Origin of the sequence: Jannaschia marina (assembly GCF_013404595.1) — a bacterium.
Taxonomy (GTDB): Bacteria; Pseudomonadota; Alphaproteobacteria; order Rhodobacterales; family Rhodobacteraceae; genus Jannaschia; species Jannaschia marina.
Genome location: NZ_JABVAX010000001.1, coordinates 389666 through 499845 on the forward strand (window position 1 = coordinate 389666; position 110180 = coordinate 499845).

Consider the following 110180-nt stretch of genomic DNA (forward strand, 5'->3'; position numbering starts at 1 on the left):
CCTGCCGCGCGCGATGGCCCATGCCCCCGAGACGGCGGCGCATCTCATCGTCACCTACAGCCACGACCACGATCTCGCGCTCTGCCATGCCGCGCTGACGCGGGGGTTCGGCTTTTGCGGGGTCATCGGATCGGCCACCAAATGGGCGCGCTTCCGGTCACGTCTCGCCGCGCTCGGGCACGCAGAGGGGACGATCGCGCGCATCACCTGCCCGATCGGCGACCCGGCTCTCGGGAAACATCCGCAGGCCATTGCCGTCGGCGTCGCGGCCAGTCTACTGTCGCAATGGCTGCCGGTGGCGGCCACAGGGGAGACGACCGTTTGACCACGCTTCTGCAGCTCGACGGGCTGACCAAGGCCTACCCCGGTGTAGTCGCGAACGACGACGTGTCCTTCGCGATCCGCGCCGGCGGGGTCCATGCGCTGCTGGGTGAGAACGGGGCGGGCAAGTCGACCCTGGTGAAGACGATCTACGGTCTCGTGAAGCCCGACAGCGGCAGCATGACCCTGAAGGGCGCGCCCTTCGCCCCCGCCGAGCCGCGGGCCGCGCGGGCGGCGGGCGTGGCTATGGTCTTCCAGCATTTCAGCCTGTTCGAGGCGCTCTCGGTGGCCGAGAACGTCGCGCTCGGCATGGAGAATCCGCCGCGCCTGCGCGATCTGGCGGCGCGTATCCGCGAGGTGTCCGAGACCTACGGCCTGCCGCTCGACCCGGGCCGGCGCGTGGGCGACCTCTCGGCCGGGGAGCGGCAGCGGGTGGAGATCATCCGGTGTCTGCTCCAGGACCCGAGCCTTCTCATCATGGACGAGCCGACCAGCGTCCTGACCCCGCAGGAGGTGGAGATCCTTTTCGCCACGTTGCGCAAGCTCTCGGCGGAGGGGACGTCGATCCTCTACATCTCGCACAAGCTCGAGGAGATCCGCGCGCTCTGCGATGCCGCGACGATCCTGCGCGGCGGGCGCGTGGTGGGCGAGGTCGATCCACGAACGACGTCGGCAGCCGAGCTCGCCGAGCGCATGGTCGGCACGAAGCTGACCGCGCCGAAGGCCGTCGCCGGCGACGCGGGCGAGGTCGTGCTCGCCGTCGCGGAGCTTTCGCTGCCCCCGGTGTCGCAGTTCGGCACCCCCTTGCAGGAGGTCGGCTTCACCGTGCGCGCGGGCGAGGTTCTGGGCATCGGCGGGGTGGCGGGCAACGGGCAGGACGAGCTCCTCGCCGCGCTCTCGGGCGAACGGCTGAGCAAGGTCGGAAGCATCACGCTCGACGGCACCGACCTGTCGCGCAGGGGGCCGACGATGCGGCGCGCCGCGGGCCTGCTGACCGGGCCGGAGGAACGGCTGGGACATGCCGCCGTGCCCGAGATGACGCTGGCCGAGAACGCCGCGCTGACCGGAGCCACACGCAAGGAGATGCTCGCGAACGGCTTTCTGGTCTGGGGCCGTGCGCGCAGCTTCGCCGACGAGATCATCGCCGCTTTCGATGTGCGCACGCCCGGCAACCACGTCGCGGCGCAAGCCCTCTCGGGCGGCAACCTGCAGAAATTCGTCATCGGTCGCGAAGTGCTTCAGGCCCCGCGCGTCCTCATCGTCAACCAGCCGACCTGGGGCGTCGACGCCCTTGCCGCGGCGGCAATCCGTCAGGCGCTCCTCGATCTCGCGGGGCAGGGCGCGGCGATCGTCGTCATCAGTCAGGATCTCGACGAACTCCTCGAGATTTCCGATCGCTTCGTGGCGCTGAACGGCGGACGGCTCTCGGGCGACGTGCCGACGGCGACGCTGACGATGGAGAAGATCGGCCTGATGCTCGGCGGGGCCCACGACATGGAGGTGGCGCATGTCTGACATCCGCCGGAACCGGTCCGCATGATCCACCTCGAGCGCCGCCCGACCCCCTCGCGCGCCTGGGGCGCGGCCTCCCCGCTGCTGGCGGTCGCGCTGACGATGGTGGCGGGCGGGCTGATGTTCGCGGCGCTCGGCAAGGACCCACTGGAGGCACTGCGCACGATCTTCTGGGATCCGGTGCTGGGCGAATTCGCGTGGTATTTCCGCGGCCAGATCCTCGTGAAGGCCGGACCGCTCATCCTGATCGCCGTGGGCCTCGCGCTCGGCTTCCGCGCGGGCGTCTGGAACATCGGGGCCGAGGGGCAGTACATCGTCGGTGCCATCTGCGGCGCGGCGGCGGGGCTGGTCTTCTATCCGACCGACAGCGTGCGGATCTTTCCGTTCATGGTCGTCTTCGGTGCCTTCGGCGGCATCGCCTGGGCGATGATCCCGGCGCTTCTGAAGGTGCGGCTCGGCACCAACGAGATCCTGGTGTCGCTCATGCTCGTCTACGTGGCCGAGAACCTGCTCGCCTCGGCCGCCGTGAACTGGCTGCGCAACCCCGACGCTGTGGGCTTCCCCGGCTCGCGCAACCTTGCCCGGTGGGACGCCTCGGCGAACCTCGAACTTATCGAGGGCACCGGCATCCACTGGGGGGTCGTCGCGGCCCTGATCGCGGTGATCTTCGCCCATGTCATGCTGACGCGGCACCTGATGGGCTTTCAGGTGCGGCTGGCCGGAGCCTCGCCGCGGGCGGCCCGCTTCGGCGGGGTCAACACCGGCCGCCTTATCGTGCTCTGCCTCGGCTTTTCCGGGATGCTGGCCGGGATGGCGGGCCTCTTCGAGGTGACGGGTCCGGCGGGCCAGATCTCCATCGACTTCGCATCCGGATACGGCTTCACCGCGATCATCGTGGCTTTCCTCGGGCGGCTCAACCCGCTCGGCATCGTCGCGGCGGGGCTCCTGATGGCGCTGACCTACGTCGGCGGCGAGGCGGCCTCCGCGAACCTCGGCCTTCCGTCGGCGGCGATCTCGGCCTTCCAGGGGATGCTGCTGTTTTTCCTGCTGGCGGTGGACGTCCTGACGAACTTCCGGGTCAGGGTCGGCAAGGGGGTGGCGGCGTGAGCGGCGCGACGGAGGAACGCGGAGTGGTCCGCCTTGTCCCCGTCTTCGCGGTCTGCGTCCTACTTGGTGCGACGATTCTTGCCCTGCCGCTGGTCCTGGCGGTGGGAACGTTCGGGGTCGCCCCGGTCGTGACGCTCGTGGCGCTGTCCTGTGCGGCGGGGCTCGCCTTGGCGCGCGGTCCCGGCGCGGCCCGCCTGCGGGCAGTCCTCGGAGGCGCGGCCTGCGGCGCGGGCGCGTCGCTTGTCGCGGTCATCCTGATGTTGGGTGGGAGCTGACATGGACGTGCATGGCCTGTCTCATCCTCCAGTAGCGGAGGCAGATTTTCGGATTTGGATGCTCGCAACCCAGTCGGAACGGAGGTCCGCGACTGCCCGGGTGGGCGCGGACGTGCCCGCCATGGGGCGGGCAGGCGCGTGCCGATCCGCGCGGCGGATCGGCGAAGCAGTGGCGGCGGACGCCGCGACAAGTCCACGCCCGATGGGTACCATCGGGCAGCCCCCGACCGCCCCCATGGGCGGGGGCAAAGCCCCCCCCCGCGGCCGGGGACTGCCCTTACCGCGTCATGCCGACATTCGATGCCAGTCGAGGAGACAGAGATGGACCTGAGCAGCATCTCCCCCGCCCTCCTCATCGCCTCCCTGATGGTGGCCGCCACGCCGATCCTGCTCGCCGCGCTCGGGGAGATGGTGGTCGAGAAGGCCGGCGTGCTGAACCTCGGGGTCGAGGGCATGATGATCATGGGGGCCGTCTGCGGCTTCATCGCCGGAGTGGAGAGCGGATCGCCCTGGCTGGGCTTCCTGTCGGCCGCCGTAGGAGGCGCGGCGATGGCGCTCCTCTTCGGCGTGCTCACGCAGGTGCTGCTGTCGAACCAGGTGGCGACGGGGCTTGCGCTGACGCTCTTCGGCCTCGGGCTGTCGAGCCTCCTCGGCCAAGGCTACGTTGGCATCAAGACGAACACGCTGGGCCGGATCGACCTCGGGCCGCTGACGGACATCCCCTTCTTCGGCCGCGTCCTCTTCGGGCATGACCCGATCGTCTATCTCTCGATCCTCCTCGTCCTCGGCGTCTGGGCCTTCCTCAAGTACACCCGCGCGGGCCTCGTCCTGCGCGCGGTGGGCGAGAGCCACGACGCCGCCCATGCGCTCGGCTACGGCGTGCGGCGCGTGCGGCTGATGGCGATCGCCTTCGGCGGGGCCTGCGCGGGCCTCGGCGGGGCCTATCTCAGCCTCGTGCGGGTGCCGCAGTGGACCGAGGGCATGACCGCCGGCGCGGGCTGGATCGCGCTCGCCATCGTCGTCTTCGCCAGCTGGCGGGCGGGCCGCGTTCTGGCGGGTGCCTATCTTTTCGGCGGGATCACCGTCCTGCAGCTCAACCTCCAGACGGCGGGGGCACGGGTGCCGGTCGAGCTTCTGTCGGCCGCCCCCTATCTTGTCACCATCCTCGTGCTCGTGCTTATTTCGCTGCGCGCCGGGCGAGGCGGGGATGCGCCCGCCTGTCTCGGCAAACCATTCCACGCCTCGAGTTGAACGGGGCGGGTTCCAACGGGAGATCACGCATGACACTCAAGACCCTTCTGGCCGGCGCGATGGCGCTCGGCCTCGCCACGCCGGCGCTGGCCCAGGACGATCCGGTGAAGGTCGGCTTCATCTACGTCGGGCCGATCGGCGACGGCGGCTGGACCTACCAGCACGATCAGGGCCGCCTCGCGGTCGAGGAGCATTTCGGCGACGCGGTCGAGACCGTCTATCAGGAGAGCGTGCCGGAAGGCGCGGACGCCGAGCGCGCGATCACCCAGATGGCGCTGCAGGGGGCGGACCTCATCTTCACCACGTCGTTCGGTTACATGGATGCGACCAACGCCGTCGCCGCCAAGTTCCCCGACGTGAAGTTCGAGCACGCCACCGGCTTCAAGCGCGAGCATCCGAACGTCTCGACCTACGATGCGCGCTTCTACGAGGGCCGTGCCGTGACGGGCACGATCGCCGGGCATCTGACCGAGACGAACAAGATCGGCTATATCGCCTCCTTCCCGATCCCCGAGGTCATCCAGGGAATCAACTCGTCGTTCCTACACGCGCAGAAGGTGAACCCCGACATCGAGATGGTCGTGACTTGGGCCTACACCTGGTTCGACCCCGCGAAGGAGGCCGATGCCGCCCGCGCCATGATCGACCAGGGCGTCGACGTGATCCTGCAGCACACCGACTCGACGGCCCCGCAGGCCGCCGCGCAGGAAGCCAACGAGAACGGCGGCCGCGTCTTCACCTTCGGTCAGGCCTCCGACATGGCGGAGTTCAAGCCGACGCCGCGCGTCGCATCCATCATCGACGACTGGTCGCCCTATTACATCGAGCGCGTCCAGGCCGTGATCGACGGCACCTGGGAGCAGCAAGCGAGCTGGGGCGGGATGCCCGAGGGCGAGGTCGTCATCGGTGAGATCACCGATGCGGTCCCGGCCGAGGTGAAGGCCGAGGCCGAAGCGATGATCGCCGCGATCACCGCGGGCGAGTACCACCCGTTCACCGGCCCGATCAATCGCCAGGACGGCTCGGCCTGGCTCGCCGAGGGCGAGGTCGCCGAAGACGGCGCGCTCCTCGGGATGGACTTCTACATCGAGGGGCTGACGGGCGACATTCCGAACTGAGCTTCGCCGTTTGATCCGGACGTGCCCGGCGGAGCGATCCGGCGGGCACTTTTCTTGCGGGCAAGGGCTGCGCTGCCCTCCTCGGGCTCGACCCGAGGATCTCCCCATCCCGCGAGATGGCCGGGTCAAGCCCGACCCTGACGCGGACCGGGGCGCACCCGCCGTGTCCCGATCGCACGACAACACCCGGCGGATCGCTCCGCCGGGTGTCCTCGCTTCACCGTGGCTATGCTGGGGAGGAAACCACGGCTGTCCGATCAGGACGGAAGCAGCCCCGCATCCACCGCATCCTGCAGTTCGGTTGCGCTCAGCACGCCGTCGGCGTCGGTATCCATCGCCGCGAAGCTCTCGGCGGTCATGTCGGGGAAGGCCGTCTGCAGCTCTTCCAGGGACACGTTCCCGTCGCCGTCCGCGTCGAGAGCCCCCTGCGCCATGAGCGGCGTCGCGAGGGCCACGGTGATCGCGGCCGTCGTGATGAAGGATTTCATACTTGCACTCCTGATAGGCTCGGGCGCTTGGGTTCGCCCGCCCCCTGTTGACCACCTTCGTCGGCCGGTCGCCCCTTCGGCGGGCCATCGCCCCGGTTTCACGCGCCTCGCCGCCGGTTCGCCGCTTCGCGCTGCGCATGTTTTCGCGCTTCCAAGTCGCCTCTGGCGCGACCGGCGGAAAGACTCCCTGCCATGGGTCCGATCCGGCCCTTTTCTGCCGAACGGTCCGTTTCAGGATCGGATCGACCTTGAAGGGCGCGGCCTCGGTTCCGTGATGTCCCGCCCCGTTCCGACTCGTGCGGTCATGTCGGCGGTTCGGTCCGGTGCAGCGTCGGATAATCGACGTAGCCTTCCGCTCCGCCGCCGTAGAACGTGTCGCCGTCGGCTTCGGTGTAGGGGCCGCCCGCCGCGATGCGCACCGGCAGGTCCGGGTTGGCGAGGAAGAGGCGCCCGTAGCAGATCGCATCGGCCCGCCCGTCGGTGAGCCATGCCGCGCCCTCCTCCGCATCGAAGCCCCCGTTGACGACGAAGGGCCCGTCGAAGGCCGCGCGCATCGCGGGCACGACCGCTTCCGCCGCCTCCGCGTCACCGCCGCCATGGCTGTTCGGGCGGACGACGTGGAGATAGGCCAGCCCGCGCCCGGCACAGAGCTTCGCCGCCGCCGCGTAGGTGCCCGTCGGGTCGTCGTCGTGGCTTCCGCCCGCGCCGCCGGTCGGCGAAAGGCGGATGCCGATGCGGTCGGGCTCCATCTCCTCGGCCAGCGCGTCGAGGATCTCGCCGACGATGCGGATGCGGTTCTCGACCGGCCCGCCGTAGCGGTCGTCGCGCCTGTTGACGGAAGAGCGGATGAACTGGTCGAGCAGGTAGCCGTTCGCCGCGTGCAACTCCACGCCGTCGAAGCCCGCGGCCAGGGCACATCGCGCCGCGTGACGGTAATCCTCGATCAGCCGCGGGATCTCGTCTGTCCGCAGCGCGCGCGCCTCGGGGTGGGGCACGGTCGGGCCGTCGGGGTGATAGTCGCCGACGAAGGCCTGCCCCTCGGGCGTCCAGGTGGAGGAGGACACCGGCGGTTCGCCGTCGTGGAAGCACGAATGGCTGATCGCGCCGACGTGCCAGAGCTGGCAGAAGATGCGCCCGCCCGCGTTATGGACGGCGTCGGTCACGAGCGCCCAGCCCGCGACCTGATCGTCGGTGTGGATCCCGGGCGTCCAGGCATAGCCCTGCCCCTCGGTGCTGATCTGTGTGGCCTCCGACACTATCAGCCCGGCCGAGGCGCGCTGCGCGTAGTAGAGCGCATGGAGCGGCGTCTGCACGTGCCCGGGCACCTTCGAGCGGGAGCGCGTGAGCGGGGCCATGACCATGCGGTTCGCGAGAGTGATCGGGCCCATCGGCAGCGGCTCGAACAGGGGGGCGACGGCGTCTTTCATCTCGGTCTCCTTCGGAATTGTCCTGTCAGAACCCGCAGGCCGGAGATCGGTTTCCCGCCCCTCGCGTCACTCGTTGAACTCGGCGCGGTCGGGGATACGACCGAAGGCGATCTTCGCCCCGGTATAGGGCACCTTGTGGGGCGGCAGCTCGCCGAAACGCACCGTGTCCTGCCCGAAGCGCGCGTTGAGCGCATCGATCGCCGTGCAGAGCCCCTCGCGCGCCGTCGCCTCGCCGGCGGCCCGCGTCTCGAAGAGGTCGGCGACATGATCGGCCTCGTCCTGCAACGCGCCCAGCATCACCGAGACCGAAATCGGATGCCGGCACGGCAGGCGCGCCCAGTAGCGGTCGAAGGCCCGCGACAGGTCGAAGGTGTCGCGCGTCGGCGTGATCTCCCCGCTCGCTGATTGCGCCCCGTGGTCGGCGCATTTGAGCCCGACGTGCAGCGACCGCGCGAAGCCGCCCTCCCGTCGCAGCCGCGCGGCGGCCTTCACGAGAAGGCGGCGGGCCACGGCACGCGCGGCCTCGGGGGTTCGGTTCTGCGGCGTCAGGCGTTGCCCGTGTCCGAGCGAATGGCGCTGCGTCTCGGGGGCCGCGACGGTCTCGCCGTGGAGCTGTCGCAGGAACCGCTCGCCCTCCACGTTGCCCCAGAGGTGCCGCGCGGCCTTGGGTGTCAGTGCATGGAGATCGGCGACGGTCCGGATGCCGGCCCGCGCAAGCCGCGGCCCGAGGCCCCCGGCGATCCCCGGCAGGTCGGTCGGGCTCAGGTGGGCAATCTTGTCCGGCAGCACCTCGGGCGCGAGCCAGTCGAGCCCCTCGGGCTTGCGCAGTTCCGCGGCGATCTTGGCGAGGAGCTTGTTCGGGGCCACCCCGACCGAGCAGGTGAGCGCCGGATGCACCTCCGCCCGGATCACCCGTTGCACCTCCGCCCCGAGGGCGAGCGCGGCGTCGAGCGCCTGTTGTCGACCCATCAGGCGGCAGGAGAATTCGTCGACCGAATGGGCGATATCGATGGGCAGGACCGTCTCGACGGCGGCGCGGATCCGGTGGTGGTAATCGACGAAGAGGTCGTGCCGCGCCGCCCGCACCGCGATCCCGGGGCAGAGCCGCCGCGCCTCCTCGAGCCGCGTGCCCATGCCCACGCCCCGCGCCTTCGCCTCCCGGCTGGCGGCGATGAGCGCGGCCCCCGGCGCATCGGTCGTCACCACGCCGACCGCGCGGGCCATCAACGCCGGCTCCTCCGCCTGGCAGACCGAGGCGAAGAATGAATTCATGTCGAAGAACAGGATGCGGACGCGGGAAACCATGGAGCACGGGAGAATCGGACTGGGCGAGCAGAATAGAACAAATTAAGAACACCAGGAAGCGCGAGGCGCGCTTGCCTCACGGGGCGGGGCCTGCGAGGCTGATGCCATGGCCACCATCACCAGCCCCGACGGCACCGCCCTCTCGCCGCTTTGCTTCGGCACCATGCAATTCGGCGGTCGCGCCGACGAAGGCGAAAGCCGCGCGATGTTCGACGCCTGCCGCGCGCGGGGCCTCAACTTCTTCGACACCGCCCATGTCTACACCGACGGCGAATCGGAGCGGCTTCTGGGCCGCTTCGCCGGTGCCGAGCGCGCGCGTCTCGTGATCGCCACCAAGGCGGCCTACGGCGGCGGCGCGGGGCGACGGAACATCCTGTCGTCCCTCGACGACAGCCGGCGGCGGCTCGACATGGAGGTGATCGACATCCTCTATCTCCACCGCTGGGACGGCGACACGCCGCTGGAGGAGAGCTTCGAGACGCTGGCCGAACTCCGGCAGGCCGGCACGATCCGCCACATCGCCGTCAGCAATTTCGCCGCCTGGCAGGTGATGAAGGCGCAGGCCGTCGCCGCGCGCTTCGACGTGCGCATCGACATGATCCAGCCGATGTATTCGCTCGTGAAGCGACAGGCGGAGGTGGAGATCCTGCCGATGGCCGCGGACGCCGGTATCGCCGTTGCGCCCTATTCGCCGCTCGGCGGGGGGCTTCTGTCGGGGAAATACGCCGCCGGCGGCACCGGACGGCTGACCGAGGATGACCGCTATGCCGCGCGCTACGGCGAGAGCTGGATGCACGACACGGCCCGCGCGCTTTCGGCCCTGGCCGACGACGTCGGCCACCATCCGGCGACGCTGGCCGTGGCCTGGTGCGCCGCCCACCCGGCGGTGACCGCACCCATCGTCAGCGCCCGCTCCGCCGCGCAGCTTGCCCCCTCGCTCGACGCGCTGGACCTGACGCTCGATGCGGACCTGATGGCACGGCTCTCCGCGCTCTCGCCACGACCCGCGCCAGCGACCGACCGCCTCGAGGAAGTGACCCCGAGGTAACGCCCCGCCGGCAATTGTGTGTTTCCGCTACGTCGCTTGTGAGCCTGCGACAGAGTGTGACACTGTGCGCCGGTGGAGTGGGACTTTCTCATCATCGGAGGAGGGATCGCGGGGGCATCGGCCGCCGCGGCACTGTCCTCGCTCGGCTCCGTCGTCCTCTGGGAGGCGGAAACGGCCTTCGGCACCCATGCGTCCGGCCGCTCCGCTGCACTCTTCGAAGAGAGCTACGGATTGCCGCCCGTCGTCGCGCTCAACCGCGCCTCGCGGCAAGCCCATGCCGAGGCCAGCTGGCTCACACCGCGGGGCCTGATGCTCGTCGGGCTCGCCGGACAGGAGGCGGCGTTCGACGCCGACCTCGCAGGGATGCAGATGGAGCCGCTCGCGCTGGACGCGGCCAAGGCGCGCGTCCCGATCCTCTCCGATGCCGTGACACGCGTTGCCTGGCACGCCGACGCCTTCGATCTCGACACCGACGCCATGATCCAGAGCGGCCTGCGCGCTGCCAACCTGGCCGAGACCGACCGCCGCGTCGAGGCGCTCACGCCCGTCGAGGGCGGTTGGCTCGCGGTGGCGGGCGGCGCGCAGGTTACTGCGCGGCACGTCATCAACGCCGCCGGTCCCTGGGCCGATGAAATCGCCGGCCTCGCCGGGGTGCAGCCCCTGGGGCTCAGACCCTACCGCCGGTCCATGGCCCGGATCGCCGCGCCGGGCGGTGCCGACGTGCGCGACTGGCCGATGATGCTGGGGGTCGGCGAAAGCTGGTACGCCAAACCCGACGCCGGCGCGCTCATCGTCTCGCCCGCCGAGGAAGACGCGCATCCGCCCGCCGACGTCTGGGCCGACGACATGGTGCTGGCCGAGGGGCTCGCCCGCTATCAGGAAGCGGTGACCGAGCCGGTGACGCGCCCGCTCGCCACCTGGGCCGGGCTGCGCAGTTTCACGCCCGACCGCTGCCTCGCCATCGGCGCGTCCGAGCGCGACGGCTTCTGGTGGTGTGCGGGGCAGGGGGGCTACGGCTTCCAGACGGCCCCCGCCGCGGCTGCGCATCTGGCCGATTGCATCGCCGGGCGCGCCTCGCCGCTCGACAGGGGCGTCGTCGCCGCGCTCGATCCGGGGCGTTTCCGTTGATCCGGCGACTGCGCACCACGCCGACCGAGCCCGTCGCCGACGCCGAAGGCCGGCTCTCGGCCCCGGCCGCGCTGCGCAACCGCGACGCGATCCTCGACGTTTTGCTGCCGCGGATGCCGCGCCGGGGCGACGTGCTGGAGCTCGCATCGGGCACCGGCGAGCACATCGCCGCGCTCGCCGCCCACCGCCCCGACCTCGATTTCCACCCGAGCGACCCGGACCCGAGCCGCCGCACCTCCATCGACGCCCACTGCAGGGGCCTCCCGAACGTGGCGCCCGCGGGCGACATCGACGTCGGCGAGCCCGGCTGGGCGATCGAGAAGGCAGCCGACATGGTCCTCGTCGTGAACCTGCTGCACCTGATCTCCGACGCGGAGCTTTCCGTCCTCCTCGACGAGGCGAGCCGTGCGCTCGCTCCCGGCGGGCTCCTGGCGATCTACGGGCCGTTCCTGCGCGGCGGCCTCCTCACCAGCGAGGGCGACCGCAGCTTCGACGCGAGCCTGCGCGCGCAGGATCCGGCGGTCGGCTACAAGGACGTCGACATGCTGCGCACCGTGCTGCAGGTGCTGGAGCTCGCCGTCGAGGTAGTCGAGATGCCGGCGAACAACCTGATGGTGCTCGGGCGGGCCAAGGCGGTCGCCGGGCTCTGAGCCCTCGGGCCGGTTCGTCGAAGCAGGGCGACCGGGCCGCCCTCAGCCGCCCCGCCCGAGCCGCGCCCGCAGATCGTTGAGCGTCGCCTGCTGCGCGCTGTCCATCGCCGCCGTGCGCGAACGGAAGAGCGTCGCCTGGCTGTCGTGGATCAACCCGTCGGCCAGCACCTTCAGGTGGTTCGCCCGCAGCGTCTCGCCGGTCGAGGTGATGTCGGCGATCATCTCGGCGGTGTGGTTCAGCACCGTGCCCTCGGTCGCGCCCTGGCTGTCGACCAACTGGTAGTCCGCGACGCCGTTCTGCTGCAGGAACTCCCGCACGAGGCGGTGATACTTCGTCGCGATCCGCATCCGGTGGCCGTGGGTCGCGCGGAATTGCGCGGCGGCGGCATCCAGGTCGTCGAGGGTGTCCACATCGATCCAGACCTTCGGCACGGCCAGGATCAGGTCCGCGTGTCCGAACCCCATCGGCGCGACCGCTTCGACCTTGTCCTCCCAGCGGGTCAGCTTTTCGCGCACGAGATCGCTGCCCGTCACCCCGAGGTGGATGCGCCCGGCGGCCAGTTCGCGGGGGATCTCCCCGGCCGAGAGCAGTACGAGCGCAACCTCCGCCCCCTCCACGGCACCGGCATATTCCCGGTCGGAGCCGGTGCGACTCAGCGTCAGGCCCCGCGCGCCGAACCAGTCGAAGGTCTTCTCCATCAGCCGTCCCTTCGACGGCACGCCGAGCCGGATCATGCGAGACCCTCCAGCAAGCCGGGACGGATCACGCCGCCAACCGCCGGGATCGACCGCCCATCGCCAAGTACCGCCGTCAGAGCGTCGTAGCGGCCGCCCGTCGCCAGCGGCGGCAGGTCGGGCCGCAGGGGCGCGGCGAAGGTGAAGGTGAAGCCGTCGTAGTATTCCATGGCCGAGCGCCCGCGCGCCGGCGCGAACGACAGCCGCGCCGGATCGTGCCCGCGCCGGGCGAGCGCCTCGGCCCGTGCCTCCAGACGGTCGACCGCCGGGCTCAGGCCGGGCAGGTCCACCGCCATGTCCCGCAGGGGCGAGAGCGCCGCGTCCATCGGCCCGTCCATCGCGAGGATCATGGCGATCACCTCGGCCTCGGTGCGGGCGATCGGCGGCGTCCCGGCGTCTTCGGCGAGGGCTTGCGTCCGCGCCGCGATCTCGCCCGCCCCACGCAGGCCAACGGCGGTGCCCGCCGCCTGGATGAGCGTCTCGGGGGCCGTGTGCGTCAACTGTTCGAGCAGGAGGCCGCGCGTGTGCGTGGGGGGGATCGCGCCGGTGTAGCGCTCCATCAGCCGCCGGAACCGCGCCGGCCGCCAGAGATGCCGCTTGAGCGCCGCGCGCCGCCGCGCGGAGGTGGTGAGCCCCGCGATGGCCGCGATCAGGATGCCGAGGTCGCCCGTCGCCGGCACCGCCTCCCAGGGGGCGAGCGCGCGGGCGATCAGGTCGAAGACCTCGGCATCCGCCGCCGCCGGGTCGCTGCCGTCGAAGACCTCGAAGCCGACCTGCAGGTATTCGCGCGGCCGCCCTTCGTCGACCTCCTGCCGCCGAAAGACCTCGCCCGTGTAGCAGTAGCGCGCGGGATCCGCGCCCTCTGCCATGTGCCGCTGGACGACCGGAACCGTGAAGTCGGGGCGCAGCATCGTCTCGCCCGCGATCGGGTCGTGAGTGACGAAAGCGCGCCCGCGAATATCCTCACCGTAGAGGTCGAGCAGCGTGCCCGCAGGCTGCAGGATGTCGGTCTCGACGGGCGTCGCGCCGGCCGCGACGAAGCCCTGCATCAGGTCCGCGGCCCGGGCGCGGTCGGCGGCGGAGATCATTGGAGCAGGGACTTCAGGAAGGGCACGAGATCACCCCGCTTGACCTCGGTCTGCGAGGGGTTCTCCTTCCACTCCTCAAGGCTTGCCTCTTCGGCCAGCTTCGCGCCCAGCACGAGGTCCTTCACCTGCAGGACGCCGCGCGCAGCCTCGTCCTCGCCCATGATGATCGCCGCCGGAGACCCCCGGTCGTCGGCGTATTTCAACTGGTTGCCGAACTTCTTCGGGTTGCCGAGGTAGACTTCCGCCCGGATGCCCGCCGCCCGCAGCTCGCCCACGATGGCCTGATAGTCGGCCATGCGGTCGCGATCCATGACGGTGACGACGACGGGCCCCCGTGCGGCTTGGGTCGTCTGCCCCTTCATCCGCAGCGCAGCCAGAAGCCGGTCCACCCCGATGGAGACGCCCGTAGCCGGAACCGCCTGCCCGGTGAACCGCGTCACGAGGTCGTCGTAACGCCCCCCGCCCGCAACCGACCCGAACTGCCGCGGCCGCCCCTTCTCGTCCTTGATCTCGAAGGTCAGCTCCGCCTCGTAGACCGGGCCGGTGTAATAGCCGAGGCCGCGCACGACGGAGGGGTCGATGACGATGCGGTCTGGGCCGTAGCCCTGGGCTTGGAGCAGGTCGGAGATTTGCTCCAGTTCGGCGACGCCTTCCTGACCGAGTTCGCTGCCCGTGACGATGTCGTTCAGCCGCTGGCACGTCTCGGCACCATTGTCCCGCCGCGCGTCCATGAAGGCCATGACGGTGTCGGCCTGCGCCTCGCCCAGGCCCGCACCCTCGGTAAAGTCCCCGCTCTCGTCCTTCCGGCCCTCACCCAGCAGCGCCCGCACGCCCTCGACACCCAGACGATCCAGCTTGTCGATGGCTCTGAGCACGATCCCGCGCTCTGCTTCCTTGTCCTCCCCGGCCAGTCCCGCGACCTCCAGCACCCCGTTGAGCACCTTCCGGTTGTTCACCCGCACCACGTAATCGCCGCGCGCGATCCCGACGGCCTCCAGCGTGTCCGCCAGCATCGCGCAGATCTCCGCGTCCGCCGCCACGCTCGCCGTGCCCACGGTATCCGCGTCGCATTGGTAGAACTGCCGGAAGCGCCCCGGCCCCGGCTTCTCGTTGCGCCAGACCGGGCCCATCGCATAGCGGCGGTAGGGCGTGGGCAGGTCGTTGCGGTGCTGTGCATAGACCCGCGCCAAGGGCGCCGTCATGTCGTAGCGCAGCGCCAGCCAGTCGCCGTCCTCCTCGCCCGCTTCCTGCCAGGCAAAGACGCCCGCATTCGGCCGGTCCACGTCCGGGAGGAAGGAGCCGAGCGCCTCCACCGTCTCCACCGCCGAGGTCTCCAGCGCGTCGAAGCCGTAGCGGTGATAGACTTCCGCGATGCGGTCGAGCATGGCTTTGCGCTCGGTCACATCGGCCCCGAAATAGTCGCGGAACCCCTTGGGAGTCTCGGCCCGGGGGCGACGGATCTTCTGTTTCTTGGCCATGCTGGCCCCCGATCTCGAAGCGGTCTAGAACTCGCCCGGTCCATACGGCCCGCGCCCCGGGCGCGCAACCTTGGGAGCCCCTCCATGCAGGACCTCGAAGAACGCATCGCGCATCTGACCCGGCTGGCCGAGGATCTCTCGGACGTCGTCGCCCGGCAGGACCGCCAGATCGCCGCGCTGGAATCCCGCGTGACCCGCCTGATGCAGCGCGCCGCCGAGCAGGAGGCCGAGGCCGGCGGGTCGGTCACCATCGCGAACGAACGCCCGCCCCACTGGTGAGTTGACCGGGCCCCGGCCCGCCCGCATCGTCCGGGCATGATCCTGACCGACCTGCCCGCCGGCTTCCACGACGATCCGTTCCCGCACTACGCGGTCCTGCGCGAGGCCGGCGCGGTGCGGCAGTCCGACGGCTCGGTCCTCCTCGGGCGGCACGCCGACCTGACGGCGATCTACAAGGACACGGAGACTTTCCGCAGCGACAAGACCGAGGTGTTCCGCCCGAAATACGGCGAGAGCCCGCTCTACGAGCATCACACGACGTCGCTCGTCTTCAACGACCCGCCGCTCCACACCCGGGTCCGCCGCGTGCTGACCGGCGCGCTGACGCCCCGCGCACTGGAGCGGCTCCGGCCCTCCCTCGCCGCGCTCGTCGACCGGCTCATGGACGACCTCGGGCCGACCCCCGACCTGATCGAGCAGTTCGCCGCCGCCATCCCCGTGGAGGTGATCGGCGACCTCCTCGCCGTGCCGCGGGCCGAGCGGGGGCCGCTACGCGATTGGTCGCTCGCCATCCTCGGCGCGCTCGAACCCGCGCTCGCGCCCGAGGCCCGGGCGCGGGGCAACGCCGCCGTGACCGACTTCCTCGCCTACCTGCGCGACCTCGTGACCCGCCGCCGCGTCGCGCCGGGCGATCCGGAGACCGATGTGCTGACCCGGCTCCTGCAGGACGGCGATCTGTCTGAGGCCGAGCTTCTGCACAATTGCATCTTCATCCTGAACGCCGGCCACGAGACGACGACCAACCTCATCGGCAACGCGCTCTGGCTCCTCGACCGCTCACCGGTGCATCGGCGCGGCGACGTCGCGCAGATCGTGGAGGAGACGCTGCGCCTCGAATCCCCCAACCAGTTCGGCAACCGCCAGACGACGCGGGCCGTCACGCTCCACGGTCTCGACATCCCCGCCGGCACCGACCTGCATCTCTGCATCGGCGCGGCCAACCGTGACCTGGAGGTCTTCGCGACCCCCGACGAGATGCGCCTCGACCGGGGCGCGCCGCGCCACCTCGCCTTCGCGGCCGGGCCCCATGTCTGCATCGGGCTCACGCTCGCGCGGATGGAGGGCCAGGTCGCGCTCGATGCCTTCCTGCGGCGCTTCCCCGACTACCGGATCACCGGCGGGCAGCGCGGCAACCGCGTGCGGTTCCGGGGGTTCGAGCGGCTCGACGCCACACTGGCCTGACGCGCTCCGAGGCGTATCTCGAAAGCGGAGAGCGGCCCTCGATCTCTCTGCCGTCAATACGCCCGCCGGAGGCTCCGACGCCTCAATCGGCACCGTCCTCGGCCACCGGGATGCGCCCGCCGAGCTCGTCCTCGATATGCGCGCGGATGATCGCGTCCATGTCGGGCTCCGCCTCGAAGCCGAGCGCACGGGCGCGCACCGGGTCGAAGGCCTGCGGCCAGCCGGCGACGATGCCGGCGACCGTCTCGTCGCCCTCCCGCCGGATGAGCCGCGTCGCGGCCGGTCCGGCGGCACGTTCGAGCGCCGCGATCTCCTCGCCCACCGTGGCATCGACCCCCGGCAGCGACAGCGCGCGGTCCGGCCCGAGCTGCGACAGGTCCATCTCGGCCGCGTGCAGCAGGAAGCCCACGGCGGCGCGCGGGCTCGCGAACCAGTGGCGCGTCGTCTCCGGCACGGGCAGCACGGCTTCCTGCCCCGTGAGGGGCTCGCGCAGGATCGAGGAATAGAAGCCCGAGGCCGCCGCGTTGGGCTTGCCCGGCCGGATGCAGATCGTCGGCAGGCGCAGCGCGATCCCGTCGAGGACGCCGCGCCGCGACAGGTCCGAGATCAGAAGCTCGCCCATCGCCTTCTGCGTGCCGTAGCTCGTGAGCGGGCGCGTCGGTTGATCGTCGGGGATGACGTCGGGCAGGGGCGCGCCGAAGACCGCGATCGAAGAGGTGAAGACGAAGCGGGGGCAATAGCCCTCCTGTGCCGCGATCGCCTCGCAGAGCCCGATCGTGCCGTGCAGGTTGACGGCGTAGCCCTTGGGGAGATCCGCTTCCGCCTCGCCCGAGACGATGGCGGCCAGGTGGAAGATGACATCCGGCCGGCTCTCGATCAGGGCGGGTGCGGCCGCGGGATCGGCCAGATCGGCCGAGAGGGCCGCGCCGGGGATGCCGTCCGGCAGTACGGGCGGCACTACGTCGACGAGCGTGAGTGCGGTAATCGCCTGCCCCCGCACCGTCCCGCGCGCGACCAGCGCCTCGGTCAGCTTGCGGCCGATCATGCCGGCCGCGCCGGTGATGAGAATGTGCATGACGCCCCTCCGCGCTTCAGGGGATTAAACGGTGGCCGCGGTCGATTGGCAATCCTTGTCGGACGACCGGCTCCACGGGCTCCGCTTCGGGCAGACGTCATCGCGTAGCGCGTCTCCGTGATTGCCTGTCGCCCCGCGTGCGCCGCAGTCTGCGACCATTCCCTTCGGGTACGGAGATCTCCTGATGAAAACCCTTTATTTCGTGTCTTTGGTTGCCCTCGCCGGCCTGGTTGGCTGCGCGGAAATCGCCACGCTTCATTGCGGAAACGTCAACGAATACGCCTTCGGTGAACGTGCCGGACAGGCCGGGCGGTCCAAGGCCGCTCTGCAATCGGAGATCGCGACCTGCGCCGCCACGGAACATCCTCTCGACGAACGGCGGGTGATGGCCGGCTACGAGGCCGGACGGCTCGCCTATTGCTCGCCCGAGGGGGCCTTTCGGACCGGACAGGCCGGCCTGTCGATCCGGCCGGTCTGCACGGCCGGTGAGCGTGCCGGGATGGGCCGCGCCCATCGTCTGGGTCAGCAGGACCGGGAGTTGCAGGTCCGGGTCCGCAGCCTGACCGGGGAGCGGCGGGAGCTGCGGGAGGCGCGGGCCGCGCTCGGCCCGGACGACGATGCGGAGGCACGCCGTCTCGGGGACGAGATTTCACGTCTCACCCGCCGCATCGAGCGGCTGGAGGATCGCCGGCTTCTTCTATCGCTCTTCGACGGGTGACGGTCAGACCAGACCCTCGTCCCGGAACAGCGCCATGATGTCCTCGGCCGGGCGCGGGCCGATGTGGCCGATCACCTCGCGGGCGCAGGCCACGCCCATGCGCGCCGCCGTCTCGAGGTCGCGCTCGGATGCGATGCCATAGAGGAACCCGGCCGCGAACTGGTCGCCCGCCCCCGTCGCATCGACGACGCGGGCGGCCTCGACCGGGGCCGTGACGCGGGTGCCGCCCGAGAGAACCCAGACGTCCTCGCCCGAGCGGGTGCAGGCGACGACCTCGCAGACCTCCGCCGCGCGGGCGAGGGCGGCGTCGAGGTCGTCGGTCTCGTAGAGCGTCGTCCATTCGGCGGCGTTGCCGATGGCGATATCCATGTCCTCGGCGATCAGGCGCTGGAAGTCGGCGCGGTGACGTTCGGCGCAGAACGGATCGGAAATGGTGATCGCCGACTTGCCGCCCGCGGCCTTCATCTTGGAGGCGGCCTCGGCAAAGGCGGTCTTCCCCTCGTCCTTGTCGAAGAGATAGCCCTCGAGGAAGAGGAGCCCGCCGCCCGCGAAGACGTCGGGCACATCCGCCGAGGAGATGTCGGCGCCCGCGCCGAGGTAGGTGTTCATCGACCGCTCGCCGTCGGGCGACACGAAGATCATCGACCGCGACGTCGGCAGGTCGACGGCCTGCGGCGGGTTCGGAAAGGCGGTGCCCGAGGCTTCCATCGTCTGCGCGTAGAACCGGCCGAGCGCGTCGGTCTTGACCTTGCCGATGAAGGCGGTGGAGAGCCCGAGCGCCCCGATCCCGGCCAGCGTGTTGGCGACCGAGCCGCCGGGGGCCTCCACCCGTTCGGACATGGCCGCATAGAGCAGCTCCGCCCGCTCGCGCTCCACGAGCTGCATGATGCCCTTCTCGATTCCCATCTGGTCGAGGAAGGTGTCGCTCGAAGGCGAGATCACGTCGACGATGGCGTTGCCGATGCCGATCACGTCAAAGGTCTGGGTCATGGAATGTCCTTGGGTTGGCGATGCGGGTGGCGGTCGACGCGTCGTGCCGTCAGGCCGGTTCGGTCTTGCCCTCGAACGGGCATAGGTCGCGGATGAGGCAGGCCCCGCACTTCGGCTTGCGCGCGACGCAGATGTAGCGGCCGTGCAGGATGAGCCAGTGATGGGCGTGCTGCTGGTATTCGGCGGGCACGTTGTCCTCGATGGCGCGCTCGACGGCGTCCACGTCCTTGCCGGGCGCGAGGCCGGTGCGGTTGCCGACGCGGAAGATATGGGTGTCGACGGCCTGCGCGGGATGCTTGAACCACATGTTCAGCACGACATTGGCCGTCTTGCGGCCCACGCCCGGCAGGCGGACGAGTGCCGCGCGCGAGGATGGCACCTCCCCGTCGTAGTCGTCGACGATCATCTGGCTCAGCTTGATGACGTTCTTGGCCTTCTGGCGGAACAGCCCGATCGTCTTGATGTGCTCGGTCACGCCTTCGAGCCCGAGGTCGAGCATCTTCTGCGGCGTGTCGGCCACCGCGAAGAGCCCGCGCGTCGCCTTGTTGACACCCGCGTCCGTCGCCTGCGCCGAAAGCGCGACGGCGACCACGAGCGTATAGGCATTCACGTGTTCGAGCTCGCCCTTCGGCTCGGCCTCGGCGGCCTCGAAACGCGCGAAGATCTCGCGCACGACGGGATAGGGCAGTTGCTTGGCCATGGCGGCCGATATGGCCCGGCGGAGGCGCGACGGCAAGCTTTCCGCAGGTTCCGGGTCGCGGTGCGGGGTGCGGCTGGGGCATAGAGACGGCAGGAGAGCATGACCATGACCGACCAGAGCCCCGCCCCCGACGGCTACCACTACGCGCTGATGCGGCGCGCGATCGACCATCTCGACGCCCGCGCCGACGCGCCGCCCTCCCTGCCGGAGCTGGCCGCGGAGATGAACCTCAGCCCCGCGCATTTCCAGCGCATCTTCAGTGCCTGGGCCGGGGTCAGCCCAAAGCGGTTCCAGCAGTATCTCACCCTCGGCCACGCCAAGGCGCTCCTGTCCGAGCGGTTCACCCTCCTCGATACGGCCCACGGCACCGGCCTCTCGGGGACAGGGCGGCTCCACGATCTCTTCCTGCGGTGGGAGGCCATGTCGCCCGGCGACTACGCCCGCGGCGGGGCCGGCCTTCGCATTGCCTACGACTGGCGCGACGGGCCCTTCGGCGAGATGCTGGTGATGGTCACCGACCGCGGCATCTGCGGGCTGGCCTTCGCGTCCGAGGCCGGGCGGGAGGCGACCTTCGCCGACATGGCCGCCCGCTGGCCCGCCGCCACCTTCCGCGCGGATGCTGCCGCCGTCGCCGCGCAGGCCGGCGCGCTCGATACGCTCTCGGGCGAGGCGCGGCTGCACATCCTCGGAGGGCCTTTCCAGATCAAGGTCTGGGAGGCGCTTATGCGCATCCCCTCGGGCCATGTCACCACCTACGGCGAGATCGCGAGCGCCATCGGCAACCCCCGCGCCGTCCGCGCCGTCGGCACCGCCGTCGGGCGCAACCCCGTCAGCTGGCTCATCCCCTGCCACCGGGCGCTACGCAAGTCGGGCGGGCTCGGCGGCTATCACTGGGGTCTGCCGGTCAAGCGCGCGATGCTCGCCTGGGAGGGCGCGCGGGCCGATGCGGACGCGCCCCGGCGATCGGCGTGAGAGGGCGTTTCCTTTCGATGTTATTGCCTAACGTGATCGCAGGCGACATCTGACCGGCGGAGCGTCGCGCACCCGGTCCGCGAATCGTGGAACCGGTGGAACGGGGCCCGCAATCGTGCGTTTTGCCTGCGCACAACCGACAACAAGCGGAATGAACACATGACCTTCTTCAAAGCCCCCCTCGCCCTGGCCCTCGGCGGTACGCTGATCGTGGCCGGCTGCGTCGACGCCACCACCGGCGAGCCCAACCGCACGCGCAACGGCGCGCTCATCGGGGCCGGGATCGGGGCTGCGGCCGGCGCGATCGCCGGCGACGGCAGCCGCGCGGACGAGATCGCAGCCGGGGCCGTGGCCGGCGGCCTGATCGGCGGGGCCATCGGCTCGCGCCTCGACCGCCAGGCGGCCGACCTGCGCAACCAGCTGGGCGACGACCGCATCCTGATCCGCAACACGGGCGAGCAGCTCATCGTCACCCTGCCGCAGGACATCCTCTTCGACACCGACAGCGCGTCGCTGCGCGCCGACCTGCAGTCCGACATCCGCGCCCTCGGCCGGAACCTGCAGCAGTATCCCGACACCGCCGTCCAGGTGATCGGCCACACCGACAGCGAAGGCTCCGCCGCCTACAACCAGGATCTGTCGGAGCGCCGCGCGCGGGCCGTCGCCGGCGTCCTCCTGGAGCAGGGCGTCTCGGGCAGCCGCGTGGTGCCGATCGGCCGGGGCGAGGCGCAGCCCGTCGCCTCGAACAACACCTCCGAAGGCCGCCGTCAGAACCGCCGGGTCGAGATCATCATCACTCCGACCTGACCGTCGCACACCGAACGAGTGGCCCCCGGTTTCGCGACCGGGGGCTTTTTTCCGTTGCATCCCCGGGCGGCGGTCATATCTTCTGACCAATTCAGGGGAAGGCCATGCCGTTTCAGAAGATCACCTCCGAAAAGCTCGCCACGGCCGTCGTCCGTCAGATCGAGCATCTGATCCTGCGCGGCATCCTCCGCCCCGGCGACCGCCTGCCGGCCGAGCGGGAACTGTCGGAGCGTCTGGGCGTCTCGCGGCCGAGCCTGCGCGAAGCGGTGGGCGCGTTGCAGGACCGGGGCCTCCTGACCGCGAAGGCGGGCGCGGGGGTCTACGTGGCCGACGTGCTCGGCAACGCCTTCTCGCCCGCGCTCACCAACCTCTTCGCGAGCCACGAGGACGCGCTCTTCGACTACATCGCCTTCCGCCGCGACATGGAGGGCATCGCCGCCGCCCGCGCCGCGACCCACGGCTCGGACACCGACCTCGCCCTTGTCGATACCATCTTCCGCAAGATGGAGGCCGCCCACGACAAGCGCGATCCCTCCGACGAGGCCGCGCTCGACGCCGATTTCCACATGGCCATCGTCGAGGCGTCGCACAACGTCATCATGCTGCACATGATGCGCTCGATGATGGACCTCCTGCGCGAGGGCGTATTCTACAACCGCTCCGTCATGTTCCGGCAGCGGACGACGCGCGACACGCTCCTCGACCAGCACCGCGCCATCAACGACGGGCTGCAGGCCCGCGACCCGGTCGCCGCCCGCGCCGCCGTGGAGGCGCATCTGAACTACGTGCGCGAAAGCCTCGGGGATCAGCGGGAGGCCGACCGCCACGAAGCCGTCGCGCGCCTCCGGCTGGAGCAGGAGGTGGGGCGCTGAGCAGACCGGTCCGGCGCTCCTCTAGCGCCGGCGCAGGTACTCCATCACCGCCGGCCGCACCGATTGCTCGCCCGCGTCCCGCGCAGCCTCGATGACACGGCGCACCGCGCCGAGGTCGGCCTTCAGCAGGATGTTCTTCACCGGCCCGATCGACGCTGGGCGCATCGACAGACACCGCAGGCCCATCGCCGCGAAGCAGAGCGCCTCGACCGGGCGGCCCGCGTCCTCGCCGCAGAAGCTGACGGGTGTCTCCGTCTCGGCGCAGCGCCCCACGATCCGCTCGATCAGGGTCAGGAAGCTGACGTTCAGCGTGTCATAGCGCCGGCGCACCCGCTCGTTCTCGCGGTCGGCGGCGAAGAAGAACTGCTTGAGGTCGTTGCCCCCGATCGAGATGAAGTCCGCCTCCTCGAAGAACCGTCGCGGTGCGAAGGCCATCGAGGGCGTCTCGAGCATCGCGCCGACCTTGAGCGTCTCGGGCAGGGCGTGACCGAGCGAGGCTTCGCGGTGCAGCTCCCGCGTGAGATGACCGCGCGCCTCGAGGAACTCCTCCATCTGGGCGATGAAGGGGAACATGACGTTCATCGGCCGCCCCTCGTGCGCCCGGATCAGCGCCTGCAGCTGCATCCGCATCACGCCGGGCTTGTCGAGCCCGACCCGGATCGCCCGCCATCCGAGCGCGGGGTTCGGCTCGTCCTGCGACTTCATGTAGGGCAGCACCTTGTCCGACCCGATGTCGAGCGTGCGGAACGTCACCGGCAGGCCCTGCGCCGCCTCGATCACCCGCGCATAGAGGCTCGCCAGCTCGCCCCGGCGCGGCACCTTGTTGCGCGTCAGGAACTGCAGCTCCGTGCGGAAGAGCCCCACGCCCTCGGCCCCCGAGGTCGGCAGCGACGGCAGGTCCGCCATCAGCCCCGCGTTCATCATCAGCTCCACGCGCGCGCCGTCCTCGGTCACGCAGCGGGTGTCGCGAATGCTGGCGTAGCGCTGCTGCGCCTGCTGGGCCATGGCGAGCTTCTCGCCGAAGGCCGTGCGCACCATGTCGTCGGGGCGCAGATGCGCGATACCCTGATCCCCGTCGACGAGGATCGCGTCGCCCGAGAGCGCCTCCGTCGTGATGCCCCGCGCCTGCAGCACGAGCGGAATGGCCCAGGCCCGTGCCACGATCGCCGCGTGGCTGCCGACCGAACCCTCCTCCAGCACCACGCCGCGCAGCTTGCGCCCGTAGTCCAGAAGCTCGCCCGGCCCGATATTGCGCGCCACCAGCACGGCGTTGTCCGGCAGCGCGCCGCGATCCCCGCCCTGGCCCGTCAGCATCCGCAGGAGCCGGTTCGACAGGTCGTCGAGGTCCGCGAGCCGTTCGCGCAGGTAGGGGTCGGCGTTGCGCATCTTGGCGCGGGTCGCCGTCTGCTCCTTCTCGACGGCGGCCTCGGCGGTCAGGCCCGCGTTGATGTCGTCCTCCATCCGGCGCAGCCAGCTGCGGGAATAGGCGAACATGCGGAAGGCCTCGATCACCTCCTCCTGCTCGCGGTCGCCATGGGCCTGGCTCAGCATCCGGTCGACCGATAGGCGCAACTCGTCCACGGCGGTGCGCAGACGTTCGCATTCCTTCTCGGGGTCTTCCGACACGGGGTTCGTGATGACGACACGCGGGTCGTGCAGGTAGACGGTGCCCTCGGTCGCGCCTTCCTGCCCCATGACGCCCTTGAAGAGAACCTGCTGCGCGTGCCGGGGCTTGAGCGCCTCGCCCTCGCCGACGAAGGCCCCGAGCTCCGCCATCTCGGCCAGCACCATCGCCACGACCTCGAGGGCATAGACCTCGTCCTCGGTAAACTCCCGCGCTTCCTTCGATTGCACCACCAGCACGCCGAGCCGCTCGCCAAGCCGCTGCACGGGCACGCCAAGGAAGCTCGAAAAGACCTCCTCCCCGGTTTCGGGCATGTAGCGGAAGCCCTTGGTGCCCGGCGCGTCGGCGGTGTTGAGCGGCCCCCGGCGGCGGGCGACGCGGCCCACGAGGCCCTCGCCCACGCGCATCCGCGTCACATGCACCGATTCGGGGTTCAGGCCCTTCGTCGCGCACAGCTCCAGCGTCTGTTCGTCCCTGTGCAGGTAGATCGAGCAGACCTCGGTTTCCATCGAGTTCGCTACCAGATCCACGATCCGGTCGAGCCGTTCCTGACCCGCGCCGGCCTCGGCCATGACGGCCTGAAGCCGCCGCAGAAGTTTGCGACTGTCGCTGTCCCTTGGCGCTGACATGTCCTGCCCCGGCTCCCTCGTCGGGAGGGACCATAGCGGAGTGGTTCACGGAAGGGGAGGGGGCGCGGACGGTGCAGGTCGAAGCGGCGGGCCGCGCCCGCAAATCGGTCCGGCTACCGGTTCCGGAGCGCGAAAACGCGCCGGTCCACGTACGGGCCGACAGCGTCCGGTCAGTTGGGCGCGATCATCGGGGTCGGGTCCACGCTCAGCGCGGGCAGGAGAAGGGCAAGGCCGACGCAGGCGACCATCCAGAAGGCGGGGGTGTAGAAGAAACGTGTCATGCCCCCTCTTCGCCGATCATCCCTTAAAAGAGCGATAACGGGCCGTCGTTATCCGATGACGGCCCCGCAAATGGCGTGCGGCCCGTTCCAAGCCCGCGCGGTCTCGGAGTGCCGCCGCAGGCGGTGCGCGTCGCCTACGCCTTCTTCAGCTCGAAGACGTCGTGCAGCGCCTGGACGGCCAATTCCATGTACTTGCGGTCTCGGAGTGCCGCCGCAGGCGGTGCGCGTCGCCTACGCCTTCTCAAGCTCGAAGACGTCGTGCAGCGCCTGGACGGCCAATTCCATGTACTTGCGGTCAATCAGGACGCTGATCTTGATCTCGGACGTCGTGATGACCTTGATGTTGATCCCCTCCGCCGAGAGCGCCTTGAACATCCGGGCGGCGACGCCCGTGTGGCTGCGCATCCCGATGCCGACCACCGACACCTTCGAGACGTCGGTGTCGACGATCAGGTCGTGGAAGTTGATCTCCTCGCGCGCCATGGCGTCGCGCACGGCCTTCTCGGCCCGCGCCACCTGATCCACCGGCAGCGAGAAGGTCATGTCCGTGCGCCCGTCCTCGGCGATGTTCTGCACGATCATGTCGACGTTCACGCCCGCCTCGGCCAGCGGCCCGAAGATCGCCGCCGATACGCCCGGCCGGTCGGCCACCGACACCAGCGTCATCTTGGCCTCGTCCCGGCTGAAGGCGACGCCCGCGACCACATTGCTTTCCATGATGTCCTCCTCGTCGCAGACGAGCGTGCCCGCGTTGTCCGATTGTTCCTCGAAGCTCGACAGAACGCGCAGGCGCACCTTGTAGCGCATGGCAAGCTCCACCGAGCGCGTCTGCAGCACCTTCGCCCCGAGGCTGGCGAGCTCCAGCATCTCCTCGAAGGCGATCTTCTCCATCTTGCGCGCCTTGGAGCTGACGCGCGGGTCGGTCGTATAGACGCCGTCCACGTCCGTATAGATGTCGCAGCGCTCCGCGTCGAAGGCCGCGGCGAAGGCCACCGCCGTCGTGTCGCTGCCGCCCCGGCCGAGCGTCGTGATCCGGCCCTCGGGGCTGATCCCCTGGAAGCCGGCGACCACGGCCACCTTCATGCCCTCGGCGAACTTCGCGTCGAAATTCGCGTTCGGGATCTCCTCGATCCGGGCGCTCGAATGGGCCGAGGTCGTTACCACCGGCACCTGCCACCCCTGCCAGGAGCGCGCGTCGATCCCATTCGACTGCAGCACCATCGCCAGCAGACCGGCCGTCACGTTCTCGCCCGAGGAGACCACCGCGTCGTACTCGCGCGCATCGTAGAGCGGGCCGCCCGCCTCGTTCACCCAGCCGACGAGCTCGTTCGTCTTGCCCGACATGGCCGAGACGACCACGACCACCTCGTAGCCCTTCGCCACCTCGACGCCCACGCGTTTGGCCACGCGCCGGATGCGGTCGAGGTTGGCGACGGAGGTTCCGCCGAATTTCATGACGAGACGCGGCATGGGCGACTCCTTCTTTCGGGTCCGGGGCCTGTTAGGGCAGGGGGGGCACGGGGGCAAGGTCGCCGCGCCATGATGCAGATCAACGACGGGCGATCTTTCGCGCCGCTATCCTGATCCGACCCGACGCCCGGAGCCCGCCATGACGCAAGCCGACCTGCCGCCGATCCGCGATCTCTCCACGGCCGACCTGCGCGCGGCCCTCGCCGCCGGCTGGGCCGACTTCCGCGCGGTGCCGCGCTTCGGGCTCTTCTTCGCGGCGGTCTACGTGGTCGCGGGGCTTCTGCTGACGCAACTCGGCGCGGGGCTCTTCACCTGGACGCTCACGCTCACGCTCGGGTTTCCGCTCCTCGCGCCCTTCCTCGCCGTCGGCCTCTACGACGTCAGCCGCCGGCGCGCGCGCGGGGCCTCCCTCGATTTCGGCTCCGTCCTCTCGGTCGTCTGGGCCGAGCGCACGCGGCAGATCCCCTGGGCCGGGGCCGTCCTCCTGATCTACTTCCTGTTCTGGAGCTTCGCCGCCCACCTGCTCTTCGCACTCATCATGGGGCCCGCGGCGCTCCTCGGGCCGCCCGACACGCTGACGAGCTACCTGACGCCCGCCGGGGCTACCCTCATCGCGGCCGAACTCGTCTTCGGCGCGGCCTGCGCCTTCCTGCTCTTCGCGCTCACCGCCGTCGGCCTGCCGCTCCTCCTCGATCGGGAGGTCGATTTCGTGACCGCCATGCTCTTCAGCCTCGCCGTCACCCGCGCGAACCTGCCGGTGATGACGCTCTGGGCCGCCTGCATCGCGGTGCTCACGCTCCTCGCCATGGTGCCGTGGTTCCTCGGTCTCTTCGTCGTGCTGCCGGTGCTGGGCCACGCCAGCTGGCATCTCTACGCCCGGATCGCCGGCTGATCAGCCGCTCTCGAAGGCGGCCAGCCGGGCCGGGTCATGCCGCCCGAGGTCGCGCAGCCAGCCGTCGATCGCCTGCCGGATGACTGGCCGCGTCTCGCCCCGCATCCGCTCGGCCTGCACCAGCACGGCCTCGCGCGCCGCGTGATCCGCGTCGCCCGGATGGCGCGCCTTGGCGAAGCCCGCGGTCGCCGCGAAGACCGTGCGCCGCGCCCAGACGTTCGCCGCCCCGGCCCAGTCGTCCAGCACGGCAAGCCGCTCCGGCTCCGCCGCTAGCCGCCGTTGCAGCGCCGCGGCCCCCGCGTCCGCGATCACCCGGCAGTCGAAGTGATAGACCCAGGACGACAGCAGGTCCCACGCCCCGCCGTCGGGCCGCATCCGCGCCTGCGTGAGCAGCTTGCACGCCAGCACCCGCCCGTCCGCGACACCGTCCCGCCAGAGCGCATCGGCGATCAGAACCCGATCCTCCACGCCCATCTCCGCGCGCAGCTCGACCCCCATGTCGGTCAGCGTCGCGCCATGCACGCCCCAGGTCTCGCGTTCGGTCCGGTTCGCCGCCCGGTCCTTCGCCGCCCGCTCCGCATCGCCCGCCGCCCGAAGCGCCGCGACGATGTCCCGCTTCTTCGTTTCCAAAGTATCCCGGGGGTTTGGGGGCTGGCCCCCAATCTCGTTACCGCTCATTCCACCGTCACCGACTTGGCGAGGTTGCGCGGCTGATCCACGTCCGTCCCCTTGTGGACGGCGGTGTGATAGGCCAGCAGCTGCGCCGGCACCGCGTAGAGGATCGGGGCGAAGACCGGCTCGACCTTCGGCATCACCAGTACTTCCCAAACGCCGTCCGAGGCCACCTCGGCCCCCTCGGCATCCGTGACCAGAAGCACCTTGCCCTCCCGCGCCATGACCTCCTGCATGTTGCTCACCGTCTTGTCGAAGAGCGGGTCCATCGGCGCGAAGACGACGACGGGCAGCGTCCGGTCGACGAGCGCGATCGGCCCGTGCTTCAGCTCGCCGCTCGCATAGGCCTCGGCGTGGATATAGCTGATCTCCTTGAGCTTCAGCGCGCCCTCGTGCGCCATCGGGTACATCGGCCCGCGCCCCAGGAACAGGATGTCGGTCGCCTCCGCGAGCCGCGCGGCCAGCGCCTCGCAGCGGTCCTCGACGGCCAGTGCCTGCGCCATCAATCCCGGCAGACGCTTCAGCCCGGCGACCAGTTCCGCCTCGCGGGCCGCGTCGATCGTCCCGCGCTGCACGCCGGCCGAGATGGCAAGCGCGAGCAGCACGGCGAGCTGGTTCACGAAGGCCTTGGTCGAGGCGACGCCAACCTCCACCCCCGCGTGGATCGGCAGGGCGATGTCGCTCTCGCGTGCGATCGACGACGTCTCCACGTTCACCACCGACAGGATCGCCCGCGCCTGCCCCTTGGCATAGCGCAGCGCGGCCAGCGTATCGGCCGTCTCGCCCGACTGGCTCACGAAGAGCGCGGTCGTCTGTGCGCCCACCGGCCCCTCGCGGTAGCGGTATTCCGAGGCGATATCGACCTCGACCGGGAGCCGCGCCAGCGCCTCGAACCAGTATTTCGCAACCGAACAGGCGATCTGCGCCGTGCCGCAGGCGACCATCTGGATGCGGTCGGTCGCGGTGAAATCGTAGGCGGAGGGCGGGGCGATCCGCTCTCCCTCGACATAGGCGGCAAGCACGTCCGAGAGCGTCTGCGGCTGCTCGTGGATCTCCTTGGCCATGAAGTGCCGGTGCCCGGCCTTCTCGATCCGGGCCGCGTCGATGCGGATGCGCGTCATCTCGCGCTGAACGGCATGGCCCTCGCCGTCGAAGATCTCCGCGCCCGACCGGGTGACGACCGCGCGGTCGCCCTCCTCCAGGTAGGTCAGCCGGTCGGTCAGCGGCCCGAGCGCGATCGCATCGGAGCCCACGAACATCTCGCCCGCGCCGTGCCCGATAGCCAGCGGCGAGCCCGCCCGCGCCGCCACCAGAAGATCCGGCTCCCCGTCGAAGAGGAAGCAGAGCGCATAGGCCCCTTCCAGCTTGTCGACCGTGGCGAAGGCCGCGTCCTTCGGCGTCATGCCCGCGTCGAGGAAGGCCTCACAGAGCCGCGCGACGACTTCCGTGTCGGTCTCGCTTTCACCGTCGCCCGACAGTTCCGCGCGCAGCTCGCGGAAGTTCTCGATGATCCCGTTGTGGACCACGGCCACGCGCCCCGCGCGGTGCGGATGCGCATTGGCGACCGAGGGGCCGCCGTGGGTCGCCCATCGCGTGTGCCCGATCCCCGCGAACCCCGGCAGCGGGTCCGTCACCAGAAGGTCGGCGAGGTTCACGAGCTTGCCGACCGCCCGCCGCCGGTCGAGCGCGCCGTCGTGTACGGTCGCGATGCCCGCGCTGTCGTAACCGCGGTATTCGAGGCGCTTGAGCGCATCCACCATGATGGGGGCGGCCTGATGATCGCCCAGAATGCCGATGATCCCGCACATCAGTTCGTCTTCCTTGCTTTGGCGGCGCGCAGCTTGGCCATGAGCCGTGTCGCGAAGCCGTCCTTGTTGACCTGTTTCGACCGCCCGAGCGCCAGCGCGCCGTCGGGCACGTCCTGCGTGACGACGCTACCCGAGCCGGTCATGGCGCCCGCGCCCACGCGCACCGGGGCGACGAGGGCCGAGTTCGACCCGATGAAGGCATCCGCCCCGATGTCCGTTCGGTGCTTGAAGACGCCGTCGTAGTTGCAGGTGATCGTGCCCGCGCCGATGTTCGCCCGCGCACCCACCCGGGCGTCGCCGATGTAGCTCAGGTGATTGAGCTTCGCGCCCTCGGCCACCTGCGCGGCCTTCACCTCCACGAAGTTGCCCACGCGCACGCCCCGGTCCAGCTCCGCGCCGGGGCGCAGGCGGGCATAGGGCCCGATGGTGCAGCCCTCCGAGACGTGGCAGCCTTCGAGGTGCGAGAACGCCCGCAGCGTCGCGCCACTCTCCACCGTCACGCCCGGCCCGAAGACGACATGGGGCTCCACCACCACGTCGCGCCCCAGCATCGTGTCATGGGCGAAGAACACCGTCTCGGGCGCGGTCAGCGTGGCCCCGTTCGCCATCGCCTCGGCGCGTTTGCCCGCCTGGAACGCGGCCTCGGCGGCGGCCAGGTCCATGCGGGTGTTCACCCCCATCGTCTCCGCCTCGGCGCAGACGACGACCCGCGCCGACATCCGCCCCGCCCGCGCCAGCGCGACGATGTCGGTCAGGTAGTACTCCCCCGCCGCATTGTCGTTGCCCACCTGTTCGATCAGGTCGAAGAGCGTCTCTGCGTCCGCCGCCACGACCCCGGAGTTGCAGAGCGTGATCGCCAGTTCCGCGGGCGTCGCGTCCTTCGCCTCCACGATCCGCTCCAGCCGGTCGCCCTCGGCCACCAGCCGACCGTAGCGCCCAGGTTCCGCCGCCTCGAAGCCCAGCACGACGACATCGGCTCCGTCTTCCCGCGCGGCGCGCATCTTCTCGAGCGTCTCGGGCGCGATGAAGGGCGTATCGCCATAGAGGACGAAGGCGTCCCCCGCGAAGCCGTCGAGCGCCGCCCGCGCCTGCGCGACGGCATGGGCGGTGCCGAGCTGCTCGGTCTGGCGCACCACCGCGACGCCGGGGTCATGCGCCCGCGCCGCCGACTCCACCGCGTCGCCCCCGTGGCCGGCGACGATGACCGTGCGTGCCGGGGCGAGGCGCTCGCCCGACCGCCAGGCGTGGATCAAGAGCGGCGCATGGGCCACCGCGTGCAGCACCTTCGGCAGGTCGGATTTCATGCGGCTGCCCTGTCCGGCGGCCAGGACGATCAGCGCGGTCTGTCTCATGGGTCTTTCCCTTGGTTGCCTGTCGTTCTACCTGAGCCCGGACACGCCGCAACCCGGCCGTCACGACCTCCGGCAAAAGGGTGCCTCTATGAAACGTTGCGTGATCTTCGACCTCGACGGAACGCTGGCCGACACCTCGGGCGACCTGCTCGCCGCCGCCAACGCCGCCTTCACGCTCCTCGGCCTCGACACCTCGCTCGACCCGTCGAACGCGGACCACCGTGCCACGGCCCTCCGGGGCGGGCGGGCGATGCTGCGCGCGGGGCTCGCCCGCGTGGGGGTGGAGGACGAGGGGCTCGTCGACGCGGGCTACCAGCCCCTCCTCGACGCCTACGGGGCCGACATCGCGACGCATACGCATTTCTATCCCGGTGCGCTCGACGCCGTCCGCCGCCTGCGCGCGCGCGGCGATGCGGTGGGCATCTGCACCAACAAGCCCGAGGGCCTCGCCCGGCAACTGCTCGACAGCCTCGGCGCGACCGACCTCTTCGACGCGCTCCTCGGGGCCGACACCCTCCCGGTGCGCAAGCCCGACCCCGAACACCTGCTGGAGACGATCCGCCGCGCCGGCGGCGACGCGGGCCGCGCCGTCCTGATCGGCGACACCGAGACCGACCGCAAGGCCGCCGCCGCAGCCCAGGTGCCTTGTGTCCTCGTCACCTTCGCGCCGGCGGGGCAGTCCGTGGCCGACCTCGCCCCCGAGGCGCTGCTCTACCATTTCGACCACCTCGAAGCGGTCGTGGACCCGCTCCTGGGCTAGGGCCGCACGGGGCGGCAGCCGAAACCGATTGACGCGCCCCGCCCGCATCCCCCAACTCGGCCCATGAAGACCTTCACCAAGTCCTTCACCCGGCAGGAGCCGATCCCCGAGCCCGCGATCGAGGCCGCCGTCCGCGTGATGCGGTCGGGCGCGCTCCACCGCTACGGGGCCGACCCGTCGGAGGTCGCCGCACTCGAAACCGAGTTCGCCGCGCAGACCGGGGCCGCCCACGCGCTCGCCGTCGCCTCGGGCGGCTACGCCATGGGCTGCGCGCTCCGGGCGCTGGGCGTCAAACCGGGCGACCCGGTGCTGACCAACGGCTGGACACTCGCCCCCGTGCCCGGCGCCATCGCCGCCGTCGGCGCGCGCCCGGTCCTCGTGGAGGTGGGCGAAGACCTCTGCATCGACCTCGACGACCTCGCCGCCAAGGCCGGCCGGGCACGCGTCCTCATGCTCAGCCACATGCGCGGCCACATCGCCGACATGGAGCGCCTCATGGCCATCTGCGACGCAGCCGGCGTCACCGTGATCGAGGATTGCGCCCACACCATGGGAGCCGCGTGGAACGGCACGCCCTCGGGCCGGTGGGGCGCGGTCGGCTGCTACTCCTGCCAGACCTACAAGCACGTCAATGCGGGCGAGGGCGGCCTCATCGTCACCGACGACGCCGACCTTGCCGCCCGGATGGTGCTCCTCTCGGGCAGCTACATGCTCTACGCTCGCAACGGCACCGCGCCCGACGAGGCGGTTTTCGCCCGCCACAAGGGCGCGATGCCCAACGTCTCGGGGCGCATGGACGAGTTGCGCGCCGCCATCCTGCGCCCGCAACTCGCCGACCTGCCCGCGCAGGCGCGGCGCTGGAACGACCGCTACGCCGCGCTGGAGCAGGGCCTGCGCAACCTGCCCGGCCTGCGCGTCATCGACCGCCCCGCGCCCGAAGCCTACGTCGGCTCCTCGATCCAGCTGCTTACCGACGACCCGGCGAAGGTGCCCGCCTTCCTCGCCGCCTGCGCCAAGCGCGGGGTCGAGTGGAAGTGGTTCGGCCACGCCACCGCGCAGGGCTTCACCTCCGCTCACCACCACTGGGCCTACGTCGAGGCGCAGAGCCTGCCGCGCACCGACGCGATCCTCGCGCGGCTCCTCGACATGCGCGTGCCGCTGACCTTCGACCTCGACGATTGCGCCCTCATCACCCGCATCGTGGCCGAGGAGGCGGGGCGGCATCTGCGCTGATCCGGCGTGGCCTCAGCCGGGGGCGGGCCCCAGCGTCTCGTCGTCGTCTTCCAGGATCTCGGGCACCGGGTTCGGAGCGACGAGCCCGCGCTGCACAGCGATCGCATAATCCCAGGTCGCCACATTGTCGCGGATCGCGCGCAGCAGGTCGCCGGGCGACTTCGCATGCGGCATCGACAGGTTGAGCGCATAGGCGATCAGTTCGGAGCAATACCATTGCTCCCGCGAATGGCGGCGGAAGTTGAAGAGCTGGCTGATGACCATGGGCCAGAGTTCGTAGGGCTTGCCCAGATGCCGCGCCGCCCGGTCCCAGGTCGAGGGATGGGCCCAGGGCACCTCGTAGATGTCCCACTTGCCGTCCTTCAACTCGATGTCCTTGATCCGCACGCCCCCGTCGCGCGCCGAGGAGGACAGGCAGGTGACGGTATCGCCGCGCTTCGGGCGCTCCTCCTGCCGGATGAGTTCCACATGGCTGAAGGGCGACCGGGTGGCGAAGCGCACCACCTTGTCCATCATTCGCCCGCGCCCGCGATAGAAGGCCACCCAGTACCGTGCCATGCCAAATCTCCCATCTGAAATCGCTGCGATGCTGCGCGTTGCCCATCGATCCGTCAAGCAAGGGAAACCTGACCCTGTGGACGGATCGCCCCCGATCCGCTAGAAACTGAACAAGCGTTCAATTCCGGGGAGGATTCGATGTTCAACGCCACGATGCAGTTCGACCTGGGCGAAGACGTCAACGCTCTGCGCGAGATGGTGCACCGCTGGGCGCAGGACCGGGTCGCCCCCATGGCCGCCGACATCGACAGCGGCAACCACTTCCCCGCCGAGCTCTGGACCGAGATGGGGGAGCTGGGCCTCCTCGGCATCACCGTCCCCGAGGCCGACGGCGGGGCGGGCATGGGCTACCTCGCCCATGTCATCGCGGTCGAGGAGATCGCCCGCGCCTCCGCCTCGGTCTCGCTCTCCTACGGCGCGCACTCGAACCTTTGCGTCAACCAGATCGCGCTCAACGCCAACGCCGAGCAGAAGGCGAAGTACCTGCCCGGTCTCATCTCGGGCGAGCATGTCGGTGCCCTCGCCATGTCCGAGGCCGGCAGCGGCTCCGACGTCGTCTCGATGAAACTCCGTGCCGAGAAGCGCAATGACCACTTCCGCCTGAACGGCACCAAGTATTGGATCACCAACGGCCCCGACGCCTCCACGCTCGTGGTCTACGCCAAGACGGACCCCGAGGCGGGCTCCAAGGGCATCACCGCCTTCCTGATCGAGAAGGCCATGACCGGCTTCTCCACCTCCAGCCATTTCGACAAGCTCGGGATGCGCGGCTCCAACACTGCCGAACTGGTGTTCGAGGATGTCGAGGTCCCCTTCGAGAACATCCTGGGCGAGGAGGGGCGCGGCGTGCAGGTGCTGATGTCCGGCCTCGACTACGAGCGCGTCGTCCTCGCCGGCATCGGCACCGGCATCATGGCCGCCTGCATGGACGCGATCATGCCCTACATGGCCGAGCGCCGTCAGTTCGGCAAACCCATCGGGAGCTTCCAGCTGATGCAGGGCAAGATCGCGGACATGTACACCGCGATGAACTCGGCGCGGGCCTACATCTACGAGGTCGCCAAGTCGTGCGACCGCGGCACCGTCACCCGCCAGGACGCGGCGGCCTGCTGCCTCTATGCCTCCGAGGAGGCGATGAAACAGGCCCATCAGGCGGTGCAGGCCATGGGCGGCGCGGGCTTCATGTCCGACAGCCCCGTCGCCCGCCTCTTCCGCGACGCCAAGCTGATGGAGATCGGCGCCGGCACGAGCGAGATCCGCCGCATGCTGGTCGGCCGGGAGCTGATGGGGGCGATGGGGTGAGACTGGTCCTCGTCTTCATCGCATTAGTCACGACGCAGGCCCAGGCCGATCCTGCCTTCCTGCGCTGCCTCGGCCCGGAGATGGCGCAGCGGACGGCCGCGGTTCGGGACGCGGCACCCTGTGCGACTGACCCCGATTGCGAGCCGATGCCCCTTTCGCTCTATGTCGCCGCCGTCGAACCCACATGTCTGGGCGAAGCTGTCGATCGCTGTACCTTGACCGCAGTTCCAAGCTCCTGCTTGCGACATCTGGTAGGCCATATCGACGATCTAACGGACGATCTGCGTCCGCGCTTGAACGAGACGCGCATTGCAGCCGCCAAGCGACATCTGAACGCCTTCCACCGCCGGTCGATCGACATGGCGATGCGGCGTCATCTCGAAGGATCCGAAAATCCCTGTAAGGATCCAGACTTCCTCGAAAGGCTTCGGTCCATGACACGAGACGAAGATATTGTGGATGCAGCTTGCGCCGCCGCGGGGTCTTTTCAAGCCTATCAGCAAGCCAGCGCCCTCGAACGGCGCCTCACCTCGGCCGAGGCGGAAACGCGTTAGATGGAGCACGAAGTTGCCCCTGACGGAATGGCCGGCGAGGTCGAGCAGATGGACACCCCCACCTCTTTCTTCTCCTACGTCCGCGAGGCCAGCATCCTCCACGACCAGCTCGACTGGCTCGTGCACGGGATGGAGTATTTCGTCGCCGCCGTGGACATCCTCGGCTGCGTCATCCTCCTGATCGGGGCGACGCGGTTCCTGATCGGGTTCGTCCGCGCCGAACTGAGCGGCGATGCCCGCAAGCGCGTCGAGGGCGTCAACATGGAACGCGTCGAGCTCGGGCGCTACATCCTCGCCGGTCTCGAGCTCCTCATCGTCTCCGACATCGTCCATACCGCCCTCAGCCTCGCCATGGCCGATCTCGTCTTCCTCGGTCTCCTCGTCGTGATACGCTCGCTCATCTCCTTCTTCCTCGAACGGGAGCTGGAGCGCGTGAAGAAGGAGCTTGCCACATGACGCCGCACCCGACTGCCGCAGCCCCCCGGGGTCGCCGATGACCCGCTGGCTCGCCCTCGTCCTCCTCGCCACGCCCGCGCTGGCCGACGACCTGCCCTTCGATCCCGCGATCGTCGAGGCCTGCTTCGGCAGCGCCCCGTCGGCTGACTGTATCGGCCGCGCCGCCGCGGCCTGCACGGCCGAGACTGGCAGCAACGTCGGCTACGCGCGCTGCAACACCGCCGAGTGGGAGGTCTGGGACGCGGAGCTCAACCGCAGCTACCGCGCCCTGATCGACCTGACCCGCGCCGAGGATGCCGAGTTGAAGGACCTCGGTTCCGCCCTGCCGCCGACCGAGCCGACCCTGCGCGCGGCCCAACGTGCCTGGGTCGCCTGGCGCGATGCCCAATGCGCCTACACGCGTTCCACCTTCGGCGGCGGCACGGGGGGCGGCCCGGCCGAGGCGGAGTGCCGGATGCGCCTCACCGCCGAGCAGGCCCTGCGCCTCGATGCCGAGCTCGCGGGGCAGGGCGGATGACCCGCGTCCTCGCCCTCCTCCTCGCGCTCGCCGCGCCCGCCGCCGCGCAGCCGGCTGACCCCGCCCCCTACCGCGCCGCCTTCGACGCCTGCGCCGCCGGGGAGGCCCCGCGCGACTGCATCGGCGACACCGCGCAGGTCTGCATGGAGGCCGAGGAGGGCGGCTACACCACGCTCGGCATGACCGGCTGCACGATGATGGAGCAGGGCCTCTGGGACGAGGTGCTCAACGCCGAATGGCCCGGCCACCGCGCCGCCGCGCAGGCCCAGGACGAGGCCGAACGCCCTTATTTCGACGGGCAATTCAGCAAGGCCGACGAACGCCTCCTCGCCGCCCAGCGCGCCTGGATCGCCTTCCGAGACGCCGATTGCAGCGCCGCCGGGGCCAGCTGGGGCTCCGGCTCCATGCGCCACATCGAATACGCCGGTTGCAGCCTCCACCACACCGCCGAGCGCGTCCTCGATCTGCGCGCGCTCTGGGCCCGAAACTGATGCGCGCCGCCGCGCTCCTCGCCTGCCTCGCGCTGCCCGCCGCCGCGCAGGAGGAGGATGCCGTCAACGCCCAGAGCCGCGCGCTCCTGACCTGCGTCATCGACGCCGCCGTCGCCGGCGTCCCCGAAGAGACGCTGCGGACCGAGACGCATTTCCTCTGCGCGCTCGCCCATGCGCCCGTCACCGTCTCCTGCCCGCGGGAGCAATACATGCTGGAGCCGGCCCGCGCCCTCTGCGAGCGGCGCGACCTCGAACTCTGGGGCACCGCGCTCACCCGCGCCTATGCCGTCGCCGGCCGCGCGGACGAGCTCGACGCCCGCATCGCCGAGATCGCCGCCGGTTGCGAGGGCGTGGCCCCCGCCCCGGCCGATCCGGTCGGCTGCGTCACGAACACCGTCTGGCGCGACTGGGCGCGGGTCGCGACCGAGGGCTTCCTCGACCGGGTCGCCGCCGACGCCGCCGAACGGGAGGGCGACGAATGATCCGCCGCGCGCTCCTCTGCCTCGCGCTCGCGGCCCCCGCGCTGGCCGACCCGCAGTCCGACGTCGACTGGACGCTCCCGCCGCTCGACCCCGAAGCCGCCACGATCTGCTTCGGTACTCTCCTCTTCCGCGAGCCCGCGCCCGAGGTCCGCGCCGCCTGCGAGGCCGCGCTCTGGCCCTGCGAGGCGCAGTTCGACCTCCCGCAGGAGGCCCCGCCCGAGATCGCGGCGCCCGAGGCCCACGACCTGCAGCATTGCTACGCCGCCAACGCCCGGCGCTTCACCGACGGCTTCCACGCCATGACCGCCGCCTGGCTCCCGACCGCGCCGGAAGCGGAGGTGCTCGACTTCATCGAGGACGTCGCCCGCCGCGCCGCCCGGGAGGTGGAGACCTGCGGCCGCCGCCACGGCGACGACGACCTCGCCTATTGGCGCTGCCGCCAGCGCACGCCGATGCTGCCGCTCATGCCCCCGGGATGGGAGCCGCCGCGATGACACCCCGCCCACCTGCCCCAGAGGAGCCCGCCATCCGATGAAACTCACCTCCTCGCTCCTCGCAACCTCCGACCAGGCCCGCGCCAACCGCGCCGCCCACCTTGCCGCGCTCGACGAGGTGCGCGCCGCCGCCGAGACCGCCGCCGCCGGGGGCGGGGAGGCATCCCGCGCGCGCCATCTCGGCCGGGGCAAGATGCTGCCGCGCGACCGTGTCGCCGGCCTCCTCGACCCCGGCTCGCCCTTCCTCGAAGTGGGGGCCTTCGCCGGACACGGCATGTACGACGGCGCGGCCCCGGGCGGCGGGGCCATCGCGGGCGTGGGCCGGGTGCACGGGCGCGACGTCATGGTCGTCTGCAACGACGCCACGGTGAAGGGCGGCACCTACTACCCGATCACGGTCAAGAAGCACCTGCGCGCCCAGGAGATCGCCGAGGAGAACCGCCTGCCCTGCGTCTACCTCGTCGACAGCGGCGGCGCGAACCTGCCGAACCAGGACGAGGTCTTCCCCGACCGCGACCACTTCGGTCGTATCTTCTACAACCAAGCACGCATGTCCGCGAAGGGCATCGCCCAGATCGCCGTCGTCATGGGAAGTTGCACCGCCGGCGGCGCCTATGTGCCCGCCATGTCCGACGTCTCGATCATCGTGCGCGAGCAGGGGACGATCTTCCTCGCCGGCCCGCCCCTCGTGAAGGCCGCGACAGGGGAGGTCGTCTCGGCCGAGGACCTGGGCGGCGGCGACGTGCACACCCGGCTCTCGGGTGTCGCCGACTACCTCGCCGAGGACGACGCCCATGCGCTGGCCCTCGCGCGGGAGGCTTTACGATCTGTTAACCTATTGACTGCAGTCAACTTTCCCCGCGGGGAAAGGCCCGCCTACGACCCCGAGGAGATCCTCGACGTCGTGCCCGCCGACCTGCGCACGCCCTATGACATCCGCGAGGTCATCATGCGCCTCGTCGACGGCTCGCGCTTCGACGAGTTCAAGGCCCGCTTCGGGGAGACCCTCGTGACCGGCTTCGCCGAGGTCGAGGGGATGCCCGTCGGCCTCGTCGCCAACAACGGCGTCCTCTTCTCCGAGGCAGCCTCCAAGGGCGCGCATTTCGTCGAGCTCTGCTCGCAGCGCGGCATCCCGCTCGTGTTCCTCCAGAACATCACCGGCTTCATGGTCGGCCGGAAGTACGAGAACGAGGGCATCGCGCGTCACGGGGCCAAGATGGTGACCGCCGTGGCGACGACCTCCGTCCCCAAGATCACCATGCTCGTCGGCGGCTCCTTCGGGGCGGGCAACTACGGCATGGCCGGCCGCGCCTATCAGCCGCGCTTCCTCTGGACCTGGCCCAACAGCCGCATCTCCGTCATGGGCGGGGCGCAGGCGGCGGGGGTGCTGGCCACGGTGAAGCGCGACGCGATGGAGCGCGCGGGCGAAGACTGGTCGGCCGAGGCCGAGGCCGCGTTCAAGCGCCCCACCGAGGAGATGTTCGAGCGGCAGTCGCATCCCCTCTACGCCTCCGCCCGCCTCTGGGATGACGGCATCATCGACCCGCGCAAGTCGCGCGACATCCTCGCCCTGTCGCTCCGCGCGAGCCTGAACGCGCCCATCGGGGAGACACGCTTCGGCGTGTTCCGGATGTGATGGGTGTGGAAATGCAGATACGTTGCGAACACAGACGACACCTCTTCCCCGCGCGGGTGCGGCGCACGATGGTTGAGCGCTAGGCTATGGCGACGCTGGAGGAGATACTCGGCCGCCATCCAGGCGCGCAGTCCTTTCGCTTCGGCGATAGTCCTGAACTTTGCGACCTGCTGCTGCGCCTCGTGGTCGCGGGCCGGAAGACGGCGACCTGCGGCGCGTTGCGGGACTATCCGCCCGACGATCCGTCGCGGCCCGTCGTCGGGCGCCGCGACGTCGCGACCGATTGGGAAGGGCGTCCCGTCGTGGTGATCGAGACGACCGAGGTGACGGAGCGCCGCTTCGACGCCGTGGACGAGGCCTTCATGCTGGCCGAGGGCGAGAACGACACGCTCGACGGCTGGCGCCGCGATCATCGCGCCTATTTCGAGCGCAACGGCGGCTGGTCCGCGGACATGATGCTGCTCTGCGAACGGTTCCGGGTGGTGGAGGATTGTGCCCCATGATCCGCCGCATCCTCCACGGCGCGACCGAATGGATCCCGCAACTTACGCTGCCGGAATTGCGGCAGAAGGTCGAGATACCCGTGTATGTCGTCCACAACTCTGCGGATCCGGACGACTATTTCTTCATCTTCGACTTCGAGCAATTCGTAGAACGCGCGCGCTCGGGTCTTTTTGTGCGGCCCGTCCTCAAGGTCTGGTCGGGGCGTGCGGATCTGGAGCGCCGCCTCTTCGCGCGTCGCTTCCGCCAATCCTTCGCGCGGGAGTTCGAGGCCGCACGTCTGCAACTGGCGCAGGAGAAGGGGCGCGAGGCGGGCTGGTTCGGCTGGCTGCCCGCACCAACCGACCTGATCGGCCTTGCTTCGACTCTCACGGCGAATGTCCTGCTTCTGCTGGCGACGCAGGCGGGCAAGGCGCTTTGGGGGCGGCGACCCCTGCCGGGGATGTTGCGACGCAAGAGCGACGAGGAGCAGCTCGAGGCCGCCATCACCGAAACGCAGACCCGCGTCGACGCGGCCCTCCGGGACCTGGAGATCGTCCTGCACATCGACCTGTTCCGCCATGCCTGGCGCGGGCGGACGGGCGGGCGGCTGACGGGGATGGACTACGACGCGTGGCCGTTGCCGGACTTCGTCACCTGCCACCTCGATTTGGGGGAGGGCGCGCGATGAAGTCGGCCCTAACCCGGCGCGCGGCCCGAGAGCAGAAGCGCGCATCCGCCGATGAGGCGCGTCACCTTCGGCGCGAGCCCCTCGGCGTGCAGCGCATCGATGACCGTCTCGCCGGTGCCGAAGTTGCGCGTATAGGTGCCGATCATCGAGAAATCCTGCGCGCCCCGGAGCGCGATCCGCTCGACGAGCGGCAGCACCCCGTCGAGATGCAGCCGGTAGAGCGGGCGCAGCGACCAGCCGACCGGGTCCGTCGCCTCGATCAGCGCATAGGGCGCGTCGGGCTCCAGCACGCGGGCGAGTTGGCGCGCGAAGGTGCGATGCTGACCGGCATCGAAGGTCTTGAGCCCGAAGGTCGAGACGGCGAATCCGGCCGAGGCATCGGGCAGATCGCTCTCGAGCCAGTTGGCGCAGTGATGGGCGATGCGGTCCGTGCGATCCCGGTGCAGGCGCTCCATCGCCTCCGCGTGCATCCGGGGCGAGATGTCGATCGCCGTGACCGAGACGCCCGGAAACCGGCGCAGCAGATGCGGCCAGATCTCGCCCGTGCCGGCCATGAGGTCGACGCCCCGCGCCGTGCTGTCCCGCGGCAGGTCGAGCGCGGCCACGCATTGCGCGCGCCAGCGGTGGATCACCCCGAAGGAGGCGGCCATGCTCCAGCGGCGATAGGCCGGCGAGCAGCGGTCGAAGACATCGGCCACGAAGGCCGGATCGTAGATGTTTCCGGTCATGCGGCGCAGCCTGCCGCAGGACGGGAGAAAGGGAAAGCGGGCCCCGAGCGGCCCGGGAGGGCAAGCCGATGTTTCAGAAGATCCTGATCGCCAACCGGGGCGAGATCGCCTGCCGGGTGATCGACACCTGCCGCCGGCTGGGCGTTCGCACCGTGGCCGTCCATTCGGACGTGGACGCCCGCGCCCGGCACGTGGAGATGGCGGACGAGGCCGTGAGCCTCGGCGGCGCGGCCCCGGCCGAGAGCTACCTTCGGGGCGACGCGATCATCGCGGCGGCGCAGGCCACGGGCGCGCAGGCGATCCATCCGGGCTACGGCTTCCTGAGCGAGAACCCGGACTTCGTGGAGGCGGTCGAGGCCGCGGGGCTCGTCTTCATCGGGCCGTCGGCCAAGGCGATCCGGGCGATGGGCCTCAAGGACGCGGCCAAGGCGCTGATGGAGGAGGCGGGCGTCCCCGTCGTGCCGGGCTACCAGGGCGAGGGGCAGGAGCCCGAGGCTCTGGCGCGGGAGGCGGAGGCCATCGGCTATCCGGTCCTCATCAAGGCGGTCGCGGGCGGTGGCGGCAAGGGGATGCGCAAGGTGGAGGCGCCGAAGGACTTTGCCGACGCGCTGGACGCCGCCCAGTCGGAGGCGCAGAAGGCCTTCGGCAACGCCCATGTCCTGATCGAGAAATGGGTGACGACGCCGCGCCACATCGAGGTGCAGGTCTTCGGTGACGGCACCTCCGCCGTCCACCTCTTCGAGCGGGATTGCTCGCTACAGCGACGGCACCAGAAGGTCATCGAGGAGGCCCCGGCCCCCGGCATGACGCCGGAGATGCGCGAGGCGATGGGTAATGCGGCCGTGCGCGCGGCCGAGGCCATCGGCTATGCGGGCGCGGGCACGGTGGAGTTCATCGTCGATGCCTCCGAGGGGCTGCGCGCGGACCGGTTCTACTTCATGGAGATGAACACCCGCCTGCAGGTCGAGCACCCGGTGACCGAGGCGATCACGGGGGTGGACCTCGTGGAGTGGCAGCTGCGCGTGGCCTCCGGCGAGGGGCTACCCGCGCGCCAAGACGATCTCGGCATCACCGGCCACAGCTTCGAGGCGCGGCTCTACGCCGAGGACGCGGCGGCGGGGTTCCTGCCGCAGACGGGCACGCTCACGCATCTACGCTTCCCCGAGGGCGCGCGGGCCGAGACGGGGGTGCGCGCGGGCGATGCGATCTCGCCCTGGTACGACCCCATGATCGCCAAGCTCGTCACCCACGGGCCGACGCGGGCGACGGCGCTCCTTGCGCTCGAACAGGCCCTCTCGCAGACGCAGGTGGCGGGGACGGTGACGAACCTCGCCTTCCTGCGTCGCCTCGCGCAGCACGCGGGCTTCCGCGCGGGCGAGGTCGACACTGGGCTCATCGACCGCGACGTCGAGGCGCTGGCCGCGCGGCCGGTGCCGTGTTCGCGCACGCGGGCGATCGCCGCGTTGGCGGCGCTGGGGCTCGACCAGGGGCAGGGGGGCGAGGCGCTGCATCTCTGGGTGCCGCTGACCTGGCAGGCGCAACTGCTCTGGGGCGACGAGGAGATCGCGGCACGTGTCACGGGCCTCGGCGGCGGGCGCTACCGGGTGGCGATCGCCGAGACCGAACACGAGGTCACCCGCGACGGCGGCTGGCACGTCGACGGCGCGCGCGTCGGGGCGGAGATCGGGCGGGCCGAGGGCGTCGTCCATGTCTTCTGGGGCAACGTCTATTCCTTCGCCGTGCCCGACCCGCTTGCCGTGGCCGCGGCCGCCGGGGCCGGCTCGGGCGTCGTCGAGGCGCCGATGCCGGGGCTCGTCAAGGCGGTCTACGTCACGGCGGGGGCGGAGGTCGCGGCGGGCGACCGGCTCGCGGTGCTGGAGGCGATGAAGATGGAGCACACGCTCACGGCCGCGCGCGACGGGACGGTGGCCGAGGTGCTAGCCGCGGCGGGCGATCAGGTCGAGGCGGGCGCGCCGCTCGTGCGGCTCGAAGAGGAGTAGCGCCGGGAGAGCCCCGTGCGAGGGGGCCAGCCCCCTCGCGCTCCCCGGGCGTATTTCGGGCCAGAGGAAGGAGAGGACCGTGGCGGAGATCGTATTGCATCACGTGCCCGAAAGCCGGTCGCAACGGGTGTTGTGGCTTCTGCACGAGCTGGGCGTCGATTTCGAGGTGAAGGCCTGGCCCTTCGACAAGACGCTGCGTTCGGAGGCCTTCCTCGCGCTCAACCCGGCGGGCCGCGTGCCGGCGCTGGAGATGGACGGGCGGTCCTACTGGGAGACGGGGGCGATCATCGAGCTGCTCTGCGAGCGCTTCGGGCGGCTCGGCCGTGCGCCGGGCGAGGCGGAGCGGGCGGATTGGCTGATCTGGGTGCATTTCTCCGAGACGATCTCCCAGCATGCGGCGGCGCTGACGCAATCCCACGTGATGCTGCGCGAGGACTGGATGCGCTCGCCCACGGTGATGAAGCTGGAGGCGGCGCGCGTGGGTAAGTGCTTCGACGCGGTCGAGGCGGGGCTTCGGGGTGACTGGCTCCTGTCGGAGTTCTCGGCGGCCGACGTGGCGGTGGGTCAGGCCGTGCTGATGGGGCGGCGGTTCCACCGGATCGGGGACCGGCCGAAGATGGCGGCCTGGATGGCACGGCTGGAGGCCCGCGACGCCTTCAAGGCGGCGGATGACGGGGCGGGCCTCTACGGACAGGATTTCTACGAGGTGCCGGATGTCTGATACGGTCGAGATCTTCGAGGCGCGCCGTGACCGTGGCCCCTGCGGGGCCGCGAAAGCGCGGGGCGCGTGGCGTGCGGGTGACGGTGGAGGTGCCCGATGACGGGACGCGAGACGGTCGAGATCTTTGAAGTCGGCCCCCGCGACGGGCTGCAGAACGAAAAGCGGAGGATCCCGGCGGCGGAGAAGGTCGCTCTCATCGACCTGCTGTCGCGTGCTGGCTTCCGGCGGATCGAGGTGGCGAGTTTCGTCAGCCCCAAATGGGTGCCGCAGATGGCCGACGGGGCCGAGGTGATGGCGGGGATGGCGCGCGTGCCGGGCGTGTCCTACGCGGCGCTGACGCCCAACATGAAGGGCTACGCGGGGGCGCGGGCGGCGGGCGCGGACGAGGTGGCGGTCTTCGCGTCCGCCTCCGAGGGGTTCTCGAAGGCGAACCTGAACGCGACCATTGCCGAGAGCCTTGCGCGCTTCGCCCCTTTGGCCGAGGCGGCCCGTGCCGATGGCGTGCCCCTGCGCGGCTACGTCTCCTGCGTGACGGATTGCCCCTTCGACGGGACCACCCCGCCCGGCGAGGTGGCGCGTGTGGCGGCGGCGCTGCGCGATCTGGGCTGCTCCGAGGTGAGCCTCGGCGACACGATCGGGCGCGGCACGCCCGACGCGGTGGACAATATGCTGGACGCCGTGCTGGGCGAGATGCCGGCGGCGCGGCTCGCCGGGCATTTCCACGACACGTCGGGCCGGGCGCTCGACAACGTGGAAGTGGCACTAGCCCGGGGCCTGCGGGTGTTCGACGCGGCGGTCGGGGGCCTTGGCGGCTGCCCCTATGCGCCGGGGGCCGCGGGCAACGTGGCGACCGAGGCCCTGCTGGCCCATCTGACGGCGGCGGGCCATGCGACCGGGCTCGATGCGGGCGTCGTGGCCGAGGCGGCGGAGATGGCGCGGGGGATGCGCGGTGGCTGACGTCTTTCGCCTGGCGGAGCGGTTCATGGCGATGGACGCGGCCGCCTGGGCGCGCCACGGCAACCCCTGGTCGGTGGCGACGCGCTTCACCGTGCTGCCGCTGATCGTGCTGGCGATCTGGAGCCGGGTCTGGCTGGGCTGGGGCGCGCTCCTGCCGCTGGCGCTGGCGCTCGGGTGGATGTGGTTGAACCCGCGGGTCTTCTCGCGCGACTACGACGGCGACAACTGGGGCTCGAAGGGCGTGATGGGCGAGCGCATCTTCATCGACCACCGGGGCGAGGTGGCGTCGCATCACGTGCGGATGGCGAAACTGCTGTCCTGGGCCAGTGTGCCGGGGCTCGTGGTGCTGGCCGTCGGGCTGTGGCAGCTCTGGCCGGACTGGACGGTCTTCGGGCTGATCCTGACGGTCCTGCCGAAGGTCTGGTTCTGCGACCGCATGGTCTGGATCTACGAGGACCGCCGCAGGGCGGGAAAACGGATGCCGGGAGAGACGGAATGACCCACGAGACCCTTGACGTGAGCCGCGACGACCGGGGTGTCGTCACGATCCGGTTGAACCTGCCGGAGACGCACAACGCGCTGACGGCGCGGATGATGGACGAGCTGACGGCGCTCGCCGCCGAGCTTGGCACGGACGACAGCCGCGTCGTCGTGCTGACCGGGGCGGGGGCGTCCTTCTGCGCGGGGGGCGATTTGCGCTGGATGCGGGCGCAGTTCGACGCGGCCCCGGCCGCACGCGCCACCGAGGCGCGGCGGCTCGCGGGGATGCTGCAGGCGCTCAACACGCTGCCGAAACCCCTGATCGCACGGGTGAACGGCGCGGCCTTCGGGGGCGGCGTGGGCCTCTGCTGCGTGTCGGACGTGGCGGTCGGGGCGGCGACGGCCAAGCTGGGCCTCACCGAGACGCGGCTCGGCCTCATCCCGGCGACGATCGGGCCCTATGTGATCGCGCGGATGGGCGAGGGGCGGGCGCGGCGGGTCTTCATGTCGTCGCGCCGGTTCGACGCGGCGGAGGCGGTGGAGTTGGGCATCCTGTCGAAGGTGGTGCCGGTCGAAGACCTGGACGCCGCCGTCGAGGCGGAGGTCGTGCCCTATCTCTCCTGCGCGCCGGGGGCGGTGGCCGATGCCAAGCGGCTGGCCCGCAGCCTCGGGCCGGTGATCGACGAGGCGACCATCGCGGCGACGGTCGGCGCGCTCGCCGCGCGCTGGGAGGGGGGCGAGGCCGCGGAGGGCGTCGGGGCCTTCTTCGACAAGCGCAAGCCGCGCTGGGCGGGGTAGGTGCCCGGGCGGATCGTCGCCGCCGCGCCGCCGGTATCGCTTGGCCGGGTCGGGCGGCTTCGCTAGACTGCGCGCAAACCCTCGCAGAAGGATCCGCAGGCATGTTCACCCGACGCTCGTTCACCCTGATGCTCGCCGCAGCGCCGCTCTCGGCCTGCGCCGATGCGCCCGCCACGTCTTCGCGGCCGAGCCTGCGCCAGGCCGATCCCGAACTCGTGCCGCGAGCGACCGCCGGCTGGTCGGCCTGGGTCGAGGGCTTCAAGGGGCGTGCGCGGTCCGCCGGCATCCGGGCGGACGTGATCGAGGCCGCCTTCCGCGGTCAGGGTTTCGTGCCCGGCGTCATCGCGCGCGACCGCAACCAGACGGAATTCCGTCGCAGCTTCGAGGATTACATCGCTATCGTCGCGCCCGAGCGGAAGGTGCAGGCGGGGCGCGCGGCCTTCGCCCGCCACCGCAGCACCCTGCAGGCGATCGAGAGCCGCTACGGCGTGCCGGCCGAGATCGTCGCGGCGATCTGGGGGGTGGAGAGCAACTTCGGCACGCGCCGGGGCGACATCCCGACGATCAGCGCGACCTCGACGCTGGCCTTCGACGGTCGGCGCGGTGCCTTCTTCGAGAAGCAGCTGGTCGCGGCGCTGCGCATCCTGCAGTCGGGCGACGTGACGCCCGCGCGCATGACCGGCAGCTGGGCCGGGGCGATGGGGCACACGCAGTTCATCCCGACGTCCTACCTGCAATCGGCGGTCGACTTCACCGGCGACGGGCGGCGCGACATCTGGTCGGACGATCCGACCGACGCGCTGGCCTCTGCGGCGGCCTACCTGCGCGGTGCCGGCTGGCAGGCGGGCGCAAGCTGGGCGGTGGAGGACGCGAACGGGAACCTGACGCCCGACCGGGGCGGGCCGTCGTTCCGCACGGGGCCGAACTTCCGCGTCATCAAGCGCTACAACAACTCCGATTCCTATGCCCTCGGCGTGGGCCACCTGGCCGACCGGATCGCGGGGGGCGGGCCGCTGCGGCAGGCCTTCGGCCCCGACCGCTACGGCCTCACGATCGACCAACGGCAGCAGCTGCAGCGCAAGCTGACGGCGGCGGGCTTCGACACCGACGGCGACGACGGGGTGATCGGCCCGAAGAGCCGGGCCGCCATCGCCGCCTTCCAGCGGTCGCGGGGACTGGCCGCGACGGGCGATCCGTCGGTGGCGCTTCTGAACATGCTCTGAATGTTCGGCCTGCGCCGCGCCCCCGTCTCTGCCGAGATGCAGGATTGGCTGCTCGACGGCCTTCTGTGGTGCGCGGGCGCGGGGATCCTGCGGCGCGATACGCCGCTCGTCCTGCCGACCTCGGCCTTCTTCCCGACGCGCGCGGGGCCGGACGATCAAGTGCTGGCCGAGGGGTTGATGGGCGACGTGCTGCGGCTTCTCGGGCTGGGGGACGTGGCGGTCGAGATGGCCCCGCTCCAGCGCGTCGCGGCCCAGTGGCGGTACGATCCGACGGCGCTCGGCGAGGTCGGCGGCAGCTGGCAATCGGACGGGACGGGCGCGTCGGTCGTCCACTACGACCCCGAGATGATGCGCGCGCGGCCGCTCGTCTTCCTCTCGACGCTGGCGCACGAGGCGGTGCACGAACGGCTGCACCGGTCCACCCGCGACTGGCCCGGCGGGGCGGAGGCCGAGGAGCCGATGACCGACCTCGCCGTGATCGCGGCGGGCTGCGGCGTGTTGCAGCTCGGCGGGGCGGAGGACGCGGGCTGGCAGGGCTATCTGGGGCAGGAGAGCCGGGCCCATGCGATGGCGCTCGTGCTCGGAGCGACGGAGGCCGACGCGGAGGTCGCGGGTGCCCATCTGCCGCCGCGCGCGGGCCGGACGCTGCGCCGGGCGCTATCGCATATCGACGCCGCCGATGTCACGGAACTCGCGACCGCCCTGCGCCGTTGACCCTATCGCACAACACCGAGGTTTCCATGTCCGCCGCCCTTCGCAGCCTCCTCGCCCTTCTGATCCTGATGCTGCCGGCGATGGCGGCGGCCGCCGATCAGCTACGCAACACCGGGGCCTTCGGCGTCGCCATGCGGGCCGGTCCGGGGCAGCAGTTCCCCATGCTCCACGTCCTCGGCCCGGGCGAGACGGGCGCGGAGGGGCGGTGCGACCTCGACGGGCGCTGGTGCCTCTTGACGGTCGGCGCGCGGGTCGGCTGGGTCGACACGACCGATCTCGTCCCGCAGGGCTCGGCGCTCGCGACTTCCGATCCGTTCGGGCCGCGCACCACGCCGCAGATCGAGAGCTCGCCGCTCGACGGTCCGGGCCGGCCGCTGCCGGGGTCGGTGCTCGACGCGGTGGAGCGCGTGGACCCGCGGCGCCCGGCGACGCCGCCGCCCGGCACTGCGGCCCCGATGATCTTCTCGACGACCGAGCCGTTCCGGAACGTCACCGACGGTCTCGTCAACCTGCGGGCCGGGCCGGGGACGGATACGGCGGTGGTGGGCGAGTTGCGCCCCGGCGAAGGCGGACCCATCGACGTCTGCGACACGCCGCAGCAATGGTGCCGTGTCGCCGTGGCCGGCCGGCCGCCCGCCTGGGTCAAGATGACCTTCATGGGCCTTCAGCGTCACGCGGTCGCGCCGTTGGCCCCCGGCGACCGGGCGCGTTGACGCCCGCGCGCGCCCGGCCTAAAGCGAAGGTGACCGACCGACGGAGGCCCCATGGACGAGATGCTGCGTGAATACCTGCCGATCCTGATCTTCCTCGGGGTGGCCGTGGGCCTCGGCCTCGTCCTGATCCTCGCCGCCGCCATCATCGCGGTGCGCGCGCCCGACCCCGAGAAGGTGTCGGCCTACGAATGCGGCTTCAACGCCTTCGACGACGCGCGCATGAAGTTCGACGTGCGGTTCTATCTCGTGGCGATCCTCTTCATCATCTTCGACCTCGAGATCGCCTTTCTCTTCCCCTGGGCGGTGAGCTTCGCCGAGATCTCGATGACCGCCTTCTGGTCGATGATGGTCTTCCTCGCCGTTCTGACCGTGGGCTTCGCCTACGAATGGAAGAAGGGCGCGCTCGACTGGGAATAGCGCCCCGGCGGGTCGGGCGGGGGTTTCGCACCCCCGCGCCCCGCGGAGTATTTCCGGCAGGAAGAGCGCCCTTCACCACATCTTAAGCCACGGCGTGCCAGATGGGACGCGCGGTATAGGCTGGAGAGCCGATGACCGTGCAGGGAGATGCCCCCGCATCTTCGGCCCGGGGGAAGGTTGCATGACCTCCGACCCCCGGGCGCTTCCCGGCCTCGTACCGCCCGAAATATGCGTCATTGCCGTAGGGCCGCGATCTGTCGCAGGGCCGGGGGCTGGAAATCGGCCCGTTTCACACGACATCTGACACGAGGTCGCGTTGACCCCCACGGGGGCAAGGGATAGACCCGGGCCCGAAGGGGCGGCGAGCCCCGGCGAGACACCCGAAGGAGCGGCAGCCATGGGCGTGCAGACCGGACTGAACACGGCGGGCGGCGACAAGGAGCACGCCACCCAGCTTCTCAACCGCGAGCTTCAGGACAAGGGCTTCCTGCTGACCTCGACCGAAGACATCATCAACTGGGCGCGCACCGGCTCGCTCCACTGGATGACCTTCGGCCTGGCCTGCTGCGCGGTCGAGATGATGCACACCGCCATGCCGCGCTACGACATGGAGCGGTTTGGCACCGCGCCCCGCGCCTCCCCGCGTCAGTCGGACCTGATGATCGTGGCGGGGACGCTGACGAACAAGATGGCTCCCGCGCTGCGCAAGGTCTACGACCAGATGCCCGAGCCGCGTTACGTGCTTTCGATGGGCTCCTGCGCGAACGGGGGCGGATATTACCACTACAGTTACAGCGTCGTGCGCGGCTGCGACCGGATCGTGCCGGTCGATCTCTATGTGCCGGGTTGCCCGCCGACGGCGGAGGCGCTGCTCTACGGCCTTCTGCAGCTCCAGCGGAAGATCCGCCGGACCGGGACGCTGGTGCGCTGAGGGGATCCGTGATGACCGAACAACTCCAGGAACTCGCCGCCCACATCGAGCTGCGCCAGGGCGATCTCGTCTCCTCCCATGCGATCACGCTGGACGAGCTGACGCTGGAGGCGACGGCTTCGGACATTCCGGCGCTGATCGACTTCCTCAAGACCGACGAGCAATGCCGCTTCGCCTCGCTCGTCGACATCACGGCGATCGACTATCCGGGCGACGAGCGGCGCTTCTGCGTCGTCTATCATTTCCTCAGCATGTACAGAAACCAGCGCATCCGCGTGAAGACCTACGTGCGCGAGGAGGAGATCGTGCCGTCGATCACTGGCATCCACCCCTCGGCCAACTGGTTCGAGCGGGAGGTGTTCGACATGTTCGGCGTGCTCTTCTCGGGCCACCCGGACCTGCGCCGCATCCTGACGGACTACGGCTTCCGCGGCTATCCGCTGCGCAAGGACTTCCCGACCACGGGCTATACCGAGGTGCGCTACGACGAGGTGCAGAAGCGCGTCGTCTACGAACCCGTCAGCCTGACGCAGGAGTACCGGCAGTTCGATTTCATGAGCCCCTGGGAGGGCGCGGAATACGTGCTGCCGGGGGATGAGAAGGGGGAGGCGAAGTGAGCGACGCCCTCACCGGATCCTGCCTCTGCGGGGCCTGCACCTTCACCGCGACGCCCGACGAGCAGGAGGCGGGTGCCTGCCATTGCGGCATGTGTCGCAAGGTCGCCGGCGGCATCAACATTGCCGTCGGCTGTTCCGACGTGACCTGGAACGAGGGTGCGCCGATCAAGGTCTACCGCTCCAGCGACTGGGCCGAGCGTGGCTTCTGCGGCACCTGCGGCGCGAACCTCTTCTGGCGCGCCGTGGGGGGCGATGCGGGGCGCGAGGTCATCGCGCTCAACGCGTTCGATACGCCCGGGGCGTTCCCCGTGACCCGACAGATCTTTGTCGACGACAAGCCCGACAGCTACGCCCTGGCCGGTGATCTCGTGTCTCTGACGGGGGCCGAGGTGCGGGCGATGTATGCTCCCGAAGGAGGAACGACATGATGGACGGCGACCAGTCCCCGCGCGGTTACGAGGACGCCCTGACCGGCGAGCAGCGGATCCGTAACTTCAACATCAACTTCGGACCCCAGCACCCGGCGGCGCATGGTGTTCTCCGCCTCGTCCTCGAACTCGACGGCGAGATCGTGGAGCGGTGCGACCCGCATATCGGTCTCTTGCACCGGGGCACCGAGAAGCTGATGGAGAGCCGGACCTACCTGCAGAACCTGCCCTATCTCGACCGGCTCGACTACGTCGCCCCGATGAACCAGGAGCACGCCTGGTGTCTGGCCATCGAGCGGCTCACGGGCATCGAGGTGCCGCGGCGAGCGCAGCTGATCCGCGTGCTCTTCTGCGAGATCGGGCGCATCCTGAGCCACCTCCTGAACGTGACGACGCAGGCCATGGACGTCGGTGCGCTGACGCCGCCGCTCTGGGGCTTCGAGGAGCGCGAGAAGCTGATGGTCTTCTACGAGCGGGCCTGCGGCGCGCGGCTCCACGCGGCCTATTTCCGCCCCGGCGGCGTGCATCAGGACCTGACGCCGGAGCTGCTCGACGACATCGAGGCCTGGTGCGAGAGCTTCCCGGCCGTCATGTCCGATATCGACGGCCTGCTGACCGAGAACCGCATCTTCAAGCAGCGCAACGTCGACATCTGCGTCGTCTCGGAAGACGAGGTGATGGAATGGGGCATGTCGGGCGTGATGGCGCGCGGCTCCGGCCTCGCCTGGGATTTGCGCCGCGCGCAGCCCTACGAGTGCTACGACGAGTTCGACTTCCTGATCCCCACGGGCAAGAACGGCGATTGCTACGACCGCTACCTCGTCCGCATGGAGGAGATGCGGCAGTCGGTTCGGATCATGCAGCAGGCCATCGAGAAGCTGCGCGCGCCCGAGGGTCAGGGGGATATCCTGGCCCGCGGCAAGGTCACGCCGCCGAAGCGGACGGACATGAAGACCTCGATGGAGGCGCTCATCCACCACTTCAAGCTCTATACCGAGGGCTTCCACGTGCCCGCCGGTGAGGTCTATGCGGCCGTCGAGGCCCCGAAGGGCGAGTTCGGCGTCTACATGGTGTCGGACGGGACGAACAAGCCGTACCGCGCCAAGCTGCGCGCGCCGGGGTATTTGCATTTGCAGGCGATGGACCACGTGACGAAGGGCCACCAGCTGGCCGACGTCGCGGCGATCATCGGGACGCTCGACGTGGTGTTCGGGGAGATCGACAGGTGAGGGGCGGCGTCCTTTCAGCGTTCCTGGTCGCGTGTCTGGCGGTGCCGGTGACGGCGCAGAACGAGAGCGACGTGCCCGAGGGCCTACTACTATTGTGGGCCGAAAACGCGATACCTTTGGACGAGTTTGTCGCCAAAGGTTACGGCATGTCCGAGCCGGCTGACGCAACGTCGGATGAGTGGTGCCCGTATCAGGCCGTCACGGTCAGCCTCGGCTACGCCGACACACCGCAGTGTCGCGACCTGTTGGCCAAGATGAAAGAAATCGGTCGGATCGACTGACCAAGTTCCCTGATTGCGAGACCCTACATGCTCCGCCGACTCCACAAAGACCAACCCGAGACCTTTGCCTTCACGCCCGCCAACCAGGCCTGGGCGGAGGCGCAGGTGACGAAGTATCCCGAGGGGCGTCAGGCTTCCGCGATCATCCCGCTGCTGTGGCGCGCGCAGGAGCAGGAGGGGTGGCTGACGCGGCCCGCGATCGAGCATGTGGCCGAGATGCTGGGCCTCGCCTATATCCGGGCGCTGGAGGTGGCGACCTTCTACTTCATGTTCCAGCTGCAACCCGTGGGAAAGACCGCCCATATCCAGATCTGCGGCACGACCTCCTGCATGATCTGCGGCGCGGAGGATCTCGTCGAGGTCTGCAAGGAGAAGATCGCCGCAGAGCCACATCAGATCAGCGAAGACGGGCAACTGAGCTGGGAAGAGGTCGAGTGCCTCGGGGCCTGCGCCAACGCGCCGATGGCCCAGATCGGCAAGGACTACTACGAAGACCTGACGGCCGAGCGCTTCTCGGAGATGCTGGACCAGTTCCGCGCGGGCGAGGTGCCGGTCCCCGGGCCGCAGAACGGGCGCTTTACCTCGGAGCCGCTCGAGGGGGTGACCTCGCTCACGGCGCAGGCGGAGGCGAAGGTCCACGACCAGAACGCCTCGGTCGCGCTGGCCACCGACATCGGCGACACGATCAAGCGGATCGACGGCACCGAAGTGCCGCTCGCGGCTCCCTGGGGCAAGGCGAACCAGGCCGACGAGGACGCGACGGCCGCGGCGCGCGATCCGATGCTGCCGCCCGACGGGCCGGACGGGAACCAGGGCGGCAAGGTCGCCGGGGCCGCCCCCGCGAACCGAAGCCGGGGCGACGCGAGCGACGGCAAGGCCAACGTCCGCGGCTCGGACGCGACGGCCAAGGGCACGCCCGACGAAGGCAGCGTCGCCCCGAAATCGAAGGGCAAGGCCACGTCCGAATCGGCCGCCCCCGTGTCGGACGATGCGAAACCGGCCGGGCTCGACGCGCCGCGCGGGGGCAAGGCCGACGATCTGAAGGCGATCAAGGGGATCGGGCCGAAGCTCGAAAAGCTGTGCAATTCCCTCGGCTTCTATCACTACGACCAGATCGCGAACTGGACGGAGCGGGAGCTGGCCTGGGTCGATCAGAACCTCGAAGGCTTCCGCGGGCGCGCGACGCGTGACGAATGGGTCAAACAGGCTAAACTCCTGTCCGAGGGCGGAGAGACCGAGTTCTCCTCGCGCGTGAAGAAGGGGGATGTCTACTGAGATCGGTTCCCCGACCTAGGGGAGTTGATCTATGGGCAACCGCAAACATTCCGACATGACGATGGGCAACGTCGCCATCAGCTGGGGCATCGCCTGCCTGGCGGGCCTCATCGCGTTCCTTCTGTTCCGGATCATGGGTGATCTGAGCTGGTCCGCGGCCTTCTTCGGCGGGCTGGCGATCGCCGCGATCCTCATCATCCTGTTCACGATCATCTTCGGGCGGGAGTTGCCGCCGCCGGGCAGCGTCGCCGCGCCGACGGTCGCGCGCGGCTCGGGAGCGACCGGCGGCTCTGCCCGCGCCGGTGCCGCGAGCGCGCCCGCGTCCACGGGCGGGAGCGCGCCGAACGCGACCGAGGCGGCGAGCGTGGCGAGCGGGGCCGCGGGAATGGGCGGTGGATCGGCCGCCGCCACCGCGCCCGCCGCGACGGGCACGCCCACCGGCGAAGGCGCGGCATCGGCCGAAGACCGGCGCGCGGCGGAGGCGGCGTCGACCGCTGCCGTCGCCGAGGCCCCCGTCGCCGCGACGCCCGAGAGCCCCGCCGCCGCGCCCCCGAGCGCCGAGGCCAGCGCCGCCGCCGCGGTGCCCGAGGGCAGCGAGACGAAGCCCGCCACCCTCGACGCGCCGCGGGACGGCGGGGCGGACGACCTCAAGCGGATCAAGGGCGTCGGCCCGAAGCTCGAGAAGCTCTGCAATGCCCTCGGCTTCTGGCACTTCGACCAGATCGCCGGCTGGACGCCCGCGGAGATCGCCTGGGTCGACCGCAACCTCGAAGGGTTCAAGGGCCGGGTCACGCGCGACGAATGGGTCGCGCAGGCGAAGGCGCTGGCCGCGGGCGAGGAGACGGAATTCTCCAAGCGCGTCGACAAGGGCGGCGTCTATTGAGCCCTGGCGGGCGCTGCGGCACCGGGACCGCTTGACGGCATCCCGCCCGCGCTGTTGAAGAGGGGCCGACATGACTGGCCCCTCCGACCGAGACGTGGCGATCGCCAAACGTTCCGCCCGCGTGGCGATGGTGATCGTCGGCGTCTTCCTCAGCTGGGGGATCCTGCAGGCTCTGGGCGCGCAGTACGACCTGTCGCGCCGGGTGATGGGCTTCGGGGATTCCGTCGCGCTGGTGGCGATGGGCTGGGCGATATACGAGACCGTGATGATCTGGCGGCTGCGCCGCGAGAAGGAGTGACCAGATGCTGCAAGACCAGGACCGGATTTTCACCAACATCTACGGCATGGCCGACCGCTCGCTCGCGGGCGCGCAGTCGCGGGGGCACTGGGACGGCACGAAGGACCTGATCGGCCTCGGGCGCGACAAGATCGTCGAGATCATGAAGGCGAGCGGCCTGCGCGGGCGCGGCGGCGCGGGCTTCCCCACGGGGCTCAAGTGGTCGTTCATGCCCAAGGAGAGCGACGGGCGTCCCGCTTACCTGGTTATCAACGCAGACGAATCCGAGCCGGGCACCTGCAAGGACCGGGAGATCATGCGCCATGATCCCCATACGCTGATCGAGGGGGCGCTGATCGCGTCCTTCGCGATGGGGGCGCATGCCTGCTACATCTACATCCGCGGCGAATACATCCGCGAGAAGGAAGCGCTGCAGAACGCCATCGACGAGGCCTACGAGGCCGGGCTCATCGGCAAGAACGCGGCGAAGTCCGGTTGGGACTTCGACCTCTACCTGCACCACGGCGCGGGGGCCTATATCTGCGGCGAGGAAACCGCCCTGATCGAGAGCCTGGAGGGCAAGAAGGGGATGCCCCGCATGAAGCCGCCCTTCCCGGCGGGCGCGGGCCTCTATGGGTGCCCCACGACCGTGAACAACGTCGAGAGCATCGCCGTCGTCCCGACCATCCTGCGCCGCGGGGCCGAATGGTTCGCGGGCTTCGGGCGTCCGAACAACGCGGGCACGAAGCTGTTTGCCATCTCGGGCCACGTGAACCGGCCCTGCGTGGTGGAGGAGGCGATGTCGATCAGTTTCGAGGAACTGATCGAGACGCATTGCGGCGGCATCCGGGGCGGCTGGGACAACCTGAAGGCGGTTATTCCCGGCGGATCCTCGGTGCCGATGATCCCCGGCCGCGACATGCGCGATGCGATCATGGATTTCGACTACCTGCGCGAGCAGAAGTCGGGCCTCGGCACCGCGGCGGTGATCGTGATGGACAACTCCACCGACGTCATCAAGGCGATCTGGCGTCTGGCGAAGTTCTACAAGCACGAGAGCTGCGGCCAGTGCACGCCCTGCCGCGAGGGGACGGGCTGGATGATGCGGGTCATGGACCGGCTGGTGAAGGGCGAGGCGGAGGTCGAGGAAATCGACATGCTGCTCGACGTGACCAAGCAGGTCGAGGGCCATACGATCTGCGCGCTCGGCGATGCGGCGGCCTGGCCGATCCAGGGCCTCATCCGCCACTTCCGCGACGAGATCGAGGACCGCATCAAGCACAAGCGCACGCCGCGCCCCGCCGTCGCCGCCGAATAGGACAGCCGATGACCGCCACGCCCCCCGCCACCGCGCCCCGGAGGGTGCGATGACCGAAGCGCTCGCGCCCTATGCCCATGCGCTCGCCGCCCTCGGGGGCTGGGCCATCGTGATGCTGGTGCTCATCCCCGTGTCGGTGGCCGGCAAACCGCGCGGCCGGACCGAGAGCGGCCATCCGGTGCGCGACTATTCCGACCCGGCCTACCGCCGCAGCCGCGCGTTCCGCAACGCGATCGAAATCACAGGACCATTCGTCGCCGCCACGCTCGCGGCGATCCTCGTGGGGGCGTCGCCCTTCTGGGTGAACCTGCTGGCGTCGCTGTTCCTCGTCTCGCGCATCGCCATGGCGGCCGTCCACATTGGCACCGAGAACCAGACGGCGCGCTCCGCCTGCTGGTTCGTCGGGCTGCTCTGCTGCCTCGGGCTGGCGCTCCTGGCGGTCTTCGGGGCCTTCGCGCTGTGATCCGCGCGCTGCCCCTCGTCCTGCTGGCCCTGCCGGCCGCCGCGCAGGAGACCGCCGCGAAGGTGCCGGCACCCGACTATTTCGTCGCCTCCGCCATGGCGACCTCGACGGCGCAGATCCTTGCGGTCAATTGCGCGACGCTCTCGATCAACCCCGGGGCCATGTCGGCCGAGACGGGCCGCGTGCTCGACCGGTTGGGAGAGGACGGCTTCACCGCCGAGAACCTGGTCGAGCGGATGGAGGATCCGGCGGATCGCATCGCGGTCTTGCAGGACGCCTTCCTTGCGAAGCATGATCTGGCCGACGGCGCGGGGGCCGAGGCGGTCTGTGCCGCCGGTCTGCGGGAAATTTCCGAGGGGTCCGAGATCGGGGCCCTCCTTTTGGAGGTCGAAGAATGAAGGTCACGGTTCTGGTTGTCGGCGCGACGCTCGCGCTTGCCGGATGCGGCACATTGGGCAGCCTGTCCTCCGGGGCCTCGGGGCCCTTCAGCGGCGGCGGCGGATTGCGCGGCTCCCAGAGCGAGATCGCCGGCATCCGCTTCCGCACCCGGGTTTCGGCCGTGAGCGAGGACAACCGCTCCTTCCAGACGGTCACGCGCGGCGCGGGGCGCAGCCTCTCGGCCGCGGCCGAGGCCGGACGCGTGGAGGCGGTGGAATACTGCATCCGCCGCTTCGGTGGCTCCGACATCGTCTGGACCGCCGGGCCCGATCGGGAGGTCGAGCAGATCCCGCTCGACGACAGCGGCGCGCTCGTGCTGACGGGAACCTGCGTCACGCGCTGAGGGCTCGCGGGACGCGCGAGGGACCGCCGATGCCATCGCCGACCGCCGGGCCGATATTGAATAACCGCGGGTCGGGCGCACATCTCGGGGCAAGTTCGAAACACCCGAGGTTGCCCATGTCCGTCCGTTCCTCCGCCCTTCCGGCCCTTGTCGCGCTGGCCCTTGCCGCGCCGGCCGCCGCCGACCGCTACGACGCGCTGCGCAACGATCCGCAGATCGCGAACGGCGTGCTGGTCGCCGCCATCGGGGACATCATCGGCGATACCTGCCCCGATCTGGGCGAACGGCGGACGCGGTCGCTCCTGATGCTCAACTCGCTCGTGTCGCGGGCGCGGGGGCTTGGGTATTCGGCGGGCGAGATCCGCGCCTATGTCGAGGACGACGCCGAGAAGGACCGGGTGAAGGCCCAGGCGCGGCAATGGCTCGCGCAGCAGGGGGCCTCGACCGACGACCCGGCGAGCGTCTGCCGCGTCGCCCGCGCCGAGATCGCCAAGGAGTCGACCATCGGGCGGCTGATGTACGAGAAATGAGCGGCGCGGGCCCCCGACATTCCGGGGGCCTGCGGCTTTTCCCCCACTGGCCTCCGGCGGCCGACCGGGCTAGGTAGCGGCAAACGCGCTGAAGACCGGAGCGACCGCCATGGCCGACCTCAAGAAAATCGTGATCGACGGGACCGAAGTGGAGGTTCCGGGCGAGATGACGCTGATCCAGGCCTGCGAGCAGGTCGGCATCGAGATCCCCCGGTTCTGCTATCACGAGCGCCTGTCGATCGCCGGGAACTGCCGCATGTGCCTCGTTGAGGTCGTGGGCGGCCCGCCGAAGCCCGCCGCCTCCTGCGCGATGCAGGTGCGTGACCTGCGCCCCGGGCCGGAAGGCCAGCCGCCGGTCGTCAAGACGAACAGCCCGATGGTCAAGAAGGCCCGCGAGGGGGTGATGGAGTTCCTGCTCATCAACCACCCGCTCGACTGCCCGATCTGCGACCAGGGCGGCGAATGCGACCTGCAGGACCAGGCGATGGCCTATGGCGTCGACTTCTCCCGCTTCCGGGAGCCGAAGCGCGCGGCCGTCGACCTCGACCTCGGGCCGCTCGTCGAGACGCATATGACGCGCTGCATCTCCTGCACCCGCTGCGTGCGCTTCACGACCGAGGTCGCGGGCATCACCCAGATGGGCCAGACCGGGCGCGGCGAGGACAGCGAGATCACGTCCTATCTGGGCGAGACGCTGAAATCGAACCTGCAAGGCAACATCATCGACCTCTGCCCCGTCGGCGCGCTGGTGTCGAAGCCCTATGCCTTCACCGCCCGGCCCTGGGAGCTGACGAAGACCGAGACCGTCGACGTCATGGATGCCCTCGGGGCCTCGATCCGGGTGGATACGAAGGGCCGCGAGGTCATGCGCATCCTGCCGCGCAACCACGACGGCACCAACGAGGAATGGATCAGCGACAAGACCCGCTTCGTCTGGGACGGGTTGCGCCGGCAACGGCTCGACCGGCCCTACATCCGGCGCGACGGCAAGCTCGTCTCCGCGACCTGGCCCGAGGCGCTCGATGCCGCGGCGACGGCGATGAAGGGCAAGAGCGTCGCCGGGCTCGTCGGTGACCTCGTCCCGACCGAGGCGGCCTTCGCCCTGCGGCAGCTGATGGACAAGATGGGCGGCGTGACCGAGTGCCGCACCGACGGCGCGAAGTTCGGGACCGAGCGGGCGGCCTACGCCGGCACTGCGGCCGTCGAAGACATCGACACGGCCGAGCATATCCTGCTGATCGGGACGGACCCCGCGCAGGAGGCCCCGGTGCTGAACGCGCGGATCCGCAAGGCCTGGCTGCGCGGCGCCACGGTGGCCCGGATCGGCGCGGCGACCGACCTGACCTACGACGTCCAGGAGATCGGGACGGGCCGCAAGGCGCTTTCCGCGCTTCTCGACATGGATCATTCCGCGAACGTGGACGTGCCGAGCGTCATCGTGCTGGGCATGGGGGCGCTGACCGGAGAGGACGGGGCCGAGGTGCTGGCCAATGTCGCCGCGCTGGCCGAGGCCGGTCGGTCGGGGCTCCTGATCCTGCACACCGCCGCGGGCCGCGTGGGCGCGATGGACGCGGGCTGCGTGGCCGAGGGCGGCATCGATGCCGCGCTGCAGGCGGATGTGATCTACAACCTCGGGGCCGACGAGATCGAGATCCCCGAAGGCAAGTTCGTCATCTACCAGGGCAGCCATGGCGACCGGGGCGCGCATCGCGCCGACGTCATCCTGCCCGGGGCCGCCTGGACCGAGGAGCAGGGGCTGTTCGTCAATACCGAGGGCCGGCCGCAGCTGGCCCTGCGCGCGGGTTTCGCGCCCGGCGAGGCCAAGGAAAACTGGGCCATCCTGCGCGCGCTCTCGGCGGAGGTGGGCTTCCAGCTGCCGTTCGACAGCCTTGCGCAGCTGCGACGCGCGCTCGTGGAGGCCGCGCCGGAACTGGGCGAACTCGATCAGGTGGCCGTGAACAGCTTCGCGCCCATGGGCGAGCGGCCCAAGCTGGGCGAGGGCGACTTCGGCACGACCGTGCGCGACTTCTACCTCACGAACCCCGTGGCCCGCGCGTCGCAGCTCATGGCGGAGCTGTCGCAGCTGGCCCGGGCGCGCGAGGACGCGCCGATCGCGGCGGAATAACCCATGCGCCTGGCCCTCGCCGTGGCGGGCGCGGCGGGCCTCGCCGCCTGTCAGAGCGCCGAGACGCCCGTGGTCGACGTCTTCCGCCCCGACTACCGCGGGGTCGAGACGCGGCTGCTGGAGGGCGATCTCGTCAACTTCCTCGTCACGATGGAAGGTGCGCGCGACGGGCAGGACGTGGTCGACTACGCCGAGTGCGCGGCGGCGCAATACGCGCTCATCCGGGGCTTCGGATTTGCCCGCCAGGTGCGGACAAACGTGGTCGAAGAGGGTGGCGTTTGGCGCGGAGATGCGGTTTACACCGTGTCGCCGAGCCTCCCGCGGGGGCTGAAGACGATTGATGCCGAAGTGGCGGTCGACGACTGCCGCGCGCGCGGCATCCCGACCGTATGAGGACGTGACATGGCAGACTTCTTTGCATCGGGACCGGGCATCGCGCTGATCATCCTGGCGCAGACCCTCGCGGTCGTCGCCTTCGTGATGATCTCGCTTCTGTTCCTCGTCTACGGCGACCGCAAGATCTGGGCCGCCGTGCAGATGCGCCGGGGGCCCAACGTGGTCGGGCCCTGGGGATTGCTGCAAACGCTCGCGGACGCGGCCAAGTACGTCTTCAAGGAAATCGTGATCCCGGCGGGCGCGGACCGCTTCGTCTTCATGCTGGCCCCGCTCATCTCCTTCGTGCTGGCGATGATCGCCTGGGCGGTGATCCCCTTCAACGAGGGCTGGGTGCTGGCCGACATCAACGTCGCCATCCTCTACGTCTTCGCCGTCTCCTCGCTGGAGGTCTACGGCGTCATCATGGGCGGCTGGGCGTCGAACTCGAAGTATCCGTTCCTCGGCTCGCTCCGGTCGGCGGCGCAGATGATCTCCTACGAGGTCTCCATCGGCCTCATCATCATCGGCGTGATCCTGTCGACGGGCTCGCTCAACTTCGGGGCCATCGTCGCCGCGCAGGACACGGCCTACGGCTTCTTCGGCTGGTACTGGCTGCCGCATCTGCCGATGGTGTTCCTCTTCTTCATCTCCGCCCTCGCCGAGACGAACCGCCCGCCCTTCGACCTGCCCGAGGCCGAATCCGAGCTCGTCGCGGGCTACCAGGTGGAATATTCCTCGACGCCGTTCCTGTTGTTCATGGCGGGCGAGTACATCGCCATCTTCCTGATGTGCGCGCTGATCTCGCTTCTCTTCTTCGGCGGCTGGCTCTCGCCCATCCCGTTCCTGCCGGACGGGCCGTGGTGGATGGTCGGCAAGATGGCGTTCTTCTTCTTCCTCTTCGCCATGGTGAAGGCCGTGGTGCCGCGCTACCGCTACGACCAGCTCATGCGCCTCGGCTGGAAGGTCTTCCTGCCGTTCTCGCTCGGCTGGGTCGTGCTGGTGGCGTTCCTGGCGAAGTTCGAAATCCTGGGCTCCTTCTGGGCCCGCTATGCGATGGGGGCGTGAGATGACCCAGATCGACTGGAACCGGTCCGTCAAATACTTCCTGCTGGCCGATATGTGGGCCGGTATGAAGCTCGGCCTGAAGTACTTCTTCCGGCCGAAGGCCACGGTGAACTACCCGCACGAAAAGGGGCCCGTCTCGCCGCGCTTTCGCGGGGAACATGCGCTGCGCCGCTATCCGAATGGCGAGGAGCGCTGCATCGCCTGCAAGCTCTGCGAGGCGATCTGCCCCGCGCAGGCCATCACCATCGACGCCGAGCCGCGCGAGGACGGCTCGCGCCGGACGACGCGCTACGACATCGACATGACGAAGTGCATCTACTGCGGCTTCTGCCAGGAGGCCTGCCCGGTCGATGCCATCGTCGAGGGCCCGAACTTCGAATTCGCAACCGAGACGCGGGAGGAGCTCTTCTACGACAAGGAGAAACTCCTCGACAACGGCGAGCGGTGGGAGGCGGTCATCGCCAAGAACCTCGAACTGGACGCGCCGTACCGATGACCGACAAGAACCCCTTCGCGGCCTGGATGGGCCACATGCAGGACATGGCCAAGACCATGAACCCCGCGCTCGAGAGCTTCACGCCCAAGGGGTTCGAAAAGCTCTGGCCGACGATGCCGGGCGAGGTCGTGGAGCAGTTCATGGGCAAGGGGATGAACCCCGAGGGGCTGGACGCGAAGACCAAGATGCTGTTGACCCTCGCGGGGCTGACGGTGCTCGGGGCGCAGGCCGAGGCGCAGATCCGCATGACCGTGCGGCAGGCCGCCGAGCAGGGGGCCACCAAGCAGGAGATCGCCGAGACGATCGGCCTGATGGGGCTCTTCGGGGGCTTGCCCGCGATGAACAAGGCGATGGAACTCGCCACCGAAGTCCTGGAGGACGACGCATGAGTGTGCTCGATTTCGCCTTCTATCTCTTCGCGCTGATCACGGTGACGGCGGGGCTCTTCGTGGTGGTGGCGCGCAACCCGGTGCATTCGGTGCTCTGGCTGATCCTGTGCTTCCTGTCGACGGCGGGGCTCTTCGTGCTTCTGGGCGCGGAGTTCGTGGCGATGCTCCTGGTGATCGTCTACGTCGGCGCGGTCGCGGTGTTGTTCCTCTTCGTGGTGATGATGCTCGACGTCGACTTCGCGGAACTGAAGGCGGAGATGGCGAAATACGTGCCGCTCGCCGGGCTGATCGGCGTGGTGCTGCTGATGCAGCTCGCCATCGCCTACGGCGTCTGGGAGACGGCCGAGGGCGTGGAGATGGCCGATGGCCTCGCCACCATCCCGCCGCCGGCGACACTCAACACCTCGGCCCTCGGGCTCGTGCTCTACGACAAGTATTTCGTGATGTTCCAGCTTTCGGGGCTCATCCTGCTGGTGGCGATGATCGGGGCGATCGCGCTCACGCTGCGCCACCGCAAGGACGTCAAGCGCCAGAACGTGCTGCACCAGATGTGGCGCGACCCGGCGAAGGCGATGGACGTGCATGACGTGAAGCCGGGGCAGGGGCTCTAGGCCCCCGACCCGCCCGCGGGCCGAGCGGCCCGCGCGGAGAGATCCTCGGGTCGGGCCCGAGGATGACGGAAAAGGGGTCGGACCGACCCGCAAGGACGACAGGGGCCGAAGATGCCCCGGAGGGACGAGATGAGCGGAACGGGACACGCGAAGGCGGGGGTGGCGGGGCTTGGCCTTGCCGGCGCACTCCTCTGCGCCGCGCCCGCCTCCGCCCTGACGCTCGCGGAGTGCGAGCGCACGACCCATATCTCCCACGGTGGCGAAGCCGACCACATGGATCACGGCGACGGCTGGGTCTCCTGGACGGGCTGGTGGGAGCAGGAGGGCAGCTATGCCGAGCTTCACGTCGCCCAGTGCCGCGATCACCGCCTGGCCGTGAGCCGGTTGAAGGAAGAGCGGATCGCCGACCGCACCTTCGACCGCCGCCGCGCCGGGGGCGAGGTCTTCGAGCGGCACATGCGCCGCTCCACGCCCCTCCGGGCCATCGATGAACTGGCCGAGCAACTGACGGCCGCCGGCGGCGAGACACGCCTCGGCCCGCTGCTCGATGAACCCTGTGCCTGCGCCGCCGCCTATCCCGGCGCGCGCGGGGATCTGCCGCCTTTTGAGTTGAACTGACCACGCGAAAGGGCCATCCGGGCCCGTGAAAGACCAAGCCGGCCCGAGGGCCACGCCAAGAGGGGCGCTCCGCCCCGGGGGAACGATTGATGATCGGACTTGAACATTACCTGACGGTCGCGGCGGCGCTCTTCGTCATCGGGATCTTCGGCATCTTCCTCAACCGGAAGAACGTGATCGTCATCCTGATGTCGATCGAGCTGATGCTTCTGGCCGTGAACATCAACTTCGTCGCCTTCTCGGGCTTCCTCGGCGACCTGACGGGGCAGGTCTTCACCCTCTTCGTCCTCACGGTGGCGGCGGCTGAAGCCGCGATCGGCCTCGCCATCCTGGTCTGCTTCTTCCGCAACCGGGGCACGATCGACGTCGAAGACGTCAACATGATGAAGGGCTGACGCCATGGCGACCACTATCCTCCTCGCCCCCCTCGTCGGGGCCCTCATCTGCGGCTTCGGCTGGCGTCTGATCGGCGAGAAGGCCGCCATGGTCGTCGCCACGGGCCTTCTGTTCCTCGCCATGATCCTGTCGTGGATCGTCTTCCTCGGCCACGATGGCACGACGCAGCAGATCCCGCTGCTGACGTGGATCGAGAGCGGCTCGCTCGCCACCGACTGGGCCATCCGGCTCGACCGGCTGACCGCGATCATGCTGATCGTCGTCACCACCGTCTCGGCGCTCGTCCACCTCTACAGCTTCGGCTACATGGATCACGATCCGCAGTGGCAGGAGGGCGAGGTCTACAAGCCCCGCTTCTTCGCCTACCTGTCGTTCTTCACCTTCTCGATGCTCGCGCTGGTGACCTCCGACAACCTTCTGCAGATGTTCTTCGGCTGGGAGGGCGTGGGCGTCGCCTCCTACCTCCTGATCGGCTTCTACTGGCGCAAGTCCTCGGCCTCGGGGGCCGCGATGAAGGCCTTCATCGTCAACCGCGTGGGCGACTTCGGCTTCGCGCTCGGCATCTTCGGGCTGTTCTACCTGACCGACTCGATCAACTTCGACGACGTGTTCGCCGCCACGCCCCAGCTGGCGGAAACCACGATCCGCTTCCTCTGGACGGACTGGAACGCGGCGAACCTGCTCGCGTTCCTCCTCTTCGTCGGGGCCATGGGCAAATCGGCGCAGCTCGGTCTGCACACCTGGCTGCCGGACGCGATGGAGGGGCCGACGCCCGTCTCCGCGCTCATCCACGCGGCGACGATGGTGACGGCTGGCGTCTTCCTCGTCTGCCGCATGTCGCCCCTGATGGAGGTCGCGCCGGCCGCCATGGCCTTCGTCGTCATCCTCGGCGCGTTCACCGCCTTCGTCGCGGCGACGATCGGGCTCGTCCAGAACGACATCAAGCGCGTGATCGCCTATTCGACCATGTCGCAGCTCGGCTACATGTTCGTCGCCGCGGGCCTCGGGGCCTATTCGGTGGCGATGTTCCACCTGCTGACCCATGCCTTCTTCAAGGCGATGCTGTTCCTCGGGGCGGGCTCCGTGATCCACGCCATGCACCACGAGCAGGACATGCGGAACTACGGCGGCCTGCGCAAGAAGATCCCCTATACCTTCTGGGCGATGATGATCGGCACGCTCGCCATCACAGGCGTCGGCATCCCGCTGACGGGGTGGATCGGCTTCGCGGGTTTCGCCTCCAAGGACGCGGTGATCGAGGTCGCCTTCGTCGGCTCGACCGCGGCCTTCTGGCTTCTGGTGATCGCCGCCATGTTCACCAGTTTCTACTCCTGGCGCCTGATGTTCCTGACGTTCTACGGCGCGCCGCGCGGCGACAAGCACACGCATGAGCACGCCCACGAGAGCCCGGCGGTGATGACCGTGCCGCTCGGCGTGCTGGCCGTCGGGTCGGTCTTCGCGGGTATGGTCTTCTACGGGCCGTTCTTCGGCAGTCAGGGGCAGGTCGACCGCTTCTTCGGCATCTCGGACACGGCCGAGGCCCATGCCACCTACGACGCGGGGCTGATCGGCGCGGCCCATGCCGCCACCGAGGGCGAGGAGCCGCACGAGCGCGCCCCCCAGACGCCGGGCGAGGGGGCGATCTACATTGGCCCCGAGAATCACGTCATCCACGAGGCGCATCTGGTGCCGAAGTGGGTCAAGGTCTCGCCCTTCGTCGCCATGGTGCTCGGCTTCTTCGCAGCCTGGATGTTCTACATCCGGCAGCCCGCCCTGCCGCGGCAATGGGCCGAGACGCTGGCTCCCTTGCACCGCTTCCTCCTGAACAAGTGGTACTTCGACGAGATCTACGATGCCGTCTTCGTGCGCCCGGCCAAGCGCCTCGGCAGCTTCCTGTGGAAGCGCGGTGACGGCACGGTCATCGACGGGTCGATCAACGGGCTCGCCATGGGCATCGTGCCCTTCGCGACGAAGTGGCTCAACAAGGCCCAGTCCGGCTACATCTTCACCTACGCCTTCGCGATGGTGATCGGGATCGTCATCCTGATCACTTGGACGACCATCGCCTCGGGGAACTAGAGACCATGGACAACCTCCTCTCCATCGTCACCTTCACGCCGCTCATCGCGGCGCTGATCCTCGCGATCTTCCTGCGCGGCGACGACGCGGCGGCGCAGCGCAATGCCAAGTGGCTCGCCCTCGGGGCGACGACCTTCACGTTCCTCGTGTCGATCTTCATCCTGACGGGGTTCGATGCGTCGGACACGGGCTTCCAGTTCGTCGAGGAGCGCGAGTGGCTCTTCGGCCTGCAGTACAAGATGGGCGTCGATGGCATCTCGGTGCTCTTCGTGATGCTGACGACCTTCCTCATGCCGCTCGTCATCGCCGCCTGCTGGGACGTGACGCATCGCGTCAAGGACTACATGGTCGCGCTCCTGGTGCTCGAGGCGCTGATGATCGGCGTCTTCTGCGCGCTCGACCTGATCCTCTTCTACCTCTTCTTCGAGGCGGGGCTCATCCCCATGTTCCTTATCATCGGGATCTGGGGCGGGGCGAACCGCATCTACGCGGCGTTCAAGTTCTTCCTCTACACGCTCCTCGGCTCCGTCCTGATGCTCGTGGCGATGATCGCGATGTATGTCGACGCGGGTACCACCGACATCGTGGCGCTGCTCGACCACCAGTTCGATTTCGCGCCGCTCAACGTCCTGGGCCTCGAGGTGACGGGCGGGGTGCAGACGCTCCTTTGGCTCGCCTTCTTCGCCTCCTTCGCCGTCAAGATGCCGATGTGGCCCGTCCACACCTGGCTGCCCGACGCGCACGTTCAGGCCCCGACGGCCGGGTCGGTCGTGCTGGCCGCGATCCTGCTGAAGATGGGGGGCTACGGCTTCCTGCGCTTCTCGCTGCCGATGTTCCCGATCGGCTCGGAGGTGATGGGCACCTTCGTCCTGTGGCTCTCGGCCATCGCCATCGTCTACGCCTCGCTCGTGGCGATGATGCAGGACGACATGAAGAAGCTCATCGCCTATTCCTCGGTCGCGCACATGGGCTTCGTGACCATGGGCATCTTCGCCGCCAACCAGCAGGGGGTCGACGGCGCGATCTTCCAGATGATCTCCCACGGGTTCATCTCGGGCGCGCTCTTCCTCTGCGTGGGCGTCGTCTACGACCGGATGCACACCCGCGATATCGACGCCTACGGCGGCCTCGTGAACCGGATGCCGGCCTATGCGCTCGTCTTCATGCTCTTCACCATGGCGAACGTCGGCCTGCCCGGTACCTCGGGCTTCGTGGGCGAGTTCCTGACGCTCATGGGTGTCTTCCAGGTGAACACCTGGATCGCGCTCGTCGCCACCTCGGGCGTGATCTTCTCGGCGTGCTACGCGCTCTGGCTCTACCGCCGGGTCGTCTTCGGCGACCTCATCAAGGAGAGCCTGCGCTCGATCACCGACATGACGGGCCGCGAACGCGCGATCTTCGCGCCGCTCGTCTTCTTCACCCTGCTCCTCGGCATCTACCCGAGCCTTGTCACCGACATCATCGGCCCCTCGGTGGCCGATCTCGTCGACAATTATGACGTCGCCACCGCCGACCTCGTGCTGAGCCACGACGTCGCCTCGGCCGATCACTGAAGGCATCCGACATGAGTGCTGACCTGACCCTCATCCTCCCCGAGATCGTCCTGGCCCTCTACGCCATGGGCGCGCTGATCGGGGCCGTCTATACCGGCAAGGACGCGCTGGCGCGCCCCCTCATCTGGTCGACGGCCGCCGTGCTCGCCGTGGTCGCCTTCTGGGTGGCGTTCTCCTCCGGGGACGGCAGCGCCTTCGATGGCATGATCGTCAAGGACGGCTTCGCCCGCTTCGCGCAGGTCACGATCCTGCTGTCGGCGGCCATCGTCCTCGTGATCGGGCAGGACTACATGGCCCGCAACGCGATGCTGAAGTTCGAGTATCCGCTTCTGATCACGCTGTCGGTCATCGGCATGATGGTCATGGTCTCCTCGGGCAACCTTCTGACGATCTACATGGGGCTCGAGCTGCAATCGCTCGCGCTCTACGTCGTTGCCTCCATGCGCCGCGACAGCGTGCGCTCCACCGAGGCCGGGCTGAAGTACTTCGTCCTCGGCGCGCTCTCCTCGGGGCTTCTGCTCTACGGCATTTCGCTCACCTACGGCTATGCCGGCACGCTGTCGTTCGCGGGCGTCATCGGGGCGGCGGGCGACGAAGCCCCCCTCGGCCTCCTCTTCGGGCTCGTCTTCATGATCGCGGGCTTCGCCTTCAAGGTCTCGGCCGCGCCCTTCCATATGTGGACACCCGACGTCTACGAGGGCTCGCCCACGCCCGTCACCGCCTTCTTCGCCACTGCGCCCAAGGTCGCCGCCATGGCGATGTTCGCCCGGGTCGTCCACGATGCTTTCGGCGGCGTCGTCTCCGACTGGCAGCAGATCGTGGCTTTCCTCTCGGTCGTCTCCATGTTCCTCGGCGCGATCGCGGCGATCGGGCAGACGGACATCAAGCGCCTGATGGCCTATTCGTCGATCGCGCACATGGGCTACGCGCTCATGGGCCTCGCCGCAGGCACCGCGGGCGGGGTGGAGGCGATGCTCCTTTACATGGCGATCTACGTGGTGATGAACATCGGCACCTTCGCCTTCATCCTGTCGATGACGCGCGATGGCCGCGACGTGACCGACATCGCCTCGCTCCGGCTCCTGTCGAAGAGCCGGCCCGGCGCGGCGCTCGCGCTCCTCGTGCTGATGTTCTCGCTTGCCGGCGTGCCGCCGACCCTCGGGTTCTTCGCGAAATACGGCGTGCTGCAGGCGGCGGTCGACGCGAACCTTGTCTGGCTCGCCGTCCTCGGCGTGATCGCCTCGGTGATCGGGGCGTTCTACTACCTGCGGATCGTCTTCTTCATGTACTTCGGAGAGGCGGAGGAGCCCTTCGCCCCCGAGGTGGCCATGCCGCAGATGATCGCGCTCGCGGGCGCGGCGATCCTGATGCTGGCGCTCCTGCCCGAGCTTCTCGGCCTGGAGCCGCTCGCCGCCGGTGCCGCGGCCGCGCTGGTGAACTGATGACCGCGACGCCCCTGCCGACCGGTTGGCCGGCGGGGGTCGACCGCGTGATCCTGCCCGAGGTCGACAGCACCTCCGAGGAGGCCGCGCGCCGGGCCCCGACCGTCCCGACCTGGATCCTGGCCGAGCGCCAGACGACCGCCCGTGGCCGCCGGGGCCGCGCGTGGTCCATGCCGCCGGGCAACTTCGCCGCCTCCCTCGCCTGGCGGCCCGAGGGCACACCCACCGACCACGCCCTGCGCAGCTTCACCGCCTCGCTCGCCCTCCACGACACGCTGGGCGCGCTCGGCGTCGCGGGGCTGTCGCTCAAGTGGCCGAACGACGTGCTCCTGAACGAGCGCAAGCTGGCCGGCATCCTGCTCGAAAGCCCGGCCCCGGGCCTTCTGGTGCTGGGCATCGGCCTGAACCTCATCGCCGCGCCCGCCCCGGTGGAGGTCGAGCCGGGGGCCGTGCCGCCCGTCTCGCTCCTGGAGGCGAGCGGCTTGCGGCTCACGCCAGCGCAGTTCCTCAATGCGCTCGCCCCCGCCGTCGCCCGGCGCGAGGCGGAGCTCGTCACCTGGGGCTTCGCGCCCATCCGCACCGCCTGGATCCGCCACGCCGCGCGGCTCGGTCAGCCGGTGACCGCCCGCCTCGTCGCGGAGACCGTCAGCGGCACCTTCGAGGACGTGGACGACGACGGCCAGCTCGTCCTCGCGACCGACACCGGCCGCCGCCGGATCGCGGCAGGCGACGTCTTCTTCGAGAGGGCCTGACATGCTCCTGACCATCGACTGCGGCAACACCAATACCGTCTTCGCGATCTGGGACGGCAGCGCCTTCGTCGCCTCCTGGCGGCGCGCGACCAACCACGCGAGCACGGCGGACGAGTACTTCACCTGGCTCAAGACCTCGATGACGCTCCGGGGCATCGACGTGACGATCACCGATTGCATCGTGTCGTCGACGGTGCCGCGCGTCGTCTTCAACCTGCGCGTCCTCTGCGACCGCTACTTCGACACGCGTCCCTGGGTCGTCGGCAAGCCGGACACCAAATTGCCCGTGGGCGTGCGCGTCGATGCGGGCACGGCCGTCGGGCCCGACCGCCTCGTCAACACCGTCGGCGGCTGGGACAGGCACGGCGGCGACATCATCGTCGTGGACTTCGGCACGGCCACCACCTTCGACGTGGTCGACAGCGACGGGGCCTACATCGGCGGCGTCATCGCGCCCGGCGTGAATCTCAGCCTCGAGGCGCTGCACATGGCGGCGGCGGCCCTGCCGCATGTCGACATCACCCAGCCGCAACGGGTCGTGGGCACCAATACCGTCGCCTGCATGCAGTCGGGCATCTTCTGGGGCTACGTGGGCCTCATCAAGGAAATCAACGCAAGAATACGGGCTGAGCGCGATCGCCCGATGAAAGTCATCGCGACCGGGGGGCTTGCGCCCTTGTTCCAGCAAGCCGAGGCGCTGTTCGATGCCTTCGAAGACGATCTGACGATGCACGGCCTGACCGTCATCCATCAATTTAACAAGGATACCACATGAGCGGACGAAACCGCCTGATCTACCTTCCCCTCGGCGGGGCGGGTGAAATCGGCATGAATGCCTATGTCTACGGCTACGGAAAACCCGGGAAGGAGCGAATGATCCTCGTCGATCTGGGCATCGCCTTCCCGGACATGGACACGACGCCCGGCGTCGATGTCATCGTGCCCGATATCGCCTGGCTGACCGAGAACATCGACCGGCTGGAAGCCATCTTCATCACCCACGGGCACGAGGATCACGTCGGCGGTGTCGGCCACCTCTACAATCAGCTGAAGAAGCCGGTCCACGCTCGCGCCTTCACCGCGAACCTCGCCCGGCGCAAGCTGACCGAGAAGGGGCAGGATCCGAAGAACGTGCATGTCGCCGCGCCCTTCCCCGAGATGATCGAGGCGGGACCGTTCCAGGTGGGCTTCCTGCCGGTGTCGCATTCGATCCCGGAATCGAACGCGCTCGTCATCGACAGCCCCGCGGGCCGCATCCTCCACACCGGCGACTTCAAGATCGACCGCAGCCCCGTCGTGGGCGAGCCCTTCGACGAGGCGCTCTGGGCCGAGGCGGCGAAGCCCGGCGTGCGCGCGCTCGTCTGCGATTCGACCAACGTCTTCTCCAAGCACGCGGGCCGGTCCGAGGCCGAGGTCGCGCCGAACCTCAAGCCGCTCGTCGCCGGGGCCAAGGGCATGTTCGTCGCCACGACCTTCGCGTCGAACGTCGCACGCCTGCAGTCGCTCGCCGTCGCCGGCGAGGCGGCGGGCCGCTCGATCTGCCTGATGGGCCGCGCCATGCGCCGCATGACCGAGGCCGCGCGGGAGGAGGGGATCCTGACCGACTTCCCCAAGACCGTCTCCCCGGAGGAGGCCGCCGACATTCCGCGCGAGAACCTGATGCTGATCGTGACCGGATCGCAGGGCGAGCGCCGCGCCGCCTCGGCGCAGCTCAGCCGGGGCAAGTATTTCGGCATGGAGCTGATCGAGGGCGATACCTTCCTCTTCTCGTCGAAGACCATTCCGGGCAACGAGAAGGACGTGGCCCGCATCATGAACAACCTCTCGGAGATGGGGGTCGACGTGGTGACCGACGACGATGGCCTCTACCATGTCTCGGGTCACGCGAACCGTCCCGATCTCGAAGCGGTGCACAAGATCGTTGATCCGCAGATCGTCATCCCCATGCACGGTGAGCACCGGCACCTGCGCGAGCACGCCAAGGTGGCCGAGGGGCTGGGTCGGACGGGTATCGTCGTGCCGAACGGCACCATGGTCGACCTCTCGGGCAACGAGCCGCAGGTCGTAGACCACATCGAGGCGGGGCGCACCTACCTCGACGGCTCGGCCCTCGTGGGGCAGTTCGACGGCGTCGTGCGCGACCGCATCCGCATGGCGCTCAACGGCCATGTCGTCGTCGCGGTCATGGTCGATGACGACAACGAGGTGCTGGAAGATACCTGGGTCGAGGTGCGCGGTCTGCCCGAACTCGTGCGCGGCTCCGCCGTTCTCGCCACGATGATGGAGGAGCACCTCGCCGGTCAGCTCGCCCGCGTCGACACGCGCACGGCGAACGACGACGCCAAGCTCGAGGAGGTCATCACCCGCGGCGTCCGCAAGGTCGCGCAGGACGAGATCGACAAGCGCCCCGAGGTGACCGTCCTCATCACGCGGCTGACGGCCGACTAGAGGTCCGAAGTCTGTACGAAACGCACAAACCCCGTCTCGGGGTTTGTACAAAACGTTCAAATCTACTCGGCGGCGACCTGTTCCGCCGCCTCGACCTTCACGGCGGCGAACTTGAACTCGGGGATCTTGCCGTAGGGGTCGACCGCCGGATTGGTCAGCAGGTTCGCCGCCGCCTCGACATAGGCGAAGGGCAGGAAGACCATGTCCGGGGCGACCGCACGGTCGGCCCGCGCCATCAGCGTGACGGCCCCGCGCCGCGTCGACAGTCGCACCCAACCCCCCGGATTCACACCCAATTTCCGCAAGGTCGACGGATGAAGCGAGCAGTTCGCCTCGGGCTCCACCGCGTCGAGCACGGCCGAGCGGCGGGTCATCGACCCGGTGTGCCAATGCTCCAGCTGCCGCCCCGTCGTGAGGACCATGGGATACTCGGCATCCGGCGTCTCGTCCGGCGGGATGACATCGGCCGGCGTGAACTTCGCACGACCCTCTTTGCGTGGGAACTTGTCTCCGAAAACAATGGGTTGACCCGGATCCGTCTCCGAGAGCGACGGATAGGTCACCGCCCCCTCGCGCTCCAACCGATCCCAGCTGATGTTGTCGAGCGAGGCCATCACCTGCTTCATCTCCGCGAAGACTTCGGAGGGATGCGTATAGCGCCAGTCGAGCCCGCAGCGCTTCGCCAGCTCCACCGTGATCGCCCAATCCTCCCGCGCGTCGCCCGGCGGCGGCACGGCGGGCCGGCCCATCTGCACCTGTCGGTTGGTGTTCGTGACCGTGCCCGTCTTCTCAGCGAAGGCGGCGGCGGGCAGGATGACGTCGGCGTAGTTGGCTGTTTCCGTTATGAAAATGTCCTGCACGACGAGGCAATCGAGTGCCGCGAGCGCGGCGCGGGCATGGTCGACGTCGGGGTCGGACATGGCCGGGTTCTCGCCCAGGATGTACATCGCCCTGATGTCGCCCGCGTGGACCGCATCGAGGATTTCCGTCACCGTCAGCCCCTTCTCGGCCAGCGGTTCGTCGCCCCAGAGCCCCGCGTATTTGGCGCGGACCTCGTCCGACAGGACGCTGGCATAATCGGGCAGGAACATCGGAATGAGCCCTGCGTCCGACGCGCCCTGCACGTTGTTCTGCCCGCGCAGGGGGTGCAGCCCGGCCCCGGGCCGACCGATCTGCCCGGTCATCAGCGCGAGCGAGATGAGGCAGCGGGAATTGTCCGTGCCGTGAACATGTTGCGAGACGCCCATGCCCCAGAAGATGAGCGCGGACTTGGCCCCCGCGAAGGTCCGCGCGACATCGCGGATGACCTCGGCGTCGATGCCCGTCAGCTCCGCCATCTTCTCGGGCGGGAAGCCCTTCAGGTGCTCCTTCTCGGCCTCCCAGTTCTCGGTCATGGCCGCGATGTACTGCCGGTCGACAAGGTCCTCGTCGGCGATGACGTGCATGATCGAATTGAGCAAGGCCACGTCCGCACCCGGGCGGAACTGCAGCATGTGCGAGGCGTGGCGCTTGAGCGCCTGACCGCGCGGGTCCATCACGATGAGCTTGCCGCCGCGCTTGGCGAACTGCTTGAAGTAGGTGGCGGCGACGGGGTGGTTCTCGACCGGGTTCGCGCCGATGACAACGGCGACGTCGGCGTTCTCGATCTCGTTGAAGGTGGCCGTCACCGCGCCCGAGCCGACGTTCTCGATCAGGGCCGAGACGGAGGAGGCGTGGCAGAGGCGGGTGCAATGGTCGACGTTGTTGTGGCCGAAGCCCTGCCGGATGAACTTCTGGAAGAGATAGGCTTCCTCGTTGGAGCACTTGGCCGAGCCGAAGCCCGCCACCTCGCGCCCGCGCCCCTTGAGGCCCCCGGCGGCCGCATCGAGCGCTTCGTCCCACGTGGCCTCGCGGAAGACCTCTCGCCAGTTGGCGGGGTCGACGTTAAGACCCTTCGCCGGCGCATCCTCGCGCCGGATGAGGGGCTTCGTCAGGCGATGGGGGTGGTGGATGTAGTCGAAGCCGAAGCGCCCCTTGACGCAGAGCCGGCCCTCGTTGGCGGGGCCGTTGATGCCGTCGACCTTGACGATCTTGCCGTCCTTCGCCTTGAGCGACACCTGGCAGCCGACGCCGCAGAACGGGCAGATCGACTTCGTCTCGGTGTCGTAGTCCTTGCTGTCGCCCACCTGGTCGGCGTCGATCATCGAGCCGGGCATGAGCGCACCCGTCGGGCAGGCCTGCACGCATTCGCCGCAGGCCACGCAGGAGCTTTCGCCCATCGGGTCGTCGAAATCGAACACCGGATAGGCGTCGTGGCCGCGGCCTGCCATGCCGATCACGTCGTTCACCTGCACCTCGCGGCAGGCGCGCACGCAGAGCCCACACTGGATACAGGCGTCGAGGTTCACGCGCATCGCCACGTGGCTGTCGTCGAGGAGCGGGATGCGCTCGGCTTCCAGCGTGGGCAGGCGGCTCTCGGTCACGCCGCTCGCCTCGGCCATGTCCCAGAGGTGGGATGATGTGTCGTGGGCGACGGCGCGCTCGGGCTGATCGGCGACCAGCATCTCGATCACCATCTTGCGCGCCCCCTTTGCGCGGCTGCTGTCGGTGGTGACGACCATGCCCTCCGCGGGCTCCCGGATGCAGGAGGCGGCGAGGGTGCGTTCCCCCTCGATCTCCACCATGCAGGCGCGGCAGTTGCCGTCGGGGCGGTAGCCCGGCGCGGGCTTGTGGCAGAGGTGCGGAATGACGAGCCCCCGGCCGTTCGCGACCTCCCAGATCGTCTGACCGGGTTGCGCCTCGACCGTCTTTCCGTCGAGGGTGAACGTGATCGTGTCGGACATGGGGCGGCCCTCCTTCGAGGGTCGAGCATAGGAGGGTCGTGTCGCCTCCGAAAGCCCGCCTCCGACGGCTCGCGCCCCTGATACGACGGCCCGCGTTTCCGATGTGCGCCGGGCGTGTCGTCTAGTTGCCGAAGATGCCGCGCGTCCGGGTCACTTCCCGCGGGCCATCAGCCCGTACCAGAGCGCATCGGGCAGGAACTGCCCGCCGCGGAAGAGCCAGGAGAAGACCATCGGGAAGCTCTTCTTGAAGTCGTCGCCGCACATCAGCTCGAACATCTCCTGCGCGGCCTCCTCGGGCTCCATCAGGAAGGGCATGTCGAAGTCGTTCTTGTCGGTCAGGCGGGTCTTGATGAAGCCGGGGTTGGCGACCTGCACCGTCACGCCGGTCTTGCGCAGGTCGGCGTGCATCCCCTCGGCAAGCCACATGACGCCGGCCTTCGACGCGCCGTAGCCAGTGGCCCCGGGCAGGCCGCGAAAGCCCGAAAGCGAGCCGGTGAGGACGATGTGGCCCGCGTCGCGCTCGACCATCTGGCCGATGACCGCGCCCACGGCCCGGGCCGCGCCGGTGAAGTTCACGTCGCACATCGCCTCGACCTGCTCCGCGTCCCACTCCTGCGCCTTCTGCGGCCAATAGACGCCGGCGAGGAAGACCATGCCGTCGACCTGACCGATCTCCGCCGCCGCCGCTTCGAGCGCCGCGCGGTCGGTCACGTCGCAGGGCAGGATGCGGGCCGGGCCGGAGAGGCTGTCGGCGACCTCCTTCAACTGGTCCTCGGAACGGGCCGAGAGGACGAGCGTGGCCCCCGCGGTCGAGAGTTTGCGCGCGAGGGCCGCGCCGAGGCCCTCGGAGGCCCCGATCAGCCAGTAGGTCTTTCCGGTCCAGTCACGCACGGAGCGTCTCCTTCGGTCGAATGGTACAGAACAGCTCGGCCACCTTGATGCCGAACTTGCGGAACTGGCTGCGGTTCAGGATCACGCCGCTCTCCTGCAGGTACATCCAGTCGATCGCGTCGAGGACGTGTCCGCCGTCCTCCTCGGGCAGGCGGATGCGGTAGCGCAGGCCGAGCGCGTTGCCCTCGGTCCGGCCGGCCCCGGCCCCGACGACGTCGCTCGCCTCGGCGCGCACGGTGCCGTCGTTGCCGACCGTCAGGTGCCAGGCCCGGTCCTGCGTGGTGCCGTCGTCGTAGAAGAACCGCTCGGCCATGACGCCGTTTGGGCCGTCCCAGGTAACGGTGATATCGGCGGTGAAGCGCGAGGTGACACGCCCCGTCGGGCCGAAGATCATCCCTTCGCAGAGCATCTCGCCCGCGAGGTGTCGCCGCAGGTCCATCACCGGGGCGTTGCCGGCGTATTCGTCGACGGCCTGGCTCTCGAACCCGGTCAGCCGCCGGACGCCCGCCAGAAGTGCGAGGCAGGCCAGCAAGCCCACGACGAAGGCCAGGAAGAGGGTCATGCGTCGATCTCCGTGTCGGTGCGGGCCATGAGGACGAGGGCGACGGCCTTGAGCCCGAGAGGCACTCCTGCATAGAGCGCCGTCAGAACCCAAAGCGCGTCGGCGTCGTTCGGTTCCCCCGGTCGGAAGCCGGCAGCGTCGAGAATGGGGAAAAGCGCGATCGCGGCGATGGCGAGCGTCGCCTTGTTGACGAAGGACCAGAGGCCGAAGCCGTCGGCCGCCGTGGACGCGATGCGCTGCATCCGGCGGGCGAAGAGCGCGGGCAGGAGCGACAGATCCGCACCCACCGCCGCGCCCGAGGCGACGCAGACGGCGGCGAAGGCGAGCGTGTCGCCGGCCCCGAGGGGGAGGGCGAAGGCGAAGGTGGCCATGGCGAGGCCCATGGCTGCGATCAGCGCGTGGCGGCTGCCGATGCGGCGCGCGATCCGCGTCCAGACGGGGACCGCGGTCGCGGCCGAGAGGAAGAACAGCAGGAGGAGCGGGCCTTCCTGCCCCGGGGCGTCGAGACGGTCGGCGACGAAGAAGAGAAAGAGCGTCGAGGTGACGGCGACCGGCGTCGCGTTGACGAGGGCGATGAGCAGGAGGCGGCGGGCCATCGGGTCGCGCAGGATCGGGCCAAGGCCGGTTGCGGCGGGGGGCGTGCCGCGCGGGCTCCACTCGGGCCACATCAGGAGGAGCGCGAGGCCCGTCGCCGCGGCGAAAGCGAGCGCGTACCACAGGAACGGCGCGCCGGTCACGGCGAGGACGGTCGGGAGCGCGGCAGCGATGCAGACACCCGTGAGCGAGCCGGTCTCACGCCATCCGGCGAGGCGGACATGGCCGTCGGGCACGTCGCCCGCCTTGGCCACGCCCTGCGCGTAGAAGCAGATCGTCAGGAAGGAGAAGGCCGAGAAGAGGGCGGCAAGCGAGACCGCGAACCAGAGGACGGGGGCGAACGGAGGCTCGACTGCGAAGAGGGCGAGCATGGCAAGCGCCATGAGGATGCCGGCCCCTGCGACCATCGCGCCCCGGTGGGCGCGCGTGATCTCGGCCAGCCGCCCGAGGAGCGGATCCTGCACGAGGTCGACGAGGCGCAGCACGAAGAGCGCGAGCGACAGCTGCGCCAGGGTGACGCCGTAGCTGTCGACGTAGAACTTGGGCGCATGGATGTAGATCGGCAGGCCGGCGGCGGCGAGCACGGCGGCGAAGCCGGCGTAGCGGGGAAGGCCGGCGAGCGCGGTCACGGCCGCGGCTCCGGTCCCGAGACCTCGGGGCGGGGCGGGGCGGGGCGGTTGCGGAAGGCCGCGCCCTTCCACCAGAGCTTCAGTGCCTGCCAGTGGATGAGCGTCAGCACGCGGCGGGTCCCGAAGGGCCGCCGCAGCGCCGCGCGCAGGAGCGCCCGGTTCGTCAGCGGCCGGCGGGGACCGGTGAGCGTGGCGATGAGACGTCCGTTGCCTTGCCGGTACTCGATGCGGATCGAGAGGGCGTCGTCGCGGATGTCGAAGCGGAAGCCGTAGTCGCCCTCGACCGGCTGAAAGGGGGAGACATGCATGAGCTTCTGCGCGCCGAGATCGGTGTCGGCCACGATCGGGCGCAGGTCGTCGGTGTGGCAGAGGTAGGAATGGCGGTCGCCGTAGGTGTTCGTCACCTCGGCGATGACGGCGACGAGCGCGTCGTCCCGATCGTGGATGAGCCAGAAGCTGACCGGGTTGAAGACATGGCCGAGCATCCGCGGCTGCGCCAGCAGCAGGATGCGCCCCGGCGTGAAGCGGGGCAGCGTCTCGGCCAGCACCTCGCGCACCCAGGCGAGGCCCCGCCCCGCGCCCGGCGGGCCGCCGTGATCGCGGTCGCGGATCTGCCCGAATGCGCGACCCCCGCGCGAGAAGAGCGTGGGCAGGGGGCCGTCGTCGGTGGGGTCGAGGAGGACGTAGTCGACCCCGTAGCTGAAGCGGTTGGAGACGCCTTCGGCCTCGCGACCGTGGAATGTCGTGCCCGGGATATGGTCGAGGACGCGCCTCATTCCGCGGCGACGGCCATCGCGTCGCGGCGCGCCATCGCCTCGACCACGTCGAGGGCGCTTGCGAAGCCGTCCTCGTGGAAGCCGTTGCGCATCCAGGCCCCGCAGAACCAGGTGTTGGCGGTGCCGTTCCGCGCGCGGATACCCTCGACCGCCGCCATCATATCGAGGTCGTAGACCGGGTGGCGGAAGGTATGGGCGTCGTAGATCAGCTCCTCGCGGATGGGGGCCTGCGGATTGAGCGTGGAGAAGAGCGGATCGTCCTGCGGGATCGGCTGCAGGCGGTTCATCCAGTAGGTGAGGCCGATGCGGTCGGGGCGCGCGGCCTGCTCGGTATAGTTCCACGACGACCAGACCTTGCGCAGCTTGGGCATGGCCGAGGCGTCGGCATGGAGAACGGCCTCGTTGTCCTGATAGCGGATCTTCGACAGAAGGGCCGTCTCCACCTCGGTGGCGTCGGACAGAAGGCGCAGGGAGACGTCGGAATGGGTGGCGAGCACCACGTCGTCGAAGCGTTCCCACTCGTCGGCCATCTGTCGCAACTCGACACCACCCTCCGTGCGCCGCAGCCCGGTGACGGGCGCGCCGAGGCGGAATTCGACGCCGGCGCGCAGGAGCGCGGCTTCGAGCCGGCGCACGTATTCGACCGAGCCGCCCTGCACGGTGAACCAATCATGCTGGCCCGTGTGCGACAGAAGGGCGTGGTTCTTGAAGAAGCGGATCATCGCCTGCGCGGGGAAGTCCATGACGTTCTGGCTGGGGGTGGACCAGATCGCCCCGGAGATCGGGCCGAGGTACCACTCGCGGAAGGTGCGGCCGAGGCCGAGGCCGTCGAGGAAGTCGCGCAGCGGCAGGTCGGGGTCGTTCGCCGCGTCGGCGGCGCGGGCATTGAAGCGGAAGATGTCGCGCACGAGGCGCAGGAAGCGCGGCGACATCAGGTTACGGCGCTGCGCGAACATGGTATCGGCGGTCTGCAGCGAGTATTCTACCCGGCCCCCGTCGAGCGAGGCCGCGAAGGACATGTCGCTGTCGGCCACGGGCACGTCGAGATCTTCGAACATCCGCAGAAGGTTCGGATAGTTGATCTTGTTGAAGACGATGAAGCCCGTGTCGACGGGCTGATCCCCGCGCTTGCCGGCCTGGATCGTGCGCGCATGGCCGCCAAGGCGCGGCTCCGCCTCGATCAGCGTGACGCGATTTGCGGGGGCGAGCGCCTGCGCGGCGGCCATTCCGCTGATCCCTCCGCCGATGACGGCGATGTGGCGGGGCGGGGCTTGGAAAGTGGTGAAGGGCAACCTGTAACCTGTTCTTATTGTCCGTCTCTGCGGGAGACTACGTGGCGGAGTGCCGGCAGGATCACCTGCCGCGCGCCTTTGCGGTTATTCACATGGGCCGGAAAGTGATCCGGGCAACCGACCGGGCCGTATCGGAAGCGAAACTTGAAAGAGGCGGGGCGACCCCGCTAGACCTGTCGACGATGAAGGGCGCATATGAACCACCTCGGTTCCCACGCACTGGCCAAGACGGAGATTCCGGTGACGCTCGTGGCGACGGATGACAGCAAGCGCTGGGCGCGACTTCTCGTGGCCGTCGGCCGGGAGCGGGACACGGCGGCTTTCGAGGCGCTCTTTCGTCAATACGCGCCGCGGGTGAAGGCCTATCTCATGCGTACGGGCCTCAATGCCTCGTTGGCCGAGGACTGCATGCAGGACGTGATGGTCACCCTCTGGCGCAAGGCGCACCTCTACGATCCGACGCGGGCCGGGGTGTCGACCTGGCTCTTCACGATCGCGCGGAACCGCAAGATCGACCTGATCCGCCGCGCCGGCCGCCCGGAGCCCGAAGACCTGCCCTGGGGGCCCGAGCCCGAGCCGGACCAGGCCGACGTCCTCGCGCTCGCGCAGGAGACCGATCGCCTGGCCGAGGCCATCGCGGATCTGCCTGAAAAGCAGAAGGACCTCGTGGAACGCGCCTATTTCGGCGAGGCCACCCATTCCGAGATCGCGGCCGCCACGGGCCTGCCGCTCGGAACCATCAAATCCCGTATCCGGCTCGCGATCGAGCGGCTGCGGCGGAGCCTGCAGGCCGACGCGTCGGGAGCGTCGGTCGGTGTCTCCAGGACTGAAGCGAACGACCAAGGGGATTGAACCATGACGATCCGACATCCAATACCGGATGACCTGCTGATGGGATATGCGGCCGGTCATCTTCCTCCAAGCCACGATCTCATCGTGGCGACCGCCGTGTCGCTCGACGACGATGCCCGCGCCCGCCTTGCCGGGTACGAGGCTCTGGGCGGCGCGCTTCTCGAGGAGATCGCCGAGGAGCCGCTGCGCGATGCGTCGCTCGATACGGTGATGGCGCGCATCAAGAACGCGCAGCCCGTCACCATCTCGCAGCCCGAGGGGCGCGACGACGTCCTGCCCGCGCCGCTGCGCGAGGCGGTGGGCGGCGACCTGCGCGCCGTGCGCTGGAAGGCAGCGGGCATGGGCGTGAAACAGGCCCTCCTCGGGAGCGATGCGGGCGGCACGGTGCGCCTCCTGTCGATCCCGGCGGGTCAGGCGATGCCCGACCACGGGCACAACGGGGCAGAGTTCACGCTTGTCTTGCAGGGGGCCTTCGTCGACGGCGACGACCGTTTCGCGCGGGGCGACATGGAGGTCGCCGATGCCGCGACCGAACACCAGCCGGTGGCCGACGCGGGCGAGGATTGCATCTGCCTCGTGGTGACGGATGCGCCCCTGAAGTTCTCGGGCCTTCTGCCCCGGATCGCGCAGCGGTTCCTCAAGATCTGAGGTGAGCGCGGGCGAGTGGCTCGTCTTCGCGGGGTTCTGGGCGGTCTTCGTCACTTCGCCCGGGCCGAACGCGGTCAATTGCATACTGACCGCCTGGCAGGCCGGCTTCCGCGCGGCGCTCTGGTGCGTCGCGGCGATTCTCTGCCAGGCGTTGCTCTTTCTGGGGCTCGCGGCCTCGGGCATCACCGCGCTTCTCGTCTCGATGCCGGGCGCATATGGCGCGCTCAAGTTCGTCGGGGCGCTCGTCCTGATCGGGCTTGGGCTGCGAGCGTGGGTGCGCGCGTCCGAGCCCGTGTCACCCGTGCCCGTGCCGCGCGGCCGCATCTTCCTGCGGGCCTTCGCGGTGGCGACGCTCAACGCGAAATCCGTCGCGGGCTACCTCGCCGCCTTCACGCAGTTCGTCGCCACGGACGTGCCGATCTGGTCGCAGATGTCGGTCATCGTGCCGACCGCGCTGACGCTCACCGCGCTCAGCTACACGGGTTGGTGCGCGCTCGGCGCGTGGCTTGGCCGCCGGGCGCTCTCGGTGGTGGCGAGCGTCGGCCTCCGCCGGGCGCTCGCGGCCTGTTTCGTCGCCTACGGCGGGGCGCTCCTGCTTCTCTAGTCGGCGAGGGTCGCGTCGTAGAGCGGAACCGTCGAGATCGACATCTTGGCCGAGCCCTGCGTCAGTTCCTGCGCGTGGACGAGGTAGATCAGCGTCTGGTTCGCCTCGTCGAAGATGCGCTTGATGCGGAGCGATTTGAGGATGATCGAGCGGCTCTCGCGGAAGACCTGCTCGCCGTCCTCCGACCGGTCGATGTCGCCCAGTCGGATCGGGCCGGTCTGGCGGCAAGCGATGGAGGCGTTCGAGGGGTCCTCGAACCAGTTGCCGTTCGACAGCCGGTCGATCAGCGAGCGGTCGAAATAGGCGATGTGGCACGTCACGCCCTCGACCTTCGGGTCGGCGATGGCGTCGATGATGATGTCGTTGCCGACCCAGTCGACCCCGACCTCTCCGACCTGTTCGGCGGGGGAGGCAAGCGGGGCGAGGAGGAGGGCGGCGAGGAGCGCGGAATACTTCATAGGGCCAAAACGGCAGGGCGGGCAGGGCGGTTCCCCCGGATGCCTTAATTCCGTCCCGAAGCGATGCTATGGCCTCTCCATGCTGATCTTCCTCGCCCTCCAGTCCCTCGTCTTCGCGGCCTGGGTCGTCATCTCCTTCGGGATACTGCTCGGCCTCTTCGGGCGGGCGATGGGGCGAGACCCCGGGCTGCCCGGTCCGGCAGCGCAGGTCGGTATCGTGCAGGATTACATGTCGGACCCGATGACGCGTCTCCGGCGCAGGCTCTGGGTCGGGCTGACCGTGCTTCTGCTCGCGTGTTCGGTGGGCACGGGGTTCATCTTCGCAACGCTCTGACGCGCGCCTCTCTGGCCAAGGCGGGCGATGCGGGCTAGGCGCGGGCCATGACCGGACCGACGACACCCTACGACCCGCCACGGGGGCCGATTCCCGTGATCCACCGGGACGACCACCTGCTCGTGGTCGACAAGCCGCAGGGCCTTCTCTCGGTCCCGGGACGGGGAGAGCATCTGGCCGACTGCCTCCTGACGCGGCTCGCCGCCGAGTATCCGGAAGTCCTGCTCTGTCACCGGCTCGACCGCGATACTTCCGGGATCATGGTTTTCGCGCTGACGAAGGAGGGGCAGCGCAAGATGGGGCGCATGTTCGAGGTGAAGCGCATCAAGAAGCGCTACATCGCCCGCGTGTCTGGCGAGGTGGTCGAGGAGAAGGGGACGATCGACCTGCCGCTCATCGTTGACTGGCCCAACCGGCCGTTACAGCACGTCGATTTCGAGCGCGGCAAGCCGGCCGTCACCGACTGGCGGCGCGTCGCGGTCGAGGCGGGGACGACGCGCATGGCGCTGATGCCACGCACGGGGCGCAGTCATCAGCTGCGTGTCCATATGCGGGAGTTGGGCCATCCGATCCTGGGCGATCCGTTCTATTCGCAGGACCCGGAGGCCTGGCCGCGCATGATGCTCCACGCCGAAGGCCTGAAGTTCGAGCACCCGGTGACGGGACAGGTGATGCGGCTCGAGGCCCCCTGTCCGTTCTGACGCCCCCGATCGCCGCCTTTCCATGGCGCGCCGCGGCGCATAGGTATCGGGGACACGCACGAGCAAGGAGTTTGCCATGAGCCTGCGCATCAATCAGGTCGTTCCCGACTTCGAGGCCGAGACCAGCGATGGCCCGATCCGCTTCCACGACTGGATCGGCGACAGCTGGGCGATCCTGTTCAGCCACCCGAAGGACTTCACGCCCGTCTGCACCACCGAGTTCGGGGCCGTGGCCCAGCTTGCCGACGAATGGGAGAAGCGGAGCGTCAAGGTCATCGGCATCTCGGTCGACGGCGTCGAGGACCACAGGAAATGGAAGGGCGACATCGAGACCTTCGGCGGCGCGAAAGCCGGCTTCCCGATCATCGCGGATGCGGGCCTCGAGGTGTCGAAGGCCTACGACATGCTGCCCGCCGATGCCTATCTGCCCGACGGACGCACGCCGAACGACACGGCGACGGTGCGCTCGGTCTATGTGATCGGGCCGGACAAGCAGTTGAAACTGTCGATGACCTACCCGATGAACGTCGGCCGCAACTTCGCCGAGATCCTGCGCGCGGTCGATGCGCTCCAGGCGGCCGCGAAACACGGCGTCGCCATGCCCGCCAACTGGGAGCGCGGACGCGACGTGGTCATCCCGGCGACGGTCTCGGACGAGGACGCGAAGGCGAAGTTCGGCGAGTTTACCACGCATTTCCCGTATCTGCGGATGACGAAGGACCCATCGGCCTGATCGCCGGGGGTCGGGTCGCGCGCCCCGGCCCACTCGATGTTGACGGACACGAAAAGGGCCGCGTCCCATCCGGGATGCGGCCCATCGTTTGCGCGCGGCGGCGGCTTAGCCCTGGCGGGCCTTGAAGCGGCGCTGCGTCTTGTTGATCACGTAGACCCGGCCCTTGCGGCGCACGACGCGGCAATCGCGGTGACGGCTCTTCAGCGACCGGAGCGAGTTGCGAACCTTCATGGTTGCTCTCCTGATGCCTGCGGGGGTGACGCCCCGGGTTGGTGTCTGCCCCGTCGAGGGGCGGTGAATGGTGGGCGATACTGGGATCGAACCAGTGACCCCTTCGATGTCAACGAAGTGCTCTACCGCTGAGCTAATCGCCCGACACGATGGAACCGCCTCTGCGGCCCCTCCGATTGGTGCGCGGTGGATAGAGTCTTTCACTTTGGCGCGCAAGGGGGCTTTCGACACTTTGTTCGACGCACTATTCTATCCCCTCAAGGAGCACTTACGACCGATGGCAAGACAGCCGTTCCGACTGGCCCTACCCGACTTGGCGACCGCCCCCGTGGTGGTGGCCTCTCCGCATTCGGGCCGGGAGTACGACGACGACTTCATGGGCACGACGGTTCTCGATCTCGGTCTCATCCGGTCGTCGGAGGACGCCTTCGTCGACATGCTCGTGGAGGGCGTGACGGACATCGGCGTGCCCTTCATCGCCGCGGGAATGCCGCGCGCTTTCATCGACCTCAACCGGGCGGCCGAAGAGCTCGACCCCGCCGTCATCCGGGATGTGCCGCGCGGCAACACGAACCCGCGGGTCAGTTCGGGGCTCGGCGTGATTCCCCGCGTCGTCGCGCAGGGACGCGCGATCTACCGCGGCAAGATCAGCAAGGCGGAGGCCCGCCATCGGATCGAGGCGTTCTGGCGTCCCTATCACGATCAGCTCGATGCGCTCCTGTCGGCGGCGCGCACGCAGTTCGGTCAGGCGATCCTGCTCGATTGCCATTCCATGCCGCACGAAGCGATCGCAGGGGCCACGGCCAAGGGTCGGCAGGCGGAGATCGTTCTGGGCGATCGGTTTGGTTCCTCTGCCGCGGCGCATCATGTCGACGCGCTCGAGGAGATCTTCAGGGGCCTTGGCTTCCGCGTCGCGCGCAACGCCCCCTTCGCGGGGGCCTATATCACCCAGGCCTACGGCCAGCCCGAGCGCGACCGCCACGCGATCCAGATCGAGATCGACCGCGCGCTCTACATGGACGAGGATCGGGTGGAGCGGACGGAGAATTTCGCGGCCGTCCGCAACCTGATGGTCGAGGCGATCGGGCAGTTCTGCGACGGCTTGCGCGGCCCCCGCGATCTGGCCGCCGAATAGGCGGGGCTCGGAGCCGCTGCTACCGTAGTGAGCGGCCCTTGCGAATGGCGTCCGGGCCGAAGCGGGCGCGGATGGCGTCGGTCGCCCGCTCCGCTTCCATCCGCTTGCCGGCCTCCGGGTCGAGGAGATCGCCGCCCCGGTCGGCCTCGTCACCCGGCACGAGGTCCGACAGGCCCACCCCGATGAGCCGCGCCGGCCCGGTGTCGCCCGTTGCGTCGAAGAGTTGGCGTGCCTCGCGATAGATGCGGTCGGCGAGCTGCGTCGGATCGGACAGCGCGTGGCGCCGGGTGATCGTGCGGAAATCGGCGCGCTTGAGCTTGAGCGTCACGACCCGTCCGGCCAGGTCCTTCGCCTTGGCGCGGGCGGAGACCTGCTCGGACAGACGCCAGAGATGCCCGTCGAGGACGTCGCGGTCGGCCGTATCCTCGCGGAACGTCGTCTCCTTCGAGATCGACTTGACCGGACGGCGCGCGCTGACGGCGCGCCGGTCCTGCCCGCGGGCAAGGTGCCAGAGCCGGTCGCCCATCGTGCCGAAGCGGCGGACGAGGTCGGCGTGGTCCCATCGCTTCAGGTCGGCGATCGTGTTGATGCCCGCCGCTTTCAGCGCCTCCTGCCCGACGAGGCCGACGCCCCAGATGATGCCCACGGGTTTCGGATCGAGGAAGGTCTCGGTCTCGGCCGCGCCGATGACGGAGAAGCCGCGCGGCTTGTCGAGATCGGAGGCGATCTTGGCCAGGAACTTGTTGTGGCTGAGGCCGATGGAGCCCGTGATCCCGATCTCGTCGCGCATCCGCCGCGTGAGCCGGGCCAGCATGACGGCGGGCGGAGCCCCGTGGAGGCGGGCCGTGCCGGTGAGGTCGAGGAAGGCCTCGTCGAGGGAGAGCGGCTCGATCGCGGGCGTCAGTTCCTCCATCATCGCGCGGATCTGCCGCGAGATCTCGACGTAGAGGTCCATCCGTCCCTTCAGGACCACGGCATCGGGGCAGAGCTTCAGGGCCTGGAACATCGGCATGGCCGAGCGCACGCCCCGGATGCGCGCCACGTAGCAGCAGGTCGAGACCACGCCGCGCCGCCCGCCGCCGATGATGACGGGCTTGTCCGCCAGTTCGGGCCGGTCGCGTTTCTCGACGCTGGCGTAGAAGGCATCGCAATCCATATGCGCGATGGTCAGGTCGAAGAGCTCCGGGTGCGCCACGACGCGCGGACTGCGGCACGCGGGGCAGCGCGCCCCGGTCTCGAAGGTCGTCAGGCATTGGCGGCAGAGCGCGGGCATGGGCGCTTTTGTACCTGTAATGTTCGACCGGCGGAACCGGAGAGCGGCGCTGCCGGTTCTATGCCAGAGACATACACCGATGGAGGGCCATATGGCTTCGGACGACCACACCAACACCAAACCCGAAAACACGCCGCAATCCACCCACACGACCCATATCGAGCGCACCAGCTCCGGCGGCGGCAACTCGGCACTCTGGCTGATCCTCGGCGCGGTGATCGCGGCGGTCGCGATCTACTTCTTCGTCGCCGGCGGGGGCGACCCGTCGACGGCGGGGGATGCGGTCGAGGGGGCCGCGACCGCGGCGGGCGATGCCGCCGAGTCTGCTGCGGAATCGGCCGAAAGTGCCGCCGAATCGGCCGCTGGCGCCGCCGAATCCGCGGGCGATGCCGCCGAGAGTGCCGCCGAGGATGGCGACAGCGGCAACTGACCGCGCCGTCACCGGCATCGGGGGGCATCCGAAGGGGTGCCCCTTTTGCCGTCCGTCCGATGCGACCGGTTTGCCACAGGGCGGACGTGACGGCGTCTCCCCCGGTCCCGTGTGTGCCGCGGGGGTATTATATTTCCCTGCACATTATTCCGAGCGGGGACGGCCATGAACATCGAAGACGACCTTTTGACCTTTGCGGGCGAGAACGCGGTACTGATCGCCATCGCGATCTTCGTCATCGTCTGCATCCTGCTCGGCGTGCGCATCGTGCCGCAGTCGGAAAAATACGTCGTCGAGCGTTTCGGCCGCCTGCGCAGCGTGCTGGGTCCGGGCATCAACCTGATCGTTCCCTTCCTCGACCGGGTCGCGCACAAGATCTCGATCCTCGAACGCCAGCTCCCGAACGCCAATCAGGACGCGATCACCCGCGACAACGTGCTCGTGCAGGTCGAGACGAGCGTGTTCTACCGCATTCTGCAGCCCGAGAAGACGGTCTACCGCATCCGGGACGTCGACGGGGCCATCGCGACGACGGTCGCCGGTATCGTGCGCGCGGAGATCGGTATGATGGAACTTGACGAGGTGCAGTCGAACCGCGCGCAGGTCATCGCCAAGATCAAGTCGCAGGTCGCCGACGCCGTCGACGACTGGGGGATCGAGGTCACGCGCGCCGAAATCCTCGACGTCGATCTCGATGCGCAGACGCGCGAGGCGATGATGCAGCAGCTCAACGCAGAACGCGCCCGCCGTGCACAGGTAACGGAGGCCGAGGGCCAGCGCCGCGCGGTGGAACTCGCCGCCGACGCCGAACTCTACGCCGCCGAGCAGGCCGCGAAGGCACGGCGGATCACGGCGGATGCGGAGGCCTATGCCACGGGCGTCGTCGCACAGGCGATCGCCGAGAACGGGCTGGAGGCCGCGCAGTATCAGGTCGCGCTCAAGCAGGTCGAGGCGCTCGGAATACTGGGGCAAGGCGGCGGGTCACAGACCGTCGTGGTGCCCGCCTCGGCAATGGATGCCTTCGGCGAGGCGTTCAAGATGCTCAAGGGGCGCGGCTGATGTTCGCGACCTGGTGGGCCTGGGCGCTGGCGGCGCTCGTCCTCGGCATTCTCGAGGTGGTCGCGCCGACCTATATCCTCCTCGGCTTCGCGATCGGGGCCGGGGCCGTGTCGGCGGGGCTCGTGACCGGTCTCCTCGACGGGCTCGTGGCCTCCGCCTACGGGCCCGCATGGCTCGGGGTAATCTTCGCGGTGCTGTCGCTCATTGCGTGGCTCGCGCTCCGGGCGCTCTTCGGGAAGCCCGGCGGGTCGGCGGAGACCTTCGAGAAGGACATCAACGAGTGATCCCGGCGCTCGTGCTCGCCTGTGTCGGGCTCGCGCTCGCCATCTGGGTGTTCGGACGCCGACCGCGCGCAAACCCCTGCGCCTGGTCGGATACGGGCTATCGTAACGGCCGGATGCACGAGTTTCGCTGCGAGACCTGCGGCATCACGGGGTTCGGGCGGGACGGGCAGGTGCCCCGCGTGTGCAAGCGTGGGCTTGGCCGCTAGCGGGTCAGAGGCGCGCAAGGGCCTGCCCGCTAGCCGAATTCCGCCACGATGGCTTCCGCGGCCCCGCGCGGATCGGCGGCGGTGTGGACCGGGCGGCCGACGACGATGTGGTCGGCCCCGGCCGCGATGGCCTCGCCCGGCGTCATCACCCGCTTCTGATCTCCGAGCGCGGCACCTGCGGGGCGGACGCCCGGCGTCACGATGAGCCGGCCCTCGGCCTCGGGCAGGGCACGGATGAGCGCGGCTTCCTGCGGCGAGGCGATCACCCCGTCGGCCCCGGCCTCGAAGGCGCGCGCGGCGCGGGTCTGCACGAGATCCGGGATGTCGCCCGGAACGATCAGCCCGGCGTCGAGCTCCGCACGGTCGAGCGACGTCAGGATCGTGACGGCGAGGATCTTGAGATCACCCTTCGCCTGCGCGGCGGCGCGCACCACATGGGGGTCGCCATGGACCGTCAGGAAATCGAGGTCGAACTGCGCGAGGCCCCGCACGGCGGCTTCGACCGTCGCGCCGATGTCGAAGAGCTTCATGTCGAGGAAGATGCGTTTGCCGTGCTCGCCCTTGAGCTCGTTGGCGAGCGCGAGGCCGCCGCCCGTCAACATGCCTAGGCCGATCTTGTAGAACGACACGCTGTCGCCCAGTCGCTCGGTCAACTCAAGGCCCTGCAGTGCGTTCGGCACGTCGAGCGCGACGATCAGGCGGTCATCGGGGGTGGGCATGGGCATCTCCTCTGGCTGCGGCACCGGGTAGGGCGGCCGGGACCGGTTTGTCCAGATGGAGTCGAGGGGTCAGAGGACGGCGATGGCCTCGCGTTGGAGCGCGGCCTCCGCCGCATCGTGCGACCAGTGGAGGTCGGCGGCGACCGAGAGATGGCGACGCACGATACGGCCACTCGGGTATCGGCAGATGGCCGTCCCTTCCACGCAGGCACGCAGATAGTCGAAATGAATCCGTTCGATTCGCAGGATGTTGTCAGCCGTCATATCCGGTCTCCCCGCCGACAAACGTCACCCGGAGCGACAGAGTTCCCGAGTCCTTATGGCATGATCCCGCCCATCCGGCAGATTATCGCCCATTCGTCCGCCGTGACGGGCTGCACCGAGAGGCGCGGGCGCGTCACCAGGGGCATCTCCGAAAGGTTCGGTTCCGCCTTGATCTGCGCCAGCGTCACCGGGGTTTCGAGCGGTGCCTCCGCGCGGATGTCGACGCATTCCCACCTTTCGTCGTCGGTCGTCGAATCGGGGTGCGCGGCTGCGCAGACCTCGACCGTGCCGACGACCGCCTTCTCGGACTGCGAATGGTAGAAGAAGCCCCGGTCGCCCAGTTCCATCTCGCGCATGAAGTTGCGCGCCTGGTAGTTGCGCACCCCGTCCCACTCCTCGCCCTCTGCTCCTTTCGCGACCTGATCGTCCCAGGACCAGGTCGAGGGTTCGGATTTGAAGAGCCAGTATCTCATCCGCCGATCACCCGGTTCCAGGTCTCGATCCGCACGTCTTCGAAGAGGCCGGCCCGCGCATAGGGGTCGTTCGCCGCGAAAGCCTCGACATGGGTGCGATCCTCGGTGGCGAAGAGGATGAGCGAGCCGGACATCTCGCCGGCGGCATTCATGAAGGGACCGGCCTGAACGACATGCGGATCCGCCTTCAGGTGCTCCAGATGGGCCTCCCGGTTGGCCTTGCGGACGTCGAGGTGGCCCGGTTTATCGGTGCAGATCAGGGCATGGAGCATAGGTCGTCCTTTCGTCATTCCGCGGTCAGGTCGCGGTCGAGCAGCCGTTGCATTGCATCCTTCACCGTGGTGTCGCCGGCGACAAGGGCCGCGACCTCCCGCGTGATAGGCAGGTCGATCCCGTGCGCCTCGCCAAGGCGCAGGGCGGCGGTGGCCGTGGCGGCCCCTTCGGTGGTGGCAACGGGCCGGTCGGTGCCCGCGCCGAGGGCGTGCCCCAGGGCAAAGTTTCGCGACTGCGGGGACGCACAGGTGAGTGCGAGGTCTCCGAGGCCCGACAGCCCCATCAGCGTCTCCGGCGAGGCCCCGAGGGCCGGCGCGATCCGCAGCATCTCGGCCATGCCCCGCGTCATCAGGGCCGCGCGCGCCGATTCGCCGAGACCTGCCCCGATCGCGGCCCCGCAGGCGATGGCGACGACGTTCTTGAGCGCGCCGCCGATCTCGACGCCGGTGACGTCCCGGGTGCGGTAGAGCCGGAGCGCCGGGGTCGAGAGCGTCTGCTGCAGCCGCTGTCCCGCCGCCGGATCGGCGCAGGCGAGCGAGAGCGCCGTCGGCAGCCCGCGGGCGATATCGGCGGCGAAGCTCGGGCCGGAGAGGACGGCGACGGCCGCATCGGGCAGGGCGCTTTGCAGGAGCCTTGCCGGCCCCGTCAGCGTGGTGAGGTCGACGCCCTTGCAGGCAGCGACGGCGTGGCGTGGCGCGAGCGGCAGGGTGGCGAGGCAGGCGGAGAGGCTTTGCATCGGCACGGCGAAGAGGAGCGTCTCGCAATCTTCGAGCGCGGCGATGTCAGCGGTCGGCAGGACAGTATCGGGCAGGGAGACGCCGGGCAGGCGTGGCAATTCCCGTGACAGTGCCGCCCGCTCCATCCCCGCCCGATCCCGACCCCAGAGGCGCACGTCGCGCCCGGCCCCGGCGAAGCTGACGGCGAGGGCGGTGCCGAAAGCTCCCGCGCCGACGACGCCGATCACGCCTTCGCCCCCCGCTTGCCCGAACCGAGCATCGGGGCGGCGCGGTCGTCGAGCGGCCAGCGCGGGCGGGCGGCGAGGGTCAGGTCGTCCACCTCGCCCAGCCGCAGCCGTTCGGCCCCGGCCCAGGCGATCATCGCCGCGTTGTCGGTGCAGAGCGCGAGCGGCGGGGCAACGAAGGGCAGGCCCGCGTCCCGGGCCACGGTCTCGAGCGCCGCGCGCAAGCTGCGGTTCGCCGCGACGCCCCCCGCGACGGCGAAGGCCGTGACGGGCGCGTCGGCGCAGGCGCGGCGTGACTTCTCGGCGAGGACGTCGGCGACGGCGGCCTGGAAACTCGCGCAGAGGTCGGCGCGGAGCCCGACGGGCAGGCCACCATGCTCCGCCACGATCGCGTCGCGTGCGCGCAGAACGGCCGTCTTCAGCCCCGAGAACGACAGGTCGCAGCCCGGACGGTCGAGGAGCGGGCGAGGCAGGGGGATGCCGGGCGTGCCGCTCTCGGCGCAGGTTTCGACGGCGGGGCCGCCCGGCTGCGCAAGGCCGAGCAGGCGGGCCACCTTGTCGAAGGCTTCGCCCGGGGCGTCGTCGATCGTGCCGCCGAGGCGGGTGAACCGGTCGGGCCCTTCCACCCGCAGGAAGAGGCAATGACCGCCGGAAACGAGGAGCATCAGATAGGGAAAGGCGAGCCCGTCGGTGAGGCGCGGGGTGAGCGCATGGCCGGCGAGATGGTTCACACCGATGAGCGGCTTGCCGGTCGCCGCGGCAAGGCCCTTGGCGCACATCACCCCGGCCAGCACGCCACCGATGAGGCCCGGCCCGGCGGTCACGGCGATCCCGTCCACTGCGGCGAGGTCGAGACCGGCCTCGGCCAGCGCCGCCTCGACGGCGAGGTCGATCTTCTCTGCGTGGGCGCGGGCGGCGATCTCTGGGACGACGCCGCCGAAGGCCGCGTGCAGCGCGTCCTGCCCGATCACCTCGTTCGACAGGATGGTCCCGCGCGTCCCGTCGTGCCGCACGACGGCGGCGGCGGTGTCGTCGCAGGAGCTTTCGAGGCCCAGTATCGTCAGCTCTTGTGCCATGGTGCCCACCGGTTCAAGTCTGGCTCCCATCTATGCCGCCACACCCGGGGGAACAATGCAGTCGCTGCCCGTCCTTCTGACCCGCCCCGAGGCGGATGCGCAGCGGTTCGCCGCGGCGTTGCGGCGGGCGGCGGACGTCGAGGTCGTGATCTCCCCGCTTCTGCGTATCCTGCCGCTCGATCCACCCCCGCCGGGCACGGAAACCCTCCTGCTGACGTCGGGCAACGCCGTTCGTATCGGGCTCGACCGGGCCAAGGGGCAGGGCCGGCGCGCCTGGGTGGTGGGGCCGCGCACGGCGGATCTGGCGCGCGCCGCGGGCGTGGAGGTGCTGGGCACGGCCGCGGACGTCGATACGCTCGTCGATCTGGTGCCGGGCGATGCCGGGCCGCTTCTACACCTGCGCGGGGCCGTGACCCGGGGGGATCTGGCCGGGCGACTGCGGGCGCGGGGGCTGTCGGTCGCCGAGCACGTCGCCTACCGGCAGGAGCCGCAACCGCTGTCCGAACAGGCGCGAGCGGTCTTGCGCGCCGGACCGGTCCTCGCGCCGGTCTTCTCGCCCCGCAGCGCGGAGCTGCTTGGCGCGGCCTGCACGCCCCGGATGCGCGGGAACCTTCGGCCGCTCGCGCTCAGCGCGGCGGTGGCCGAGGCGCTTCCGCGGCCGCCCGTTGCCGTGAGTGCCCGGCCGGACGGTATGGCGATGCTCGAACTGACGGTCGAGGTTCTTCGCCGATCGGCGGTTGAGGGGGGGCGGTCGTCGGTCTAGGTATAGGAGAAATCTGCCTGGAGGGGACGCCTTGGCGCGCACCGCGAAGACATCGACATCGTCGAAATCCAAGACATCGAAGGGCCCGGACACGCCGACGTCGACGACCTCCGCCAAGGCTGCGCCTCCCGCCGACGAAACCCGCCGCGCCGATCCCGAAGGCGCGCGTATCGTCGCCCCGACCGCCCCGCACCAGGAGCCGGCGGCTCCCCCGGAAGCCGACGCCGCCACCTCCGAGACGACCTCCGGGCCCGAAGACGGGGCCGCGGAGGTGACCCGGATGGACGATGCGCCCGCCGCCTCTCCGCCCGTCGTCGTGCCGCAGGACGAGGAGACCTCCGGCCGCGGAGGTGGCTTCCTTCCGCTCTTCTTGGGCGGCGTCGTCGCGGCAGGTCTCGGCTTCGTGGTCGCGATGCTGGCGTTCCCGCAGGAGCCCCCGACCTCCGTGGATGCAGACCGGATCGACGCGCTGGCCGCCGAGATCGACACGCTCAAGGCCGCGGACGCCCCCGCACCCGACCTCTCGGAGATCGAGGCTGCGCTTGCGGCGCTCGAGGTGCGGGTCGACGCGCTTGAAAGCCGGGCTCCCGCGGGAGATGCGACCGCCGAGGCGGCACCGGCCGGCCTCACGTCGGAAGAGGTGGCCGCCGAGCTTGCCCCGCTCCGCGACGAGATCGCGGCCCTGAGCGGGGATCTGGGCCCCCGGGTCGCGGCGCTCGAAGCCGAGGTGGCGGATCTTGCCGACCGCGCGACCGCGGTGCGCGATGACGCGGCGGCCCTGGCCCGCGAGTCCGCACGCAATCAAGTGCGCGTGGCCCTGCAATCGGGGGCGCCCTATGCCGAGCCGCTCGCTGTCCTCGGCGATGCGCCCGAGGCGCTGGCCGGGCCGGCCGCGACCGGCGTACCCACGCAGGCGGCGCTCATCGACACCTTCCCCGAGCTCGCGCGCGAGGCGCTGCGGGCAGCCCGCGCGGCCGAGCCCGCGGCGGGCGTCGGCTCTCTCTTTCGCAACGCCTTCAACCCGCGCAGCCTCGAGCCGCGCGAGGGGGACGATCCGGATGCCGTCCTGAGCCGGATCGAGGCCGCGGTGCGCGGGGGCGACCTCGATGCGGCGCAGGCGGAGATCGCGGCCCTTCCGGCCGAGGCGCAGGCCGTGCTCGCCCCCTGGCAGGAGCGCGTGGCCGGCCGGGCCGCGGCGCTCTCCGCCGCCGATGACTTTCTCCAGGACGAGTGAGGATTTAGATGCTCTGGTCGCTGTTCAAGATCCTTCTCTTCGTCGCCGTCGTCGCCGCGCTGGCCTTCGGCGTACAATGGCTGCTTGCCGTATCGGGCGACGTCACGCTGCGGTTCGACGGGATGGAGTTCGTGCTCTCGCCGCTCGTGGTTGTGCTGGGCGGGCTCCTGCTGCTGTTTGTGCTCTGGGTCGTGTTCAAGCTCGTCGGCCTGTTGGTTGCGGTGCTGCGGTGGATCAACGGAGACGACACCGCGCTTGGGGCCTATTTCGACCGGAACCGGGAGCGGAAGGGGTATGCCGCCCTCTCCGACAGCCTGATCGCGCTGGCCTCCGGCGAGGCGCGGGAGGCGGCGAACAAGGCGCAGAAGGCCGAGAAATACCTGCAGAAGCCCGAGGTCACGACGCTCATCGTCGCGCAGGCCGCCGAGGCCGTGGGCGACCGGGACCGCGCGCGTGACGCCTGGAAGACGCTCGTGACGCACGACCGGACGCGTTTCGTCGGCGTGCGCGGGCTGATGCGACAGAAGCTCGAGGAGGGCGACACCGAGACCGCGATGAAACTGGCCGAGAAGGCCTTCGCCCTGAAACCGCGGCACGTCGAGACGCAGGACACGCTCCTGCGCCTGCAGGCCCGCGACGAAAACTGGGACGGCGCGCGCAAGGTGCTCTCGGCCAAGCTGAAGTCCGGAGCACTGCCGAAGGACGTATACAAGCGCCGGGAGGCCGTGCTGTCGCTCGCCGATGCGCGCGAGCAGCTGGCCGCCGGCAACGCCGACAAGGCCAAGGCCGAGATCCTCGAGGCCAACCGCCTCGCGCCCGAGCTCGTGCCCGCGGCCGTCATGGCGGCGCGGCTGCACATCGAGGCCGGCGAGAAGCGTCGGGCCGCGAAGGTGCTCAAGGCCGCGCGGCTCAAGACGCCCCACCCCGACCTCGCGGCCGCTTTCGCCGAGATCGAGCAGGACGAGACGCCGGAAGCCCGCATCAAGCGGTTCCAGCCTTTCCTCAAGGTCGCACCCGAGGCGAGCGAGACGAAGATGCTCGACGCCGAGTTGCATATCGCGGCCGAGGATTTCCCCGGCGCGCGCCGCGCGCTCGGCACGCTCTACGAAACCGAACCGACGACGCGCTCGCTCACGCTCATGGCGGCCATCGAACGCGGCGAGGGCGGCTCGGAGGCGGTCGTGCGCGGCTGGCTCGCCAAGGCGATCACCGCGCCGCGCGGGCCGCAGTGGATCTGCGACAACTGTGGCACGATCCACGCCGACTGGATCCCGGTCTGCACGCAATGCGAGGCCTTCGACAGCTTGTCCTGGAAGGCCGCGCCTGCCGGGGCCGCGTCCACGACCCTGCCTGCGGAGATGTTGCCCCTGCTGACCGGCCCGTCCGAGATCGCCCCGGTCGAGCCGGACGTTCCGGCGATCCTGGCCGATGACATGGCGGCCGTCGACGAGCCGCCGGAGCCGTCCGCGCCGGGCACAACCGTCGACGACACGGCCGCCGAGTCTGCCGAGGACGCGGAGCGTCCGCGCCACGTGGAGACCACCGCTGGCGAGACGCGGAAATCTTGATTTCGGGGCTGGCGCAGGCTGTGGACCCCTGTTAGGACGCGCGCACCACGGTCGCCGCTGTAGCTCAGCTGGTAGAGCACGTCATTCGTAATGATGGGGTCGGGGGTTCGAGTCCCTTCAGCGGCACCGGTTGGACCCTCCCTTCCGAGAGATCAGTCAGCTCAGTTCCTGTCGAGAGCTTAAGGCCGTTTTGCGGCTGATCTTGCCTTCCGCTCGAATGGCGATCCAGCCGGTCGGAGTGCATCCGGAGGTCCATCTGATGTGATCCGAATGGTTCCGTCCCGTATCACGGTCGGGCCGGATGGAGCCTCTTTCCAAAAGAGGGGTATTTGCCGGGAGATCCTCGGGTCGAGCCCGACGATGACGGCTCTGGCACCACAGCGGACGCGCCTAGCGCCCCTGCGCCGTCGCCTCGACCACTTCTGCGTCGAAGTGGCCGATGTCCGGCCCGGAGGAGCGCAGACGGAGGTAGCCCAGCACCCGGTTGTCGCGCTCGGGGTCGACGACGAGCATCTCGCCTTCGTACACGTTGAACTGCGTCAGTTCCTGAATGTTGGTGAAATGCGAGATGATGAGGAGCGGCCCCTCTTCCGCGCCACCGTCCCATCCGGAGATCAGCTCGCGCATGGCCGTGACGTTCGGTGCCCCCTGAAGCGAGAGGAGAAGGTTCGCCTCCGCGAAGGTCTCGGTCTCGATCCCGCCGCTCAAGCCGGGTTGCGCGCGATCCATGCCGTCCTGCAAGGCGGCGAGCGTCTCCTGATTGCGGCACCATTCGCTCACGATGATCCGGCCGGGGATCATCTCGTTGGCGACGAGGAGCGTGCCGAGGTCGCGCATCTGCCGTTTGCCGAGATCGGTCATCACCCGCTGATTTTCGCAATCGGTCGGTGCCACGTCGGTCGCATCCCGCTTGGACCAGTCGGTCGGCCCGTGCCGCATCAGAAGGACGATGTCGTCGCGGAAGAGGTCGTCGAGCATCTGCCACGGCTCGAAGCGCAGAACCTCGGCCAGGGGCTCGTCCGCGTCGGACGTGCCGGGCATCGTCGCCGTCATTTCTCCGCTGAGACCGGACGATCTGACGATCTCTCCGAAGATCTGCTGAACGAGATCCTTCTGCTCCTCCTCGGCCGCGGTTGGGCCCGCGATGGCCAAGACGGACAGCATGGCGAGGACATGGCGTTTCATGGCGGGCCTTTCGCAACTACGTCTTGCGATATAGGCATGATCCCGCCGCCGGCCAGTGCGCCTCCGCAGGGCTGCCCTGCGGAGGCGCTCTACAGATCCCGCGCGAGCGTTTCGGCCAACTGCTGCCACGCGGCCTCGTGCGCGGCGATGATGGCGGTATAGCTGGCGATGTCGACCACGGGCACGTTGATCGAGAAGCTGCCGACGCGGTCGCGGCCGAGTTCGGATTTCATTGCGTAGGTTCCCGTCAGGTTCAGCGTGCTGTCGGCCCGCACGATCATGTCGTCCACGAAGACCGAGACCTCGACCTCGGGAAAGCCCGAAAGTGGCCAGGGTTCGGCGGCGACGCGCGCGTCGGTGATCGTGTTGAGGTGCCGCGTCAGCGCTCCCTGCATCGCCCGGTCGGGCAGGTCGGCCCAGAGCCGGTCGGTGTCGGTCGTCAGGCTGCCGTCCGCCTGCTGGATCGGGATCTCCTGATTGATCGCGTATTCGGGAATGGAGATCTCGTTCACCTGCACGGTCTGCGCACGGACGTTGACGCGCACGTCCGACGTTGTCGGAGGCGGTGCGAAATACTGCGTCTGCCCGCAGGCGCCGAGCACGACTGCGAGGGGCGCGAGACAGAGGGCGAAAGTCTTCATGGGTCAGCGTCCTAGCAGCAGGGAATTCGGGTTGCGTTCGATCGTGCGCGAGAGCGAGGAGACGTCCTCGGCGGCCCGGGTCGCGGCGCGCAGGGCCTGATAGAGTTCGGTGTTCACCCTGCTGCCGTCGCTATAGGTCGCCAGAAGGCCGCTGGCATCGCGGGTCAGCGTCTGGAGGCGGTTGACGAGCGCGGGCAGATCCTGCGCCGCGACTCGGATGCTGTCGGCCGCCGTCGAGGTGGAGCGCAGCGTCGCGTTCAGGTTGTCGAGGGTGCCTCCGGTGCGGATGGTCTCGATGGTCAGGCGCAGCTCCTCCAGCGTATCGGCCAGCACGACCGGCACGTCGCCGGCCTCGTCGGACGACAGGAAGACATCCGCCGTCTGCATCAGGTCTGTCGTCGCATTCACCAACTCGTCGAGCGCCAGCTCGTTGGCCTTGTTCGCCAGCACGTTGAGGTTCGCGCCGAGCGTCTCGGCCTGGGCGAGGACGCGCTCGGTCGAGGCGCTGAGTTCCGGCAGGTTCTGCGTCCCCGCGGCAACGCTCGTCGCGGCCTCGGCGGCGGCGTCGAGCGCGGCGGTGAGGCTTGCGACGGCCCCCTGCTGCGTGATCTCCGTGGTGATCGCGCGGATCTGGGCAGTGACCTCGTCGAGGTTGCGCAGGATCGAGGCGACCTCGGGCGAGGCAAGCAGGGTTCGGCCGTCGTCGATCAACCCGCGCGCCGCGCCCGGGAGGGCCTGCGTGTCGGCCGACGACAGGAGGGCATCCGCCGCGCCCACGACGCCGTCGATCTGCTGCCGGAGGGTCTCGAGGTCTTCGGTTCCGGCGGCGACGTTGGCCGCAGTGCGCTCGATCGAGGCGGCGGCCCGCGTCACCGTCTCGGCGAGCGCGCTTCCCTCGAACGGCGCGACGAGGGCGCGGACGTCCGCCGCGACCTGCGCGGTATCGGCGAGGATCGCGTCGAGCTCCGGTCCGTTCACGATCCGCGCGGTACCATCGAGCGTGTCGCGGGCGAGGCCGGGGATCTCGGCGGTGGCCGGGTCGTTCACGAGGCCGTCGATGCCCGAGAGCGTCGACTGAGCCGTCGACGCGAGCGTATCGAGGTCGGTGGTGCCGCGGGCGATGTTGTCGGCCGCCGTCGTGGCCGAGGTGAGGGCTGCGTCGAGCGTTTCGATCATCTGCCGCTCGGTGATGTCCTGGGTGATCGCGCGCAGATCGCCGGTGATCGTCTCGATGTCGAGAAGGACGGAGGCCACCTGCGGCGAGGAGATGATGTTGCGGCCGTCGCGCACCAGGCCGCGACTGTCCTCGAGGAGCGCCAGCACCTCCGAGGGGATCGCCCGCGTATCGGGGTCGCCGGCGATGCGGTTGACGTTGTCGAGGAGCGTCGTGGCCGAGGTCAGCAACTCTTCGATCGGCAGCTCGTTGATGCGGTTCAGCACCGATTCCGCGCTGGCCGTGAGCCCCTGGACGTCGGTTTCGGTGCTCGGCACGATCGGGTTTGCGGCGATGCCGATTTCGAGCCCGCCCTGACCGATCGCGCTTTCCTCGTTGACGAGATCAATGGCGAGGTCGCCCCCGAGGATGGAGGTGGAGACGAGCTTCGCGCGCATCCCGGCGACCACGAGGTTGTCGATGAAGTCGATCGCCGTCAGATCGTCGCCGACCTGCTCCATGCCCATCTTCGCCGGCTGCAGCGCCATCACCGCGAGGAGCTCGACCTGCCCGTCGGGATCGTCCGGGCGGATGAAGCCGGTGATTTCCACCACGTTGCCCACGGTCACGCCCTGGTAGCGGACGGCGGCCCCTTGCGCGAGACCGGCGGCCGCCGCGGGGAAGAGCGCCGACACACGGATGGTGCGGTTCGTCGGTGTCTCGAAGGTGGAGGCGCGGGCCGTGTCCTCGTCGTCGAAGATATTGTAGATATGCCCCGGCCGGATCGCATCGCCGCCCGAAATGAGCGTGTCGAAGTTGACCCCGCCCTCGAGGATCGAGGCGATGGAACCGATCCGCAGATCCACGCCGCCCGTTCCGAGTGTCGCCGAGACGCCCGAGGAATCCCAGAAGCGCGTCGCCGTCGACAGCTGACGGTCGTAGGGTGCGAGGACGAAGGCGTCGACGCGGACCTCGCTGCCGTCGGGCGACAGGCGCGGGGCCGAGACCTCGCCCACCTCGATACCGCGATAGAGGATCGGCGCACCGGGGCCGAGGCGGCTGCTGTCGCGGGCCCGCAGGACGATCGCCGTGCCCTCGATGCCCGGCGGGACGATGGGCGCGCGTTCGTCGCCGAGGAAGGTCGTCGTCGTCTCGCCGATGGAACTGTCCCAGGTGCCTTCGATGTAGGTGCCCGAGAGAATGGTATTGAGCCCCTGGACGCCGCGCGCGCTGACTTCGGGCTGAACGACCCAGAAACTCGCGTTGTCGTCGAGATAGGGCGCGATGTCCTTGTTGACCCGGATGTAGACGTTCACCCGGCTCAGGTCGCTCGTGAAGCCCACGTCCTCGACAACGCCGACCGTCACCTCGCGGTAGCGCAGGGTCGTCTGCCCGACCGTGACGCCCGAGGCATCCGGGAAGGCGACGGTAATCAGAACGCCCCTCTGCGACCACGATTGGTAGGCGATCGCCAGCGCGATGACGATGGCGACGATGGGGACGAGCCAGACGGCGCTCACGACGCCGCGGCGTCGGGCGCGCCTGTCGTCCCGCACGGGTTTGGCGGGCGCGATGGGATCGTGGCTATCGGTCATTTTCGGTCTTCAACGGCAAGGATCTCCACTTCGTCCCAGATCCGCCGGCTGTCGAAACTCATGGCCGAGAGCATCGTGAATACGACCGAGAGCGCGAAGGTGACGGCGGCGATACCGGGGTTGATGGTGGCGAGGAGATTGAACTGGACAAGTGCCACGAGGATGGCGACGACGAAGACGTCGATCATCGACCACCGCCCGATCCATTCCACCACCTCGAAGAGGATGAGGAGGCGTTGGGGCCGGTGCCCGTGCGACTTGCGCACGGCGAGGGCGAGATAGGCGATGGCGACGAATTTTCCGACCGGGATCATCACCGAGGCGAAGAAGACGATCGCGGCCACGCCATAGGCCCCGTGGTGGGCGAGCGTGATGACCCCGCCGACGATCGTGTCCTCCGAGTCGCGGCCGACGGTCCGCGTGATGAGCATCGGATAGAGGTTGGCCGGGATGTAGAACAGCAGACCCACGATCCACCACGCCCAGACCCGCTGCAGGGCGGTCGGGCTGCGACTTTCGAGGCTGCCGCCGCAGCGCGCGCAGACCTCCGTGCCCATCGGCCAGACACGGGTACAATGGCGGCAGCCCACGAGCCCCGCCTCACGCGCCGTGAGCGCGTTCAACGTTTCGCGGTGTCCAGAGCCGACCATATCGAATGCTTGCTCATCTGCGTGTCCTTCAGGGCCGTTATGAACACGATGGACGCAAAGGACCAGAACGCAGGGCCCATCGAAAGCGTGGCGAGATCGGCGAGCTTGACCAGCGCGACGGCGACGCCGACCATGAAGATCTCCGCCATGGCCCAGGGTTTCATGATTTCCGCCCAGCGGAGCGCGAAGGCCGCCCCCGGCAGCGGTGCTCGCCCGATCGACAGCGGCGCGAGCGCCCATATGAGCGTGCCGAGGCGGGCGACCGGCAGCACGATCACGAAGAAGGCGACGGCGATCGACAGCGGGGCCATGACGCCTTCGCTGAAGCTCATCACCGTCTCGAAGACCGAGGCGCGGCTGGTGAAGACGCCGTTGCGCAGTTCCAGGAAGGGATAGAACACGACGATCGACATCAGGATGAGCGCGGTCGAGGCGAGCACCACGATCCTCAGGATCGCCTCGGGCCGGCCGACCGCGATCACCGTGCCGCAGCGCACGCAGCGCAGCCGGGTGCCGTCCTCGACCGTATCGACCTCGTGCAGCGCGTCGCAGATCGGGCAGCAGACGAGGGTGTCGGACGGCTCCATCTCAGTAGTCCCTCTCGTAGAAGAGGCCGAGCGACGTGCCGCCCTCGACGCCGGCCGAACCGCGCACCGTCAGGTTCGGGGTCACGTCGAGGTTCAGGCTGATCGTCGCCTCGCCATCCTGATTGACCTCGACGTCGGTATAGACGTTGTCGGAGATGTACTTGCCTGCCCGAACCGCCACGTTGCCTTCGGAGTCGGTCGTGACGTCGAGGTCGTCGAGGCCGGCGCTGCCGCGCAGGTTCTCGAGGAGGCCTCCGTTGCCGCCCCCGGCGAGGACCGCGATCGAGTTCGCCAGCTGCAGCGCCTGCAGGGGCGAGAGCTGATCGAGACCGCGGCCGAAGAAGATCTGGGCGACGATCTCTTCCTGCGGGACGGACGGCGTCGATTCGAAACGGACCTCGATCGCATCCGCCGGGCCTTCGATCACGATCGCCGCTTCGATGGACTCGGTCTGCGTCACCGCGACCAGGCGGATGAAGGGCGTGAGGCTGCCGAGGAAGGAGATGCGCCCCTCGTCGAGGTCGAAGCGCTGTTCGAGGATGTCGAGACGGCCGCGGACCAGTTCGAAGCCGCCCGAGGTGATCGGGTCCGCCGTCGTCCCCGTCAGTCGCAAAGAGCCGCCGAGTTCCGCGTCGAGCCCGCGCCCGCGCACGAAGATGCGACCTGGTGCGTTGACCGTCAGGTCGAGCGCATAGACGGGGCCGCCCCCTCCCGCGCCCGCGTCCGCCTGTTCCTCGCGCCCGTCGACGCTCAGTCCGGCCCGCGCGAGCGTGCGCTGCACCGGGCGGGGGCTGCGCAGATGTTCGATCGGCGGCAGGTCTCCGATGGCGGTCAGGCCGGTGGAGGGCACGGCGATCTCGGCTCCGTCGATGGTGATCGTCCCGCCGATGGCGGCCCCGCCGGTCAGCGGGCCGTCGATCCGGACCGCGCCCTCGACATCGGCGGTATAGAGGCTCGGATCCTCGAGGGTGATGTCGAACTCGACACCCAGGTTCGCGTCGAAACCGCCCGAAAGGGCGACGGGGCCGTTCACCGCGATGCGCCCGCCGGTCTGCGGTGCCGCGGTCAGTGCGATCTGCGCGGCCCCACCACGCAGCTGGACGGCGGCGTCGATGGCGTCGAGCCCGTTGCGGATCGACGGGATTACGAGTGCCGCGCCCTGTGTCGAGATCGTGCCGCTCACCGCGTCGAGCCCGGCTGGACCGGAGATCTGCAGGTCGAAGCTGGCCACGCCCGAAAGCCGCCGCGGCGCGAGTGCGCCGTTGGCGAGGCCGAGTGGCGCGGAGCCGTTCACGGCGAGGTCGAGCGTGCCGTCGGTCCGCACGTCGCCCGCGACCTGCGCGGTCGTGCCGGCCGGACCGGTCACGTCGACATCGAGCGCCCAGGCATTGTCACGCTGCGCCGCCGTGCCCGCGACGCGCAGCGGGCCGGACAGATCCGGGACGAGAGGGCCGATGTCGGGCACAGCCAGGGTGAAACGGGCCTGCGGCGAGGGACCGGTGATCACGCCGTCGGCCTCGAGCGTCGCGCCGAGCGGACCGCCGGCGTCGAGGTCCACGGCCCAGTTGCCATTCTGCTGAAACACGCGACCCGAGGCGCGGAGCGGCCCCGAAAGTCCCGGTGCGAAGACGGCGACGTTGCCGACGTTCAATCGGACGTCGAGGTCGGCGTCGGGCCCGGTGGCGAGCCCTGTCACTTCCGCCTCGATCGCCTGCGCGCCGTTGACGTCGAGGTCCACGCGGAACTGGCCATCGACCTGTTCGGCCATGACGGCGTAGTTGATCGGCCCGCGCAATTGCGGAGCCAGACGGCTGCTGTCGGGCACCTGGCCGGTCGCCTGCACCGAGGGCACACCGTCGATCAGGTCGATCACCGCATCGACGGTCGCCGCATAGGGGCCGGTGCCCTCGAGCGTGACCTCGAAGCCGCTGTCGGTCTGGGTCGCGCGGCCGCCCACGTCGACGCCGCCCGGCACGGGGGCGAGCGGCGAAAGATCGTCGAGGCGCAGGCTGTAGTCGACGGCAAGCGGGGCCTCTGTCAGGATGGTCGCCACCGTCGCACGGGCATCGTAAGGGCCGCGCAGGGCGAAATCCGCGGCCCAGTCCGCGTTCTGCCTGAAGACCGCGCCGTCCACGTCGAGCCGCCCGTCGATGCCGGGTGCAAAGTCCGAGATGCGGGGCACGGTCGCGGCGATGCCGATCCGGGCCTCGTCGCCTGTGACGGGCCCCTTCGTACGCAGGGTGATGCCCGCGGGTGCGTCGACCGCGGCGTCGATCTCCCATCGGCCACCGATCTGCGCGAGCGTGCCGTCGAGACGCACGGCACCTGCAAGCGCGGGGACCGCCTCGAGTGCCGGCACCGGAGCGGTCACGTCGGGCACGGCGGCGGTGAAGGAGATCTTCGGGGCCGGACCGGTGACGGGTCCGTCGATGGAGGCGGTCACGTCCCAGGGGCCGCTTGCATCCACGTCGACCGACCACGTCCCGTCCTCGGCGAAGGCGCGGCCGTTGACGACCGCGCCGCCGGGGATGCCGGGTGCGAAGGGCTCGATGCGCGGCACGGTGGCGACGAAGGAGACGTCCGGAGCCTCTCCGGTCAGGAGGCCGCTGGCGGAAACCGTCACGTCATGCGGAGCGATCGCGTCGAGCGCGCCCTGCCAGCGGCCCTCCGGATCCTGCGTGGCGGTGACGGCGAATTCGACCGGCCCGTCGAGGCGCGGGTCGACGCGGGTGCCGTCGGCGAGGCGTGCGCTGAAGCGGGCCTCGGACCGCTCGCCCTGAAGGTAGGGCGCGGATTCGCTGTCGAGCAGGCGCACGGAGCCGTCGGCGACGAGATGCTCGTTTCCGAGGCGGAGCGCATCGACGAAGGTGCCGTCGACCGTGCGCCGGGTGGCGATGGTGAGCGTCGTCTCTCCCTCGAGCACTGCGTCGGCCTGTGCGATCCCCAGGGCCAGATCCTGCGTCTCGGCCCCGAGATCGAGCGCGAAGGTGCCCGCGACGGGGGCATAGGCCCCGCTCACCGTCGCTTCGGCCGCACCCGAGAGGTCGATGCCCGCGATGGCGGCAAGGCGGCTCAGCGCGTCGAAACGCGCGGTGAGGTTGGGGCGCAGGGTCAGGGACTGTTCCGGGTCGGTCCCGTCGATGTCGACGCCGCCGGTCAGCGCATAGTCCGGCCCGCGCAGGGCGAGATCGGTGAGGCGGACAGGCTGTCCCGTGGCCCAGTCGACGTCGGCATCGAGCGAGACCCGTGCGCCGACCGCCTGCGCCAGCGCCGGATCGGTGAAGCCGATCCCGTTCAGGACCGCCTCGATCCCCGCCGTTGCGCGGTCGACGGCTCCGTCGGTGCGGCTCAACGTGCCGGTGGCGCTGAAGGAGGCGTCGCCCAGTGTCATGGTCGGGGAGCGGTAGCCGAGCAGGTCGAGGGCCACGTCCCAGCGATCGGAAACGCTCGCATCGTGTTGCAGCGACAGGCTGGCGCGGCGCAGTTGGCTGTTGTTGGACGTGGGCAGGACGATCGCCGTGCCGTCCTCGGAGACGATCTCGCCCTCTATGTCGAGGAACCGGGGCCAGCCGTTCGCGCCGAGCGAGGCGGAGCCCGTGAGCGTCAGGGCGCGGGTGCGCAGGTCGAGCGTCTCGAGCTCCAGGTCGCCGCCCGTCGCCTGCAGGCCACGCGCGACGAGGGAGACGTCGTCGCCGAAGAAATCCTGGTATCGGGGCGCGAAGAGCGAGGTCACGTCACCCCCGAGGTCCACGGCGAAGGCGCGGCCGGCTTCGGTGCCCGACAGCTCGACCTGACCCGAGAGCCGTTCCGCCCCGTCGGAAGCGAGCACGATGTCGGCGGTAAAGGCGTCGAGCGGACCGGTGCCGTCGACGGTCAGGTCGATGGCCGGACGGCCGGGAAGCTGCAGCAGGGTCGCGGCGATGCCGTTCTGGGCCTCGGAGACGGCGAGGTCGATCGAGAGCCCTTCGGTCTCCGCGTCGAAGGCGGCGGCGATGTCGAAGTTGCCCGTCACCCCGTCGACCCGCTCGGCCCGGATCGCAGCCTGACCCGAGCCGTCGGCCAGCTGCGCCGAGGCGTCGAGCGTGAGCGCCAGATCCTGCCCCAGCAACGGCGCGCCGAGCTCGATGCGTTCGGCGCGCAGGGTCTCGACGTCGATCGAGACGGGAAGGTCGGGCAGGGAGAACCCGGAAGCTCCGGCGTCGGGCAGGGCCTCGACGCCCTCGGCCGGGAGCGGAGCGCGCGCGACCGAGATGAGACCCGCCGACAGCTCTTCCACCTCGAGCCGTCCGCGCAGCAGCGCCGAGCGGTTCCAGTCGAGCACCACCTCCTCGAGCCGCAGCCAGACGCCGTCGTCATCGGCGACCGTCAGGCTCTCGATGGTCGCCGTCGACGAGAGAGCGCCCTCGAACCCGTCGAGCCGGACGGTGAGGCCGGGGGCGGAGACGTTGTCCTCGATCAGGCCGACGAGGAAGCCGCGGTCGCGCTCCTCGCTGTCCTGGGCGAATACCGGGGTGGCCGCGAGGACCAGGGGGAGGAGATACCGCTTCATCAGAAGGCCTGCCCGATGCCGATGTAGACCTCGACGCCCGACGGGTCGTCCGGCCCCGAGAGCGGGACGCCGACATCGAAGCGGATCGGGCCGATGCCGGTATCGTAGCGCACGCCGATGCCGGCACCCGAGTGGCTCTCGCCGCCGCCGAAGTCGCTGTCGGGGCTGACGAGGCCGAAGTCCACGAAGCCCACGACGCCGATGCTGTCGGTCACCTTCTGCCGGATCTCGGTGGCGAGCCCGACGAAGGAGCGCCCGCCCACGAGGTCGCCCGACGGCAGTTCCACGCCGAGCGACTGGAACTCCTGTCCGCGCACGGTGCCGCCGCCGCCCGAGAAGAAGAGCGTGTTCGACGGAACCTCGTCGAGTTCGGGGCCCACGATGGTGCCGATCTGCAGGCGCGCGGCGATGACGGTGCGGTCGTCGGGGCCAAAGCCCTGGTAGCCGCGCAGGTCGGCGTCGAAGACGACGCCGGAGCCTGCGTCCTCGAAGCCGGCGAAGGGCCGAAGCCCGGCCTCCACGAAGTAGCCGTCGGTCGGGTTCAGAAGATCGTTGCGGCGATCGTACGTCGCCTCGAGCGGGATCGAGAGGATGGAGAAGGTCCGTTCGCCGAAGGCGTCGGTGTCCTTCGAGTACTCGTAGCCGATGCCGTAGGAATACTGGAACCGTTCGGAGACGATCCGCCGGGCTCCGACGTCGATATAGGCACGGTCCGCCTCGAAGTTCGGCTCGTCGAGCCGTTCCACGCCACCGTTCACGAAAAGGTCGGTCTCGGGGTTGAAGGTCGACGGGCGGTTGTAGGCGAAAGTGATGCCGTAGTCGGCTCCGCCTTCGCTGGCTCCGACGTCCTCGATCTCGCCCTCGATTCGCAGGCTGTCGGCATAGCCCGTCAGGTTGCGGTGCAGCCAGAAGGCCGAGGTCGAGAAGCCCTCGTCGGTCGAGATTTCGGCACCGAAGCCGAAGCGACGGGGAAGGCGCTCGACCACCTGGATCGTGAGCGGCAGCGTCGCGTCGGGACCGATCGTCTCGGCCTCCTGGATCGAGACGCTGCTGAAGGCGCCCGTACGCTGCAGCCGCTGGGCCGAGGCGCGGATCTGTTCGGGATCGAAGACCTGCCCCTGGCGCAGGTCGGCGATGCGGAGGATCTGGGTCTCGCGCACGTCCCGCGCGCCTTCGACGCGGGTGTTGCCGTAGGTCAGGCGCGGACCGGGCGCGACCGTGAGACGGGCATCGAGGGCGCGGGCGGGATGGTCTGCGGTGATGTCCTGCCCGGCGATTTCCGCCTTCGCATGGCCCTCCGCGCGCCAGGCGTCGACGCTGGCGGTGGCGGCCTGGCGGATCGGGCCGGTGCCGGCGACTTCGCCGCGCCGGAACCCCTCGGGCAGTTCGGTGCCGGGCGCGAGCGGCGCGACCGAGGTTTCGCGGAAGAGGAACCGTGGCCCCTCCTCGACCGAGATGGAGATCGTGCCGACGGGCGCGTCCGAGCCCACGGCGGGCAGCGCGGCCGCCTCTACACCGTCGACCCGGATCGAGATGACGGGGCCGAAATACCCGGCCTCGAAGAGAACGGCGAGAAGCCGCTGATAGTCGGCCTGCGCGGCGGCGACGAGGTTGCGGCGCACCGTCTCGCCGTCGTTCACGGCGGTGACCGCGAGCGACGAGTTGCGCAGCGTGTCGCGCAGGTCGTCGTCGGCCGGAAGGTCGAGTTGCAGATCGGCCGCCATGGCGGATTGCAGCGCAAGAAGGAGCGACGCTCCGGCGGTCAGGAAAAGTCTCACGCGATGTCCGTTTGTTGGCAGCCAGTGGACGCGGGCCCGAAAACACACCGGCACCCAAGGAAAGACCTAGCATTCGCACGGCACGGATAAAAGCCGCTGCAATCGCGGGAACCCCTTGAGAGGTTGGGACGTTCAGCCTCCGAACGCTCCGGCCCGGCCCAATCGCGCAAGGACGCGCGCCCCGGTGCCGGGCGTCCATTCCCTTCGAACTTCGCCTGATTTTCTTGCGCTTGATACAATTTATGGTTGTGCAAGCCCGGTTTGCGCGTCTGGATGGTTGCCATAATCCGACAGAGCCCGCAGGGTCCGGCTATGGCAGACGACACGCTGTTCGACGAAATGTTCGAGCCCGATGGCTCGGTCCGAGAGGCCTACCGCTCATTCGATTCCTGGTTCGCCGGTGCCGATCCGGCCGAGTTGCGCGCGAAGTCGCGCGAGGCGGAGGCGGTGTTCCGCCTGACGGGAATCACCTTCAACGTCTATGGGCAGGCGGAGGCCGCGGAGCGGCTCATCCCCTTCGACATCGTGCCACGCATCATCGCGGCGCGGGAGTGGGCCAAGGTCTCGCGCGGGATCGAGCAGCGGGTGCGCGCGCTCAACGCCTTCCTGCACGATATTCACCACCGGCAGGAGATCGTTCGCGCGGGCGTTCTGCCGGTCGAGATGATCGCGCGCAACGACGCCTACCTGCAGCAAATGATCGGGGTGGAACCCCCGGGCGGCATCTACACCCATATCGTCGGTGTCGACCTCGTGCGGACCGGACCCGATCAGTTCTACGTGCTGGAGGACAATGCGCGCACGCCCTCGGGCGTCAGCTACATGCTCGAGAACCGCGAGACGATGCTGCACATGTTCCCCGAGCTCTTCGCCGGGAACCGCGTGCGTCGGGTCAGCAGCTATCCGCAGAACCTCCACGCCTCCCTCGCCGCCTGCGCGCCCAAGCAGTGCGAGCAAGATCCGGTCGTGGCGGTGCTGACGCCCGGCATCCACAATTCCGCCTATTACGAGCACAGCTTCCTCGCCGACCAGATGGGTGTCGAACTGGTGGAGGGGCACGACCTGCGCGTGGTCGACGGACGCATCGCGATGCGCACCACCCAGGGCTACAAGACGATCGACGTGCTCTATCGCCGGGTGGACGACGATTTCCTCGATCCCCTCAACTTCCGCCCC

The 110180-nt window shown here is 69.6% G+C and carries 117 protein-coding genes and 2 tRNA genes (2 of these 119 running past the window's edge); 80 read left to right on the forward strand and 39 right to left on the reverse strand.

Annotated elements, in window-relative coordinates; genetic code table 11:
* From xdhC to HSX43_RS02010, 6 genes are all read left to right on the forward strand, one after another.
* A protein-coding gene (xdhC, locus tag HSX43_RS01985) for a xanthine dehydrogenase accessory protein XdhC (RefSeq protein WP_179378404.1) crosses the window boundary here: on the forward strand, nt 1-325 show its 3' end. It extends 578 nt beyond the left edge of the window; 325 of the gene's 903 nt are visible here — the last part of the coding sequence; its start codon lies off the left edge, out of view; the stop codon is at nt 323-325.
* Nucleotides 286-1836: an ABC transporter ATP-binding protein gene (locus HSX43_RS01990; protein ID WP_179378405.1), complete on the forward strand. Its 1551-nt coding sequence runs from the start codon at nt 286-288 to the stop codon at nt 1834-1836. Before xdhC ends, HSX43_RS01990 begins: the two co-directional genes overlap by 40 nt.
* 21 nt (nt 1837-1857) lie before the next feature.
* Nucleotides 1858-2940, forward strand: coding sequence for an ABC transporter permease (locus HSX43_RS01995; RefSeq protein WP_179378406.1), 1083 nt, complete (start codon nt 1858-1860; stop codon nt 2938-2940).
* The gene (locus tag HSX43_RS02000; RefSeq protein ID WP_179378407.1) at nt 2937-3215 is read left to right on the forward strand and encodes a hypothetical protein; all 279 of its coding nucleotides are present in this window, start codon (nt 2937-2939) and stop codon (nt 3213-3215) included. Before HSX43_RS01995 ends, HSX43_RS02000 begins: the two co-directional genes overlap by 4 nt.
* Nucleotides 3216-3536: 321 nt before the next feature.
* On the forward strand, nt 3537-4466 hold the full coding sequence (locus HSX43_RS02005) for an ABC transporter permease (protein ID WP_179378408.1): 930 nt from the start codon (nt 3537-3539) through the stop codon (nt 4464-4466).
* 29 nt (nt 4467-4495) lie between these two features.
* The gene (locus HSX43_RS02010) at nt 4496-5584 is read left to right on the forward strand and encodes a BMP family ABC transporter substrate-binding protein (protein ID WP_179378409.1); all 1089 of its coding nucleotides are present in this window, start codon (nt 4496-4498) and stop codon (nt 5582-5584) included.
* Between the two features lie 257 nt (nt 5585-5841).
* Here the strand turns inward: HSX43_RS02010 and HSX43_RS02015 are convergent, their stop codons facing one another.
* From HSX43_RS02015 to HSX43_RS02025, 3 genes are all read right to left on the reverse strand, one after another.
* Nucleotides 5842-6072, reverse strand: a complete 231-nt coding sequence (locus HSX43_RS02015; protein WP_179378410.1) for an EF-hand domain-containing protein — start codon at nt 6070-6072, stop codon at nt 5842-5844.
* 302 nt (nt 6073-6374) lie between these two features.
* Nucleotides 6375-7499: an alkene reductase gene (locus tag HSX43_RS02020; RefSeq protein WP_179378411.1), complete on the reverse strand. Its 1125-nt coding sequence runs from the start codon at nt 7497-7499 to the stop codon at nt 6375-6377.
* 66 nt (nt 7500-7565) lie between these two features.
* Complete coding sequence (locus tag HSX43_RS02025; RefSeq protein WP_179378412.1) at nt 7566-8771, reverse strand: Y-family DNA polymerase; 1206 nt, start codon at nt 8769-8771, stop codon at nt 7566-7568.
* Between the two features lie 139 nt (nt 8772-8910).
* On the opposite strand from HSX43_RS02025, the gene HSX43_RS02030 reads away from it, so the two are divergent.
* The 3 genes from HSX43_RS02030 (at nt 8911) to HSX43_RS02040 (ending at nt 11630) form a co-directional block, all read left to right on the forward strand.
* Nucleotides 8911-9852, forward strand: coding sequence for an aldo/keto reductase (locus HSX43_RS02030; protein WP_179378413.1), 942 nt, complete (start codon nt 8911-8913; stop codon nt 9850-9852).
* Between the two features lie 72 nt (nt 9853-9924).
* Nucleotides 9925-10980 carry an NAD(P)/FAD-dependent oxidoreductase gene (locus HSX43_RS02035; RefSeq protein WP_179378414.1) on the forward strand — a complete coding sequence of 352 codons (1056 nt, stop codon included), beginning with the start codon at nt 9925-9927 and terminating at the stop codon, nt 10978-10980.
* Nucleotides 10977-11630: a DUF938 domain-containing protein gene (locus tag HSX43_RS02040; RefSeq protein WP_179378415.1), complete on the forward strand. Its 654-nt coding sequence runs from the start codon at nt 10977-10979 to the stop codon at nt 11628-11630. Before HSX43_RS02035 ends, HSX43_RS02040 begins: the two co-directional genes overlap by 4 nt.
* Nucleotides 11631-11672: 42 nt before the next feature.
* On the opposite strand, the gene hisG is transcribed toward HSX43_RS02040, so the two are convergent.
* The 3 genes from hisG to hisS are packed head-to-tail and all read right to left on the reverse strand — an operon-like array spanning nt 11673 to nt 14931.
* Entirely contained in the window at nt 11673-12365 is a 693-nt protein-coding gene (gene hisG / locus HSX43_RS02045) for an ATP phosphoribosyltransferase (RefSeq protein WP_179378416.1), read from the reverse strand.
* Nucleotides 12362-13453, reverse strand: a complete 1092-nt coding sequence (locus HSX43_RS02050) for an ATP phosphoribosyltransferase regulatory subunit (protein ID WP_179378417.1) — start codon at nt 13451-13453, stop codon at nt 12362-12364. The genes hisG and HSX43_RS02050 overlap by 4 nt, the downstream gene beginning before the upstream one ends.
* Complete coding sequence (hisS, locus tag HSX43_RS02055; RefSeq protein ID WP_179378418.1) at nt 13450-14931, reverse strand: histidine--tRNA ligase; 1482 nt, start codon at nt 14929-14931, stop codon at nt 13450-13452. The genes HSX43_RS02050 and hisS overlap by 4 nt, the downstream gene beginning before the upstream one ends.
* An 84-nt stretch (nt 14932-15015) precedes the next feature.
* Here hisS and HSX43_RS02060 point away from each other — a divergent pair, with 84 nt between their 5' ends.
* Together HSX43_RS02060 and HSX43_RS02065 are read left to right on the forward strand one after the other, a co-directional pair.
* On the forward strand, nt 15016-15210 hold the full coding sequence (locus HSX43_RS02060) for a SlyX family protein (RefSeq protein ID WP_179378419.1): 195 nt from the start codon (nt 15016-15018) through the stop codon (nt 15208-15210).
* Nucleotides 15211-15246: 36 nt separating this feature from the next.
* Nucleotides 15247-16392 (forward strand): cytochrome P450, encoded by a 1146-nt coding sequence (locus HSX43_RS02065; protein WP_179378420.1) that lies wholly within the window; start codon nt 15247-15249, stop codon nt 16390-16392.
* Nucleotides 16393-16474: 82 nt separating this feature from the next.
* Here the strand turns inward: HSX43_RS02065 and denD are convergent, their stop codons facing one another.
* Nucleotides 16475-17467 (reverse strand): D-erythronate dehydrogenase, encoded by a 993-nt coding sequence (gene denD / locus HSX43_RS02070; RefSeq protein ID WP_179378421.1) that lies wholly within the window; start codon nt 17465-17467, stop codon nt 16475-16477.
* Between the two features lie 184 nt (nt 17468-17651).
* Between denD and HSX43_RS02075 the strand changes: the two genes are divergently transcribed.
* Nucleotides 17652-18185, forward strand: coding sequence for a DUF2799 domain-containing protein (locus HSX43_RS02075; protein WP_179378422.1), 534 nt, complete (start codon nt 17652-17654; stop codon nt 18183-18185).
* Nucleotides 18186-18188: 3 nt separating this feature from the next.
* Here the strand turns inward: HSX43_RS02075 and HSX43_RS02080 are convergent, their stop codons facing one another.
* Together HSX43_RS02080 and nth are read right to left on the reverse strand one after the other, a co-directional pair.
* Entirely contained in the window at nt 18189-19175 is a 987-nt protein-coding gene (locus tag HSX43_RS02080) for an adenosine kinase (protein ID WP_179378423.1), read from the reverse strand.
* Between the two features lie 49 nt (nt 19176-19224).
* Nucleotides 19225-19875 (reverse strand): endonuclease III, encoded by a 651-nt coding sequence (nth, locus tag HSX43_RS02085; protein WP_179378424.1) that lies wholly within the window; start codon nt 19873-19875, stop codon nt 19225-19227.
* 99 nt (nt 19876-19974) lie between these two features.
* Between nth and HSX43_RS02090 the strand changes: the two genes are divergently transcribed.
* From HSX43_RS02090 to HSX43_RS02100, 3 genes are all read left to right on the forward strand, one after another.
* Entirely contained in the window at nt 19975-20847 is an 873-nt protein-coding gene (locus HSX43_RS02090; protein WP_179378425.1) for a methylated-DNA--[protein]-cysteine S-methyltransferase, read from the forward strand.
* Between the two features lie 159 nt (nt 20848-21006).
* On the forward strand, nt 21007-21654 hold the full coding sequence (locus HSX43_RS02095) for an OmpA family protein (protein ID WP_179378426.1): 648 nt from the start codon (nt 21007-21009) through the stop codon (nt 21652-21654).
* A 104-nt stretch (nt 21655-21758) separates the two neighbouring features.
* Complete coding sequence (locus HSX43_RS02100) at nt 21759-22526, forward strand: FadR/GntR family transcriptional regulator (RefSeq protein WP_179378427.1); 768 nt, start codon at nt 21759-21761, stop codon at nt 22524-22526.
* Nucleotides 22527-22547: 21 nt separating this feature from the next.
* On the opposite strand, the gene ptsP is transcribed toward HSX43_RS02100, so the two are convergent.
* On the reverse strand, nt 22548-24779 hold the full coding sequence (ptsP, locus tag HSX43_RS02105; RefSeq protein ID WP_179378428.1) for a phosphoenolpyruvate--protein phosphotransferase: 2232 nt from the start codon (nt 24777-24779) through the stop codon (nt 22548-22550).
* A 512-nt stretch (nt 24780-25291) separates the two neighbouring features.
* Complete coding sequence (locus HSX43_RS02110) at nt 25292-26530, reverse strand: aspartate kinase (RefSeq protein ID WP_179378429.1); 1239 nt, start codon at nt 26528-26530, stop codon at nt 25292-25294.
* Nucleotides 26531-26669: 139 nt separating this feature from the next.
* On the opposite strand from HSX43_RS02110, the gene HSX43_RS02115 reads away from it, so the two are divergent.
* Nucleotides 26670-27422: a DUF2189 domain-containing protein gene (locus HSX43_RS02115; RefSeq protein WP_179378430.1), complete on the forward strand. Its 753-nt coding sequence runs from the start codon at nt 26670-26672 to the stop codon at nt 27420-27422.
* On the opposite strand, the gene HSX43_RS02120 is transcribed toward HSX43_RS02115, so the two are convergent.
* From HSX43_RS02120 to glmU, 3 genes are read right to left on the reverse strand one after another with little or no spacing between them, the layout of a single operon-like run.
* A complete protein-coding gene (locus HSX43_RS02120) occupies nt 27423-28052 on the reverse strand; it encodes a DNA alkylation repair protein (protein ID WP_179378431.1) in 630 nt (209 codons plus the stop codon).
* Between the two features lie 44 nt (nt 28053-28096).
* A complete protein-coding gene (gene glmS / locus HSX43_RS02125) occupies nt 28097-29902 on the reverse strand; it encodes a glutamine--fructose-6-phosphate transaminase (isomerizing) (protein ID WP_179378432.1) in 1806 nt (601 codons plus the stop codon).
* Nucleotides 29902-31254, reverse strand: a complete 1353-nt coding sequence (glmU, locus tag HSX43_RS02130; RefSeq protein ID WP_179378433.1) for a bifunctional UDP-N-acetylglucosamine diphosphorylase/glucosamine-1-phosphate N-acetyltransferase GlmU — start codon at nt 31252-31254, stop codon at nt 29902-29904. Before glmU ends, glmS begins: the two co-directional genes overlap by 1 nt.
* An 88-nt stretch (nt 31255-31342) precedes the next feature.
* On the opposite strand from glmU, the gene HSX43_RS02135 reads away from it, so the two are divergent.
* A complete protein-coding gene (locus tag HSX43_RS02135) occupies nt 31343-32014 on the forward strand; it encodes an HAD-IA family hydrolase (RefSeq protein ID WP_179378434.1) in 672 nt (223 codons plus the stop codon).
* A gap of 63 nt (nt 32015-32077) precedes the next feature.
* Nucleotides 32078-33247 carry a DegT/DnrJ/EryC1/StrS family aminotransferase gene (locus tag HSX43_RS02140; protein ID WP_179378435.1) on the forward strand — a complete coding sequence of 390 codons (1170 nt, stop codon included), beginning with the start codon at nt 32078-32080 and terminating at the stop codon, nt 33245-33247.
* 12 nt (nt 33248-33259) lie between these two features.
* Here HSX43_RS02140 and HSX43_RS02145 read toward each other — a convergent pair whose 3' ends face one another.
* Nucleotides 33260-33805, reverse strand: coding sequence for a hypothetical protein (locus tag HSX43_RS02145; protein ID WP_179378436.1), 546 nt, complete (start codon nt 33803-33805; stop codon nt 33260-33262).
* A gap of 138 nt (nt 33806-33943) precedes the next feature.
* Here HSX43_RS02145 and HSX43_RS02150 point away from each other — a divergent pair, with 138 nt between their 5' ends.
* From HSX43_RS02150 to HSX43_RS02195, 10 genes are all read left to right on the forward strand, one after another.
* A complete protein-coding gene (locus tag HSX43_RS02150; protein WP_179378437.1) occupies nt 33944-35107 on the forward strand; it encodes an acyl-CoA dehydrogenase family protein in 1164 nt (387 codons plus the stop codon).
* Nucleotides 35104-35661, forward strand: coding sequence for a hypothetical protein (locus HSX43_RS02155; RefSeq protein ID WP_179378438.1), 558 nt, complete (start codon nt 35104-35106; stop codon nt 35659-35661). The genes HSX43_RS02150 and HSX43_RS02155 overlap by 4 nt, the downstream gene beginning before the upstream one ends.
* On the forward strand, nt 35662-36117 hold the full coding sequence (locus HSX43_RS02160) for a DUF1622 domain-containing protein (RefSeq protein WP_235962446.1): 456 nt from the start codon (nt 35662-35664) through the stop codon (nt 36115-36117). It begins immediately after the preceding gene.
* Between the two features lie 37 nt (nt 36118-36154).
* Nucleotides 36155-36634 (forward strand): lysozyme inhibitor LprI family protein, encoded by a 480-nt coding sequence (locus HSX43_RS02165; protein ID WP_179378439.1) that lies wholly within the window; start codon nt 36155-36157, stop codon nt 36632-36634.
* Nucleotides 36631-37125 carry a lysozyme inhibitor LprI family protein gene (locus tag HSX43_RS02170; protein WP_179378440.1) on the forward strand — a complete coding sequence of 165 codons (495 nt, stop codon included), beginning with the start codon at nt 36631-36633 and terminating at the stop codon, nt 37123-37125. Before HSX43_RS02165 ends, HSX43_RS02170 begins: the two co-directional genes overlap by 4 nt.
* A complete protein-coding gene (locus tag HSX43_RS02175; protein WP_179378441.1) occupies nt 37125-37607 on the forward strand; it encodes a hypothetical protein in 483 nt (160 codons plus the stop codon). Before HSX43_RS02170 ends, HSX43_RS02175 begins: the two co-directional genes overlap by 1 nt.
* The gene (locus HSX43_RS02180) at nt 37604-38101 is read left to right on the forward strand and encodes a hypothetical protein (protein WP_179378442.1); all 498 of its coding nucleotides are present in this window, start codon (nt 37604-37606) and stop codon (nt 38099-38101) included. Before HSX43_RS02175 ends, HSX43_RS02180 begins: the two co-directional genes overlap by 4 nt.
* Nucleotides 38102-38138: 37 nt before the next feature.
* Nucleotides 38139-39737: a carboxyl transferase domain-containing protein gene (locus HSX43_RS02185; protein ID WP_179378443.1), complete on the forward strand. Its 1599-nt coding sequence runs from the start codon at nt 38139-38141 to the stop codon at nt 39735-39737.
* Nucleotides 39738-39823: 86 nt separating this feature from the next.
* The gene (locus HSX43_RS02190) at nt 39824-40240 is read left to right on the forward strand and encodes an ASCH domain-containing protein (protein WP_179378444.1); all 417 of its coding nucleotides are present in this window, start codon (nt 39824-39826) and stop codon (nt 40238-40240) included.
* Nucleotides 40237-40908 carry a hypothetical protein gene (locus HSX43_RS02195; protein ID WP_179378445.1) on the forward strand — a complete coding sequence of 224 codons (672 nt, stop codon included), beginning with the start codon at nt 40237-40239 and terminating at the stop codon, nt 40906-40908. Before HSX43_RS02190 ends, HSX43_RS02195 begins: the two co-directional genes overlap by 4 nt.
* A gap of 8 nt (nt 40909-40916) precedes the next feature.
* Here HSX43_RS02195 and HSX43_RS02200 read toward each other — a convergent pair whose 3' ends face one another.
* Complete coding sequence (locus tag HSX43_RS02200; RefSeq protein ID WP_179378446.1) at nt 40917-41636, reverse strand: class I SAM-dependent methyltransferase; 720 nt, start codon at nt 41634-41636, stop codon at nt 40917-40919.
* A 68-nt stretch (nt 41637-41704) separates the two neighbouring features.
* Here HSX43_RS02200 and HSX43_RS02205 point away from each other — a divergent pair, with 68 nt between their 5' ends.
* From HSX43_RS02205 to HSX43_RS02380, 36 genes are all read left to right on the forward strand, one after another.
* Nucleotides 41705-43636 (forward strand): ATP-binding protein, encoded by a 1932-nt coding sequence (locus HSX43_RS02205; protein WP_179378447.1) that lies wholly within the window; start codon nt 41705-41707, stop codon nt 43634-43636.
* Nucleotides 43637-43715: 79 nt separating this feature from the next.
* Nucleotides 43716-44357: a glutathione S-transferase family protein gene (locus tag HSX43_RS02210; protein WP_179378448.1), complete on the forward strand. Its 642-nt coding sequence runs from the start codon at nt 43716-43718 to the stop codon at nt 44355-44357.
* Between the two features lie 96 nt (nt 44358-44453).
* Nucleotides 44454-45314 carry a hydroxymethylglutaryl-CoA lyase gene (locus HSX43_RS02215; RefSeq protein WP_179378449.1) on the forward strand — a complete coding sequence of 287 codons (861 nt, stop codon included), beginning with the start codon at nt 44454-44456 and terminating at the stop codon, nt 45312-45314.
* The gene (locus tag HSX43_RS02220) at nt 45307-45813 is read left to right on the forward strand and encodes a DUF6653 family protein (RefSeq protein ID WP_328794956.1); all 507 of its coding nucleotides are present in this window, start codon (nt 45307-45309) and stop codon (nt 45811-45813) included. The genes HSX43_RS02215 and HSX43_RS02220 overlap by 8 nt, the downstream gene beginning before the upstream one ends.
* Entirely contained in the window at nt 45810-46592 is a 783-nt protein-coding gene (locus HSX43_RS02225) for a crotonase/enoyl-CoA hydratase family protein (protein WP_179378450.1), read from the forward strand. Before HSX43_RS02220 ends, HSX43_RS02225 begins: the two co-directional genes overlap by 4 nt.
* A gap of 101 nt (nt 46593-46693) precedes the next feature.
* Nucleotides 46694-47815, forward strand: a complete 1122-nt coding sequence (locus HSX43_RS02230) for a lytic murein transglycosylase (protein WP_179378451.1) — start codon at nt 46694-46696, stop codon at nt 47813-47815.
* Nucleotides 47816-48529, forward strand: coding sequence for a hypothetical protein (locus HSX43_RS02235; RefSeq protein ID WP_179378452.1), 714 nt, complete (start codon nt 47816-47818; stop codon nt 48527-48529). It abuts the gene before it with no gap.
* Between the two features lie 26 nt (nt 48530-48555).
* Complete coding sequence (locus HSX43_RS02240; protein ID WP_179378453.1) at nt 48556-49242, forward strand: SH3 domain-containing protein; 687 nt, start codon at nt 48556-48558, stop codon at nt 49240-49242.
* Nucleotides 49243-49293: 51 nt separating this feature from the next.
* Nucleotides 49294-49659 (forward strand): NADH-quinone oxidoreductase subunit A, encoded by a 366-nt coding sequence (locus tag HSX43_RS02245; RefSeq protein WP_179378454.1) that lies wholly within the window; start codon nt 49294-49296, stop codon nt 49657-49659.
* 397 nt (nt 49660-50056) lie between these two features.
* Nucleotides 50057-50590, forward strand: a complete 534-nt coding sequence (locus tag HSX43_RS02250) for a NuoB/complex I 20 kDa subunit family protein (protein ID WP_055084349.1) — start codon at nt 50057-50059, stop codon at nt 50588-50590.
* An 11-nt stretch (nt 50591-50601) separates the two neighbouring features.
* Nucleotides 50602-51207: an NADH-quinone oxidoreductase subunit C gene (locus HSX43_RS02255; protein ID WP_179378455.1), complete on the forward strand. Its 606-nt coding sequence runs from the start codon at nt 50602-50604 to the stop codon at nt 51205-51207.
* Nucleotides 51204-51635, forward strand: coding sequence for a GFA family protein (locus HSX43_RS02260; RefSeq protein ID WP_208454441.1), 432 nt, complete (start codon nt 51204-51206; stop codon nt 51633-51635). The genes HSX43_RS02255 and HSX43_RS02260 overlap by 4 nt, the downstream gene beginning before the upstream one ends.
* Nucleotides 51635-52864: an NADH-quinone oxidoreductase subunit D gene (locus HSX43_RS02265; RefSeq protein ID WP_407929355.1), complete on the forward strand. Its 1230-nt coding sequence runs from the start codon at nt 51635-51637 to the stop codon at nt 52862-52864. Before HSX43_RS02260 ends, HSX43_RS02265 begins: the two co-directional genes overlap by 1 nt.
* Nucleotides 52861-53145 carry a hypothetical protein gene (locus HSX43_RS02270; protein WP_179378457.1) on the forward strand — a complete coding sequence of 95 codons (285 nt, stop codon included), beginning with the start codon at nt 52861-52863 and terminating at the stop codon, nt 53143-53145. Before HSX43_RS02265 ends, HSX43_RS02270 begins: the two co-directional genes overlap by 4 nt.
* A gap of 27 nt (nt 53146-53172) precedes the next feature.
* Nucleotides 53173-54420 carry an NADH-quinone oxidoreductase subunit E gene (locus HSX43_RS02275; protein ID WP_179378458.1) on the forward strand — a complete coding sequence of 416 codons (1248 nt, stop codon included), beginning with the start codon at nt 53173-53175 and terminating at the stop codon, nt 54418-54420.
* A 31-nt stretch (nt 54421-54451) separates the two neighbouring features.
* Complete coding sequence (locus tag HSX43_RS19535) at nt 54452-55303, forward strand: NADH:ubiquinone oxidoreductase (protein WP_235962447.1); 852 nt, start codon at nt 54452-54454, stop codon at nt 55301-55303.
* Nucleotides 55304-55373: 70 nt separating this feature from the next.
* Nucleotides 55374-55601: a DUF5337 family protein gene (locus tag HSX43_RS02285; RefSeq protein WP_179378459.1), complete on the forward strand. Its 228-nt coding sequence runs from the start codon at nt 55374-55376 to the stop codon at nt 55599-55601.
* Nucleotides 55602-55605: 4 nt separating this feature from the next.
* A complete protein-coding gene (gene nuoF, locus HSX43_RS02290) occupies nt 55606-56898 on the forward strand; it encodes an NADH-quinone oxidoreductase subunit NuoF (RefSeq protein ID WP_179378460.1) in 1293 nt (430 codons plus the stop codon).
* A gap of 49 nt (nt 56899-56947) precedes the next feature.
* Nucleotides 56948-57361 carry an MAPEG family protein gene (locus HSX43_RS02295; RefSeq protein WP_179378461.1) on the forward strand — a complete coding sequence of 138 codons (414 nt, stop codon included), beginning with the start codon at nt 56948-56950 and terminating at the stop codon, nt 57359-57361.
* Nucleotides 57358-57759: a DUF5333 family protein gene (locus HSX43_RS02300; protein ID WP_179378462.1), complete on the forward strand. Its 402-nt coding sequence runs from the start codon at nt 57358-57360 to the stop codon at nt 57757-57759. The genes HSX43_RS02295 and HSX43_RS02300 overlap by 4 nt, the downstream gene beginning before the upstream one ends.
* Nucleotides 57756-58142 (forward strand): hypothetical protein, encoded by a 387-nt coding sequence (locus tag HSX43_RS02305; RefSeq protein ID WP_179378463.1) that lies wholly within the window; start codon nt 57756-57758, stop codon nt 58140-58142. The genes HSX43_RS02300 and HSX43_RS02305 overlap by 4 nt, the downstream gene beginning before the upstream one ends.
* 116 nt (nt 58143-58258) lie before the next feature.
* Nucleotides 58259-58672, forward strand: coding sequence for a DUF5333 domain-containing protein (locus HSX43_RS02310; RefSeq protein ID WP_179378464.1), 414 nt, complete (start codon nt 58259-58261; stop codon nt 58670-58672).
* A 109-nt stretch (nt 58673-58781) separates the two neighbouring features.
* Nucleotides 58782-60797, forward strand: a complete 2016-nt coding sequence (gene nuoG, locus HSX43_RS02315; protein ID WP_179378465.1) for an NADH-quinone oxidoreductase subunit NuoG — start codon at nt 58782-58784, stop codon at nt 60795-60797.
* A 3-nt stretch (nt 60798-60800) separates the two neighbouring features.
* A complete protein-coding gene (locus tag HSX43_RS02320; protein ID WP_179378466.1) occupies nt 60801-61190 on the forward strand; it encodes a hypothetical protein in 390 nt (129 codons plus the stop codon).
* A gap of 9 nt (nt 61191-61199) precedes the next feature.
* Nucleotides 61200-62237, forward strand: a complete 1038-nt coding sequence (nuoH, locus tag HSX43_RS02325; RefSeq protein WP_179378467.1) for an NADH-quinone oxidoreductase subunit NuoH — start codon at nt 61200-61202, stop codon at nt 62235-62237.
* A 1-nt stretch (nt 62238) separates the two neighbouring features.
* Complete coding sequence (gene nuoI / locus HSX43_RS02330) at nt 62239-62733, forward strand: NADH-quinone oxidoreductase subunit NuoI (RefSeq protein ID WP_179378468.1); 495 nt, start codon at nt 62239-62241, stop codon at nt 62731-62733.
* Nucleotides 62730-63122 (forward strand): carboxymuconolactone decarboxylase family protein, encoded by a 393-nt coding sequence (locus HSX43_RS02335; RefSeq protein WP_179378469.1) that lies wholly within the window; start codon nt 62730-62732, stop codon nt 63120-63122. Before nuoI ends, HSX43_RS02335 begins: the two co-directional genes overlap by 4 nt.
* Nucleotides 63119-63733 carry an NADH-quinone oxidoreductase subunit J gene (locus tag HSX43_RS02340; RefSeq protein WP_179378470.1) on the forward strand — a complete coding sequence of 205 codons (615 nt, stop codon included), beginning with the start codon at nt 63119-63121 and terminating at the stop codon, nt 63731-63733. Before HSX43_RS02335 ends, HSX43_RS02340 begins: the two co-directional genes overlap by 4 nt.
* A 129-nt stretch (nt 63734-63862) precedes the next feature.
* Nucleotides 63863-64351 carry a hypothetical protein gene (locus HSX43_RS02345; RefSeq protein ID WP_179378471.1) on the forward strand — a complete coding sequence of 163 codons (489 nt, stop codon included), beginning with the start codon at nt 63863-63865 and terminating at the stop codon, nt 64349-64351.
* Nucleotides 64352-64440: 89 nt separating this feature from the next.
* Nucleotides 64441-64746, forward strand: a complete 306-nt coding sequence (gene nuoK / locus HSX43_RS02350) for an NADH-quinone oxidoreductase subunit NuoK (protein WP_179378472.1) — start codon at nt 64441-64443, stop codon at nt 64744-64746.
* 4 nt (nt 64747-64750) lie between these two features.
* Nucleotides 64751-66826, forward strand: a complete 2076-nt coding sequence (nuoL, locus tag HSX43_RS02355; RefSeq protein ID WP_179378473.1) for an NADH-quinone oxidoreductase subunit L — start codon at nt 64751-64753, stop codon at nt 66824-66826.
* Nucleotides 66827-66831: 5 nt separating this feature from the next.
* Nucleotides 66832-68379, forward strand: coding sequence for an NADH-quinone oxidoreductase subunit M (locus HSX43_RS02360; protein WP_179378474.1), 1548 nt, complete (start codon nt 66832-66834; stop codon nt 68377-68379).
* A gap of 11 nt (nt 68380-68390) precedes the next feature.
* Nucleotides 68391-69821 (forward strand): NADH-quinone oxidoreductase subunit NuoN, encoded by a 1431-nt coding sequence (gene nuoN / locus HSX43_RS02365; protein WP_179378475.1) that lies wholly within the window; start codon nt 68391-68393, stop codon nt 69819-69821.
* Nucleotides 69821-70573 carry a biotin--[acetyl-CoA-carboxylase] ligase gene (locus tag HSX43_RS02370; protein WP_179378476.1) on the forward strand — a complete coding sequence of 251 codons (753 nt, stop codon included), beginning with the start codon at nt 69821-69823 and terminating at the stop codon, nt 70571-70573. The genes nuoN and HSX43_RS02370 overlap by 1 nt, the downstream gene beginning before the upstream one ends.
* 1 nt (nt 70574) lies before the next feature.
* Nucleotides 70575-71348: a type III pantothenate kinase gene (locus HSX43_RS02375; protein ID WP_179378477.1), complete on the forward strand. Its 774-nt coding sequence runs from the start codon at nt 70575-70577 to the stop codon at nt 71346-71348.
* Nucleotides 71345-73021, forward strand: a complete 1677-nt coding sequence (locus HSX43_RS02380; RefSeq protein WP_179378478.1) for a ribonuclease J — start codon at nt 71345-71347, stop codon at nt 73019-73021. The genes HSX43_RS02375 and HSX43_RS02380 overlap by 4 nt, the downstream gene beginning before the upstream one ends.
* 62 nt (nt 73022-73083) lie before the next feature.
* On the opposite strand, the gene fdhF is transcribed toward HSX43_RS02380, so the two are convergent.
* The 6 genes from fdhF to HSX43_RS02410 all read right to left on the reverse strand — a co-directional run bounded on the left by fdhF (nt 73084) and on the right by HSX43_RS02410 (nt 80587).
* Nucleotides 73084-75843: a formate dehydrogenase subunit alpha gene (gene fdhF / locus HSX43_RS02385; RefSeq protein ID WP_179378479.1), complete on the reverse strand. Its 2760-nt coding sequence runs from the start codon at nt 75841-75843 to the stop codon at nt 73084-73086.
* A gap of 150 nt (nt 75844-75993) precedes the next feature.
* A complete protein-coding gene (locus HSX43_RS02390; RefSeq protein ID WP_179378480.1) occupies nt 75994-76734 on the reverse strand; it encodes an SDR family NAD(P)-dependent oxidoreductase in 741 nt (246 codons plus the stop codon).
* Nucleotides 76727-77296: a DUF3833 domain-containing protein gene (locus tag HSX43_RS02395; protein ID WP_179378481.1), complete on the reverse strand. Its 570-nt coding sequence runs from the start codon at nt 77294-77296 to the stop codon at nt 76727-76729. Before HSX43_RS02395 ends, HSX43_RS02390 begins: the two co-directional genes overlap by 8 nt.
* Entirely contained in the window at nt 77293-78519 is a 1227-nt protein-coding gene (locus HSX43_RS02400; protein WP_179378482.1) for an MFS transporter, read from the reverse strand. The genes HSX43_RS02395 and HSX43_RS02400 overlap by 4 nt, the downstream gene beginning before the upstream one ends.
* Nucleotides 78516-79295 (reverse strand): DUF1365 domain-containing protein, encoded by a 780-nt coding sequence (locus tag HSX43_RS02405; RefSeq protein WP_179378483.1) that lies wholly within the window; start codon nt 79293-79295, stop codon nt 78516-78518. The genes HSX43_RS02400 and HSX43_RS02405 overlap by 4 nt, the downstream gene beginning before the upstream one ends.
* Nucleotides 79292-80587, reverse strand: coding sequence for an NAD(P)/FAD-dependent oxidoreductase (locus tag HSX43_RS02410; protein WP_179378484.1), 1296 nt, complete (start codon nt 80585-80587; stop codon nt 79292-79294). Before HSX43_RS02410 ends, HSX43_RS02405 begins: the two co-directional genes overlap by 4 nt.
* A gap of 195 nt (nt 80588-80782) precedes the next feature.
* Between HSX43_RS02410 and HSX43_RS02415 the strand changes: the two genes are divergently transcribed.
* The 3 genes from HSX43_RS02415 to HSX43_RS02425 are packed head-to-tail and all read left to right on the forward strand — an operon-like array spanning nt 80783 to nt 82691.
* Complete coding sequence (locus tag HSX43_RS02415; RefSeq protein ID WP_179378485.1) at nt 80783-81439, forward strand: sigma-70 family RNA polymerase sigma factor; 657 nt, start codon at nt 80783-80785, stop codon at nt 81437-81439.
* A 3-nt stretch (nt 81440-81442) separates the two neighbouring features.
* Nucleotides 81443-82087 (forward strand): ChrR family anti-sigma-E factor, encoded by a 645-nt coding sequence (locus tag HSX43_RS02420; protein ID WP_179378486.1) that lies wholly within the window; start codon nt 81443-81445, stop codon nt 82085-82087.
* Between the two features lies 1 nt (nt 82088).
* Nucleotides 82089-82691 carry a LysE family translocator gene (locus HSX43_RS02425; protein WP_179378487.1) on the forward strand — a complete coding sequence of 201 codons (603 nt, stop codon included), beginning with the start codon at nt 82089-82091 and terminating at the stop codon, nt 82689-82691.
* Here HSX43_RS02425 and HSX43_RS02430 read toward each other — a convergent pair.
* The gene (locus HSX43_RS02430; RefSeq protein WP_179378488.1) at nt 82688-83149 is read right to left on the reverse strand and encodes a CreA family protein; all 462 of its coding nucleotides are present in this window, start codon (nt 83147-83149) and stop codon (nt 82688-82690) included. The genes HSX43_RS02425 and HSX43_RS02430 overlap by 4 nt on opposite strands.
* A 79-nt stretch (nt 83150-83228) precedes the next feature.
* Between HSX43_RS02430 and HSX43_RS02435 the strand changes: the two genes are divergently transcribed.
* The 3 genes from HSX43_RS02435 (at nt 83229) to HSX43_RS02445 (ending at nt 84917) form a co-directional block, all read left to right on the forward strand.
* Nucleotides 83229-83483, forward strand: coding sequence for a hypothetical protein (locus tag HSX43_RS02435; protein ID WP_179378489.1), 255 nt, complete (start codon nt 83229-83231; stop codon nt 83481-83483).
* Nucleotides 83484-83530: 47 nt separating this feature from the next.
* Nucleotides 83531-84184 carry an RluA family pseudouridine synthase gene (locus HSX43_RS02440; protein ID WP_179378490.1) on the forward strand — a complete coding sequence of 218 codons (654 nt, stop codon included), beginning with the start codon at nt 83531-83533 and terminating at the stop codon, nt 84182-84184.
* A 76-nt stretch (nt 84185-84260) separates the two neighbouring features.
* Nucleotides 84261-84917, forward strand: a complete 657-nt coding sequence (locus HSX43_RS02445) for a peroxiredoxin (protein ID WP_179378491.1) — start codon at nt 84261-84263, stop codon at nt 84915-84917.
* A 105-nt stretch (nt 84918-85022) separates the two neighbouring features.
* Here HSX43_RS02445 and ykgO read toward each other — a convergent pair whose 3' ends face one another.
* Both ykgO and HSX43_RS02455 read right to left on the reverse strand, forming a co-directional pair.
* Nucleotides 85023-85148, reverse strand: a complete 126-nt coding sequence (ykgO, locus tag HSX43_RS02450) for a type B 50S ribosomal protein L36 (protein WP_028287243.1) — start codon at nt 85146-85148, stop codon at nt 85023-85025.
* Nucleotides 85149-85216: 68 nt separating this feature from the next.
* A tRNA-Val gene (locus HSX43_RS02455) sits at nt 85217-85291 on the reverse strand.
* 170 nt (nt 85292-85461) lie between these two features.
* On the opposite strand from HSX43_RS02455, the gene HSX43_RS02460 reads away from it, so the two are divergent.
* Entirely contained in the window at nt 85462-86283 is an 822-nt protein-coding gene (locus tag HSX43_RS02460; RefSeq protein WP_328794963.1) for an N-formylglutamate amidohydrolase, read from the forward strand.
* Nucleotides 86284-86302: 19 nt separating this feature from the next.
* On the opposite strand, the gene HSX43_RS02465 is transcribed toward HSX43_RS02460, so the two are convergent.
* On the reverse strand, nt 86303-87556 hold the full coding sequence (locus tag HSX43_RS02465) for a DNA polymerase IV (RefSeq protein WP_179378493.1): 1254 nt from the start codon (nt 87554-87556) through the stop codon (nt 86303-86305).
* A gap of 91 nt (nt 87557-87647) precedes the next feature.
* Between HSX43_RS02465 and HSX43_RS02470 the strand changes: the two genes are divergently transcribed.
* The 4 genes from HSX43_RS02470 (at nt 87648) to HSX43_RS02485 (ending at nt 89535) form a co-directional block, all read left to right on the forward strand.
* Nucleotides 87648-87986: a hypothetical protein gene (locus HSX43_RS02470; protein WP_179378494.1), complete on the forward strand. Its 339-nt coding sequence runs from the start codon at nt 87648-87650 to the stop codon at nt 87984-87986.
* Between the two features lie 165 nt (nt 87987-88151).
* The gene (locus HSX43_RS02475; protein WP_179378495.1) at nt 88152-89045 is read left to right on the forward strand and encodes an SPFH domain-containing protein; all 894 of its coding nucleotides are present in this window, start codon (nt 88152-88154) and stop codon (nt 89043-89045) included.
* Nucleotides 89045-89329: a hypothetical protein gene (locus HSX43_RS02480; protein WP_179378496.1), complete on the forward strand. Its 285-nt coding sequence runs from the start codon at nt 89045-89047 to the stop codon at nt 89327-89329. The genes HSX43_RS02475 and HSX43_RS02480 overlap by 1 nt, the downstream gene beginning before the upstream one ends.
* Entirely contained in the window at nt 89326-89535 is a 210-nt protein-coding gene (locus HSX43_RS02485) for a hypothetical protein (RefSeq protein WP_179378497.1), read from the forward strand. The genes HSX43_RS02480 and HSX43_RS02485 overlap by 4 nt, the downstream gene beginning before the upstream one ends.
* A gap of 29 nt (nt 89536-89564) precedes the next feature.
* On the opposite strand, the gene pyrF is transcribed toward HSX43_RS02485, so the two are convergent.
* The 6 genes from pyrF to tsaD form a co-directional block, all read right to left on the reverse strand.
* On the reverse strand, nt 89565-90254 hold the full coding sequence (pyrF, locus tag HSX43_RS02490) for an orotidine-5'-phosphate decarboxylase (RefSeq protein ID WP_179378498.1): 690 nt from the start codon (nt 90252-90254) through the stop codon (nt 89565-89567).
* A gap of 69 nt (nt 90255-90323) precedes the next feature.
* On the reverse strand, nt 90324-90518 hold the full coding sequence (locus tag HSX43_RS02495; protein WP_179378499.1) for a hypothetical protein: 195 nt from the start codon (nt 90516-90518) through the stop codon (nt 90324-90326).
* A gap of 53 nt (nt 90519-90571) precedes the next feature.
* Entirely contained in the window at nt 90572-90991 is a 420-nt protein-coding gene (locus tag HSX43_RS02500; RefSeq protein ID WP_179378500.1) for an EVE domain-containing protein, read from the reverse strand.
* On the reverse strand, nt 90988-91281 hold the full coding sequence (locus HSX43_RS02505; RefSeq protein WP_235962448.1) for a YciI family protein: 294 nt from the start codon (nt 91279-91281) through the stop codon (nt 90988-90990). Before HSX43_RS02505 ends, HSX43_RS02500 begins: the two co-directional genes overlap by 4 nt.
* Complete coding sequence (locus HSX43_RS02510; protein ID WP_179378501.1) at nt 91278-92228, reverse strand: NAD(P)H-dependent glycerol-3-phosphate dehydrogenase; 951 nt, start codon at nt 92226-92228, stop codon at nt 91278-91280. Before HSX43_RS02510 ends, HSX43_RS02505 begins: the two co-directional genes overlap by 4 nt.
* Nucleotides 92225-93301: a tRNA (adenosine(37)-N6)-threonylcarbamoyltransferase complex transferase subunit TsaD gene (gene tsaD / locus HSX43_RS02515; protein WP_179378502.1), complete on the reverse strand. Its 1077-nt coding sequence runs from the start codon at nt 93299-93301 to the stop codon at nt 92225-92227. Before tsaD ends, HSX43_RS02510 begins: the two co-directional genes overlap by 4 nt.
* Before the next feature lie 55 nt (nt 93302-93356).
* Here tsaD and HSX43_RS02520 point away from each other — a divergent pair, with 55 nt between their 5' ends.
* The 4 genes from HSX43_RS02520 to HSX43_RS02535 all read left to right on the forward strand — a co-directional run bounded on the left by HSX43_RS02520 (nt 93357) and on the right by HSX43_RS02535 (nt 96992).
* On the forward strand, nt 93357-94064 hold the full coding sequence (locus HSX43_RS02520) for a uroporphyrinogen-III synthase (RefSeq protein WP_179378503.1): 708 nt from the start codon (nt 93357-93359) through the stop codon (nt 94062-94064).
* A gap of 31 nt (nt 94065-94095) precedes the next feature.
* Complete coding sequence (locus HSX43_RS02525) at nt 94096-95298, forward strand: COG4223 family protein (protein ID WP_179378504.1); 1203 nt, start codon at nt 94096-94098, stop codon at nt 95296-95298.
* Nucleotides 95299-95306: 8 nt separating this feature from the next.
* A complete protein-coding gene (locus tag HSX43_RS02530) occupies nt 95307-96866 on the forward strand; it encodes a heme biosynthesis protein HemY (RefSeq protein WP_179378505.1) in 1560 nt (519 codons plus the stop codon).
* A 53-nt stretch (nt 96867-96919) separates the two neighbouring features.
* Nucleotides 96920-96992: transfer RNA gene (locus HSX43_RS02535), tRNA-Thr, on the forward strand.
* Between the two features lie 264 nt (nt 96993-97256).
* On the opposite strand, the gene HSX43_RS02540 is transcribed toward HSX43_RS02535, so the two are convergent.
* From HSX43_RS02540 to HSX43_RS02570, 7 genes are all read right to left on the reverse strand, one after another.
* Complete coding sequence (locus HSX43_RS02540; protein WP_179378506.1) at nt 97257-98051, reverse strand: histidine phosphatase family protein; 795 nt, start codon at nt 98049-98051, stop codon at nt 97257-97259.
* Between the two features lie 89 nt (nt 98052-98140).
* Nucleotides 98141-98692 carry a PqiC family protein gene (locus HSX43_RS02545; protein WP_179378507.1) on the reverse strand — a complete coding sequence of 184 codons (552 nt, stop codon included), beginning with the start codon at nt 98690-98692 and terminating at the stop codon, nt 98141-98143.
* Between the two features lie 3 nt (nt 98693-98695).
* Nucleotides 98696-101440 carry a PqiB family protein gene (locus HSX43_RS02550; protein ID WP_179378508.1) on the reverse strand — a complete coding sequence of 915 codons (2745 nt, stop codon included), beginning with the start codon at nt 101438-101440 and terminating at the stop codon, nt 98696-98698.
* Complete coding sequence (locus HSX43_RS02555) at nt 101437-101997, reverse strand: paraquat-inducible protein A (RefSeq protein ID WP_235962481.1); 561 nt, start codon at nt 101995-101997, stop codon at nt 101437-101439. Before HSX43_RS02555 ends, HSX43_RS02550 begins: the two co-directional genes overlap by 4 nt.
* Before the next feature lie 62 nt (nt 101998-102059).
* Complete coding sequence (locus HSX43_RS02560; protein ID WP_179378510.1) at nt 102060-102677, reverse strand: paraquat-inducible protein A; 618 nt, start codon at nt 102675-102677, stop codon at nt 102060-102062.
* A 1-nt stretch (nt 102678) separates the two neighbouring features.
* Entirely contained in the window at nt 102679-107226 is a 4548-nt protein-coding gene (locus HSX43_RS02565) for a translocation/assembly module TamB domain-containing protein (protein WP_179378511.1), read from the reverse strand.
* On the reverse strand, nt 107226-109004 hold the full coding sequence (locus HSX43_RS02570) for an autotransporter assembly complex protein TamA (RefSeq protein ID WP_179378512.1): 1779 nt from the start codon (nt 109002-109004) through the stop codon (nt 107226-107228). The genes HSX43_RS02565 and HSX43_RS02570 overlap by 1 nt, the downstream gene beginning before the upstream one ends.
* A gap of 312 nt (nt 109005-109316) precedes the next feature.
* Here HSX43_RS02570 and HSX43_RS02575 point away from each other — a divergent pair, with 312 nt between their 5' ends.
* On the forward strand, nt 109317-110180 hold the 5' portion of the coding sequence (locus tag HSX43_RS02575; protein ID WP_179378513.1) for a circularly permuted type 2 ATP-grasp protein. 564 nt of this gene lie beyond the right edge of the window; only the first 864 of its 1428 coding nucleotides appear in the window; its start codon is at nt 109317-109319; its stop codon lies beyond the right edge, outside the window.

Excerpts from the sequence above, each read along its gene's own strand:
- HSX43_RS01990 (WP_179378405.1), top strand. The coding sequence starts at position 286 with ATGGCTGCCGGTGGCGGCCACAGGGGAGACGACCGTTTGACCACGCTT.
- HSX43_RS01995 (WP_179378406.1), top strand. The coding sequence starts at position 1,858 with ATGATCCACCTCGAGCGCCGCCCGACCCCCTCGCGCGCCTGGGGCGCG.
- HSX43_RS02005 (WP_179378408.1), top strand. The coding sequence starts at position 3,537 with ATGGACCTGAGCAGCATCTCCCCCGCCCTCCTCATCGCCTCCCTGATG.
- HSX43_RS02010 (WP_179378409.1), top strand. The coding sequence starts at position 4,496 with ATGACACTCAAGACCCTTCTGGCCGGCGCGATGGCGCTCGGCCTCGCC.
- HSX43_RS02015 (WP_179378410.1), bottom strand. The coding sequence starts at position 6,072 with ATGAAATCCTTCATCACGACGGCCGCGATCACCGTGGCCCTCGCGACG.
- HSX43_RS02020 (WP_179378411.1), bottom strand. The coding sequence starts at position 7,499 with ATGAAAGACGCCGTCGCCCCCCTGTTCGAGCCGCTGCCGATGGGCCCG.
- HSX43_RS02025 (WP_179378412.1), bottom strand. The coding sequence starts at position 8,771 with ATGAATTCATTCTTCGCCTCGGTCTGCCAGGCGGAGGAGCCGGCGTTG.
- HSX43_RS02030 (WP_179378413.1), top strand. The coding sequence starts at position 8,911 with ATGGCCACCATCACCAGCCCCGACGGCACCGCCCTCTCGCCGCTTTGC.
- hisG (WP_179378416.1), bottom strand. The coding sequence starts at position 12,365 with ATGATCCGGCTCGGCGTGCCGTCGAAGGGACGGCTGATGGAGAAGACC.
- HSX43_RS02050 (WP_179378417.1), bottom strand. The coding sequence starts at position 13,453 with ATGATCTCCGCCGCCGACCGCGCCCGGGCCGCGGACCTGATGCAGGGC.
- hisS (WP_179378418.1), bottom strand. The coding sequence starts at position 14,931 with ATGGCCAAGAAACAGAAGATCCGTCGCCCCCGGGCCGAGACTCCCAAG.
- HSX43_RS02060 (WP_179378419.1), top strand. The coding sequence starts at position 15,016 with ATGCAGGACCTCGAAGAACGCATCGCGCATCTGACCCGGCTGGCCGAG.
- HSX43_RS02065 (WP_179378420.1), top strand. The coding sequence starts at position 15,247 with ATGATCCTGACCGACCTGCCCGCCGGCTTCCACGACGATCCGTTCCCG.
- denD (WP_179378421.1), bottom strand. The coding sequence starts at position 17,467 with ATGCACATTCTCATCACCGGCGCGGCCGGCATGATCGGCCGCAAGCTG.
- HSX43_RS02075 (WP_179378422.1), top strand. The coding sequence starts at position 17,652 with ATGAAAACCCTTTATTTCGTGTCTTTGGTTGCCCTCGCCGGCCTGGTT.
- HSX43_RS02080 (WP_179378423.1), bottom strand. The coding sequence starts at position 19,175 with ATGACCCAGACCTTTGACGTGATCGGCATCGGCAACGCCATCGTCGAC.
- nth (WP_179378424.1), bottom strand. The coding sequence starts at position 19,875 with ATGGCCAAGCAACTGCCCTATCCCGTCGTGCGCGAGATCTTCGCGCGT.
- HSX43_RS02090 (WP_179378425.1), top strand. The coding sequence starts at position 19,975 with ATGACCATGACCGACCAGAGCCCCGCCCCCGACGGCTACCACTACGCG.
- HSX43_RS02095 (WP_179378426.1), top strand. The coding sequence starts at position 21,007 with ATGACCTTCTTCAAAGCCCCCCTCGCCCTGGCCCTCGGCGGTACGCTG.
- HSX43_RS02100 (WP_179378427.1), top strand. The coding sequence starts at position 21,759 with ATGCCGTTTCAGAAGATCACCTCCGAAAAGCTCGCCACGGCCGTCGTC.
- ptsP (WP_179378428.1), bottom strand. The coding sequence starts at position 24,779 with ATGTCAGCGCCAAGGGACAGCGACAGTCGCAAACTTCTGCGGCGGCTT.
- HSX43_RS02110 (WP_179378429.1), bottom strand. The coding sequence starts at position 26,530 with ATGCCGCGTCTCGTCATGAAATTCGGCGGAACCTCCGTCGCCAACCTC.
- HSX43_RS02115 (WP_179378430.1), top strand. The coding sequence starts at position 26,670 with ATGACGCAAGCCGACCTGCCGCCGATCCGCGATCTCTCCACGGCCGAC.
- glmS (WP_179378432.1), bottom strand. The coding sequence starts at position 29,902 with ATGTGCGGGATCATCGGCATTCTGGGCGATCATCAGGCCGCCCCCATC.
- glmU (WP_179378433.1), bottom strand. The coding sequence starts at position 31,254 with ATGAGACAGACCGCGCTGATCGTCCTGGCCGCCGGACAGGGCAGCCGC.
- HSX43_RS02135 (WP_179378434.1), top strand. The coding sequence starts at position 31,343 with ATGAAACGTTGCGTGATCTTCGACCTCGACGGAACGCTGGCCGACACC.
- HSX43_RS02140 (WP_179378435.1), top strand. The coding sequence starts at position 32,078 with ATGAAGACCTTCACCAAGTCCTTCACCCGGCAGGAGCCGATCCCCGAG.
- HSX43_RS02145 (WP_179378436.1), bottom strand. The coding sequence starts at position 33,805 with ATGGCACGGTACTGGGTGGCCTTCTATCGCGGGCGCGGGCGAATGATG.
- HSX43_RS02150 (WP_179378437.1), top strand. The coding sequence starts at position 33,944 with ATGTTCAACGCCACGATGCAGTTCGACCTGGGCGAAGACGTCAACGCT.
- HSX43_RS02160 (WP_235962446.1), top strand. The coding sequence starts at position 35,662 with ATGGAGCACGAAGTTGCCCCTGACGGAATGGCCGGCGAGGTCGAGCAG.
- HSX43_RS02165 (WP_179378439.1), top strand. The coding sequence starts at position 36,155 with ATGACCCGCTGGCTCGCCCTCGTCCTCCTCGCCACGCCCGCGCTGGCC.
- HSX43_RS02170 (WP_179378440.1), top strand. The coding sequence starts at position 36,631 with ATGACCCGCGTCCTCGCCCTCCTCCTCGCGCTCGCCGCGCCCGCCGCC.
- HSX43_RS02175 (WP_179378441.1), top strand. The coding sequence starts at position 37,125 with ATGCGCGCCGCCGCGCTCCTCGCCTGCCTCGCGCTGCCCGCCGCCGCG.
- HSX43_RS02180 (WP_179378442.1), top strand. The coding sequence starts at position 37,604 with ATGATCCGCCGCGCGCTCCTCTGCCTCGCGCTCGCGGCCCCCGCGCTG.
- HSX43_RS02185 (WP_179378443.1), top strand. The coding sequence starts at position 38,139 with ATGAAACTCACCTCCTCGCTCCTCGCAACCTCCGACCAGGCCCGCGCC.
- HSX43_RS02190 (WP_179378444.1), top strand. The coding sequence starts at position 39,824 with ATGGCGACGCTGGAGGAGATACTCGGCCGCCATCCAGGCGCGCAGTCC.
- HSX43_RS02195 (WP_179378445.1), top strand. The coding sequence starts at position 40,237 with ATGATCCGCCGCATCCTCCACGGCGCGACCGAATGGATCCCGCAACTT.
- HSX43_RS02200 (WP_179378446.1), bottom strand. The coding sequence starts at position 41,636 with ATGACCGGAAACATCTACGATCCGGCCTTCGTGGCCGATGTCTTCGAC.
- HSX43_RS02205 (WP_179378447.1), top strand. The coding sequence starts at position 41,705 with ATGTTTCAGAAGATCCTGATCGCCAACCGGGGCGAGATCGCCTGCCGG.
- HSX43_RS02215 (WP_179378449.1), top strand. The coding sequence starts at position 44,454 with ATGACGGGACGCGAGACGGTCGAGATCTTTGAAGTCGGCCCCCGCGAC.
- HSX43_RS02225 (WP_179378450.1), top strand. The coding sequence starts at position 45,810 with ATGACCCACGAGACCCTTGACGTGAGCCGCGACGACCGGGGTGTCGTC.
- HSX43_RS02230 (WP_179378451.1), top strand. The coding sequence starts at position 46,694 with ATGTTCACCCGACGCTCGTTCACCCTGATGCTCGCCGCAGCGCCGCTC.
- HSX43_RS02235 (WP_179378452.1), top strand. The coding sequence starts at position 47,816 with ATGTTCGGCCTGCGCCGCGCCCCCGTCTCTGCCGAGATGCAGGATTGG.
- HSX43_RS02240 (WP_179378453.1), top strand. The coding sequence starts at position 48,556 with ATGTCCGCCGCCCTTCGCAGCCTCCTCGCCCTTCTGATCCTGATGCTG.
- HSX43_RS02245 (WP_179378454.1), top strand. The coding sequence starts at position 49,294 with ATGGACGAGATGCTGCGTGAATACCTGCCGATCCTGATCTTCCTCGGG.
- HSX43_RS02250 (WP_055084349.1), top strand. The coding sequence starts at position 50,057 with ATGGGCGTGCAGACCGGACTGAACACGGCGGGCGGCGACAAGGAGCAC.
- HSX43_RS02255 (WP_179378455.1), top strand. The coding sequence starts at position 50,602 with ATGACCGAACAACTCCAGGAACTCGCCGCCCACATCGAGCTGCGCCAG.
- HSX43_RS02265 (WP_407929355.1), top strand. The coding sequence starts at position 51,635 with ATGGACGGCGACCAGTCCCCGCGCGGTTACGAGGACGCCCTGACCGGC.
- HSX43_RS02275 (WP_179378458.1), top strand. The coding sequence starts at position 53,173 with ATGCTCCGCCGACTCCACAAAGACCAACCCGAGACCTTTGCCTTCACG.
- HSX43_RS19535 (WP_235962447.1), top strand. The coding sequence starts at position 54,452 with ATGGGCAACCGCAAACATTCCGACATGACGATGGGCAACGTCGCCATC.
- HSX43_RS02285 (WP_179378459.1), top strand. The coding sequence starts at position 55,374 with ATGACTGGCCCCTCCGACCGAGACGTGGCGATCGCCAAACGTTCCGCC.
- nuoF (WP_179378460.1), top strand. The coding sequence starts at position 55,606 with ATGCTGCAAGACCAGGACCGGATTTTCACCAACATCTACGGCATGGCC.
- HSX43_RS02295 (WP_179378461.1), top strand. The coding sequence starts at position 56,948 with ATGACCGAAGCGCTCGCGCCCTATGCCCATGCGCTCGCCGCCCTCGGG.
- HSX43_RS02305 (WP_179378463.1), top strand. The coding sequence starts at position 57,756 with ATGAAGGTCACGGTTCTGGTTGTCGGCGCGACGCTCGCGCTTGCCGGA.
- HSX43_RS02310 (WP_179378464.1), top strand. The coding sequence starts at position 58,259 with ATGTCCGTCCGTTCCTCCGCCCTTCCGGCCCTTGTCGCGCTGGCCCTT.
- nuoG (WP_179378465.1), top strand. The coding sequence starts at position 58,782 with ATGGCCGACCTCAAGAAAATCGTGATCGACGGGACCGAAGTGGAGGTT.
- HSX43_RS02320 (WP_179378466.1), top strand. The coding sequence starts at position 60,801 with ATGCGCCTGGCCCTCGCCGTGGCGGGCGCGGCGGGCCTCGCCGCCTGT.
- nuoH (WP_179378467.1), top strand. The coding sequence starts at position 61,200 with ATGGCAGACTTCTTTGCATCGGGACCGGGCATCGCGCTGATCATCCTG.
- nuoI (WP_179378468.1), top strand. The coding sequence starts at position 62,239 with ATGACCCAGATCGACTGGAACCGGTCCGTCAAATACTTCCTGCTGGCC.
- HSX43_RS02335 (WP_179378469.1), top strand. The coding sequence starts at position 62,730 with ATGACCGACAAGAACCCCTTCGCGGCCTGGATGGGCCACATGCAGGAC.
- HSX43_RS02340 (WP_179378470.1), top strand. The coding sequence starts at position 63,119 with ATGAGTGTGCTCGATTTCGCCTTCTATCTCTTCGCGCTGATCACGGTG.
- HSX43_RS02345 (WP_179378471.1), top strand. The coding sequence starts at position 63,863 with ATGAGCGGAACGGGACACGCGAAGGCGGGGGTGGCGGGGCTTGGCCTT.
- nuoK (WP_179378472.1), top strand. The coding sequence starts at position 64,441 with ATGATCGGACTTGAACATTACCTGACGGTCGCGGCGGCGCTCTTCGTC.
- nuoL (WP_179378473.1), top strand. The coding sequence starts at position 64,751 with ATGGCGACCACTATCCTCCTCGCCCCCCTCGTCGGGGCCCTCATCTGC.
- HSX43_RS02360 (WP_179378474.1), top strand. The coding sequence starts at position 66,832 with ATGGACAACCTCCTCTCCATCGTCACCTTCACGCCGCTCATCGCGGCG.
- nuoN (WP_179378475.1), top strand. The coding sequence starts at position 68,391 with ATGAGTGCTGACCTGACCCTCATCCTCCCCGAGATCGTCCTGGCCCTC.
- HSX43_RS02370 (WP_179378476.1), top strand. The coding sequence starts at position 69,821 with ATGACCGCGACGCCCCTGCCGACCGGTTGGCCGGCGGGGGTCGACCGC.
- HSX43_RS02375 (WP_179378477.1), top strand. The coding sequence starts at position 70,575 with ATGCTCCTGACCATCGACTGCGGCAACACCAATACCGTCTTCGCGATC.
- HSX43_RS02380 (WP_179378478.1), top strand. The coding sequence starts at position 71,345 with ATGAGCGGACGAAACCGCCTGATCTACCTTCCCCTCGGCGGGGCGGGT.
- fdhF (WP_179378479.1), bottom strand. The coding sequence starts at position 75,843 with ATGTCCGACACGATCACGTTCACCCTCGACGGAAAGACGGTCGAGGCG.
- HSX43_RS02395 (WP_179378481.1), bottom strand. The coding sequence starts at position 77,296 with ATGACCCTCTTCCTGGCCTTCGTCGTGGGCTTGCTGGCCTGCCTCGCA.
- HSX43_RS02405 (WP_179378483.1), bottom strand. The coding sequence starts at position 79,295 with ATGAGGCGCGTCCTCGACCATATCCCGGGCACGACATTCCACGGTCGC.
- HSX43_RS02415 (WP_179378485.1), top strand. The coding sequence starts at position 80,783 with ATGAACCACCTCGGTTCCCACGCACTGGCCAAGACGGAGATTCCGGTG.
- HSX43_RS02420 (WP_179378486.1), top strand. The coding sequence starts at position 81,443 with ATGACGATCCGACATCCAATACCGGATGACCTGCTGATGGGATATGCG.
- HSX43_RS02430 (WP_179378488.1), bottom strand. The coding sequence starts at position 83,149 with ATGAAGTATTCCGCGCTCCTCGCCGCCCTCCTCCTCGCCCCGCTTGCC.
- HSX43_RS02435 (WP_179378489.1), top strand. The coding sequence starts at position 83,229 with ATGCTGATCTTCCTCGCCCTCCAGTCCCTCGTCTTCGCGGCCTGGGTC.
- HSX43_RS02440 (WP_179378490.1), top strand. The coding sequence starts at position 83,531 with ATGACCGGACCGACGACACCCTACGACCCGCCACGGGGGCCGATTCCC.
- HSX43_RS02445 (WP_179378491.1), top strand. The coding sequence starts at position 84,261 with ATGAGCCTGCGCATCAATCAGGTCGTTCCCGACTTCGAGGCCGAGACC.
- ykgO (WP_028287243.1), bottom strand. The coding sequence starts at position 85,148 with ATGAAGGTTCGCAACTCGCTCCGGTCGCTGAAGAGCCGTCACCGCGAT.
- HSX43_RS02465 (WP_179378493.1), bottom strand. The coding sequence starts at position 87,556 with ATGCCCGCGCTCTGCCGCCAATGCCTGACGACCTTCGAGACCGGGGCG.
- HSX43_RS02470 (WP_179378494.1), top strand. The coding sequence starts at position 87,648 with ATGGCTTCGGACGACCACACCAACACCAAACCCGAAAACACGCCGCAA.
- HSX43_RS02475 (WP_179378495.1), top strand. The coding sequence starts at position 88,152 with ATGAACATCGAAGACGACCTTTTGACCTTTGCGGGCGAGAACGCGGTA.
- HSX43_RS02480 (WP_179378496.1), top strand. The coding sequence starts at position 89,045 with ATGTTCGCGACCTGGTGGGCCTGGGCGCTGGCGGCGCTCGTCCTCGGC.
- pyrF (WP_179378498.1), bottom strand. The coding sequence starts at position 90,254 with ATGCCCACCCCCGATGACCGCCTGATCGTCGCGCTCGACGTGCCGAAC.
- HSX43_RS02495 (WP_179378499.1), bottom strand. The coding sequence starts at position 90,518 with ATGACGGCTGACAACATCCTGCGAATCGAACGGATTCATTTCGACTAT.
- HSX43_RS02500 (WP_179378500.1), bottom strand. The coding sequence starts at position 90,991 with ATGAGATACTGGCTCTTCAAATCCGAACCCTCGACCTGGTCCTGGGAC.
- HSX43_RS02505 (WP_235962448.1), bottom strand. The coding sequence starts at position 91,281 with ATGACGAAAGGACGACCTATGCTCCATGCCCTGATCTGCACCGATAAA.
- tsaD (WP_179378502.1), bottom strand. The coding sequence starts at position 93,301 with ATGGCACAAGAGCTGACGATACTGGGCCTCGAAAGCTCCTGCGACGAC.
- HSX43_RS02520 (WP_179378503.1), top strand. The coding sequence starts at position 93,357 with ATGCAGTCGCTGCCCGTCCTTCTGACCCGCCCCGAGGCGGATGCGCAG.
- HSX43_RS02530 (WP_179378505.1), top strand. The coding sequence starts at position 95,307 with ATGCTCTGGTCGCTGTTCAAGATCCTTCTCTTCGTCGCCGTCGTCGCC.
- HSX43_RS02540 (WP_179378506.1), bottom strand. The coding sequence starts at position 98,051 with ATGAAACGCCATGTCCTCGCCATGCTGTCCGTCTTGGCCATCGCGGGC.
- HSX43_RS02545 (WP_179378507.1), bottom strand. The coding sequence starts at position 98,692 with ATGAAGACTTTCGCCCTCTGTCTCGCGCCCCTCGCAGTCGTGCTCGGC.
- HSX43_RS02550 (WP_179378508.1), bottom strand. The coding sequence starts at position 101,440 with ATGACCGATAGCCACGATCCCATCGCGCCCGCCAAACCCGTGCGGGAC.
- HSX43_RS02555 (WP_235962481.1), bottom strand. The coding sequence starts at position 101,997 with ATGGGCACGGAGGTCTGCGCGCGCTGCGGCGGCAGCCTCGAAAGTCGC.
- HSX43_RS02560 (WP_179378510.1), bottom strand. The coding sequence starts at position 102,677 with ATGGAGCCGTCCGACACCCTCGTCTGCTGCCCGATCTGCGACGCGCTG.
- HSX43_RS02565 (WP_179378511.1), bottom strand. The coding sequence starts at position 107,226 with ATGAAGCGGTATCTCCTCCCCCTGGTCCTCGCGGCCACCCCGGTATTC.